This is a genomic window from Pantanalinema rosaneae CENA516, from assembly GCF_050753385.1.
GTDB classification, from domain to species: Bacteria; Cyanobacteriota; Cyanobacteriia; order Leptolyngbyales; family Leptolyngbyaceae; genus Pantanalinema; species Pantanalinema rosaneae.
The window spans coordinates 1-97,884 of sequence record NZ_JBLZFZ010000024.1 but is presented as its reverse complement, the minus strand read 5'-3'; the positions used below and the strand labels follow the sequence as shown (position 1 = coordinate 97,884).

The window sequence follows — 97,884 nt, the reverse complement described above, 5'->3', positions numbered from 1 at the left end:
AGATGTGTATAAGAGACAGGGGGAGGATGGGGGAGGTTGTCCGATCAGGTCGTGGGCAGAGGGAGAGAGGGGAGTCGGTTGGCTGTCGGCAGGGAGGGGATAGAGGAGAGCGATCGTGCCTGTAATCAGGGCGATCGTTGACCATGAGCAAATTTGAGAAACCTGACAGTGCATACAAACCAACCTTGAAATCACGGTTTTTTAAGTTACAAAAGGTTATTGCTTTCTAGAGTGTCTGTTAAGAGCGACTCTGGCTCCACCAAACTAGCGTCACAATAACGGAAGTTAGGCGAATATGTGGAGCTAGTGTACTTATGCGACCGATTCGGACGTTTAACGTTTCTCCGTCCCTACCTCCCCAACTGGAACCGCTTCGTAAGCTAGCCTACAACCTCCATTGGGACTGGAACGTTGATACGAAGGATTTATTTCGTCGTTTGGATCTGGATTTGTGGGAATCCAGTCGGCATAACCCGGTACTGATGCTAGGAACCATTAGCCAAAAGCGGTTGCAGGAAGCTGCCGAAGATGAAGGATTTTTAGCCCAGATGGAGCGGGCATCTCGGCAACTCGATGATTATCTACAGGAACGGACGTGGTATCGCAAACACCGCCATCGATCGGCTGATCAGGGTGATTCCGCTCAGGAATGTTATGCCTATTTCTCGGCGGAATTTGGGCTGACCGACTGTTTGCCGATCTATTCCGGTGGTCTAGGAGTATTGGCTGGGGATCACCTGAAATCTGCTAGTGACCTGGGTTTACCTTTAGTGGGAGTGGGACTGCTCTATCAGGAAGGTTACTTCGCGCAATACTTGAATGCCGATGGATGGCAACAGGAGCGCTACCCGATTAATGATTTCTATAATATGCCCCTGCATCTGGAACGCCATCCGGATGGGTCGGAATTACGCCTGGGGGTGAACTATCCAGGGCGGGTAGTCTATGCGCGAGTCTGGCGGGTGCAAGTGGGAACGGTGCCGCTTTACTTGCTGGATACTAATATTGAACCGAATAATCCCTACGATCACGACATCACCGATGAACTCTATGGCGGTGATATCGATATGCGAATTGATCAGGAGATCATGCTGGGGATCGGCGGGATGCAAATGCTGAAAGCCTTGGGGTTCAATCCCACCGTTTGCCACATGAATGAGGGACACTCCGCCTTCCTGGTCTTAGAGCGGATCTGGAACATGATGGCAGATCATGGGCTGACTTTTGCCGAAGCCAGACAACTCGCCCGCGCCAGCCAGATTTTTACCACCCATACCCCTGTGCCAGCAGGGATTGATCTGTTTCCCCCCGATAAAGTGATGCATGCAGTCGGGTACTATGCCGATCGCTTTGACCTCTCCCAGGAAGAATTTTTAGCCCTGGGGCGGGAGAACACCGGAGATTTGGCGGCTCCCTTCAGCATGGCAGTCCTGGCAATCAAAATGGCAAACTTTGTCAATGGGGTGAGTCAACTACATGGGCTGGTGTCTCAAAAGATGTTCAGTCCCCTATGGACAGACTTACCCGTGAATGAGGTTCCCATTACTGCCATTACCAATGGCGTTCATGCCCGTAGCTGTGTCGCCAAGCCGACGCAGGAGCTATACGATCGCTATCTCGGGCCCAATTGGTCAGAGTCCCCCGCCGATCATCCCCTCTGGGAACGGGTGAAGTCGATTCCCGACGAAGAACTCTGGCGGAATCACGAACGCTGTCGCTCAGAATTAGTCGTATTTGTGCGAGAACGGTTACAGCGAACGCTGCGCGATCGAGGGGCATCACCCACTGAAATTACTAAAGCGGCGGAAGTTTTAGATCCCACTGTGCTGACGATCGGCTTTGCCCGCCGGTTTGCCACGTATAAACGGGCAACATTGTTTCTGCGGGATTTAACCCGGATTCGCAAAATCTTATTGGATATGGGGCATGTGAAACGTCCATTTCCCCACAAAAAACGGATGGTGCAGTTTGTCATTGCCGGTAAAGCCCATCCGAAAGATATTCCGGGGAAAGAACTGATCCGGCAAATTGTCCACTTCACCCGCGAAGAAGGGATCAATGCCCATGTCGTCTATATTCCTGATTACGATATTCACGTCTCTCGGCTGATGGTGGCGGGGTGTGATGTCTGGCTGAATACTCCCCGTCGCCCCCGCGAAGCCTCTGGCACCAGTGGCATGAAGGCAGCAATGAATGGCTTACTGAATTTGAGCATCCCAGATGGCTGGTGGAATGAAGCCGATTATGTCCGTACCGGCTGGGCGATCGGGCAAGGCGAAGATTACGACGATCCCACCTATCAGGATGATGTGGAAGCAAATGCCCTCTACGATCTGCTGGAACAGGCGGTAGTGCCACTCTTTTACGATCGCGGCGAAGATGATTTGCCACGGGGTTGGGTTGCCAAAATGAAAGATGCTATCCGGTTAAACTGTCCTCGGTTTAACACCGCCCGGATGGTGGGAGATTATGCTACTAGAGGGTATTTTCCGGCAAGCGATCGCTATTTAGTGCTGACCTCTGACCACTATGCCCCAGCCAGAGAGCTTGCCCAATGGAAGGCAAAAGTGACGGAGCATTGGTACAACATCAAGATTCTCAATGTCGATGTTTCCCAGCCCGCCGATATCCATGTCAACCAAACGGTAACGGTTAAAACCCAGATCCATTTAGCGGCACTCACACCCGCCGATGTGGAGGTGCAGTTGTATCAAGGTCCTGTGGATGCCAGTGGCGAAATTGTTAATGGTGTCCCCTCGGTCATGCAATATCAAGGCACAGATCAACAGGGCAACCGGATTTACCTGGGGGAATTGGTATATGGTAATAGCGGCTTACAAGGACTCTCCCTCCGGGTAATTCCCAAGCACGACAACCTGGGCAGTCCTTATGGGATGGGCTTAGTCATTTGGGCAACGCCCTAAGGTTAGCAGGCTCCCTGCTTACGCAAAATCACGTAGATCGTGCGACCAATCAGGATCAGATCATAAAGTGGATGCCATTGTGCCTGGTAGCGCAAATCCAGTTGCACGATATCCTCAAAATCCTGAATCAACGATCGTCCGTTCACCTGCCACTCGCCAGTCATACCGGGCTTCACGTTTAATCGTTGCCAGTGATGGTTTTGATAACGGGATACTTCGTCAGCAGTAGGAGGGCGAGTCCCCACCAAACTCATCTCCCCTTTCAAAACATTCCAAAACTGCGGCAATTCGTCTAAACTTGTCCGTCGCAAAAACCGCCCGACTCGCGTTACTCGCGGATCATTCTGATTCTTGAAGATCAGCCCTTTAGCTTCATTGTTAATCTGAGCCTTCAGATCATCCGCATTAGTCACCATCGATCGAAACTTATAAATCCGAAAGGGTTGCCCCAACAACCCATACCGTTCTTGTACGAATAACACTGGTCCGGGACTATCCAGCTTAATCGCGATCGCGATCGGTACATAAATCACTGCCAGAATCAGCAGACCCACTAACCCACCCACAATATCGAGCCATCGTTTAAAGCTAGAGGAAGCAGATTGATGTGGTACTGACAAATTGGCAGATGTATACCCCGGAAAGTCAACTATTGCCTGGTTTAGAGCAGATTGCATAGCAATTCCGTATATCGAGAAAGACCGTGTAAACACGTATGACCTTCAGCAATTACTATAAGACCAAGTCACAGTCACCAAACGTATACCGTGATAGCACGGAAGCAATCTTTTCTAGAACTTCACAAGAGGAAAGTTTTATAAAGGGTTGATGAAGATAGCTATAGAGATAGACGACCTTCCACCCAAAAATCTCAAAATCTAGCATTGAGAAGACACAAGGGTAGTTGCTGATGCAAGCTAGTACACCCGAGTAGCAAGGCTTGAGGAGAGTTTAATTCTATGAACAACCAAAAACCGTCTGCCGGTTTAATTCCGTGTAGAAATTAAACTCTTGATGAAGATTCCTACAACTGAGGTTACAGTCATTCTGCGGTGTGAAGTAGCAAATTCATCGGCAATCAGGCGTTTTCGAGCCAGTGAGTTACACAGCCAGTGCTGCAAGCTGAGGCAGTAGAGCCTGCAATGCTTTTCCCCGGTGACTGATTGATTGCTTTAATTCCAGAGACATTTCAGCAAAGGTCTGTTGATGCTCGGGGACATAGAAGATGGGGTCGTAGCCAAACCCACCCGTACCCTGGGGAGTATGGAGAATCTCGCCCGGACAAATCCCTTCCGTTTGTACTGCGATCGTGCCATCGGGTCGAGCTACGGCAGTCACACAGACAAATCGCGCTGATCGATCGGACTGTTCGCCTAATTCGGTTAACAATCGTTGAATCCGCTCGGCATCGGTATTGCCATAGCGGGCTGAATACACACCTGGCGCACCATTCAGGGCAGTCACTTCTAAGCCAGAGTCATCCGCGATCGCCCATTCTCCCGTCGATCGGGCAACTTCCGAGGCTTTCAAACAGGCATTCGCCGCAAAGGTGTCACCCGTCTCGTCTACTTCTAGCTCGGCAGGCTTGGCTTGCAATTCCCAATCCAGATCGGCTAGCACCGCTTGCAGTTCTCGCACCTTACCGGGATTCCCAGTGGCTACCACTAATATTGTCATGGCATGGACACCTGGCAATCGATTCCTAACACCTGCTTGGCAAAGGCATCCCAACTCAAAACCTCATCCAGTAGGGCTTGATAGCCTAAGACATTGGGATGTAAGCCATCTTCGAGTAAATGAGCCTGACACCAATCGCTACCGTGTTCCATCCAGCGAGTGAAGACATCCAAGTAAGGAATTTGCCGCTGCTGGCACGCCAGCCGAGTTGCCTCTTTATAGCGGACTTGATCGGCATGATTATAGTAGAAGCAACCCAGAAAGGGCATCTTTGCCTCATTGACTGGCACCATACCGACAAACAAAACCGGACATAAGCGCTGTGCCTGATCCAGTAAATTCCCCAGTTCCACCTGAAACTGCTCAAAGTCTGTGAAGTTGCGTCCATCCGGTCGGGCTAAGCGGGCAGAATCATTCACACCAACCGACAAAATAATCAGATCAGGGACTCGATTCCGGAGTTCACCCCGATGCCGAAATTCGGTTTCTAATCGCTGTGCCACCTGGCGGACACCATCACCCCGCACCCCAAGATTGTAGAGCGCATGACCGGGGCTATCGGGATGCATCCAACTCCGCCGCAGGCGATCGACCCAACCGCCCCCTTCAGGATCGCCAAATCCATAAATCAGGCTATCTCCCAATGCCACAATTTTAAGCGGTAGCGTTTGGGTAGAGGTGAAATTGCGTTGAGACCGAAACGAAGGAATGACAGGGGCTTGCATGAATCAATTCCGGGTTCAGAGGAGTCAGTCCAATCAGGTGATCAATCTACTACCAGTCGCGATCGCAGTCTTAGCCGTTATTCCATCCTGGAGTTGAATCCTGATGTCAGTCAGACAGGACAAGCATGGCGCGACAAACCCTTCCGAATCATTATCGGTTGGGCAGACTAGGTATGACTTCACTCAGCAATCTAGCACTTGAGCCAGAAGTTTGCAAATCTTTATAATACTGGGCGGAACGGCGGAAAACCTTACCAAATCTTTAAACCAACTAACCGAGGGTAATCGTTGCCCAAATCCACTGTCCACCAGTGATCAGATAAAAGCCACCGACTAAGAGCAGCATGACGCTGGCGACTCGTACAATTTTGTCAGAATGGATCAGTAAAGTTCGCGTTTGTTTTGCTAATCCGGTAAATAAGCTGGCAAAAAAGATAATGGCGGTATAGCCCAGAGCATAACTAATCATTGCTAAGGTGCTTTGGAGTTGTGAACCCGTGGCAGCACCTGCACTGAGTACCGTTACGACGATCGGGCTAGTACAGGGAGAGCTAACCAGAGCAAACGTTAAGCCAATCCCATAGGGCCCAATGAACATCGATCGCAGCACTCCGCCCAGCGATCGGCTAGCTTTGCGATCGCTCGGTGGCGCATTGGTCGCAGCCATCTGCCATCGGCTTGGCAGGTTAGGCAACTGCACAATTCCCGCCAGACTTAACCCCATCAAAATGATTAAGCTGCCTACTGCCACGTGAAAATAACCTTTGTATTCCCGGAAGACAATTCCAGCCAAGGAAGAAACTAAGCCTAACAGGCTGAGAACCGTCACTACTCCTAAAACAAATAAACTTGCCTTGAGCCACGCATCCCGTCGGGAAGTGATTTCTCGGGTCCCGATATAACTGAGATTAATCGGCAACATTGAGAGAATACAGGGAGAAACACTGGCAATTACCCCACCTGCAAACGCCAGACTGACTAGCAGAATCGGATTGCTAGCCGCACTTTGCTGTTGCTGACTAAACCACCCTTGATAACTCTCATTTGCCCAAAACGAAAATTGTTCAACGAACTGATATAGAGAACTTTGACTAATCAGATTAACAAGCCAAACCGCAAATAATCCGCCACAAAACAACAGAAATGGTAGTAAGAATTTGATTAAATAACGAACTGAAAGGGGTTGGGAAGGAAGTTTGGTACGAGTCATAAATTGGCTGGCAAGGTTGTGATTAAACAGGAGTGCATGATTGGAACCGGGAGCACAACAAGTAGCCGAGTCAACAACGATCGCCCGACAACGGGTGCTGGAACAGCGCGATCGATTTTAGTTAAAAGTTACGAGAGCCTTGATAATCAGAAATTTCTGCCAGTTCTTCTAACGAACGCATACCTCGATAGAATTGCCCATCAATTTCCCAGGTGGGATAACTGATGATCTTCGCCTGCCGACATAAAGCCGGTTGGGCATTTTCGCCCCCCGGATCACATTCAATCACTTGCAATCGACTAGCCGCATCGGCAAATAATTCCTGCTGCCGCTGACAATAGGTACACCAGAATGTGCTGTATAACTTGGCACCACTTTGCTGTAGATGCTGGGCAAGGGCCGCTTTCGCCGGAGTGGCTTTAGGGACAGAGCGTAGGGATTTGCGGAATTCTGCCAGTGAACAACCTGTAGCGCTAATGAGTAAGACGATCGCCCATCCCAGGAGCGGAAATCGGATTGTGCTAGGTTGATGGCTCATTGGGTCATTGCCTATCGGGAAACGGTAAATATCTAAACATCAATTCAATCAGAGAAGCCAAATTTCCTGAGCGATCGCCAATCACTCGATCAAGGTCACGGCGATCGCCCCGGTAAACACCCGCCAGATCATTATCGTCTTAAGGGTTGTCCATCTCGGAACTCACCGCTAATCCGGTTCCCATTTCTCATTACCATAGTGCCTCTGCCATCAGGAATCCCGCGACGAAGTTCGCCGTTGTAGCTTCTGATCGCGTTGCCTTGCGGATAGCTACAGGTTCCCTTGCCGCTTAATTGGTTGTTGTAGAACACCCCCTGACAGCGAATCCCATTACGATTAGAGATTGTGCCATTGCCGTTAATTTGCCCCAGATAAAATTGTCCAGCATAGGTATACTGCCCATCTACAAGTGTGCCACTCCCATGCGGTTGTCCTCGCAGGAGTTGGCCGGTATAACGCCCCCCATTGGCATACGTAAATGTGCCACGTCCACTGAATTCACCGTCTTTAAACTCACCTTCATACCGATTGTTATCGGCAAACAGAAACATGCCTCTGCCATTTGGCCGACCATTCCGCACTTGCCCTTCATAGCGATCGCCATTGGTGTAAACAAACACTCCGGTTCCACTGGGAATCCCATTTTGGATCTGCCCCCTGTAATAATCGTAGGCTGTACCTGTTTGATCGACCTGAGAATAAACACAGATCCCCGTCCCACTCCGCCCCTGGAAATTTCCAGTACAGGGAGTGCCATCTAGCAGCGTAATGGCTGCCGCTTGAACGGGGAAAGGACGACCAAAACTAACTGCCAAATTTAGTAGGGTCAGGGCACTTCCACCGACGATCCACTGTATTTTCAACCATTGACTCTTCATCGCTACCTCCGTTGACGATGAACCAGTTTCGCTTCCTAGTATCTCCTGCTTATCAAGAATCTCAACACCGAAGTTTCCATAAAAATGCCAGCAAAAGATCAGGTTTTAGGGAGCGGGAAGGGCAACACTTCTCGATCGACCATTGCCACTTTACACATAGAAAAACCCTAGCCTGGAAACGCGACTAACATCCAGGGTTCCCAAAAAACTGGTTAAAAAAACATCTGAGGGTGATTTTTGAGAACGAGTTTACCCCGGCAAGACGGCAAAGCAATCACTAAAGCAATCACTGGTTCGATTCAGTGTTTAACCCCATGATTTTTCGGACTACCGTGAGTGGTCATGATTTCGTTTCAAATAGTCACAACTCATCGACAAAATCCATAAATTTATTGACATGAATAGGGGAGATTAGAGCTATTGTGGAATTAGCGCATTCGGGAAGTTTTTGGTTATGCATCAGCACAAGTTTGTTGTCTTGCTTGGGGCGATCGCTCTGGCAATGGTTGGCTGTTCTTCCGAACCCACGGTAGATACTGCAACATCTCCAGAAGCAGTGCCATCTCCTAGCCCGGTTCAACCGTCCCCCTCACCGGCTGCACCGCAGGCAGCCCAACCGTTAGTCGCCCAGAAACCAACGGCTCCTGGCTCCGTTCTGCCCGGTTTAATTCAATCGACTAATGCCAATGAACGGGCGAAGAATGTTGAGCAAGAGATCACCACTCAACAACAACAGGCAAACAATCCCTTTGGGGCCGTACCCCTAGCAGCACCTCAGACTCCTCCCCGACGACCCGTTCCCAATGTGGCAGCTTTACCAGCCGGAACTAATCCCGGCGGGGGCGCGGCAGCTACTCCAGTCGAAGCCAGGGAGCCTCTACTACCGACTCCTGGTAGACCCCCCGCGATCGCAGCTAGACCCGCAGGAACGACGGGCAGAACAGCCCGCAATCCCGGACAACCGAATGCAGCAACTCCATCTGGTACAGCCGCTAGGCCAGCGGGAACCGGCACAGCCGCTGGAACGGCGGGAACTGGAGGCACAGCGACAGCAGGACGACCCGCGACCGGGGGCAACGGTTCTACGGTGGCAGCATTACCGCCACGACCTAGCACGACGTTGGCAGATGGCGTAGAAGTCAGTGGTGTGGTCAATATCAATGGCGTACCCCAGGCGATCGTCAGAGCCCCAAACGAGGAGACCAGTCGTTACGTTGGGGTTGGACAGCGATTGTCGAATGGTCGTGTCTTAGTCAAACGCATTGAGATGAATCGTGGCTCAGAGCCCGTTGTGGTGTTGGAAGAAAATGGGGTAGAGGTGGCAAAAGCCGTTGGTGACAGACCCGCCAGAGAGGGGAATACCGCTTAATCCGGGCGCTGAATCCGTCCAACCTGGCTAAATTGATCTATAAACATAGGTGGCGATTGATTAACCGCCATGTCACACTAGCGCGGTCAGCTTCATGGAAAAAATGGGTACAGCGATCGGTGGTTATGCTCCAGATTTTGAGCTGCCCGGAACCGATGGTTCGGTGCATCACCTGTTCCGCTATTTGGAACGGTTGCAAGCGGTAGGAGTGGTATTTATGTGTAACCACTGTCCCTACGTCAGGCTTTATCTGGAGCGGCTTAAACAGATTCAGGCAGACTTTCAGGATCAGGGATTTACCTTGATTGGAATCAATCCGAACGATGCCGATCGCTATCCCGATGACAGTTTTGACAACATGCGAGAGTTTGCCACTCAGCATCAACTCAATTTCCCGTACCTGCGGGATGTCACCCAGGATGTTGCCCATAGTTTTGGGGCTGAAAAAACACCACAAGTGTTTCTGCTCAATCGGGAGGGCATTCTTTGCTATAACGGGCGGATTGATGATAATGCCGATCAGCCTGAAGCAGTGGCAACGGCTCATTTCCGGGCGGCAATCCATCAGGTTTTAAGTGGGCAACCAATTACGCCGACCTACATTCCACCCATGGGTTGCTCCATTAAATGGCGGAGTTAACCAACGAGTCTGGGGAGAAACCACTGACTGTTGGCATCTTAGTGCTATCGTAGGGTGAAGTAAATTAGAGCAAGAAGCACAGTAATCCCATGGGATTAACTTACCAACGAGTTTTACTTAAGTTAAGCGGTGAAGCTCTAATGGGCGACCTTGCCTATGGGATTGATCCAACCATTGTGCAAGATATTGCCCAGGAAGTCGCTGAGATTGTTGCCACTGGAGTCCAAGTCGCGATCGTCGTTGGCGGCGGTAACATTTTCCGGGGCGTGAAAGGAGCCGCAGCTGGGATGGATCGGGCAACGGCCGATTACATTGGCATGATTGCCACGGTAATGAACGCCATGACCCTGCAAGATGCCCTGGAACGGGCAGGAGTCCCCACGCGAGTGCAAACGGCGATCGCCATGCAAGAGGTGGCAGAACCCTACATTCGGCGGCGGGCAATTCGGCATTTAGAGAAAAATCGAGTTGTGGTGTTTGGAGCCGGGTCTGGCAATCCCTTTTTCACCACCGATACAACTGCCGCCTTACGAGCAGCCGAAATCAGTGCCGATGTGCTGTTTAAGGCAACCAAAGTCGATGGCGTGTATGATGCCGATCCGCAGACCAATCCCCAGGCTCGGCGGTATCAAACCTTGAACTATGCCCATGTCCTGAGCCAGGATCTGCGGGTGATGGATAGTACCGCGATCGCTCTATGCAAAGATAACAACATTCCCATCATTGTCTTTGACCTCTCTGTGAAGGGAAATATTCGTCGGGCTGTGATGGGAGAACCGATTGGAACGCTTGTCGGAGGTTCTTGTGAAGTTAGCTGATGTTGAAGACCACATGCATAAGTCGGTTGAGGCGACTCAACGATCGTTTAATACAATCCGAACGGGACGGGCAAACGCTGCTATCCTCGATCGGATTACGGTGGAATACTATGGTGCGCCCACGCCCCTGAAATCTCTGGCAAGCATCAGTACCCCGGATGCCAGTACGATCACGATTCAACCCTTCGATCGCTCCAGCCTGAACCTGATTGAAAAAGCGATTTCGATGTCAGATTTAGGGCTAACTCCCAATAATGATGGTTCGATCATTCGCCTGAATATTCCTCCCCTGACCAGCGATCGCCGGAAAGAACTGGCAAAAATAGCCGCTAAATTTGCTGAAGAAGGGAAAGTCTCAATTCGGAATGTCCGCCGGGATGCGGTCGATTCTGTACGGAAACAAGAGAAAAATAGCGAACTTTCGGAAGACGAAGCGCGAGACTTGCAGGACAAAATTCAGAAATTGACTGACAAATACATCGCTAAAGTTGATGAATTATTAGCGGAAAAAGAGAAGGATATCGCCACAGTTTAACGCTAATTGGTATAAGCAACTGAACCAAATTGCTACCACCGACTAGCGGTTTCAACTGCCAATTATGTTTGTAAGGGTATAGCCATGCTATGCCCTTTTTAATTGATTTTAATGGCTTAAACAGGGAGTTCGGTCAACGCCATAGGACGAACGACATACGCCACATGCATTGGATAGCCTTGGGAATAGATGGCATCTACATACTTAAGCGCCAACTCCCGATCGCGATAATTTTGCAGGGGTTTTTCCTGCCCATTGGGATACCGAATGCATAGTTGCCACATCATCGCTACCTCCTAATGGTTTCGTGATCGGAGCAATCATGCATACTTGCTTTACGAAACCTTTATATCTAATCCTATGATGTGTAGAAAAAGTTGTACTCCGTGCAATTCATGAATCCTTTTCTTGTGGCAGTTACATCAACTGGAATAGTCGCGCATCAGGTCACAGTTTTTCTTAATCCTATGGTGATCTCTCCGCAATAAATTCGTGAAGTTTCCTGAATTGGCAGCCGAAAATTAGTAGAGCCAATTAAGCTAAATCAGCAGAAGTGCGGAGAATGGATATGAGGAATTGAGCCATTTGAGCCTCTGAATCAGTAGAGATGCTGACCTCATTTCTATGGATAGATCGCTAAAGTTTGGTTGGCGATCGTATATTACTGAAAGACTGGTACACCTTGGGGAGAACCTGGCATGATATTCGACTGTATTGTTGTAGGAGCGGGACCTGCGGGTGCGTCAGCCGCCTATCACTTGGCGAAGCGCGGTCGCTCAGTCCTGCTTCTAGAAAAGCATTCTCTCCCCCGGTATAAGCCGTGTGGTGGGGGGGTGCCGTCTACCGTGTCACAGTGGTTTGAGTTCGACTTCAGCCCCGTCGTGGATCAAACCGTGAAAAACGTGCAGTTCACCTGGAAGCTGGGGGATCCGATCGATGCTTATCTGACCACCCCCGAACCGATGTGGATGGTGAAACGAGATGCCTTCGATCACTTTTTGGTACAACAGGCACAACAACAGGGCGCAGAACTGCGGGAAAATACAGCAGCCACTGGGATTGAGTTTAAGGGCGATCGCTGGCAAATCAATACCAGCAATGGCAGTGTTGAAGGTCGCTACCTGATTGCCGCAGATGGTGCCGACGGTCCGATGAGTCAATGGTTAGGCTTTAAAGCCAGCAAACGACGGCAGGGATTCACCCTAGAAGGCAATGATCCGCAGGGCAATCATACCGCTCGGTTTGAATTTGGCATGGTTAAAAATGGGTTTATCTGGAGTTTCCCGAAATCCAATGGATGTTCTATTAGTGCCGCGACCCTCCGAGGCGGCAAGTCGGCAGATTTACACAAGTTGCTGCTAGAGTATGCCAGCAAAACCGGGATTCAGGTGACTCAAGCACCTCAGGAATACTCAATTTGCGTCTGGGATGGTGAACAACCGCTGCATACCCAACAGGCAGTTCTCGTGGGCGAAGCCGCCTGCGTGGTTGATCCGATTACTGGCGAGGGCATTCGTCCATCGATTTATACGGGGGTACAAGCTGCCGCCGCGATCGACCAAGCCCTGGCTGGCAATGCTAACGCTCTGGCAGACTACACCCAGACAATTAACCGAGAGATTGGCTCTGATTTGGTCTGGGCACAGCGGATCTCCGGCTTGTTCTATCAGTTTCCGGGGCTGGGCTACAAGTTGCTGAAGCGACCTACGGCTGCCGAGCGGATCGGACAGTTTTTGTGTGGTCAGATCCGCTACTCCGATGTCGCTGGACGGATTATGAAGCGCCTCAGTGGCGGATTAATTCCCGGAATTGGCTAACGGCTCGACCACCAGGGCGATTCTAGACCAGCGATGGTGATGCAACCATCATTGGCAAAACCTGAATTTTGGTAACACCGAAGCAACTGTGTAGCTATGTAACTGTCTCGCTGGTTACAGATTGGGTCTGGGAACACTGAGATGAGTGAGGTATACAGGATTACCTGGTATGACCGGAGCGATCGCGAACTGTTGCCCCACTCACCCGCTTCAGCCCTTGTTGGGCAAAGTTTCTGCCCTGCCATCCCCGTGTTAAGCCCGACCTGGATGGATGCGCTGGCAGATAGTTTCTGAGAGGAGATATGGCGTAGTGGACGTTCCCCGACCTGAGCAAGAAAAACAGTACGAGCAAGCCCTGGCGGTTGAGGTAGCCCTGAAGGATGCCAGCTCAACGTATCACGCTGGTGATTGTCGGTGTCAATCCCGATCGCACTCCGCTATGGGATTATGGCAACCCACAGACTATGACCATTTAATCAGTCGCATCGCCCAACGGATTCACCGATCGTTAGATCTGGAAAAAATTCTCACGACTACGGTCGAGGATGTGCGGCAGTTTCTGCAAACCGATCGAGTATTAATCCTGCGGTTTGACGATCATCAGTCGGGCTGTGTCGCTGTCGAGTCAGTCGCTCCGGGGTGGAATGCCATGCTGGGCACAACCATTCGCGATCCGTGTTTTGCCGAAACCTATTGGCAAGCCTACCGTCAGGGACGGATACAGACGATCGCAGATGTCTATGATGCCCACCTGTCCCCCTGTTATCTGGAGTTACTGACGCAGTTCCAGGTCAGGGCGAATCTCGTCTTGCCGATCATTCAGCCCTTGCAAGCCTTAACCCATAGTTCTGAATCATCGGCACTGACCGATGCCAACCCACCCGAAGCCAGCGCTTTATGGGGATTATTGATTGCACAACAGTGTCAGTCATCCCGCTACTGGCATCCCCTGGAAATTGAAACCTTGCAAGAGTTAGCCACGCAAGCCGCGATCGCGATTCAGCAATCAGAACTGCATCAACAGGTGCAACGGTTAAATCGTGATCTGGAACAACAGGTACAAGAACGCACCCGCCAACTGCAACAGTCGCTCAATTTTGCCGAAGTGCTGAAGCGAATTACCGATCGCATTCATGCCTCGTTAGATGAAAGCCACATTTTTCAGGTCGCGGTGGAAGCCTTAGCCCATGTGTTAGCTGTGGATTACTGTTGTGCCACGCTCTACAATCTCGATCGCACTACGGCAACCATCTGTTATGAGGCGACCTCTGCCCATTTAGGGTCGGCGATCGGGCAAGTGTTGTCGGTGACGGATACGCCTAAAGTTCATGAGCACCTCCTTCAGGGCAACTTATTTCAGGCGTATGACGGCAACCGCACATTACTACAATCCACACAAACGGGGGATCTTGCCTGTCCCGATCTGTTTCACCACTTGACGGCTAAGCTACTGTGCCCAATTTTTCTAGAGGTAGCCGCTTTATGCCCAACCCCATCCTCCCATCAAACAGCAACCGCCTCTCCCTGTCGTGATCCAATCTGGGCGGGCGAAGCAGGGGCGATCGGCTATCTGGTAGTGATTCACCAAACCACGCGGGTCTTTAGCGAAGCGGAAATTAATCTGGTCAGACAAGTAGCCAGTCAATGCGCGATCGCGATTCGGCAAGCGCGGCTCTACCAGGCTGCCCGTACCCAGGTTGAAGAACTGGAAAAACTCAATCGCCTCAAGGATGATTTCCTCAGTACCGTCTCCCATGAGTTACGCACTCCAGTTGCCAGTATGAAAATGGCAATTCTGATGCTGACATTGGCACTGAAGAACAATCCCCTACCATTAGACAAAGCCAGCCATTATCTACAAATCCTGCATGAGCAATGTGAACGAGAGATCAGTTTGATTAACGATTTACTGGAGTTACAACGCCTGGAAGCAGGCGAACAACCTCTCACAGTCAGCGAGATTGACCTTCAACCCTGGCTAACTCAATTAGTGGAATCTTTTGATGAGCAGATCGATCGGCATCACCAATATCTACAAGTCAACCTACCGGCTAAATTGCCTCGGCTGATGTCCGATCCAGCCAGCCTCGAACGAGTTCTGATTGAACTACTCGGTAATGCTTGTAAATATAGTCCCGCCGAGGCAGTGATTACGCTAACCGTCTGGCGCACCAATCTTGGCATTTGTCTGGATGTTTGCAACTCCCATACCGAAATTCCCCTCGAAGAAATTCCCCGCATCTTTGACAAGTTTTACCGAGTGCCAAATGCCGATCCCTGGAAACAGGGTGGTACTGGTTTAGGACTCGCTCTGGTACAAAAACTGGTTCACCATCTGGGGGGCAGCATTCGGGTCAAAAGTGGCAATCACCAGACTTGCTTTACCCTGGAATTGCCGTTAGCTCCTGATTGACGATCGAACTCTTAGATCTTTTTCAGCCCCATGTAGGGGGCACTAAGGGATTACTGATAAGTTTGATTAGAACTATTAGATAAATCTATGGTCGAGTTATTCCACCTCATTTAGAGGCTGTATTGCAGTTATAGCAAGGATTTGAGTCGATCATTAACCTGGGGTTAATGGGTGTTATATAAGATAAGCAGATTAAATCGACAGTATTCATTACGAATCCCATTCGTCCCAATCGGGATTTACAGTCCGAAAAGGATGTTTTTCTCGTAGTATCAAAAGTGAAGCTGATGAATCCGGTAGGCTTTCGCTGAAAGCGCTACAGATTCTGCTTCTTGATGAGTTTTTAAGTGCTGTTTCCAACTATAGAGAAGAGAGGATCACTGCATGGCAACTTACAAGGTCACCTTAATCAACGAAGCCGAAGGGCTGAATACCACGATCGAAGTTCCCGATGACGAGTACATTCTCGACGCGGCTGAAGAGCAAGGCATTGACCTACCCTATTCCTGCCGCGCTGGTGCTTGCTCCACCTGTGCTGGCAAAATCAGCGCTGGTACGGTTGATCAATCCGATCAATCTTTCCTGGATGATGATCAAATCGAAGCTGGCTATGTGCTGACCTGTGTGGCTTATCCCACCTCCGACTGCACCATCCTAACTCACCAAGAGGAAGCCCTTTACTAATTCCCTTCTGGCAGGGAACGATTACTATTCTCTAGTGCGCTTGATTAGCCTGGAGAATTGGTCATTCGATAGATGCTTCACCAAGCAGTTTTTACCGCAACACTTCACGGTTTATCGCCGTGGGGTGTTTTTGTTTACGGGGGGTAAGTCTAGCCCCGGCAAGCCGATCGCCGATAATCCTTGCAATAATACAGGTAAGCTACCTTTGCCAGTTCATGCATCACGCCTCTATTCGGACTGCTGATATTCATCGTGCGATCGCGTTCTACGAACAATTGGGCTTTGTCGTCAACGAGCGGTTTACTACGGGGTACACCCTGGCATGTTGGATGGAAGGTCTGAATGGACGGATTGAACTGATTCAGATCCCAGAACCTCACCCAGCCCCCGATCCCTTTGGGGATGAACATTACGTGGGCTACTATCACCTATCGTTTGATCTGACTGAAACTGCCAGCGATCTCCCGACCTGGCTCACCACACTCAAACACCAATTTGCTCACCAGGTACAAACCCATCCCGATCGCTACCAGCCACTCAAGGTCTTATTGGAACCAGAACAACAAATGATCGGCGATCGAGTTTACGAAGTTGCCTTTATTGCCGATCCCGATGGCTTACCCCTGGAATTTATCCGCCTCCTGGGTCAGGTCAACCGTTCCTGATCCGGATTCCCCTCACCTCTCCCCACCTTCCCCACCTCCTCATCTTTCCATCTCCCTACCTTCCTCCCCTCCATGCCAACCGAGTCCTCGATCGAACCGTTTCTCGATAATTGGAGCTACTTACGGGCTGAATTGAACTGGCTCGATCGGGTGTTGGCTATGGCAGTCGCCCGACAACGAAAAGAGGTGAAAGAAGTTGAGCGAGTGTCACGATCGAAAGCCGATTACGTCACCAGTCATTGGTGGAAGGGACTGCTGAATTTAGACGGAGAACCATCCTACGACTCTCCGGCAGATGGGCGGCGGAAAGTTACCCCCAGCAAAGCCAGCTATCAGCAACAACTGGATGCCAAGATCCAGGTGAGTCAGCAACGGGGAATTAGACTGGGGATACCCTCCCTCTGTCAGCGCTTGGAGCTATCGGTATTTGAGAAAAATCTCCTGTTAATGGCATTGGCTCCAGAAGTCAGTCGGCGCTATGGGCGAATTTATAACTACCTGCAAGAATCGGAGCAGTTCGCCGCAACGGGGTTGCCCACGGTGGATTTAATTTTGCGGATTCTGTGCCGCAATGATGCCGAATGGCGCACTGCCCGTCATTGTCTTACCGTAGACTCTGCTTTGGTGAAATATGACCTGATTGAGGTGCAAACCTTTCAGCTAGAACCGTTTTTAGCCCGTCCTGTCAAGTTATCTGATGCCTTAGTCAACTATCTGTTAGCAGACCAACCGGATGCCAATCAGTTAGAAGCGCTCCTGAGACCACCGGATGAAACTAGCGCCATGCTGGAGTATGAGGACGATCGTCCCCTGGATCTACCCTTACCCGTCTGGACGCCTCCCCCTCCCGTCAATATTTCCCAACTGGGCGACCCCTGGCAAACCTTAATTCTGCCTCCGGCGTTACGCACTCACCTCCAGCACCTGTGCGATCGTGTCCAACTGGCAACCCAGGTAGATCAGGAGTGGGGCTTTCAAGCTAGTTCAGGGGATTCCCACTTAGGAACGCTGGTGTTAATGGTCGGAGCAGCCGGAACGGGTAAGACTACAGCGGCTCACGCGATCGCCCATAGGCTGCAAACCTCGGTAGTTGCGGTTGATTTAGCGTTAGTTGACCCGATCGCCTACCCCCAACTCCTACGTGACATCGCCATTCCTGCCCCCACCGTTCTATTACTGAAGTCGGCTCATATCTGGTTCGGACGGCATTCGCCCCTATCCCCCAGCCAACTCCAGCAGTTCTGGCAGCAGCGACAGGGCGATCGCGGGATAACGCTACTCACAACTGAACATCTCCAGAGCGTGAAATCGAGTTGGCGACAGCAGATGGATCAGGTCTTGACGTTTCCGCTGCCGGATCGGGAGAGTCGATTACAACTCTGGCAGCAAGCCTTTCCTACCCAACTGCCGTTAGAGAAGGGAATTGACTGGCAATGGTTAGCTGAACAATTCCCTGTGACAGGGGGGATAATCCAAGCGATCGCCCGTGAAGCCGCCATTTTTGCTGCTGCCGAAGCGACTGGAACCAAAGTGGGGATGCAGCATATTCAACAGGCTCTAGCTCAGCGATCGTTGAAACCGAAGCATCCCACTAAACCACCGACCAAAGCAGGGAAGCGGAAGCAGAGAACGCGATCGGCATCCGAATGAGCCACAGCAATTTGGCGTAGGGGCGTAGCATTTGGTAAAAAGTCTTTGCGATCGCCCCAGAAGCCTTTGCCAAATGCCACGCCCGTACAGGTAAAAGATTGAAGTTGTTCAAGTTATTCCATTCTCATTCCTTAGGGTAGACAACCGACTTCGCGGAGCATTTCCAGATGTTTGTGAACGGGTGAGAGGGTATTGGCAGTAATCATGCCACTGGCAGCTACGGCAGGTAAGCCGATGCCGGGAAAGGTCGAGTCGCCACAGCACCAGAGTCCCGGCAGGGGAGTGCGGGAATTGGGAAACAATCCCTGGGTTGCCGGAATGGCAGGTCCATAGGAGCCACGATGTCGGCGGAGAAAGCGCTCATGGGTGAGGGGAGTGCCGACCAGTGTCACTTCACAGCGAGAGCGAATATCCGGAATAATCCGTTCCAAGGCTTGCCACATCACTTCTGAGCGCAATTTTTTCTGTTCGAGATACGCTTCACTGCGGCGATCGAGTCCTTCCCACAGGGCATAGGGTTCATTCGCAGGCGTATACACATGGATCGTGTGTTTGCCGGGGGGAGCCTGGGAGGGATCAAGCAGCGATGGAATCGAAACTGCAATCACATTCTGGGGCGCGGTAATCCCTGCCTGCCAATCGTTTACGACAATGTGATGACACGCCAGATCTGAGGGAATCCCCGTCCCATCAATGCCCAGATGCAAATGCATGAAACTGTCACAGGCAGGGGTCGCTTGGCGCTCCGACTGAAACGATCGCGGCAACGCTCCATCAGGGAGAAATTTGAGCGTATCCCAAATGGAAGCACTGGAAATCACCGCCCGACTGGCACGAATCTGTTTGCCGCCCCGCAACTGCACCCCGATCGCTCGATTACCATCGACGAGAATCTGCTCAACGTGAGCATTCAGGAGGATTTGTCCCCCATGCCGCTGTAACCCTCTGACAAAGGCATCCACTAACGCGCCACTGCCCCCGATCGGGTAATCCAGCACCACATTCGGGCGATACCAATCGGCAAACATAAAGGCAACTTCGGCAGCATTGGTGCGATCGGCGGGTAGCCCAGATAACAGGAAGCAGAGGAGATTCAGCCAGTTGCGAATGAACGGATCGCGGATAACTGAATCCATAATTTTCCCGAAGGTTCCTGATAGCTGCGCTACTTGAGGCAGATAACGCAACACATTCGGAACAAAGCGTCCGGTGGTGAAAATTGTCCCCAGGTCATACCGGAGAGCGACAGGAGGTAAGGCGATCGCGGCTTGGGCATAGGGTTCCATCACCCGTTGGAGTTGTCGCCATTCTGCCACCGCTCGATCGCCCCGCAAGCGCTGCAACACCTCACAGAATTGATCGGCTCCCACCGCCGTATCAAACGTGCCTTCCGGTAAACAACAGCCCCAGGTATCGTAGTTCGCCCAGGTGACATCTTCCCCGATCGCGTCTAACGCCTGCCGTAAGGGATTCGGTGATGGCGAATCGGACATACCGGAATACAACGAGGGACCCGAGTCGAACGTAAACCCATCTCGTTCAAAGGCATGGGCTGCCCCACCCGGAATCGCATGACTTTCACACACAATCACCGGATATCCATACCGAGCCAGCAAGGCAGCACAACTTAAGCCACCAATGCCACTACCAATAACGATAATTTCTGTTTCCATGACATTAGTGCGCTACGAATAATAGATCTTAAAGATCGTAATTTTTTTAGTGGCAAATTTTACCCTCCTCCTAGCCCTCTCCCTGGGGAGCTACCGTGTATACATAAGTCAATCTGGACTCCGTTTGAGACTTTTAGCCCCCTAAATCCCCCAATTCTGGGGGACTTTGAATGGTTCGGCTCCCCCAGAATATAGCCTGACGGCATCATAGAAAGGGGGTCGGGGGGCGGTTCGTTAGTGCTTTGGCTAGATTTGATCACTTGTGTGTACTCCGTAGCCCTGGGGAGAGGGAATTAGCTATCTGGCTCCCTTCGCCTGGGGGAGAAGGGTTGGGGATGAGGGCAAAAGAAGTTGCCAACTTTTTACAGGTGATTGAATTCCTATTCCTAAGTAAGAACAGGCGGTTAAGCCCGATCGCAACTCTTCCTCATCCTCCCCACCTTCCCCATCTCCCCATCCCATCAGACAAGCCAGACTACCGATGCGATCGACTTAAGCTCATCAAATTACATAACTTATAGACGACTCGCGCCCCGACATTCCCATCCCACTCACTATTGCCCACTTCACAGACATCGAAGCCGATGATTTGCCGCCCGCTCTGAATTAATTCTCGGAACAGGCAGAAGGTTTGTTCTAACTCCAGACCGCCAGGAACAGGAGTCCCTGTGGTGGGACAAAGTTTCGGATCGAGTCCATCTACGTCAAAACTGATGTAGACCTGTTGGGGCAGTTCTACCACCATTTGCCGACAGAGATCTAACCAGGACAGTCCCGCATATTGTTTTTGTTTCAACACCGAGTCGTAGTATGCCGAAATGCGACCCTGCGATCGCTGAATCAGATCCACCTCGTCGTGACAGAGATCACGGATGCCCACCTGTACTAGCTTGCTAATCTGCGGTAGTTTCAAGGCATTGAACATGATCGAGGCATGGGAAAACTCAAACCCTTCGTAGGCATCGCGCAGATCGGCATGGGCATCAATATGTAAAATCCCAAAGTCGGGATAACGGGTTGCCAGAGCTTGCAGGTAGCCCAACGGGACACTGTGATCGCCACCAATAACTGCCACCTGTTTCCCTTGATTCATCGCCGTTTGCGCCTGGTCAAATAACCACTGATTCACAGTCTGGCAGGCTCGATTGATCGTGTCCCGCACTTGCAGCAGTTCAGGATTGTCCTCAATGCGATCGCCCTGTTCTAAATAAGCCATCAACCGGGTTGCCGCTTGCCGTAAGGTTTCACTTTGTTGCCGCATTTGGCTGGGAATTTCTGCCATGAAAATTCCTTGCTTCCAGCCATCGGGATGATCCAGATCAAAAATATCCAGTTGACGTGAGGCATCCAGAACCACTTGCGGCGCATCTGCCGTCCCAGCCCCGTAGGATACCGTGACCTCCCAGGGCACACCAAAGACGATCGTGTTAGCAGAATCATAGTCAAACGGGAGTCCCAAAAGATTGCCATTATCTAAGGCGATCGCGTTGGGGTCAAAATCGTGTAGCCGATCGGATGCAGTAGTCATGGGTGTGTGATAAATCGATCGAAATGGACTTCAAGTAACAGGTTTCAACGACGGCAGTTCGCGGCGGGGCAGGGTGAAATAAAAGGTACTCCCGCTTCCCACTTCACTATCGACCCAAATACGTCCACCATGCTGTTGAATAATGGTTTTACAGATTGCCAGCCCCAAGCCAGTTCCCCCTTTTTGTCCGGCATCTGCCGCTTCTACCTGTTGAAACCGCCCAAAGATCGACTCTAGCTTATCCGAGGGAATTCCGCGCCCCTGATCATGGACGGATACCGTCACCCAGTCCGGATAGGGTTCTGTGCCGATCGTAATTGTGCTATTGGGGGGAGAGAATTTAATGGCGTTACTCAGCAAATTCGTCAGGGTTTGAATAATGGCATCGGCAGCAACCCAAACCTGCGTGTCTGCCGCGATCGGTAGAACATTCAGTGTCACCTGAGCCACATCGGCACTCGCTTGCATCGCCTCTGCTGATCGCTGAAGTAAGGTTTCCAGATCACAGGATTCCTTCACCAGGGTAATTCTGCCCGACTCTAATCGCTCCAGATCGAGAATATCGTTGACTAATCGACACAGCCGTTCGCTGTCCGTCAGGGCGATTTCAATCATACGCCGCGCTTTTTCCGGCTTATTGTCGTAGACTCCGGCTGCCAACAAGCCCAACGACCCGCGAATCGAAGTCAGGGGAGTCCGTAACTCATGACTGACCACCGAGATGAATTCATTTTTCATCTGTTCGATCGCCTGTCGTTCCGTAATGTCCTGAATTTGCGAAAGGAAGTATTTCGGTTCTCCTTGGGCATCCCGAATTAGTGAGGCATCCAGCAAAATCCAGATGATGTGCCCCCAGCGATCGACATACCGTTTCTTCAGCGTATAGGAGCGAATTTCACCCGCTAACAACTGATCCATATAGCTGAGATCAATATCCAGATCATCCGGGTGCGTGATGTCTTGAAAGGTTTTAGTCAGCAGTTCCGCTTCGGTATACCCCAGAATGTCACAGAGAGCCGGATTCACTTTCAGCCATTTTCCCGTTAATCCGACTAAGGCAATCCCGATCGGCGCATTGTCAAAAGCACTGCGAAAACGTTCTTCACTGTCCCGTAATGCGGCTTCTGCCTGTTTCCGACTGGTAATATCTTCGGCAATTCCCGCCACCCAATGAAGTTGATTGCCCTCGGAGGACACCGGAAACCCCCGATCGTGAATCCAGTAGACCGAGCCATCTGGTCGCAGCACCCGGTACTCTTCGTCATATTCCCCCTGGGCGGCTCCCTGAGCAAATGACTGCTCTACCCGCTCGCGATCGTCGGGATGAATTGCCTGCATCCACTCCTGAAAATTCTCGTACAACGCTGTAATGCTGCGTCCCCAAATACTGGAATAAGCTGGACTAACATAGACCAACTGCCGCGCCTGGGGATCGGAAATCCAAAATACTTCTTCGATCGTTTCGGCAAGGGAACGAAATTTGGTTTCACTGGTTTGCAGTTGTTGATTCGTTTGTAACAGTTCTTGAGTCCGTTCCTGCACTCGCTGTTCTAACTCTGCCTTTGCCTGCTGTAACTGGGCTTGCGCCTGCTCTCGTTCAGCAATCTCAGCGTTTAACCAGTCATTTGCCTGGGTCAGATCGGCAGTGCGTTGACTAACCCGATGTTCCAGTTCATCGTTAATTTGCTGGAGCGTAGCTTCTGCCTGAATGCGGCGCGAGATTTCCCGTCGGAGTAAACTATAAACGCCCAATAACAACGCCAATCCTAACAATGAGCCCAGCAGGACGATCGCCTTAGCCGCCTGAACGCTACTCCGAGTATCTTGTAACCGTTGTTCTAGCAAGACGCGCTCAACTTGGCTGATTTCTAACAACAAACGTTGGATCGTTTGCTGAAGTTGGCTCCCTTGCTCGGTCAATTGCAATTGGAGCGCTTGATCCATAGCCACCTGCTTCAGATCAACGATCGATCGCTGCACAATCCTGAGCTTCTGAGTAATCAACGGTTCTAGTTGCGTAATTCGCTGTTGCTGACTGGGATTGTCACGGGTGAGTTGCCGCAACGATCGTAGCGTGGTGACTGCCTGCTGCTGCCCTTGTTCACACAGGGTGAGATAACTGGCATCTCGGGTCAGCAAATAACCTCGCCGCCCCCGTTCCACATCTTTCATCCCATCGGCAGTCGCATAGATAGTATCCAGAACCCGATAGGTATGCTCAACCAACTGTTGGTCATCGGTTAACTTAGCAATACTAAAGTAGGCGGCTGCTCCCACACTTGCCAGCAGTAATAGTGCTAATCCGAACCCACCGGATACCAATTTGCGTTGCAGTGTCCAATCCTTCCAGACCATGCTTACAGATTCCTCGACTGACGTTGAGCAGTAGTTAACTTGCGCTGCCAGTGAACTCGTTCAATCCGGCTCAGAATCCGTGTCACCAATTCTGGACCGATTACCGGCTTGCCCACAAAATCATCCGCACCTACGGCAAATACCTGCTGAATTGTGGCTATATCTGTATGACTTGTAAAGACCAGAATTGGCAAGTCTCCCCAGCGCGGATCTTGGCGCACCACCTGACAGAGTTCTAACCCGTTCAAGACTGGCATTTCAACATCCAGCACTAATAGATCCGGCATGGTTCCCGTTAAAACCTGCCAAAACTCCTGGGAATCCTGGACTGGAATCACCTGGAGTCCCCAGGGCTGAAGTAGAGTTGCCAGCATATCCAGAATGGCGGGATCATCATCAACTACCATAACTTTGGCATCCGCCGGTTGCCGTTGGATTAATGATTGAGTAATGGTTTGCAATAGTTGGTCAATGGGAATGGGTTTATGCAAAAATCCCCGTCCGCCCAGGCGAGATACCCGCAGCCGATCGCTAAAATTATCCCGCGCCGTAAACACCAGGACAGGCAACTGCGGATGCTCGTGGCTGAGTTCGGCTAACAGGGTCAGTCCATCTTCAGTGCTATCGGGAAAGGTTAAATCTAAGACCACAACATCCGGTAACTGGCTGGCGATCACCTGTCGAGCCATCTGTAAAGTGGGCGCAATCTGAATCGCCAGGTTCCAATGAGCCGCCGCCGCTTGAATTCCGGTCGTCAGGGTACGATCATCATCTACCAGCAACACTAAGGGGGTCGAGGTAGAGACCACTGGCTCCACAACGAGTGGTTGAGGAGGTTTGGCAATTTCTTGCTGTAGAGCCTGTACCAGTTGGGTAAGTTGGCGGGCTGCCGATTGTTCCAAGGGGCGATCGCCCGTCAGCAGTTCCTCAATAGCGTGTGCCACCGTAGACCCCCCTGGCATGCCAAAAATTCCCAGTGATCCAGCTAATTTATGCGCTTCGCGGGTTGCCTGCTGACGCAATTCGCTATCCATCCCACCCGCCGCTAAGGCAGCCTGGGCTTGTTCCAGAATAGCTACCTGGGTGCTGAACGAGCCCCGATGCCGTTCCAATAACTGTTGCAGGTGGGCTAATCCCTGTTGCTTTTTCCGTTCTTTAGCATCGATCGGGGCAGATGACTGGTCTGAAGCCGGTTCTACAATTTCTGGTTTCGGCGGAGCCTTGAGCCGATAGCCTAAGCCATAAACCGTGTCGATCGGATCGATCGGCATACCAGCCGCTTTCAAACGTTGCCGCAGATCCTTAATGTGAGTCGTCACAGCACTTTCGGCAGGGGAATCATCCATATCCCACAGACGATCCAGAATGGTACTGCGGCTAAAAATCCGTTGGGGATACTGCATAAATAGTTCCAGCAGTCCAAATTCTTTCGGTGTCAGAGTAATTAGGGTGTCCTGATACCGTACTTCGCCCGTCTCGGAATTTAGCTGCAAGTCACCCCAGGTCAGGGCGGTGGTAAAGGTTTTGCTCCGCCGTCGTAATAATGCCCGAATCCGAGCTAGCAGTTCTGGAATATCGCAGGGCTTCATCACATAGTCATCAGCGCCCGCATCCAACCCTGCGATCGTCGCTGTTTTAGAATCCTTTGCCGTCATCAGCAGGATGGGATTTTGATAGCCGCTCGATCGCAATTGCCGACAGACACTAATGCCATCAAGCCGGGGTAGACCCACATCCAGCAGAATTAAGTCATATTCATAGGCTTGTGCCATGTCCAGACCTGTTTGCCCATCGGTTGCCAAGTTCACCGCATAGCGATCGGTGGTTAATGCTCCCACGAGTACCTGTCCAGTTGGCTCATCATCTTCCACAAGTAGAATTTTCATACTGCCTCTTCTGTACAGGTTTGGCTCTTTCTTGAGGATATGAGAAAAACAGACCGTTGATAATTAATGAGTTTTCATAATATCAATAGAAAAATTTTTGATTTGTATAGACAGCCAGCAAACTGGCACTCTAATCCTAGACAGAGGATAAAGCTTTCTACTTTCATCCTAGAAATTAATCTGAAGTTATAGTTATTTGAAACAAAACCAGTTGCTCCCACCCGATTACAGAAGTGGTAATCAATAGCCCAATGATTTCCGAACCCAGCACCTCACTATCTCAGCGGTTTATTTTGTGCTTAATGCGTGGTGGACAGACGAAAAACTGGCAATTTCACGCAGGAAATTTGAATTCTTTACCTAGTACACTGTGACCACAGTAAAGAAATCATGAAGCAGTTCAGGGCTTCTACCAATGACTGAAGGCTTCTACCGTGTGTTCCAAGTGGTGTATTTGTGGATGTTCAACAATTGATTGACTGATAACCACAGGCTTAAACTTGTTTCCCAGTTGTTATGACTCAGCGATTGATTTGAAACCGATCATCAGCAATTGGTCAGAGGAGAATCTCCATATTGAGAACGTTTAAAGCCTGAGGTGTGATAGCGTAATCTACTGCTAATACCCCCTTGTGAGCCAACCAAATCTATAGACAACGGTTTTCACATCAGGTGAGCTAATCCACTCCCGGATTCCCATAGACTGGGTTAGCCATTCATCAATTGTGACGATGATCACAACAAAACGCACCGATCCGAGCTGCATTTTAACTTTACTTGCAGAACGTCGCTGCTATTCGTATCAGCATGTTTCGGAGGAAACGTATGTCCCACTCCTACCCGACATTTGCCCAACCTCGCTTGAGTCAAACTCTCACTGTCGTCAATGTGAATGACAGTGGTGCAGGTTCTTTGCGGGATGCGATCGCAACGGCTCAACCGGGGGACACCATCCGATTTGCCCCCTATTTAGCCCATCAAACGATTACCCTGACGAGTGGACAATTGGAGATTCCCTTAGGTAAAAGTCTGGTAATTGATGGCATTGATGCCCCTAATTTAACCATCAGCGGCAATCAAGCCCACCGGATTTTTTACTTGCAGGTCGGCGTTGCCGTTGCCATGAGCTTGACTATCAAGAATTTGCGGTTGGCAAATGGCTATACTCCCGATCGCGGAGCGGCAATTTACACCAGTTACCGAGGGGCATTACAGATCGAAAACATCAAGTTTGCCAATAACGTGGCAAAACAGGGTGGTGGAGCCGTATTTAGCGCCATGATCAAACCTCCAGCACCAACCAAACATGGATTCTGGCAACAGTTGCGAGCCTTGCAAACCAGTTTCAAGCAGCGCTCACTCGTCAGCCATCATTAATCCCGCGATCGGCTATCCCCTATTGATCCCCATCCAATCCAGCGTTAGTCAGCTGTAATGTCCTGTCTGCGGTGGCTGATTGACCCCAGACCGGCTGATTATTAGGGAGAAGCAAAATCGGTTTACCCAATTTTTCACCATCAGCGTCTTTCCAATCACTGAATTCAGGCTGACCCAGGCAATTGGTCATTGTGTCTTAAGTCATCGAGATTAGTTGGCATGTCTCATCACTCATGACCCATCATCAATTCCCTCATTCTCGCCAGCCTCGATCGCTGTGAGGATCAGTCCGGATACTCTCTCAGGTCGATCAAGACGTTGAACCACACGATTCAGGGTTGCATTCCACCAGTCTGACTCGGCAGCGAGTCGCTTCATGATTCCGGTGGCAACGATGGCAGTTCGTTCGTTGCTAGCGGTTGACACACTGCCAAAGACCTTTGGAGGAATTTCAAATGATTATTACCGTTACCAACACCAATGATTCTGGTGCCGGTTCACTGCGGGATGCGATCGCCAATGCCCAATCGGGCGACACGATTCAATTTGATCCATCGCTAGCTAATCAAACCATTCGGTTAACCAGTGGACAAATTGAGATTGGGTTGGGCAAGAATCTGATCATTGATGGGGCAGGAGCCGACAACTTAACCATTAGTGGCAATAACACCTCTCGCATTTTTAACCTTAATGCCGGGATTGCCGCCGCTACTAATCTGACGGTGCAAAACCTCACCTTAGCGGATGGCTATACCAGCGATCGCGGTGGAGCCATCAGTACCACCCATCGCGGGATTCTAACCGTCGAGAATGTCACCTTCCGCAATAACGTGGCGGACAAGGGAGGCGGGGCAATTTTCAGTGCCTATGAAGGATCGCTGACCGTAACAGGTAGCCGCTTTGATGCCAATGTTGCCGTTGCTGGCAATGATGAACGCGGTGCTGGCGCGATCGCCTTTTGGGGACCCGGCCCATTAGTCGTGCGGGATAGTGACTTCACGAATAATCGCGGCATTGTCGGTGGGGCGATCAATAGTTTGGCAGGCAAACTAACGATCGAAAACTCTCGCTTTATCAACAACGACACCACGGCTGGCTATTATGCGGACGGTGCTGAAAATCCCTTCCTGCGAGGCTATGGGGGGGCAGTATACACCGATCGTGCCAGTTCCGTTAACGAGCCATCCGGCACCATTCGGATTACCAACAGTGTGTTTGAAGATAACAAAGGGAGAGGCGGCGGTGGTGCAGCCCATCTCTATACGGGTAATCAAGACAATGTGATTGTGGAAGATAGTCTATTCCGCAATAACTCAGTACAAGGCATTGTCGATCGCAATGGCAATCGAGTTGCCAATACAGAACCGGGAAATGGCGGCGGATTGAATCAAATGAGTAACGGAGCCAATCAAGGTTTCGTTCTCCGAAATACGTCCTTCGTCGGCAATACCGCCACTAATCAGGGCGGCGGCATCTGGGTGATGGATGCTCCCACCACGATCACCAACAGCACCTTTTCGGGCAACCAGGCAACGGATACCAGTGTCGGCTATGGCGGCGGTTTGGCATTGTACGCCCCAACCACGATCGTCAATTCGACGATCGCCAACAATACGGCAGGCTGGACCGGGGGCGGAGTGCTGGCTTCCAATGCGCCGATCACTGTGCAAAACACGATTTTCTCTGGCAATACTGCCAATAATCCCTACGGCATTCAGTTCCAGACCAGTCGGCAATTGACCGATCGGGGTGGCAATATCCAGTGGCCGCCGAAGGGCACTAATTTGGGCAATGATTTCAATGCCACCGATAGCATCACCCTGGTTGATCCGCAACTGGGAGCATTGCAACAGGTGAATAACACCTACATTCATCCCTTGCTGGCAGGCAGTCCAGCTATTAATACGGGCTTGACAGCCGGCGCACCACCGACCGATGGATTGGGCATTACTCGTGACAGTCAACCCGATGTGGGCGCATTTGAGTTTGGTGGGACATTACCTCCCCCTCCTCCCCCAACCTTGGGTGAATTGCAGATTGGCAATGTGGCGATCGCAGAAGGGAACACGGGCAGTCAGGATGCCATTTTTACGGTCAATCTGTCGGCAGCCAGCACAGAAACCGTTACAGTCAACTATGCTACGGCAGATGATACTGCCCTGGCAGGTTCCGACTACACCGCCGTTACGGGAAGCTTGACCTTTGCCCCGGGGGAAACCAGCCAAACCATCCGAGTGCCGATTCTGGGAGATGATCTGGTCGAAGCGGACGAAACCTTCTTTGTCAATTTGACCGATCCCACCAACGCCAGCATCACCACCGCTCAAGGCATTGGCACCATTACCAACGACGACTTTGCCACTACCCCTATCCTCCCTGAACTCTCGATCGCGGATGTCAGCGTGGTTGAAGGCAACAGTGGCACGACCAATGCGGTGTTTACAGTTAACTTGTCAACCGCCAGCAATGAGATCGTCACGGTAGACTATGCCACGGCAGATGGGACAGCCCTCGCTGACGCGGATTATCAATCTGCTAATGGTACTCTCAGCTTTAACCCAGGCGAAACCAGCCAAACGCTGAGTATTGCCATTGTCGGAGATCAGGCAATCGAGCTAGATGAGACATTCTTAGTTAATTTGCTTAATCCCACCAATGCCACCCTTCTGAACGAACAGGCGATCGGAACGATTCAAAACGATGATCTGGCAATGCTCAAGATCGGGAATGTGTCCTTACGAGAAGGCAATCGTGGAACCAGGAATGCGACCTTTACCGTCTCACTCTCAGATCCGGTCAGTCAGACGGTCACGGTTGATTATGCTACTGCCAATGGGAGCGCGATCGCGGGGCAAGACTATACGGCTAGTAGTGGTCGCTTAACCTTTGAACCGGGTCAAACCGAACAAACTCTGAATGTAGCGATCACCGGTGATCGGACGTTTGAACTGAATGAGGTGTTCTACGTCAATTTGGATAACGCCACTAATGCCGCCATTCACACGAGTCGCGGGATAGGAACCATTCGTAATGACGATCGGTTAACGGCATCTATTCCTCAAATTAATGGGGCAAGTGGTCGCTGGTTGAACGGTCTGCTAGAGTCAGCCAATAACTTTGTCAGTTCAGTGCTCACCAGCCACACACAATCGTCATCTACGCTCAATCTAAACCAACGTCCAACGCCTTGGTCTTAGAGCTTTGCAAGCTTGGTATCCTTGCTAATGATGCAGAGGACACCCAATCGGTGTCCTTTTTTTGTCATGCTTATGCCTGAAGGTTAAGCTGATGCCGAAGTTGATTAGATTGAGGTAAGAACTGCTGAACCGGAATCTGAATCACAAACTCCGTTCCTGCCCCAACTTGGGAAAAACAGTTCAACTTGCCATGATGTTTTTCGGTAATGATTTGATAGCTAATCGGCATTCCCATGCCTGTACCTTTCCCCACAGGTTTAGTCGTAAAAAAGGGTTCAAATAAGCGGTTTCGAGTCGTTTCTGTCATCCCCATACCGTTATCCGCGATCGCAATTTCTACCCACTGATTAGCCAGAACGGCAGTCCGAATTGTAATGCAATTGGGAGTGGATTGCAGGACGTGATCGCTCTGATGCAGCTTTTTTTCTTCTAGCGCATCGATCGCATTCACAAATAAATTCATAAATACTTGATTCAAAGATCCAGGATAACATTCCACTAACGGCAAGTCCCCATAGTCTTTAACCACTAAAATTTCTGGATGTTCCGGTCGGGCTTTTAATCGATGCTGCAAAATTAACAGGGTACTATCGATTCCCTCATGCAGATCAACCACTTTCAATTCAGCTTCATCCACCCGCGAGAAATTCCGCAGGGAAAGGACAATTTGGCGAATGCGATCGGTTCCTAGCCGCATAGAATCTAACGTTTTTGGTAAATCCGCCTGGACAAATTCCAGGTCAATCGCGATCGCTTCGGCAGTAATTTCGGGCGCAGGAGTAGGATAGTGAGTTTGATAAAGTTGGATAAAATTCAGTAGTGCCTCGGCATACTCCTGCACATGGCTGAGATTGCCATGAATAAAGTTCACAGGGTTATTAATTTCGTGCGCTACCCCAGCCACTAATTGTCCCAGACTAGACATTTTTTCAGCCTGGATCATTTGGGATTGGGTCTGTTGTAATTGCTGTAATGTTTGTTCTAGATCTAGAGCTTTCTGATGCAGTTCTAGAGTTCGCTCCTGCACTTTTTGTTCTAATGTTTGGTTATAAACCGCCAATTCTTGGGTGCGCTCGTGCACCTTCTGTTCTAATGTCTGGTTATAAACTGCTAATTTTTGTTGGGCTACCGTCTGCTCATGCAGGAGTTGTTGAACTCGTTGCAGTAACAGATTAAAAGAACGAGCTAATATCCCCACTTCATCATCCGGCACACCCACCTTCGCCTGAATACTAAAATCTGCTTTTTTTGTCACCTGTTGCGCCACATCAGCCAGATCATTTAACGGTGCCGACAACTTGCGGGAAAACCGCAGGATCACTCCTGTCGTCGCAACGCCCAGTCCCAGAAAAAACAGCCCAAATAGCGAGGCAAGCTGATAGGCATCTGCCTGAATTTGAGCCAGTTTGACTGAAGTAACCGCCACCCAATTGGTTCCTGGAATCGTCGCTAAGGTATACTGACGATCGCGATCCGTCCAGGTAGACAGGCGCACCTCTTGATAAATAGGTGAAATTGTTTGTTCAGACAGTCTTTGGAGTTGCCGGATTTGTTGGGGAAGATCAGCTTTACCAGGAATTTCTTGAGTTGTACTGATTCCCTGAGCGGTAATCGTCGCGATCGCAGTTAAGGTATCTTCCAGCGCTAAAATTTGTACTTGCTCAGACTGGTGGAATTGCAAATTTTGTAACTCTTGCTTTAAGTACTTTAAATGGCTGGCATCATATCCTCCCTTCAACACACCCAAGAACTGATGCGACGCTGGATCATGAATGGCATGAATAATTTCAATCGTGACTTTCTGGCTAGATTGATCAAACGCCGGTACACCAATCCACCGCTTAAGCTGTTTTCCATTCACCCACCACTGTTCGTCTCGCTGGACAAAATCACTGGTAGGTTGGCTATACGCCACGTTAAATCCATACTGATCAGTGAAAAATAGTTCAGCAAAATTGCCAACCCGAGTTATGTCTCTTAAATAGTTATCGATGACGGGGTTGGGTTGTAGTCGCTTATTTTGACTAAATTTTGCTTCTACGTGTGGAATTGGTAACTCAGGTAAATTAGCCGCCTCTGCTTGTTTTGCCCCTGTCCGAACAGCCTCTAAAATCAGCGGATTAGCCGCGATCGATAACAATAGAGTCGTTTTATTATCTAGATCCTTAGAGGTTAACTCAGCCGTAATAATTGACAGATTACGCAACCGAGTTTCTGCCTGCTGGGCAGTGCGGTGATAGGTAAAAACTCCACTTAACCCTCCAGCAATCACTAAGGGGAGCAGCCCAATCGGCAAAAAGGTAGTCAGGAGTTTTTGTTGCAGGGTCATAGCGGTGCTAACTCAAAGAGCTGATTAGAAATAGGGGGCAACTCTACCTGCTCACGGGGACTTATGGCTCCAACTTAAACACTAATTGTGAAAACTGCGTGACTTTTTGTAGTTCAGCAAATATTGGTCATTTGAGTGATGAGTCTGATGCCAATAGCCACAATTTTTGGTAATATCGAAAATACTTCCCAGGGTGACTAGCGCAACGGTAGCGCATCGGACTCTTAATCCGCTGGTTCTGGGTTCGAATCCCAGGTCACCCATACAGTCTTCTCAGTCTTCCAAGTTGTGGGCTTGAATCTGTGCGATCGCTAGATGTCCCAGGGCGATCAGGGTCGTCTCCTGCCCCACGCCTTAAAAAATTGTGCCGCGATCGAGGTGAGCTTTCCGGATCAGCGATCGCAAGTGGAGTGGATTGTGAGTGTAGCGATTGAGATTCCACTTCCCGGGAACATCTCCTCCCCCCGGTTCAGTCACAAGGATGCAAGGAACAACGACATACTCATTTCAATCAGTTCATCGGTTGATTGCCCCATCTGCTTAGGAGAGTCAGACCTGCGTCTCTCCTGAATTTGTCCAGCGATCAGGGGAATGGACATCTCTATATCTACCTGGCGGCGTTGATTGAACTGACCCTCCTGAAGTTTTAAGCAAGGTACATAGCCGTGAAACTGCTCTGGTTACTCCCAGCACTCCTGGGATCAATTTTGCTGTCCTCATCTGCCCAAGCGGCCAATCTGCAATATTGGCGGTTCGATCGCACTCAGAATCGCCTGGAACTGGCAACCGATGAAGGCATCCAACCGCGTGCCCAAATCGTTTCTAATCCCACCCGCTTAGTGATTGATTTACCTGGGGTGAAGTTAGGCGGACCGAAACAGGCGATGCCCGTCGATGGCATTGTCAACAACATGCGAGTTGCCCAATTTGATCCTCAAACCACCCGCATTGTGATGGAATTGGCTCCGGGCTACACAATCGACCCGCGCCAGGTCAGGTTTCAGTACGCCTCCGCACGGCAATGGACAGTAGAAATGCCCCGTCCCCAGTTTTCACCCCAGCTTGCCAGTGCTGCGCCACCCACTCAAACGATCGCCGTCCCCACGGCACCGGGGGTTGCAGTTGTCCCTACCCTTCCTTCTACACCAACCGTTCCCCCGATTCCGAACGCTTCGGTGCCCCCTGGCAGTATTGTGGTGGTGACAGAACCCCTACCCCAACCTCCTACCCGCCCACCCACAGGAACGACCAGTCCATTACCGCGACCAACAACTCCCTTACCAACACCCTCACCTCCTAGCAGTCCGACTCCCACACCCAGCCTACCGCAGGTTCCCAATGGTCGGTTTTTGGTGGTGATTGACCCAGGACATGGTGGGCCAGATCCAGGCGCAGTAGGAATTGGCGGTTTACGCGAAACGGATGTTGTGTTAGCGATTTCTAAACAGGTGGCGACCTTATTAGAACGGCAGGGTGTTCGAGTCATACTCACCCGTCAGGATGAGCGCAACCTGGAATTAAAACCTCGGGTTGATATCGCTAATCGCGCCAATGCCACAGCATTTGTCAGCATCCACGCTAATGCCTTTGGTGCCAATCGCCCCGATGTAAATGGCGTAGAAACCTATTACTACAGCTCCGGTCTGAATTTGGCAAAAAGCATTCAGCAAAGCATTCTAGAAACGAATGATATGCGCGATCGCGGGGTGAAACAAGCCAATTTTTATGTAATGAGATACTCTTCGATGCCTGCCGTTTTAGTCGAAGTGGGGTTTGTCACCGGACGCGATGATGCCCGTCGATTAGCCGATCCTAATGGTCGCAACCAAATCGCTGCCGCGATCGCCCAGGGCATCCTACGTTATTTACAACGGTAATTAAGGTTAAATAGAGCCAGAGGGCAGGTTTGCGACTCAGTGCATGGTTAAGCCAATCCACCGATCCAACCTGCCCCTTACTGACAGCCGGTTGCCAATGAATGCACTACAGTGGTGAATTCTGTCAGCCCCCTAAATCCTCAGCATTGGAGGACTTTGACTCGTGTTCTCCCAAAAAATTGGGGGCTAGGGGGGCAAAAACCACTGTATTTACTTACCCATACCTAACTGTTGGGCTTTTTGGTACACTTTGCCTTCCGTCAACAGGGATGGTGCAATCACCACTTCCACCTGTTGCATCTCTTTAATGTTCTTCGCGCCCAGGGTGCCCATGCTGGTTTGCAAAGCTCCTAGCAGGTTATGCGTCCCATCATCCAGTTGGGCGGGTCCCCGGAGAATTTGCTCCAGCGTTCCCGTGGTTCCGACTCGAATCCGAGTGCCGCGCGGTAGCACTGGGCTAGGAGTTGCCATACCCCAGTGATAGCCCCGTCCGGGAGCTTCCTTGGCTCGGGCAAAGGGCGATCCAATCATCACCCCATCCGCACCGCAGGCAATACATTTACAAATATCGCCACCCGTAATCAAGCCACCATCGGCAATCACCGGCACATAGTTCCCGGTTTCCCGATAGTAGTCATCCCGCGCTGCCGCACAGTCCGCGATCGCAGTGGCTTGGGGCACACCGACCCCTAACACGCCCCGCGAGGTACAAGCTGCACCGGGTCCAATCCCAACCAGAATGCCAGCCGCTCCAGCCTTCATCAGGTTTAGAGTCACTTCATAGGTGACACAGTTACCCAGAACCACTGGAATCGGCATTTCCTGGCAGAAATTAGCCAGATCTAACGGGGTAATGGATTCCGGTGATAGGTGAGCCGTGGAAACGACGGTTGCCTGCACAAAGAAAAGATCCGCTTCCGCTTTAGCAACAGCTTCACCATATTTCAATGCGCCCGCCGGAGTTGCACTAACGGCTGCAATCCCACCTTGTTGTTTAATTTCCCGAATGCGTTGCTCGATCAATTCCGGCTTGATGGGTTCGGCATAAAGCTCCTGCATCAAGCTAACAAACTCATCTTTGCCCACAGAGGCAATACGATCGAGGATCGGATTGGGATCCGCATAGCGAGTCTGAATCCCTTCCAGGTTCAATACACCCAATGCCCCTAATTGGGACAACCGCACCGCCATACCAACGTCCACTACCCCATCCATCGCGCTAGCGATAATGGGAATTTCACGTTCAATCCCGCCGATCGTCCAGCGGGTATCTGCCAACACGGGATCGAGCGTTCTTGGTCCCGGTGCTAGGGCAATTTCATCGATGCCATACGCTCTACGGGCAGTTTTGCCCCGTCCAATTTGAATATCCACGTTCCCCGTTCCCAAGAGTGTATTTAAGCTAGGTTAGCAAATTTGGGGGCTTTGGTTGAATAGCGATCTGGCATATCAAACAATTAGCGAATTGTCTGTCTCCCTACATACCAGATTTAACTAATTTTGTAGAAAAATCAATGGATTTAAGAGGACAAATTTGCGATCGCGTGGCTGAGGGCGATCGCCACCTGCTGTAACTGCTCCGGTTGATGGGTTGCCATCACAGTCAGGCGCAACCGACTGGTTGGCACCGTCGGCGGACGAATCGCTGGCACAAAAAAACCGGCGGCTTGCAACGCTTGTCCTACCTGAAGAACCGTGGCGGGTTGATCGACTTGCAAACAAAGAATTGGTGATTCAGAGGGCAGCCGCAGCCAATTTGCCGGCAGATCTGGTAACGCCTGATTTAATTCCTGTTGCAAGGTGCGAACATTTTGCCAGAGTTGACTCCGGAGCGTGGGAGTTTGCTGAATGATCGCGATCGCGGCTAAAGCTGCCGCCGTATCTGCCGGGGATAGCCCTGTGGTGTAAATCCAACTCGGGGCACGATTCCGCAGGAAGTCAATTAGCGTGGCTGAACCCGCCACATAACCACCCAAACTGCCCAAGGCTTTACTTAACGTGCCCATTTGAATCAGGGGTCTGCCAGTACAACCAAAATGCTCCACGCATCCCGCTCCAGTCTGCCCCAAGACTCCCGTAGCATGGGCTTCATCAATCAGCATCATGCTGTCAAATTGCTCGGCTAAATCCAGCAGTTGGGGTAAGGGACAGAGATCGCCATCCATACTAAACACACTATCGGTCAGGAGCAGACAACGACGGTAGCGATCGCGATGCTGCTGCAAGCATTCCTTGACCTGTTGCCGATCGTTGTGCCGATATTCGACGATCGTTGCCCCACTGAGAATTGCCCCTTTTTTGAGGCTGGAATGGTTGTATTGGTCAGCCAGAATCAAATCGCGCTTGCCGACTAAGGCACTAATAGTACCAATATTCGCCAGATAACCGGAACTGAAGACTACAGCATCTTCGGTTTGTTTCAGTTGGGCGATCGCCTGTTCCAAGGCTTGGTGCAAGGGACGATGTCCGGTAATTAAGCGTGAGCCTGTACTCCCTGTACCGTACTCCCGAGTGGCGGCGATCGCCGCTTCAATTAAGCGATCGTCGCTTGCCAATCCCAGATAATCATTACTAGCAAAGTTGACTAATGCTTGACCATCCAGATTGACGATCGCACCCGAGCGACCGTGGATCGATTTCACCGAGCGATACCAATCGGCTCGATGAATCGTCGTCAGAGCGTGATCGATCCAGGCATAGGGATCAGTAGACATCCGGTTTAGACAATAGTGGCAGACTCAATGGAAAATTTTAGTCCGATCGCGATCGGAGAGTGCTAACAATCTGCTTTAGATCGGCAATTTCCCCGCTCATCTGATCAAGGCGTTGTTCTAACCGGGTCAAATCGGCGATCGGCGTGCCCTGCCAGATCGAATAATTTAAGGCAAACAGGATCTTTTGCACCGTTGAGAAGCTGGGATCGTAATCTGGATCGTTCAAAATCCGGTTGATTTGCTGGGTGTAGCCCATTTCACTACCGCCATATTCCTGGGCAATCCGGGCAGAAATTTTGCGGATACTCAGCCGTTGTGCCTGCATCAACTCCCGAATCAACTCCACCACACGTCCTTGCATAAATCCGCTTGCTTCCAGTAGTCTTGAATGCAGAACTTGAATCGATTGAGTGACTTTCCCCAGGCGGCGAGGGTCACTTTTTTGTTGGTTCAATTCTGCTATCGCAGAAAGTGCCCGTTCATTTTGCCACAGCGATCGCCCACTCAACACATAAAATCCCCTTGCCCATCGTTTGGTGTCCAATGAGTGACAAGGGGATGAGAATGGATGGGAGCGATCGCTTACAGTCCCACTAATTCGCGGGATTCCAGACCGACAAGCTGTTGGGCGATTTTCATCTGGGCTTCTAGTTTCGCCACACTAAACTCATTCCGCAGATGTTCTAACCGTGCCATCGCATTCGCTTTCTCGGTAGAGAGACGATTCAAGGCATCATACGCCCGTTGATATTCTGGGTTGACCTGAAGCACTTCAAACCGCCGCGCCCGTCGCTGATTATCGTTCTTTAAAGCCGTTTCAAACGCCACCACCATATCAGCACTACCTTCCAGACGGGCAATGTGCTGGCGGACTTCCATAATTTGATGTTCGATCTCATTCACTGCTTGCGAAGCTTGGGCGATCGCACTGGGATACTGACTCATACTAAGCTTCATAACAATCTTCCTTGGGAGTAGCAGAGTGGTCGTGGAAAATCATTGCCGATCGGGTGGTTAGGCAACCAGTTCAGCAAATTGCGGCAGTGGCGAACGACTGGGAATCGCCTCTACTGCCGAGTTAGGCAGACGATCGGTTTGGGGATTCGCTTGCTCCAGCACCGTCACTTGAATATTGAGGGCAACCAGATAGGAACCCGACTGCTCACCAACTGCCTGAGCAACCAGATCTGCCAGAGCCGGGTGTTCTGCCGTGATCGGGTCGCGGAGAGTACAACGATCCCACTCATACTTGGCATTGGGATCGAGGCTGAGGATATAGTGCTTAGTCATAGGTCAAGAACTTGAATCGTTAGTACCTGTGTACTATTGTAGTGGAAAATCACAACGGCTGCAAGGATATCGGAGGAATTAAGCCGCTAAGGGCGACGTGCCAGGATGCCGCCGTTCAGAGGCTGGATTCGCTTGGGTTTGCTGGCGATCGAGTCGATCCCAATACGCCAGGGTACGAGCTAAATCGCGGTGTCCCGGCAAGCGCACCTCATAGGGTTGAGGCATGACTTGACTGCGCCGAAGCTGAAAGGAATAGCCAGCTAGCGCCAGATTTTGAGTAAATTTTTGGGCTTGATTCAGGCGATCGAAGCCGAAATAGCAGACTTCCTGTTGCCGAGCTAAGGGACGAAACGGAGTCCGAACCAGCAGAACTCTCGGCGAGAGGAATTGCCCCACCCGTCCTTCGGACAGTGAGAAAAAACGACCAATTTGCATAAAACTTTTACCAGGATGTAGCGTGAAAACACTACATTGAGAGAGTGGCTGGAGACGTAGGGAACTCTCAACTTGGAGGACTTCGCTTCCCTCGCGTTCCTTTCTCTATTTTAGTCATTCCACACCAGAATGACAACTACAGTGTGCAAATCCAGCTAGCAAAGTTGGCGATCTGACCGATAAAAAGTAGTACACTTGCCCTCACTCTTAATCTCTCTCCCCAAGCGAGAAAAGAATGTTCAATCCGGCTCCCTTCTCCCCGTGGGAGAAGGGTTGGGGATGAGGGCGATCCGGATGCCACATCACCTATTACAGAGTTAAGCGTCAAAGCAGGCGATCGCGGTCATTCCGGGTGATCGCCCCTGTTACAACAGCAAATCCAACGTATCGCTTGTTTGGGAGGTCACCATCACCGGATCTTGATAGAGCGGCACCGTAAACGTCACAGTTGAGCCTAAGCCTTCCCCCATACTGTAAAAGTTGACCACGCCCCCCATCGCTTCCACCAGCTTTTGGGAAATCGCCAAGCCTAACCCCGTACCACCGTACTGCCGCGTCCGGGAGCCATCGACCTGGCTAAAGGATTGAAACAGCTTATCTTGCTTGTCGAGCGACACTCCAATCCCTGTATCCGCCACCCGAACTCGCACAATCCCAGGACATTCCTGGTTTTGGACGACCACTTTCTTTTTAAGAATCTCGACCCCGATCGTCACCCCACCTTCATGGGTAAATTTGATCGCATTGCCTACCAGGTTCAACATCACTTGAAGCAAACGTTGATAGTTGCCGTACAGAATAATCTCATCGTCCGTAGGCGGTTTTTGGATCTCGAAACTGAGATTCTTTTGCTGTACCTGAGCGCGAGTCGAATTCTCGACCCGATCGAGCAACTCATCTAACTTGACTGGACTCAGTTCAATCTGAAGTTTTCCGGCTTCAATTTTAGCCAGATCCAGAATGTCATTAATGATATTCAGCAGGTGCAAAGCACAATCGTAGGCACCCCGGATAAACTCCGTTTGCTCCTCCGGATCATCTGCCATGCCATCAATAATCAGCTTCAGAAAGCCGATCATGCCATTGAGGGGAGTCCGGATTTCGTGGGACGTATTTGCCAAAAACTCGCTTTTCAGCCGGGAGGCTTCCTCCGCTTGACAGCGAGCTTCTTCCAACTCCCGGTGCTTTTGTAAAAAATTACTATTAGCGCGTTGCAACTCCGTCGCCAGGGATTGACTCGCCGCAATTAAGTTAGCATGGGCGATCGCCGTTCCGACTTGATCCGCCAATTCATGCACAAACTCCAGTTCCTCTGCCAGCCAGGGGCGCGATGGCTGATCCTGAAATAACATCAACAACCCATTGGGCGCATCTTGATGACAGGTTGCCACCATTAACGCCGGTCGCTGACAAAAATCCCGTAATTTAGGCGCAGATGGCTCGGCAGGAACTTGATTGTCTCGCTCAACGATTTTGGGAGCAGGACTGGGGGCAGGTGCAATACAGATCGGCATTAACTCCGCGATCGCCTGATGCAATTCCGGTTCTTCATGGATCCAAAACTCCAGTTCCAGCATAGAAGGGAGTGGTTCCTGGCAATACTCGGCAACCACTTTCACCGTCGGTGCATCCGGTTCATAGGCACAGATAATACACCGACTGGCACTGAGGGCTTGCCCTAACCCTTCCACCGTTTGTTGCCAGATCGTGGGTAAATCCAACGTGCGCCGGATATTCCAGGCAATTTGGTTCAATAGCTTCAGGTAGCGATCGGAGCTAGGAGCCGAAGCCAGACGATCGGGGTCATTCACTGGCTCGGCTGAACGCTCCTGTCGAGGGTTCGGCTCGGCGTTGGCATCTAAACCTGAGGACAGGGAACGATGGAAATCAGCAGAAGAAACCATTACACATTGCGGCTGCGGGTTAGAACATTGCCCTAGTCGTTCCATTCACCTCGGGGTGGAACGGGAGGGTTACGCTGAAGGTCACGAGTCAGTTCATCATCTCGACGCATTTCATTTCTGAGCCACTGACGCACAGCGACTTCAATCACTTTACTGGGATCATTGGTCAGATGTTTAATTTGTGCCAGCAGATCAGAGTCGATATGAATAGCAAGTTCTATCTTTTCCGAGGTGGTATGGGAATGGACAAGCGGCTCATTCATAAATCACAGGTTTAGAGATGCAGGTTAAGAAAGAAACTGGGTAGATTATCCCTTATACTTCTGGTTTCCAGGAGGGCGATCGCAGAGACGATCCATCTTCCTGGTATGGGTTAGCAGACAAATACTCCCAAGTTTAAGTGACCCCATCCTAATACTTTCACGATTAATTTTACTAATCTAGCTGCAAGCATCCATCAGAACATTTAACCAGGGAGGAGAGTTCATCCAGCACCATGTTGCCCGGTGGGAAAGCATTACAATACTTAAAGGTCAGTATTCTTGCTACCCCCAATTGCCCAGATATTCCCCCATAGGATGGGGATTGTATATAGATAGGGTACTTTAAGTTCAAGATCTACCGGAAAAATTGAGCCATTTTGTTTAGCTTTGTTAGCTGAGTGAGCCACTGTATGACTGAGGTGCCCGTTTCCCGAATTCGGAATTTTTCAATCATTGCCCATATTGATCATGGCAAGTCCACCCTGGCAGATCGATTGCTGCAAGTCACTGGGACAGTCCAGGCACGGGAGATGAAGGAACAGTTCCTTGACAATATGGAACTGGAGCGAGAACGGGGGATTACGATTAAGCTGCAAGCGGCTCGGATGAACTATACCGCTCAGGATGGCGAGAAGTATGTCCTGAATTTGATCGATACTCCGGGACATGTGGATTTCTCCTATGAAGTGTCGCGATCGCTGGCAGCCTGTGAAGGGGCACTGCTAGTCGTAGATGCCTCCCAGGGGGTAGAAGCCCAAACTCTGGCAAATGTCTATCTGGCGCTGGAACATGACCTGGAAATCATCCCAGTGCTGAATAAAATTGACCTACCGGGAGCCGAACCCGATCGCGTCAAGCAGGAAATTGAAGATATTGTCGGGCTGGATTGTAGTCAGGCGATTATGGCATCGGCAAAAGAAGGCGTAGGGGTCAACGAGATTCTAGAATCGATCGTTCACCTGATCCCACCGCCTCAAGATACCGTGGCAGACCCCTTACGCGCCCTAATCTTTGATAGCTACTATGATCCCTATCGCGGCGTGATCGTGTACTTCCGGGTGATGGATGGCACCGTGAAAAAGGGCGATCGGGTGCGGCTGATGGCTTCCGGCAAAGAATACGAAATTGACGAATTAGGCGTACTGTCCCCCAATCAAGTCCAGGTGAATGATCTTCATGCGGGGGAAGTGGGCTATCTGGCCGCCGCCATTAAAGCCGTGGAGGATGCGCGGGTGGGCGATACGATTACCCTGGCAACCGCTCCGGCTCCCACGCCTTTACCCGGCTATGTGGAAGCCAAACCGATGGTGTTCTGCGGTCTATTCCCAACGGACGCGGATCAGTTTGAAGATTTGCGGGAGGCATTGGAAAAACTCAAGTTAAGCGATGCCGCCTTGAACTATGAGCCAGAAACCTCTAGCGCGATGGGCTTTGGCTTCCGATGCGGCTTCTTAGGCTTGTTGCACATGGAAATCGTGCAGGAGCGCTTAGAACGGGAATATAACCTGGATCTGATTACGACTGCCCCTTCCGTGGTTTACCGGGTCACGTTAATCAAAGACGGGGAGGTCATTCATATCGAGAATCCCAGTAAACTGCCGGAACCGCAGCATCGGGAGAAGATTGAAGAGCCTTACGTGCAGGTCGATATGATTACGCCGAAGGAATTTGTTGGCACCCTGACGGAACTCTGCCAGAATCGGCGCGGCGTGTTCAAAGACATGAAGTATCTCACTCCCGAGCGGACTACATTGATCTATGAGTTGCCGCTGGCGGAAGTGGCGACGGACTTTTTTGACCAAATGAAGTCTCGGACTCGGGGCTATGCCAGCATGGAATATCAACTGATTGGCTACCGGGAGAATCCCCTGGTCAAGCTGGATATTTTGATTAATGGTGATCCCGTTGATCCACTCTCGACGATCGTGCATCGCGATAAAGCCTATGGGGTGGGACGGGCACTGACTGAGAAGTTAAAGGAACTGATTCCCCGCCACCAGTTTAAGATTCCGATTCAGGCGGCGATCGGCAGCAAAGTCATTGCCAGCGAACATATTCCGGCTCTGCGTAAAGATGTGTTAGCCAAATGTTATGGCGGCGATATTTCCCGAAAAAAGAAATTATTGCAAAAACAAGCTAAAGGTAAAAAACGGATGAAGGCGATCGGTACCGTTGACGTACCCCAAGAAGCCTTTATGGCAGTTTTGCGCCTGGAACAGTAGGTGTTGTGTCCTCCGTAGTTCTACCAATTTTTCAAACTTAAAAATTAAGTTTTGGTAAACTGCGGAGAAAGCTATTTAGTCAACCCCGGCTCTGGTTTAGCGTATACCTGTGTCTCACTTGTCTAACTACATCTCAGCATTTATCCCGTTATTGGCATTCCCTATCTGAATAGATGGGTAGCTACCTTAGTTCGTGCCACTGATTCATCCCAAACTCTACAGGTTATCCCTAACTATGAGAATTCTAGTTACAGGCGGCGCAGGTTTCATTGGCTCTCATTTAATCGATCGCTTGATGCTGGAAGGGCATGAGGTGATCTGCCTGGATAACTTCTTCACTGGACATAAACGCAATGTCTTGAAATGGCTGGAACATCCCTACTTTGAACTGATTCGGCATGATATTACCGAACCAATTCGGTTAGAAGTCGATCAGATCTATCACCTGGCTTGTCCCGCTTCGCCCGTCCATTATCAGTACAATCCGGTCAAGACGATTAAAACCAATGTAATCGGAACCCTAAATATGTTGGGGTTAGCTAAACGGGTAAAAGCGAGATTCCTGTTGGCTTCCACGTCAGAAGTGTATGGCGATCCAGAGATTCATCCTCAGCCTGAAGAGTATCGGGGCAATGTCAATACGATCGGGATTCGCAGTTGTTACGACGAAGGTAAACGGGTTGCTGAAACCCTCGCGTTTGACTATCATCGCCAAAATAATGTTGATATTCGAGTGGCACGAATTTTTAATACCTACGGCCCCCGGATGCAAGAGAACGATGGTCGAGTCGTCAGTAACTTTATTGTGCAAACACTTAAAGGCATCCCATTGACCGTCTATGGCGATGGTTCGCAAACCCGCAGTTTCTGTTATGTCTCTGACCTGGTCGATGGACTGATGCGGTTAATGAACGGGGATCATCAAGGCCCCGTCAACTTGGGGAATCCTGGAGAATATACGATTTTGGAGTTGGCTCAAGTGATTCAGGAAATGGTCAATCCCGAGGTAGAAGTGCGGTTTAAGCCACTGCCCCAAGATGACCCGAAGCGGCGGCAACCCGACATTACCCGAGCCCGGGAATGGTTAGGTTGGGAACCGACTGTCCCCCTCAGAGATGGCTTGGAACGCACGATCGCGGACTTCCGGGCGCGGTTAAGTAACCCAGAAGCTTCTCTGCCGACGGATCGGGTCAGTTCCCACTAACACCAGAACTCTCCTGATTACGATCGGCAAACTCAGAATTTACCAGTAGTCAGTAGGTTTCATCACTTGAACAGTTCAGAAACGCGCCGTTTGGCTTGGGTTTCTATCAATCTCCTGGTTTGCTACTCAATTGCCACCCCACCACTAGTAAGGTTTTGAGAGGATTACCCCATGCGTGTTTGTGTCATTGGTACTGGATATGTCGGGTTAGTAACTGGCGCTTGTCTGGCTCACACCGGCCATCAGGTTGTCTGTGTAGACAATAACGAAGAAAAGGTGAAGCTGATGAAAGCCGGACAGTCACCCATTTTTGAGCCGGGGCTGTCCGAAATTTTGCAAGCGGCAATTCATACCGGTAACATCGAGTTCACGACGGATCTGGCGGCTGGCGTGAATCATGGACAAATTTTGTTTATTGCCGTCGGTACACCCGCCCTGCCTACGGGGGAAAGCGATACCCGCTATGTGGAGGCGGTTGCCCGGGGCATTGGTGCCCATTTAAATGGGGAATATAAGGTGATTGTTAACAAGTCTACTGTCCCGATCGGATCAGGGGATTGGGTCAGAATGCTAGTGCTGGATGGCTATGCGGAGCGGGAAGATGTCCAGGCAGTTCCCGTTATGGCTGGCATGGGCGATGGTGAAGTTGTCACCCTGACGCGATCGCTGTCCTCAGAACCGGAATTTGATGTGGTGAGCAATCCCGAGTTTCTGCGGGAAGGAGCCGCTATTTACGACACCTTTAACCCCGATCGCATTGTGTTAGGCAGTAACAGTGCCAAAGCGATCGCCTTGATGCAAGAACTCTATGCGCCGATCGTGGAACGGCAGTTTGGCGAAAATCGATCGCTGCCTCCCGTCCCTGTGTTGGTGACGGATTTGAGTTCGGCAGAAATGATCAAATATGCCGCGAACGCTTTCCTAGCCACCAAAATCAGCTTTATTAACGAAGTCGCCAACATTTGCGATCGGGTCGGTGCCGATGTAGTGCAGGTCGCCAAGGGGATTGGCTTAGATTCCCGGGTCGGCAGCAAGTTCCTACAAGCCGGGATTGGTTGGGGTGGCTCCTGCTTCCCTAAAGATGTGTCCGCCCTGATTCATACCGCCGATGATTATGGCTACGAAGCCCAATTGCTCAAGGCGGCGGTGCAGGTCAACCAACGGCAACGGCTGATTGTAGTCGAAAAACTGCAACAAGTCCTGAAGATCCTCAAAGGTAAGACGGTTGGCTTACTGGGGCTGACCTTTAAGCCAGATACCGATGATCTGCGTGATGCTCCTGCATTAACCATGATTGAGCATCTGTCTCGCCTGGGCACCCGCGTCAAAGCCTATGATCCACTGGTTTCCCAAACCGGAGTCCGCCACGGCTTATCAAACGTGATCGTCGAGACTGACCCCGATCGGCTCGCTGATGGTTGCGATGCCCTGGTATTAGTTACGGATTGGCAGGAATTCCGGACACTGGATTACGTCCAGATGGCAAAACTGATGCACAGCCCAGTTATGATCGACGGGCGGAATTTCCTGGATCAGGAGGCGCTGGAACAAGCCGGGTTCCGTTATGTCGGGATCGGTCGCTAATCGCTCACTCCACTAGCTGTAGGGGTAAACAGGTGGCAGATCTGGTTGCCCCTATAACCATTCAGACGACTAGAGTTTCTGCGCCGCGATCGCCAGTTTTACGCCTGGAATCGTCCGTAGTCGATCCATTGTTGCTACGACCCGCCCGTAATCCACACTGGTATCGGCACTGACAACCACCAAGGTGGGCTGATTATTCGTCATCAGAGTTCGGATGCGGGCGGGTAAATCTTCCAGTTGAGCCGGTTGCCGATTTAAGGCAATTTGTCCCTGGCGATCAATGGTCACGGTAATCCGGCTTTGTGCCTGGGGCTCGGCGGTCGCCGCCTGCGGCAGGGTGACGGGTAGCCCAGTCGATTTTGTCAAAAACAGGGACGACATAATGAAGAAGGTCAAAATCGCGAAGATCACATCGATCATCGGCACAATATTGATCTGAAACGTTGGCTCCAGATCGTCATCCGGTAGGCGCATTGTAGGGCACTCCTCGCTGTTCATAATGGCGACGATAAAGCAATTCCAGTTGCCCACCATATTCTTGAATCAATGCCATCTGCCGCCGATATAAGCCCCGGAAGGTATTGGCAAAGAGCAGGGTGACGATCGCCACGACTAGCCCAGCCGCCGTCGATACCAGCGCTTCACTGATTCCCGCGCTCACCCCTAAGGTATTGCCACCGCCTAAATCACCAATTCGCAGTGCTGCAAAGGAGCGAATCAGCCCTAATACAGTACCCAGCAATCCCAGCAAAGGCGACAGACTAATAATCGTGTCAAACACGGTATTAAATCGTCGTAGTAAGGGAATTTCTGCCTGAGCCGCACTTTCTAGTGCCAGACGAAATTCCTCCGGCGTGGCTTGCTCCAGTTCTAAAGCCGCCAGAAAAATCCGGGCGATCGGCAAGTCAGGATGTTGCTCTAACTTCAAGAATGCCGCTCTGGGACTGCGTTTATACAACGTCAGCGCTTCCCGGACTACTAGATCCTGCTGTCGTACCACCCGTACCCAAAACATCACTCGTTCCAAAATTAATGCGACTGCCAGGAACGAAAACCCCAGCAGCGGCAGCATGACGACACCACCAGCAATAAACAGGTTTGCAAACGGCATGAAAGAATTGAGCAATCAGCAATAGGACAGAAACAATTTCCAGGGAATCTCAGGTCAACTTTACACTAACTTCTCGTTCTCAGCATCCACTGATAGCTCAGTTAATGGACTGCTACACGCCGCAATTAGCCCTTCCACACCCTCAACCGGCACGATCGCAACCTGGAGGCGATCGCGGAGATCTGCCACAGTTAAATCATCTAAAAACTTGGCTTCATCATGCTTCAGCATCACGGTAGGCAGCAAAATGGCATCGCCTAACTCCCGCCCCTCCAGCGCTTGCAAAATATCCTGACCGGTAATTAGCCCCGTTACCGAAATTGCCTGTCCCCAATACTGACTGGCGATCGCGACTAATTGCACCTCTAGTCCGGCGACCTGATTTAATCGCTGCACGATCGGCTGGAAGGCATGTTCAACCGCATTCCCCACCACCCAGGTTAAGCGACGGGGCACAGACAATTGTTTCGGCAACTTGCGAGCCGCTTTGTGAAACGCCTTGAGAAACTGCCGAATCGAACCCACCCCATTGCCAATCTGCGGATAGTCCTCGTAATGGGACTCCGGCGGCAAATCCTGCCCACCGATCAGAAACCATTCATCGGCTAACCAGGCAAAGGTGGAGCCAAACTGTTGGCGGAATTTTGTTTGCAGAGTTTGTACCTGCGTAATCACCTCCTGCGCCTTTGTCGGGGTCACCGGGATCAGGTCATCCTCTACCGGACGAAAGCGAGTTAAGCCGACGGGCACGACTGCGACCGAAGCGACCGCAGGCATATCGCCCTGGTGAAACTGAGATAACTCTACTAAGGTCTGCGTCAGGTAATCACCATCGTTAATGCCGGGACACACCACCACCTGAGCATGAATTTGCAGTTCATGATCTTGAAACCAGCGTAGTTGCTCTAGGATTTGTCCCGCCCGAGGATTTTTCAGCAAGCGCGATCGCACCTCCGGATCAGTGGCATGAACGGAGACATACAACGGCGATAACCGCATTTGGGCAATCCGATCCCATTCGCGCTGGGTCAGGTTCGTCAGCGTCAGGTAACTGCCATATAGAAAACTGAGGCGATAGTCATCGTCCTTCAAATACAGCGTCTGCCGCTTACCGGGGGGTTGCTGGTCAATGAAACAAAACGGACAGCGATTATTACATTGGATCAAGCCATCAAATAAAGCCGTCTCAAACTCCAGCCCCAAATCATCGTCGTAATCCTTTTCGATTTCGATCGTATGAGTTTTGCCTTGAGCATCCAGCACTTGCAGTTCCAACACTTCGTCAGCGCACAGAAACTTGTAGTCAATTAAGTCTCTGGGCTGCTGTCCATTAATTGCCACCAGCCGATCGCCCGCTTCAAAGCCAATTTCAGCCGCGATCGACTCGGGCAACACCGCCGTAATTAAGGCTGGACGAATAGAAGACTCACTCATGAAGCTGCCATGGCTAAAGAAGCTATTGGAACCAAGCGATCGAGATAGCTCAATACTCAGTCCTTACCACTAAGTTAACTATTTTTCAGCCACCCGAGCGCGATCGCTGACAGGAGGGTGATTCCAAATGCCAAGCGATACCAGACAAATACCCAGGTACTTTGGCGCTGAAGAAATCGCAGCAACCAGGCGATCGCAATATAGGAGAAAATGAAACTGGAAACAATCCCAACCAGCATCGGCAGTAGGCTGTCCAGATTATCAAAGGCTTTGCGAGCTTGATACAAGGTGGCGATCGTTAAAGTGGGAATGCCCAGCAAAAAGGAAAACCGGGCGGCGGTTTGGCGTTCTAAGCCTAAGAAAAGAGCCGCCGTTAAGGTCGATCCCGATCGGGATGAGCCAGGAACCAGTGCCAGGGTTTGTCCTACCCCTACTAATAAACCATCCAGGATTTGTAAATCGCGGAAGCGGCGTTTCCGGGTGCCCACTCGTTCTGCCAGCCCCAATAAAGAAGCCATGATGAGCGAGGCGATCGCAATCACGGCGGGACTTTCGGGGATTAAATCCTTCAACAAGAATCCCATGAGCAAAGCGGGTAGCGTCCCGACCGCAATCCCCACCAACAGTTTCCATTCTTCCTGCTCCCAGTCGCGGCGACGGAAAGCGACCCAGCCCCCTAACACAATTTGGCGAATATCCTGCCAGAAGTACATCACCACAGCAATCACACTGCCAAACTGGATGGCATCAACAAAATATTTTTGCTGAGTCCAATGGAAAATATCTCTGAAAATTAATAAATGCGCCGTACTACTAATCGGCAAAAATTCTGTGATGCCCTGGACAATTCCCAGCGCAAAGGCTTGCAGAACTGCAATCAACAAATTAGAGCCTTCCACGGCTGCTGGCGATTCAACTGTTGCGACCAGGGCTTGCACCCCACTCCAACCACTCCATGAACCGGCTGGGTTCAGCATCAATACTTCCATTCCCTAGTCCCCAATCTATGGCATGAACCCATTTGACTCTTCCATGTACTGCTGCGATTAACCGGATATTGCCCCAGTTCTCAGGTTTTTAATCAACCCTGGGGCTATCCGTAGCTAGTATGCCATCTCTCTGCCCGATCGGTTTTGCGCCCGATCGCCTCAACCCTCGTGTCGCCATTCAGCCAAAACTCGCCCTCGGATCTATCCCGATTTGTCACTATGAGCTAGCTGGGCTAGCATAGAGCAGTATACCCAGGGGGGGGATATTGAAAAATGGCTTGATATCCAGTGGCTGATTGCATTATGTTAAATAAAGTAAAGTAGATACTCATTATTGACAATCTTCATCGGCGATTGCACCCTTGATTTCCTACTCACCGTCTTCTACCCCACTGTATCCTTCCGAGTCTACGGTTGTCCCCGCCGAGATTCTTGATCCCCTGGCATCACCCTTAACAGTAGAGGTGCCCCGAACAGGTGCTTCGGTTCCGGCTCTTGCAAAACCCCGTTGGGCAATTCTGGCGGCGGCTATTTTCCTGGTTTCCGTTCCGGTATTTATTCAGGCACCCTTAGTCCGATCGCTACCACTGGTCAGTTTAGGATTGACCGGAGGACTTTGGTGGTTCGGTCAGCGCTGGTTAGCCCATCCCCGCACCCATGTCTGGGGAGATCTACTGCTCGGCTTTACCTGGACCTGGTTAGCAGGATCACTCTATTGGGGTTGGCTACGGTGGGAACCCTTGTTGCATCTGCCGGTAGAAGCGATCGGGCTCCCCTTTGCCATCTGGGGGATCGCAACCCAACGCAGTAAGATTGGTAACTTCTTTTATCTGGGTTCCCTATTGGGTACTGCCCTGACAGATTTTTACTTTTATGTGCTGAATCTGATTCCGTACTGGCGTAAGTTAATGCAGGTCAGCGAGGACATGATGCCTTCGATCTTCCAAGCTGCGATCGCCCAAATTCAAACTCCCTCAGGGATTGGTTGGGCTATTATACTAGCAGCAATCTTGTTTGGGGTAAGCCTCTATACTCAACGCTTTCCAGCTTTACACTGGTGGGCATTCAGTGGCGCTGTCCTCAGCACGATCCTGGTCGATGGTTTGTTCTGGCTGGCTGCATGCGCTGCCTAACGTTGTCTCATCCTTATGAGTGATTGACTAGGGAGCCATATCATCATCTAGTAGTGTCATCAGCTAGGTTCTAGAAGAAATCCCAACATTAATATATTTTGTTGAAAGATTTTTCTTCTAGCCCTTACACTGGCATGAATAGATGTGGCAGGATGCATCATAGAGAAGAATCATTACGCTCACAGTCTGTGGTGACTTTGCAACCGGCTCCTCATTTGCTACTTCGGACGGAATCCGGCCATCGCCGTCTGCTGCTGACTGGCACAAATTGTTGGACGATCGGTCGCAGCGAGGATAACAACTTTGTCCTGCCGGATCGCTGGATCTCCCGCAATCATGCCATGTTGCAGTGCATGGAAACGGGAGAATACTATCTAATCGATTTAGGCAGCCGCAATGGTTCCTTTGTGAACGGGCGGCGGGTTAGTATTCCGGTGACACTCCATAATGGCGATCGGCTCACATTTGGTCAAACGGAACTCGAATTTTACTGTCCGACGGCAAAGACATCCGATGCCGCCATGGCAGAGAACTCGAAGGAATTCACCGCCACCGCCACGCTGCATGTGCGCCGCTTAATTTCGGTGCTGGTGGTTGACATCCGCAACTTTACAGTCTTAACGCGCCAGCTTGACGAAAAAATTCTCTCGGAAATGATTGGCACCTGGTTTCGCCATGCCGGAGATATTATTCGTGAGCATGGCAGTTGGGTCGATAAATATATTGGCGATGCCGTTATGGCAATCTGGATTCATGGCACCCAGGATATCAGCAGTGACGAAATGCTGCGGGTATTGCATGCCTTAAGTGCCCTGCATAAGATGACCACTGACCTTTGTAATCTTTATCCCCTCCCCTTCCCCCTGCGAATTGGCGCTGGCATCAATACAGGGTATGCCATGGTCGGTAATACGGGCAGCGGCGATCGTCCCGACTATACCGCCTTAGGCGATACGGTGAATGCGGCTTTTCGCCTGGAAACCTCTACGAAACAAATCGGCGCAGACATAGCCGTTGGGAAAACCACCTATCAATATCTGTCGGCATTGGTGGCTGAAAGCAACTTATTTAGTGAGCATACCCTGGATTTAAAGGGGTATGATGCTGCGACGATCGCCTATGCCTGTACATTTCCTGATCTGGATTTATTTCTGCAAACGAGAACTAAAAATCTGAGTTAAACGATCGTGGCTCCGATTGGGCTACAGGAGTTCTCTGCCAGATTGGGCACCGGAAATGATAGGCTCAATAAATAATGCCGAGTATGGATTCCGTGGCATGGAATGGGAGGTAAGGTTTTATGAAACGATTGATTCGCCTATTCGCTGTCCTTAGCCTGGTCGTAGGCTGTCTAAGCTGGTTAGCCTTGCCTCAAGGGGCACTAGCCGCCAATGTTCATTCGCTAACGTTCAACTCCGTCACCTCGACATCTAGCCTATTGGCAGTTGAAGGTGTACGGGATGCCGTCAGCGAAAAGCTGGCTTCTGAGTATGGTAAAAAAATTGACTTGAATAATACCAATCTTCGGGCGTTCAGACAGTTTCCAGGCATGTACCCGACCCTCGCCAGCCTAGTCGTCAAGAATGCACCTTACGACCAGGTAGATGATGTGTTGGATATTCCAGGTCTGTCTGCCAGCCAAAAAGCAGTTCTGCAAGACAACTTGAGCAACTTTACCGTTACCGATGTGGAATCGGCTCTGGTTGAAGGTGCCGATCGCATTAATAACGGGATTTACCGCTAGACAGCCAGTTCAATTTCTGCTGAAAATTGCTCGATGCCCAGCGATTGGACAAAGAGCAATTTTTTTATTTTTAGGTAGCAATTTAATGACCGATTCTTTGCCCACTCCGCCGCCCTCTGTAGCCGCATTACCGACCCAGTTTGATGTGCTGGTGATTGGGGCAGGTGCAGCAGGGCTATATACAGCGCTATGTTTGCCAGAGCATCTTCAGGTGGGGTTAATCACCAAAGATACCCTATCGCTGTCTGCCAGTGATTGGGCACAGGGCGGCATTGCGGCAGTAGTGGATCCCCAGGACTCGGCGGAGTTACATATTGCCGATACCCTGCAAGCAGGCGCAGGACTCTGTAACTATGAAGCCGTCAAGTTTCTGGTAGAACATGCCTCTCGTTGTATTGATAACCTGATCGAGATGGGAGTCGGCTTCGATCGCCACAATGGGGAACTCGCCCTCACCCTGGAAGCGGCTCATTCCCGTCGCCGGGTGCTGCATGCTGCTGATACAACGGGGCGAGCCGTGGTCAGCACCTTAACCGCCCAGGTCTTGACCCGCCAACACATTCAGGTAATTCCCCAAGCCTTGACGCTGGATATCTGGTTAGAGGATCACCAGTGTCAGGGCGTGTGCCTGGTGTATGACGGGCAGATCCGATGGCTCCGGGCAAAGGCAGTCGTGCTGGCAACAGGTGGAGGTGGGCAGGTCTTCGCGCAAACCACTAATCCTTCGCTCAGTACGGGGGATGGTGTGGCGATGGCATACCGAGCCGGGGCGATTCTGCGAGATTTAGAATTTGTTCAGTTTCATCCCACCGCCCTGACTCAACCTGGCGCACCCCGATTTCTAATTAGTGAAGCGGTTCGGGGCGAAGGTGCCCATTTAGTCAATGCCCAGGGCGATCGCTTTGCCTTTAAGTATCACCCCGCCGGAGAACTTGCCCCCAGAGATGTCGTCAGTCGAGCTATTTTTAGTTATCTCCAAGAAACTCAGGCAGATCTGGCAACCGCCCATGTCTGGTTAGATCTACGGCCCATTCCCCCCGATCGTATCCGGCATCGCTTCCCCAACATTATTCAGGTTTGCCAACGCTGGGGGATCGATGTGTTTCAATCTCCCATTCCAGTCGCCCCAGCCGCCCATTACTGGATGGGAGGGATTGTCACGGATTTAAGCAATCGCACCTCTATTCCAGGTCTATATGCCGTTGGTGAAACAGCCAGCACTGGAGTCCACGGAGCCAATCGCCTTGCCAGCAATTCCCTCTTAGAATGTTTGGTGTTTGGGGCAGAGTTGGCACAGTTAGGAAACCTGGAGACATCCCAGGCAGGGGGAATCCGGGGGGAGGTGGGAAACCGGGAGCCGGGGGAAATTAACCTGAAAGCCGCCGACAGCATGACTATTGAGCAGATCCGCACCGAGTTACCACGCCTGGTTTGGCAGAGTGCGGGCATTTGCCGGGAAGGGGAAACCATGATCCAGGCGATCGCCCAGGTAGAGCAATGGCAACAGCAATTTCAGACGTTAGAAATTAGTCAAACGTTACAAAGTTTGTCGCCGGAACTCGTCAATGGGATGTCTGTAGCGGCGGCAGAGCCCATGGTACGGCAGTGGGCAGAAACCCGCAATTTACTCACTATTGCTGGCCTAATTCTCAAAAGCGCTCACTTCCGCACCGAAAGCAGAGGAGGGCACTATCGATCAGATTGCCCCCAGACCGATCCAGCCTGGCAGGTGCATACCCTCGTCCAGGGCGATCGCTGGTGGCAATCACCCGTTACATAACTTAAAACTCCGGTTCGTCGCTTAGCGTTTCAATTAACAAATCCATTTGTTGCTGGCGCTGGGCTAAAAACGTTTCGCATTGCCGCAGGTACTCAACGGCTGTAGCAAACTGCTCAAACACCTCCGCTAGTTCCAATTCACCAGACTCAATCCGCATCATGATGGCTTCAACCTGCCTGACCGTCGCTTCATAGTTCCAAGCATCGGGACAGGGATGTTCTGGTTCCGAATTGGCACTTTCTACCTCTGGGGAATTGTGCAGTGATGTCCCAGTGGGGGGATCAGCGGAGTTGCTCACAGGGAAATCTCACAGAATTAATACCGCCAGTATATTAATTCTGGGAAACTTTGCTTCAATCTTCTATAGATATATTCAAAACTTCAGTTACTTTAACGTTGAGCTGCCCCTGGCTGAGCTGAATCTGCAATTCTTGACCTGGGATCGCCTCGGAAGCTGATCGCACGATCGTGCCATTAGTTTCCCGCACCACGGCATATCCCCGCTTTAACACCGCCTGCGGGTCTAACGTTGCCAATTTCTGCTTCAACAAATCACAGTGCTGTTTTGCCTGTTGAAACTGCCGTAAGGTACTCTGCACCAGGCGCAGTCGCAACCAGGCCATTGTTTGCATTTCATGTTTCAACCGCCGATCTAACTGGAAGCGTTGTAGTCGGGCATGGAGCCGCAGTAAATGCTCCTGGCTAGCGGTCAACCGATAAAGCATGATTTGATTTAATGCCAGCACCCGCTCTCGGTGCTCTGTATACAGATCGGACAGGCGTGGCACCGCTTGTTCCGCCGCCGCCGTTGGGGTATGCACACAAACATCCGCCGCCAGATCCGCTAAGGACTCATCCCGTTGATGCCCAATGCCCGCAATCACCGGAATCGAACAGGTGGCAATTGCCCGTACCACTCGTTCATCATTAAAGCAAGCCATATCTTCGATCGCGCCACCACCTCGTGATACAATTAGTACATCCGCTCTACCATCTTGCTCAACTCGTCGAATCGCATCGATGATCGAGCCGGGAGCTTGATCCCCCTGCACTAAGGCTGGAGAAAACAAAACATGCAAACCAGGATAACGTCGCCGCAATGTTCGTTGAATATCGCCCCAGGCGGCCGCTTGAGGTGAAGTGACGACGGCAACGGTTTTCGGGTGGGTCGGCAGCGATCGTTTATGGGCTGGATCAAACAGACCTTCTGCTTCTAAACGATGCCGGAGTTGTCGATAGCGTAATGCCCGCAGCCCTTCTCCGGCAGGTAACACTTGCCAAATAATTAACTGATATTGCCCTCGTTGAGGATGGACATGGATACGTCCCAGAATGATCAATTGTTCGCCTTGTTGGGGTTGTGTGACTAAGCGATCGATTTGACTGTTCCAAACCACACAACTAATGGCGGCTTTCGCATCGGGATCTTGCAAGGTAAAAAACAAACCACTGCGATAGCGTGTAGCACTAGATACTTCCCCAGTCACCCAAACCTGTCGCAACTGATCATCCTGCTCCAAAAGGGCTTGAATGTAAGCCGTTAGTCCGGCAACAGAGAGGGCAGTATCGGGAACTAACAAGCTAGGGATATACGAGTTCATCATCCGTCACCTGTATTGAACAAAGGAGAGACAAGAGTGGATACCAGCAATGAATTGGGCGATCAAATAACCTTGACTCAGCCAGCAATTACTGAAAAATGCAACAATTTGGCAGCCCTGGATGGGCGAACTGCCTTTAGGTTAACTAGACTCTAGCCAATTCGGCAGTAAGCTGCATTGCATTCTGCCATACCTGCCCTAAGATCTGCCTAACTTCCTATGGTTATCTAAAAAAAGTGAGCAGGGGAGTTCGAGTGATCCCACTCAGTTCCGGACGGAATTTGCCTGATTTTCTATTGCCGATGCACTATCCATTTGGGGCGGGAATATTAAAATAGAATTCCTCTAAACCCGCTCGTTCCCAATCTGAACATAACGTTACCGAAACTTTCGCGTTGAGGCGCTGATGGCTACTAAAACTACTGAGACTTCCGATAAGCAAAAAGCTTTGAACCTCGTTTTGACCCAGATCGAGCGTAACTTTGGCAAAGGCAGCATTATGCGCCTGGGGGATGCCAGTCGGATGAAAGTGGAAACCATTCCGAGTGGAGCATTAACCCTGGATTTAGCCCTCGGGGGCGGGATTCCCAAAGGGCGGGTAATTGAGATTTATGGGCCAGAAAGTTCCGGTAAAACCACGGTGGCACTCCACGCGGTTGCCGAAGTTCAACGGAATGGTGGCATTGCGGCGTTTGTCGATGCGGAACATGCCCTTGATCCTGCCTACGCTGCGGCATTGGGCGTTGATATTGATAATTTGCTGGTTTCGCAACCCGACACGGGCGAAGCCGCCCTGGAAATTGTGGATCAACTGGTGCGATCGGCTGCGATCGATATTATTGTGATCGACTCAGTTGCCGCCTTAGTGCCCCGGGCAGAAATTGAAGGGGAAATGGGGGATACCCACGTTGGCTTACAAGCTCGATTAATGAGTCAGGCCCTGCGTAAGATTGCCGGAAACATGGGGAAATCGGGCTGTACAGTAATCTTCCTGAACCAACTGCGCCAAAAGATTGGTGTCACCTACGGTAGCCCAGAAACCACGACTGGCGGACAAGCCTTAAAATTCTATGCCTCTGTCCGGTTGGATATTCGCCGCATTCAAACGCTGAAAAAGGGGACTGATGAATACGGAATTCGTGCCAAGGTGAAGGTAGCCAAAAACAAGGTGGCTCCTCCCTTCCGGATCGCTGAGTTTGACATTGTGTTTGGTAAAGGCATTTCTACCCTGGGTTGCCTGGTCGATCTGGCTGAAGAGACGGGGGTAATTATTCGTAAAGGTGCCTGGTATAGCTATAGTGGCGATAACATCGGGCAAGGGCGGGACAACACAATCAGGTATATGGAAGAAAACCCCGACTTTGCGAAGAAAGTTGACCAGGAGGTGCGCCAAAAACTAGAGATGGGCGCGGTGGTATCGGCAAACTCCGTTGGGCAGCTAGATGCCGATGCCGAGGATGAGGACGACTACGCGGAAGAAGAATAGGCGACCTGCTGCCTCTGCATCATGACTTCATGATTGAGTCATGCAATCAATTAGGGAATTGGGGGATTGGAACTGCGATCCTCCCATTCCCATCGTTAAGGATGAATCTCCTGGATCTGCCGCTGCAAGAACCGATCGAGAATATCTGACTGTTGTGCCGCACTTAATTGAGGTTCCAGGGGCTCGCTCACCGAGATGGGAGTTTTCAGAAACATTGAGGTTTCTTCTACTCCACTTGAGATAGGACTCTCCCAATCTATCTCTCCGGGAAGGACGCTGGCTTCATCCATAGTGGGAGCTTCGGTCAGAGCGGAATTGGTTGATCGCGCCAGATTAATTTGCTCCAGTACCTCTGGCGGAATCACTTCTACACTTTGTACCGCTTTGCAGATAAAGAAGACGAAGGACAGACTACCCAGACGGATGCGATCGCCGTCCTTCAGCAAGACCTGTTGACGCACCGGCTCACCATTAACAAAGGTGCCATTTGTACTGTTGAGGTCAATCAGGTAAAACCCTCGATGTTCTCGATATTGAATCGCCGCATGACGACGAGACAAGCGCTTATCCTGAATTGGCAGCGCGGCTTTGCGATCGCGCCCAATCAGCCAAATGCCCTGGGCCTGCATGAGGGATTGCGTTTTACCTCGGGCTAAATTAGTGGTTAGATAAACCTGGCGACCTTGAACTACACCCTGAACATATTGATAAACCGCACGGCTACGCTGTTGGCTATTCGCGTTTTCCAGTTCAAGAATTTCATCTAATAATTCTCGATGGTGTTCATATAACTTTAAAAACACTCGGTACAGCCCTAAGCGCTGATCGAGTTCAGCCGTGTTGACAGGGGTATCCAGAAGGTTAGAAGAAAATTCAGCTAACGAGTTGGGGTCAAACATAATCGATTGGCGCTTATGCGATGCTAAGAACAGAATGCCCAAATAGTGCAGGAAGCAAGACAACATCAGAATGCGCCCCATTCTGGGCACTCTACCAAACTGCTGAATATTCCAACCTAAGAGCAATGCTTGTGTTTAACCTGAAGCAGTTTGGCAATAGGATATTCCTTCATCCTCTAAAGTAAAGCGCGAACGCTCCAGAAATAACCGCACGATTACTAGATCATGATCAATCTAGCGGCTGAAGCAGCAAAACTCCTGTGGATTGTACTAATGCCACTGGGGTCTGATAACTCAGATATTCATGCGGATGGCTGATACCCACGATCGCATTGACGCGCTACCAAAGGGTTACAACACCACGTAAATTTACTTAAATTCTTGCAACGATCTGATGCTGCCATCCGTGAGATAGTGTTGGGCAATTTAAGAGAAAACACAGTCTATCCTTCCTCATTGCCACTGATTCGATTGGTTCTTTACAATGATGGGTAGTCAATTTACGCAAGCTGTCGTATCAATTGGCGCTTGCTATCGTCAGTAACCCGGATCGGATAATGATTAAAGGTTGCTGAGCGGTAAATCTGTTATCTCTCGGGATAGCAGCACAGGGTGTGCATCTACTGAGTCACAAAACTCATACTCGGTCAGTGTTGGGGCAAATACAGGGACATGCCTCTACCAAACCGTTTGTGAACTTAGCACAATTTCTGGGTGCAGTTCATGTTGATGCATTCATTTGACGAAGACACCTCCACGCTGACAGAGCTACTCGCAATTTCCGACGCGGCTGCCAGTTCAGATGGTCACCTAGACCCGTTCTATGATCTGGAACTGGAACCGCCACCATCTGTTCAGGTTCATCATTGGTCTTCCCGAAAACCGTCCATGCACCGGGATGACTGGCAGAGCGATCGGCGGCAAGGCTCACACTATGACCCGCCCAGACATAGGCTCATTCCCTCGTCACGCCAAGAGGTCGCTTTAGATGGGTTAGAAGCCCTGCGACAGGCCGTGAAACAAGCCGAGGAGAGGGGAGTGCGGCTGGGCTCGATCCGCCAGCGCGAATTTTTCCAGGCGAAGCCACCTGAACGCATCCCAATTCATGCGGAGCCATTATCCCCCTTACGGGAACGGGATTTGGCAGCCATGCAAGCCTTGTTTCAGGTCAATAATATTGGCGAAATTGAGGCAGACATTACTCAAATGTTGCTGAAACTGTGGCCTGAACCTTGTTGGGACGATAGCCCACTTGACTTCCTTAAGGACTATTTAACTTAGAACGGAATGTCATCTAAGTTGGTTTCCGGCAGGGGATCGACCTTCGCCGGGAACTTAGCGGTAGGCGATTTGACATTGGGCGCGGCAGCGGTCGATCGCGGTGCGGGAGTTTCTGTCCGTTTGGCAGCCGAAAATTGTTCTGTCCCGATCGCGGCTACCCCCGTAGGATTCCTCTCCCATAGAGCATTGGCTTCCAGGCGATGAATTCGTTGGGCAATTAATTCCGCTCGCTTTTCCTTATAGCCCTCCGGATTTTCGACCGTGGTCATACTTAAACGACCTTCAATCACAACGCGATCGCCCTTTTGATACCGCTCCTGCATGTCCTGCGCCAGGTTACCCCATCCCACGATCCGGAGTCGTGAGGCAGGATCATCGGGTCGCAAACCCGGAAATTCCACAACCATATCGGTCATCGGGGTTTGGGTGTCAGGGGTAGAGCGCAGGGTCGGTTCCTGAACAATTTCTGCCATCAAAATACAACTATTCATAAGTCACCAGTGGTCAGTTCAGCAGTTAGGAGTCTGTCGGCAGCGAATCACTGTGGCTGTTTATTTTAACAGCTATATCATCGAGCCGTTGCCTGATTACCAGGATAGGTTAGACAGTTGCCCATAGATGGACAATCTAGGGAACCAATGGCAATAGATCTCAGTACAGATGTCGCTTTTAAACTAGTACATTTATTCTATACTGAAATCATCTGTTGTGGCAGGGGGCTTTTTGCCCGACTCGCCTGTAAACAGTTTGCAACAGTTTGCAACTGATGATGTCCTCATCCCCAACTCTTTTCCTATAGAAGAAGGGAGACAGCAAACTAATTCCCTCACCTTAGGGAGAAATTTGGGGTGAGGGCAAAAATTGCCATTTAAAAATTTCATGACCCTTTAATAAGGGGCTTCTACGGGAAACTCCTCCATCTCATGTTCCAAATCGACAAAATCCTGTACGCGAATGCGATATTCCCGCAGGGTTTCATCCACCCAATTGCGATCGCTACTGTTGGCAAAAATATGCACCAATGGTTCTCCGGCATCGGGCAAGATTAACACCCAGCTATCCCGTTGGTAGTTAAAGATTTTTACCCCATCGACCAACTCCAGACACTCCACCGGATGGGTTTCCACCAAATGCCGCATTAAAGCCCCCTTGACTGACCAGGGACAGCGCACCGTATAGGTTTTGTGGCAGACCCGAGGCATTTCTGAGCGAATTTGTCCCAACGATCGCTCTTGAATCGTCAGCATTTCAATCAGCTTGGCAATGCAAAACATGGCATCAAAGCCGGGATGTAATTGCGGGAAGATAAAACCCATATCCCCACTCCCGCCCAGCACCACATTGGGATTCATTTGGCAGGCTTCCATTAGCGCCGTAGGGTTTGCCTTCGTCCGAATCACCCGACCATCATGACGACGAGCAATTTGTTCCACCGCGCTGGACGCATGAACCGGGACGACTACCGTACTGCGGGGATGGTGCATCAAAATCATTTCCGTCATCAACGCAGTCAGCATTTCGCCCCGAATCGGACTGCCTGCCTCATCTACCAAAATCAACTGTTCCCCATTGGCGGATACCTGAACCCCAAACGTGGCTTTCACCGCTTCTACCACATGCCCCAATTGGTTCAATAGCATTTCGCGATCGGCAACGGTAGGCGATGTTTGGGTCAAGCTGGCATTCAGCACCACCGCATCACAACCAAATTGCGCCAGGAGTTGCGGCAACACGGCTCCTGACACGGCATAAACATAATCAATCACCACCTTAGAACTACTATTCCGAATCGCTTCGATATTCAAATGGCGCTGAAAGACTGTGCTGTAAATTTCTAGACCCTGGTTACTGTAGGTGACGTTACCAATCTCATGGATTTGTGCCCGCCGGAAATCTTCCTTAAAGTAAGCGCCTTCAATTTTTTTCTCTCGGGCTTTGGAGACATTAATCCCTTTGTGATCAAAGAACTCAATCAAAATATGGTCGGGACGATCGGGATGCACTCGCACATGAATGCCACCGGCAATCCGTAGGGTGGGCACTGCCGATCGGGCTAACGGAATTGCCGTCGCCTCCAGATTTTGAATATTGATGCCGACCGACATTAGCCCTGCAATCAGCGATCGGGACACCATCCGGGAGATCGTGCGTTGATCACGGGACACCATCACCGAGGAGCCAGGTTTGAGGGTGGAACCGTAGGCGGCCCCTAATTTCACGGCAAATTCTGGGGTGATATCGACATTGGCTAACCCAGACACCCCCCGTTGCCCAAACAAATTGCGATGGGCGGCATGACCCCAAATTAGATTAATGTTGAGGGTGGCACCCGGTTCAACCCGCTTACTTGGCCACACCCGCACCCCCGGACTGACCTGAGCCTCCTCGCCGATCGTCGAGAGCGGTCCGACTACCGCCCCTTCCAACACATGGGCACGACGATCGACCCGGGTTCCCCGCGCAATCACACAGGCTCGCAGGTGGGCCTCTTCCCCCACAATGGCTCCATTCCAAATAATCGGGCGCTTCAGATCCGCATCAGCCCCAATCGTGACGTTATCGCCAATAATCGTTCCGGCATCAATCTGCACTCGCGGCCCAATCCGGCAATTACTGCCAATCAACACCGGGGGTTCAATCCGGGCACTCGGATCGAAAAAGGTATTTTGCCCCACCCAGACACCGGGCGATCGTTCCTCATAGGCAAAATTAAGATAGACCTTCCGCATCAAGCCATCGTACTGAGCATCCCGATAGGCATCTAAGTGACCCACATCGCACCAATAGCCTTCGGCAATATAGCCGTACATCGGCTCCCCTTTCTCCAACAAGAGGGGGAACAGATCTTTAGAGAAATCAGTTTCCTGATTCGGAGGTAAATAATCCAGCACTTCCGGTTCCAGAATGTAGGTTCCCGTATTAACGGTGTCAGAGAACACTTCGCTGCTAGACGGCTTTTCGAGAAATCGGCGAATTCGATATTCTTCGTCCGTGATCACCACCCCAAACTCTAAGGGATTGGGCACTCGCGTCAGCACAATGGTGGCTTTAGACCGATGCTGTTGATGAAACTCGATCGCGGCTCTCAGGTCAAAATCAGTAATGCTGTCGCCACTAATCACCAAAAAGGTGTCATCCAGTAGCTCCGCAATATTTTTGACACAGCCTGCCGTCCCCAACGGTTGATCTTCCTCCACGGCATAGGTAATTTGCACCCCGAAGTCACTGCCATCCTGAAAGTAATCCCGCATGACATCCGGTAAATAGTGCAACGTTGCGATCACTTCGGTAATCCGGTGACGTTTGAGGAGATTGAGAATATGTTCGGCGATCGGTCGGTTCAGCACTGGCACCATCGGTTTCGGCAGATCGCACGTCAGCGGTCTCAGCCGTGTTCCAGATCCCCCTGCCATCAGAACTGCTCGCATAAACTCTCCGTCCTAACTCTATGCTTGAAATCGGGTCATTACTGGGTAAGTCGGGAATCAGACGCTCATGATTCGCAGTGATCTAACCTTACCTTGAGTGCTTGCCACTGAGAATTGCTCTAAATCTTCTCCCATCCAGGGTTAGCGTCAAAAATTCGGGTAGCTCGAAACCTGCTAATGACTTAGATGCTGAAATTTTATTGCCTGCTCAACCCAAGATCGGCTTTCCTTGTACTTTCTCAATAGTAATGTGGGTATGTGCGATCGCCAGTCCCCCCAATGGTAAATAGCTTGTTACAAACGTGAGTTGCTGACCAGTAGGGTCCTGTGAGTAGGATAGAACAGTACAAGGGAGTTTTGGTATTACTCCAAGGATGGTGACAATGGAAACGATCGTCGCAATTGTGTTAGGGATTGTTTACGCAGGCGGGCTATGGAAATTCTGGAGTGGGTTTAACCGCACCAACTTTAGCCAGGGACGGATTTACCTGGGGTTATTGTGGCCAGTGTTGGTATTTAATAAGTCCTATCGCCGGAATTTCACTAAGGCATTAAAAGGCAGTTAGAAAGACTCAGGGATGCAAGTGCCAGTTGTTAGTCTTCAGTTTTTAGCTGGATAATGATGTCGATCGCTAACGGCTGACTATGAGCGATCCGCTCACCACCAAAACAATGGCAAAAAAACCGAATTCCGAATCCGAGTCTGCATTTTCCAACACCAGTTTTTTTGGGGCGTTGAGTCAACCCCAGGATTGGCAAGAGCGCTTAAACACCGTCGCCTACCGCTTTAATCGGGAGTATCGCGGTGAGACACCGGAGTTGCCAGAGGAAGTTCAGGCAATGCCGATCGCGCAGGAACGTGCCGCCGGACTGCTCCAGGCAAAACTGACCTCTCCGTTCTGGCAACTGGCACTGCCGCAAAAAAATCAACGCTGTTTAGACATTGGTTGCGGAGTCAGCTTTTTAATTTATCCCTGGCGGGACTGGGGAGCTTTCTTCTACGGGCAAGAGATCAGTAACGTTGCCCAGGAACTCCTCAATGCCCGAGGGCCACAACTCAACTCCAAACTATTTAAAGGCGTAGAACTAGCTCCAGCCCATCAGTTGAACTACCCAGATGGTCAATTTGATTTAGTGATTGCGACGGGTGTCAGTTGCTACTATCCACTCTCGTATTGGGGTGAGGTGATGACTGCCGTCAAGAAAGTGCTGAAACCCGGTGGTTTCTTTGTGTTTGACCTTGTAGACACGGACGCTCCGTTAGCGGAAAACTGGGCAATCTTAGAAACCTATTTGGGGGCGGAAGTTGTTTTAGAACCGGTTGCCCAGTGGAAAAAATTAATTCAATCGGTCGGTGGGCGCATTGTCAAGAGTCAGGCCGAGGAGTTGTTCCTGCTCTATAAAGTAGGGTTTTAGCGACATTGGTGATGCATCATTGCTAACTGGGAAACGACTTTGGTTAATCGGTGGCACCCAGGAGAGTGCCGCTCTGGCACAGGCGATCGCCCTATCCGGGTTAAATTGCATCATCTCAGTGACAACCGAAGCGGCTCGATCGCTGTATCCCAGTGCGCCTAACGTGCAGGTTTGGGTCGGCTACCTGACTGCCACCTCTTGCCCTACCTTTTTACAGACATACCAGATCGGCGCGATTTTGGATGCCTCCCATCCCTTCGCCGTGGAAATCTCGCAATTAGCGATCGCAGTGGCACAGACCTATCACCTGCCATATTTACGGTATGAGCGACCGGAGATTAGTGGGGAGATGGGGGAGATAGGGGAGATGGGGCAACTAGCGTCTCTGAGGAATTTAGTGTATCTGGATAGCTTAGACACGCTATTGCAGGGAGATTATTTAATGGGTCAGCGGGTGTTATTGACGCTGGGATATCGATCGCTGTCATTGTTTCAGTCCTGGCAGGAACGAGCCACCTTGTTTGCCCGGATTCTCCCCTCGATGACGGCACTAGAAGCGGCATTACAAGCAGGGTTTACTAGCGATCGGTTGATTGCCTTCCGTCCACCGCTCTCGGTCAGCTTGGAACGGGCGCTATGGCAACACTGGCAGATGACGATGGTTGTGACTAAAGCATCTGGGACAGCAGGGGGAGAACTGGTGAAGCGACAGCTAGCCGCCGAATTAGGCATTCCCTTAGTGGTGATTGGTCGTCCTGCGATCGCCTATCCTCAACAAACAAGTGATCTGTCTGTAGCTCTAGCTTTCTGTCAGCAGCACTGTACCTGAGAACAGATTTAGCGAAGGCTCATCACTAAAAACTACTGAAAAAAAATATGGTTGCGATCGGAACTTCTGGTCACCTATTGTCATCAGAGTAGATACAATCAGCCTGTTTTTAGAGAACTCGTTATCCAACGGTTCTTCGTGATTGAGAAGCTGAAGCCCTAATCAGTTCAGATCGTGGTTTCCAGAATCTTGTGGCTGAAAGAAATTAGTCAGGTTGTCCTGAAGATGTCTGCGTGAGTGAGAAATGCGTTTGAGAATAACCTCAGTTAATCTCAGTCGATCTCAGGCAAAGTCCATTTCTGCTCGTCATGGATGTTGATCACCTCCAGAGCGATCGCAATCAGTCTACAAACTACTAATTCCAGCATTGAAACAAACAATTTAGTCACAAGATTTAACTGTGAATATGATTGGTAATGCTTCTCAATCATTCACAGACTAGGAGTTTTGTTGCTTCTCAATCGTTCAGGGTGCGTAGTTACAGGGTGTCTCCTCGCATCATTTCTAACAACCAGGCAATATGAACTATTACCATCGTTCTCTGTTGATCAATGCTCTGAGAACCATGCCGCTAAGTGCAGTATGTGTTCTCCTCCTCTCCCCTACGGTTCTGGCTCAAACTACACCGACGACAACAACGACTGGTTCTACTACGGTCACTGTTGAAACGGTTAATAACAACAACCCAGTTCCCCCCCCTTCAGCGCCCCCGGCTGCAACGGCAAGCCCCGTTGTCTCTGGATCTACTACAACCACAACGACAACAACATCTGGAACGGTTCAAACTACCTCAGGTCAACCCAATACCAGCAGTAGTTCCAACCCACCCACGGCAGCAACTCCTAGTCCTACTCCTAGTGCTACAGCAACCGCAGAGGCAATTCCGGTACAGCCAATATCTGGAACGAACCCAACGGCGACAACCACCTCCGCCCCAACGCTGACCTCTACACCCGTTAATACCGTTACCGGGACTCCGATCGTAGGGTATCCAGGGCAGATGATGTACCCGATCGCTGTGCCCGTTCCCAATCAGGTTCCTGGGCAGACCGTTTATCCGACGAATTACCCGGCTAACTACCCGGCTAACTACCCAGTCAATTACCCTGCCAATTATCCTGCCAATTATCCCGTAGCATATCCGACCTATCCCCCAGGCGTTTATCCTGTGGCTGTCCCCGGGCAACCCACCAATCCAGGGGGCATTTCGGTACAGGTGACAACCTCGGTAGGAATTCCCAACCAGCCCGTCTATCCAACCACATTACCGGGTCAAGCGGTCTATCCCGGCACCTATCCTGTGGTGAATCCGGGGCAAATGGTGTATCCCACTGGCGTACCAGGACAACCCGTATATGCCACCCCATTACCAGGGCAAGTGATGTATCCCGGTATGGCAGTCCCTGGCGTTTATCCGAACGGCGTTCCGATCGTCACCCCGATTCCCGGACAACCGATTTCCCCGACACCACCCGCCACCAATGGCAACAGCGTCTGGGTGAACAATCCCAATAGCCAACCTGCTACCAATGCAGCGACCCAACTGACGGCAATTACCAATCCAGCGTTACTCCCGGCGGATATGCAACTGGTTTGGCAACGGATTAATACCTCACAATCCCAACGGTTAAGTAATGCAGAATTAACCTCACTGCAACAGTTGGTCAAGAACCATCCCCAATTTATTCCCGCCCAGTTGCGATTGGTAGACGCTTTAAATGCGGCGGCTCGATCGAATGAAGCCTTATCTGCCCTGGAACAAGCGGCTACACTCCATCCCAACCAACCCGAGTTAGTGCGATCGCAGGTGAATGCCCTGATGAAGGCAAATCGCTGGATGGAAGCCTCAATCGCGGCGCGGCAGTTCGTGACTAGCAATCCCAGTAGTCCCTTAACTCCTGAACTGACAACCCTGGCTGAACAGGCGTTACAACGGGTACAATCCGAGGCGCAACGCACAAGCAAAGGCAATTTAATTGGCAATGTTTTAAGTAATGGGTTGAATTTCCTGGTGGGTGGCAAACCGAACACGAATTTAGTGCAAAATGCGATCACTTCTCTCCAGGGTGAGTCATCGATCGGGTCGCAAATGGCGCGGGAGATGCTCAATAAAGTTGAAGTGATTAATGACACAGAGGTTGTCAACTACATTAATGAGTTGGGACAGCGGTTAGCCCGAGTTGCAGGACGCGCCGATTTACAACATGAATTCTATGTTGTCAGAGATAGTAATGCGACAGCGTCAGCACTTCCTGGCGGCAAGATCTTTATCAACGCCGGAGCGATCGCTAACGCCAATTCAGAGGCAGCCCTTGCCAATGTGATTGCTCGTCAACTAGGGCATAGTGTGTTGTCTCATCCCATGCAACTGGTGAATAAAGGCAACGTCACGAATACGATCGCCCAACTACTCCCTAAAGTGGGTGGCTTAATCAATCCCAAAATTGGTGAAGTGACCAATGGGGTCATGGGTAGTGTGATCAATGGCGTGGTGGGGAATGTGATCAGTGGATTATTCAAACCAAATTACACCAGCCAGATGACCAATCAGGCGGAACAGGTAGGAGCCAGAATTTTGGCTTCGGCAGGATATAACAACAATGCCACAGGCAATACCAATCGATTTGCTCAGGTTAAAACGCGGGTGCAGCAACTACTCAACTCTGGCACTCTTCCCTGGTGGAGTTTGGGGAACTAAGCTAACCAGCGCAGGTCACGATCAAGCATCAGGCTACTTCGTTCAATTAAGGTAATAGGAAAGGGGCGACCATTCAGGCTTGCCCCTATTTCCTGTCTACCTGCTCCTTAGGATGGTGAATGAAATAAACCCGCCCGTACAGTTGACGGATTTAGCAGACCAATCTGTATTCTGAATAGATTTAACGGCGAAACCCACCCCTACCCAATCTCAAACTGATTTAATTTCCCTTCCTTAACCCCCCCCCACGATCGTCACAATTTCCAAGCGATCGCCTGCCTGAATTTCCGTATTATCCCAAAATTGCCGATGTAAGATTTCCCCGTTATATTCCACTGCCACTAAACGCGGATTCATTCCTAATTGTTCCAATAATATAGGCAAAACAGTGTGTGGCGCACAGGTGCGATTTTCACCATTAACGTGTAGCGTAATTTGCTCAGACATCATCCTGATAAGTGAAACATTAATTGTGCGATCGTTCGCGTTCGCGTTGACGACTGATCAGTTGTGATAGAAAATATTGCGTCACCAAGGTTGGTTGCTCTGCTTGCATAATGGCACGCACCACCGCCGTCCGTTCGGCTCCTGCCCGGATCACGTCACAGAGATTGGTGGTATCAATGCCCCCGATCGCAAACCAGGGAATGGTGGCATATTCCGCCGCGTAACGCACATAATCCAGTCCGGCAGCAGACCGCCCAGCTTTAGTAGGAGTTTCGTAAACCGGCCCCACCCCGACATAATCTGCACCTTCCTGCATTGCCTGTTCCAGATCCTCCGGACTGTGGGTAGAACAACCAATAATCCGTTGCGCTCCCAACAGTTGTCGCGCTAAGGCGATCGGCATATCCTGTTGCCCTAAATGCACCCCATCGGCATCTACCGCGACCGCCAGATCGACGCGATCGTTAATAATAAACAGCGCATTGTACTGATGGCAGATCTGCCGTAACTTGTGAGCCGTCTTTAACCGAGTTTCATCATCGGCATCCTTATCACGGTACTGCACCAGAGTTAACCCTCCTTGCAAAGCTGCCTCTACGGTGGCAAACAGGGTTTCGCCAGGGGAGGTGACTAAATACAACAGCGATCGCTGCAACAGTTGATGGCGGGCGTAGGCAATTAACTGGCTTTCCAGCGTATAGACGCGATAGCGCATTTGCTTACAGGCACTTGCCATCGCCGGTTTATACACCTTGCCGTACTCTTCCAGTACCCGGAGTGCCTCCTCAACCCGGCATAGGTTTGCCTGCAATACCTGCTGCACACTCTTGCGTTCCGCCTCCTGGGGATGGGTCAATGCCGTACCCGGATCTGCCGGAGTATCTCTAGCCGTTCGGAGTTCAGCCTGATGCCAGGTGGCTAATTCCTGCCGTAAATCTTTGCACTCTTCAGTCAGAGCGGAATTATCCAAGCCAAACCGACACCATTCCTCAATAATTCTTAAGCCCTCGCGAGCCCGATCGAGGTTCGCATCCAGAATGCGATATAACGCTGATTGCACAAACCGACTACTGCTATTTATGTTAGTCATCGGACGATAACATCTACTCAGTTTCTATCCTAATACGTCGAATTCTAAATGGCTCATGATCGTTCCCTCAAATTGCTGGAGATCGGCGGATAGATCTCTCATCAGACTACTCAACAAAGTTGAGCAAATTTATTCAAATTTACTGCTTCAAACTGAAAAGGATGGAGTACAGTGTAGACCGATATCATTCATCCTTTCTCAACGGATGCGATCGTACCTCTTTAGGTAGACGATTTGGTTGGGGTTAGGTCTTATTTGCCAATGCTGGATTGGCAGCAGCGGTCTACGGATTGCGAGAGTAGTTCATGGGTCAGTTTCAAAGTTATTACTACAAAGTTTGCCTATACAAACACCACGATAAATCGTCGATCGTGCCCTAATTTGAATTGTGAAAACAGTTAATTTTAGCCTTAATCCTTGCACCCCATGAGACTGTATTTCATGCCCCAATTTTCTGTGAAATTAAGATTCGGAATGCTGGCAGCAATTTCGTTGGGATGGAGCAGCTTCACCCCTCCTACTCAGGCGCTACCAGTTCCGCTTCGTCCGGCTATGCAACTGGCTCAAGCAACACCGACCAGTTATACCGTATTAGTCGTAAATCCTAATTCTGGGAATGATTACACCGCCGATGGCAGTAATTTAGCCCCGTTTCGTAGTCTGACCAAGACATTGCAGATTGCCCAACCCAATACGATCATTCTGTTAACTCCAGGGACTTATAGCACCGAAACAGGCGAAATTTTCCCGATCGCCTTAAAGCCAGGAATTACGATTCAAGGGGATGTGCCAAATCGTGGACAAATGGTGGTAATTCGGGGGGGCGGGGAATTCACCAGTCCTACCTCTGGTCGCCAAAATGTGACGATCGTGGGAGCAAATCAAGCCATGCTCGCCGGGGTTTCGGTGATGAATAGCGAATCCCAGGGCTATGGATTATGGTTGGAATCCACCAGCCCGATCGTCGTTCACAATACTTTTACCGCCAATGGTCATAGCGGCATCGCGATCGGCGGTCAGAGTCAAGCAACCCTGCGGGATAATTATTTTTCTCGCAATGGTGTGAATGGCATTAGTATCCAAGACAATGCCCGACCGGAGGTGCAAGAAAACTTATTGGAACAAACTGGAGTGGCAATCGCGATCAATCACCAAGCCAGCCCAGTCATTACCAACAATCGGATACGGCAAAACCGGATTGGCATTGTTGTGCAAGCCAGCGCCCAACCAACCATTCGTAACAATTTGCTCGAAGACCAGACTGAAGCCGGATTAGTGGCGATCGCCCAGGCTCAACCCAATCTGGGCACAGCCACTGAGCCGGGAAAGAACGTGTTTCGCAACAATGCCAAAGCAGATATTAATGCGGAGACTGCCAGCCAAGCGATCGTCGCCTATGGCAATGATTTGGTTAAAACGCTGGGTCAGGTGACTCGGGAAGCGACCAGCATTGCCGCCACTCCACCTCCTCCTAGTCAACCACCTAGCCCACAACTGCCAGTTCCAACTACCTCAAGTCAGCCACCTAGCTCACAACTGCCAGTTCCAACTATTTCAAGTCAGCCACCGACAACGGCTCGGGCAGTGTTACCCACAAATCCCCCAGTCAGCCAGCCATCTGCTACTCCTAATCAGGTGTCTGCTGCCGCTTTTCCAATTCCTACCGAATTAAGCGGTACAGCAACAAATTCCATTTCCCCGTCCCCCCGTCCCATGCAGGTGATTGTGCGAGCCGAACCAACGGGTACTCCTAGCCAAGCGGCTCAACCAATTGCCACCGCATCGATCGCAACTCGTCCCCAACCTGTCGTGCCCTTGCCCACCGTCCAGCCGCTCGCGGCAATTAACTCTGCTAGAACCGCCACCACCGACATCCCGATCGACATTCCCGTCCCTACACCAGAAACACCAGAGTCTAACAGCATCACTGCCATGCCACCGACGATGGCAACTCCCAGCCGCCCTCCTATGGCTACACCATCCGGTCTACCAGAGGCGACAGCGACCAGTTTATCTACGATCGCCGTCTCCGCCACTAAAGCCCCCGAGCGAACGATCGCTAATCTTCCGGCGGTAGCCAGTTCGCGATCGTTACCTACCCTACCTGTAGTCACCCGTAGCACTCCACCCACGGCGACACAGGCTTCCCCGGTGCTGACTCCCCGTACTCCAGTGCTTTCCCAATCAACTCCAGTCCTAACTCCAGCCTCAACTCCGGTCTTAACACCTCCTGATTCCCTGGCGGCACAGGCAGCATCGATCGAAATTCCAGTGCCCCCACCTGAATCCGGAGCAGTCGCACCTGTGGTCGTTCGCCCATCGTCGCCGCCACCAGGGATTACTTCATCCACGACTACCGCCGAGGTACCTCAGATCCTGCCTGTGCCCAGAGGAGACATTCCGATCGGCAATATTGGGGATATGCCGCAGGTGTATGTCGCTCGTAGTAGTGGCAATCAAACGATCGATAGCCCACCGGTGCCGCCCCAGCGATCGTTTGTCGTGGTGCGCTATCGGGTGGTGGTCGATGCTACCGACGATAGCCAGCAAGCCCAGGTCAAATCACTCGTGCCAGGAGCCTTTGCGGTATCCCATGGCGGACGGATGGTGATGCAGGTCGGAGCTTTTGGCGATCGCTCCCGCGCCGATCAACTGATGCAAATTCTGGTGGCACAGGGATTAAAAGCCAGCGTGGAATCCATGGAGTAAAGTTTTGCAAAGAACAAAGTAAGTCGCTCTGAAATCACTGACAACCCTACAGACCGGATTAACCGGATTCCAGCTGATGCACTGATGACGATCGCTGTTGTAGGGACATTCTTGCCAGCGATCGTTTTTTATGGCAACCCCATTATGTGAATCGTAGCCATAGAATCGGGAAGACTCTGATTAAGCATGTTGATTCGCCTGTTCCTGTAACCAACTATCTACAGGCTTGCCATCTTTGCGCCGCAGTTCAATTTCCACTACCATGACTTCGCCTGAGCCGGGAGGTGCAGGCTTCTGATGAAACGCGATATCATAGGCATGAGGATCTTCGTTGCGTTCCTTCAGCCAATCTTGGACTTTCATCGTGGCAAACAACGACTGCCCCTGCTCAAACATGCGGGTAATTTGCATTTGTAAGGTGTAGGGGTTAATTCGAGGCATAGTCAACTCCCAGTAACAGTAGAGATCTGGACACAGGCTCAATTCCTTCAGATTAGCGCTGATTGCTGCCCCTGGCATCTGAATCATCATGGGAATCCTCATTCCAGGTCGCGATCGTCGCGAGAGAGCACGTTGTAATTTTTAGTTTGTCAGAGTTTCATAACTTTTCTAGATAGGTCAATCGTTTCGGATAAGCGCCTGTAATAAAATAGACGATTGGCTTGCCTACCTTCGCTGAAGCTTCAGCGTCTACATTTACCCAGTTCCATTGCTTATGACATCCTCTTCAATTCGCTTCCTCATGTGTTCGCCCGATCACTACGACGTGGATTATGTAATTAATCCCTGGATGGAGGGCAATATCCATAAATCCTCCCGCGATCGCGCCGTCGAGCAATGGCAGGGGCTGTTTCAAATCCTCAAAGAGCGAGCCATTGTCGATTTGGTTAAGCCAGAGCGGGGGGTACCGGACATGGTATTCACCGCCAATGCCGGACTTGTGCTGGGAAATGATGTTGTTCTCAGCCGCTTCTATCACAAAGAGCGTCAGGGTGAGGAACCATTCTTCAAGCAGTGGTTTCTGGAACAGGGTTACACGGTGCATGAATTGCCCAAGGATCTGCCCTTTGAAGGAGCCGGGGATGCTCTCCTTGATCGGGAAGGACGTTGGCTCTGGGCGGGGTATGGATTTCGATCGGAACTCGACTCCCATCCCTATTTAGCCAAATGGCTAGACATTGAAGTGCTATCACTGCGGTTAATGGACGAGCGCTTCTATCATCTGGATACCTGTTTCTGTCCCTTAACTGGGGGCTATCTACTGTACTATCCTCCAGCATTTGACTCCTATTCCAATCGCCTGATTGAAATGCGGGTGTCCACCGCCAAACGGATTGTGGTCAGTGAAGCCGATGCTGTGAAATTCGCCTGTAATGCAGTTAATGTCAACCAAACGGTGATCCTGAATCAGGCCTCCGATGATCTGAAACGCCGCCTCGCTGCCGCCGGATTTGAGGTCGTCGAAACGCCCCTAACGGAATTTCTCAAGGCAGGGGGTGCCGCCAAATGCTTAACGCTACGGGTGACGGAACCAGTGCGGGCAGAAATCCATGCCAGTGCCGCGATCGAAAGCCGGGTGGTACGCATGGAAGGGCATCTGCTGGATGCGGGCTTAATCAATCAAGCATTGGATTTAATCGTAGAAGGCGGCGGTAGCTTCCAGGTACTCAACTTCAGTCTGGGTGAACAACGGCAAAGCACCTCATCGGCAGAAGTAAAGGTAACTGCGCCCTCCCATGAAGTGATGGAAACGATCGTCTCGCAACTGATCGATTTAGGTGCCGTCCCCCGTCCCCAGGAAGTCTGCGATACCAATCTAGAAACCGTTACCCTGGCTGGCGTGGCTCCCGATGATTTCTATGTCACCACGATCTATCCCACGGAGGTGCGGGTGAAATGTGAATGGGTGAAGGTACACAATCAGCGCATGGATGCCGCGATCGTGGTTCACGATACCCCCGCCGGAGTCACAGCAGAATGTAAACTGCTACGGGATTTACAGGTCGGTGATCAGGTAATCGTTGGCATCGAAGGCATTCGCACCATCCGGAAGACCGAATCCCGTGAACATCGGAATTCTCAAGAGTTCAGTTTCATGGGGGCTGGGGTATCCAGCGAACGCCGGGTGGAACTGGTAGTAGAGCAAATTGCCTGGGAACTGCGCCAAATTCGCGATCGGGGAGGGAAAGTCGTCGTCACGGCCGGCCCTGTCGTGATTCACACGGGCGGCGGCGAACACCTGGCAAAACTGATCCGCGATGGCTATGTGCAGGCACTCTTAGGCGGCAATGCGATCGCAGTCCATGACATCGAACAAGCCATGATGGGCACCTCCCTTGGGGTGGATATGAAACGGGGAGTTTCGGTTCGAGGGGGGCATCGTCACCATCTGAAAGTGATCAATACGATTCGGCGTTGTGGCACGATCGCCGATGCCGTTCATCAAGGGGTGCTGACTAGCGGCATCTTCTACGAATGTGTGCAACATCATGTACCCTTCTCGTTAGCAGGGTCTATTCGAGATGATGGCCCTTTACCTGATACTCAAATGGATCTGTTGAAAGCTCAGGCAGATTACTCTCGCTTAATTCAAGGAGCCGATCTGATCCTGATGCTGTCGTCTATGCTGCACTCGATCGGTGTGGGTAACATGACTCCCGCCGGTGTCAAAATGGTCTGCGTCGATATTAATCCGGCTGTGGTGACGAAGCTGAGCGATCGAGGTTCCGTAGAATCGGTGGGGGTAGTCACGGATGTCGGACTCTTCCTCAGTTTGATGGTGCAGCAATTAGAAAAACTCACCAGTCCCTACCAACTAGCTCAACTCGTTTAAGTCACCCCCCAAAAAGTCAATGACTCATCGACCTGCCTCTGTAGACCTGCTGTAGAGATTCGCTCACTGCATAGGTCAATAGAGGCAAGTTTTGTTGCGGATTTCCGGATTTCTCTGGTTTGGCTTGTTGTCATAGGTAGAAAAATAGTTGATCATAATCACATCGGGTGCTGATCTTGATCACAGAACCTATTGCCCCTGGAGTTCTTGAAACCTTATGGAAGAGTTTACTTACTTATATCTGGCACTTACTGAAGCATCTGAACCCTCGATCACCAACCGTCAGCCCAACCCGCCCCAGCCCCTTGCCTCAAGCCGACAATCCCAACAGTCAGAGCCACTAACCGTCGTTGACGACGATCGTGACCCATCCATTTCGTTGTATCCCACTATCTATTTCTAACTAAGACCGTTGCCTTGAACTCAAGTTGGCTCAAGGCTTAAACGTGTTTGGGGAACTGTCCGGATTTCTACCCAAGTCCTTACAGTTCCCTTACGTTTAGCGGAGATTTTAAGCTTTTCGCAAAGTTCTTGAGCATTAGTAATGACTCTTAATGTGAAAACGGCTACACTGCAAAGCAACAGCATTGAACCATGACAGTTGAATGATGAGAAAGCCATCTACTGTAGTGGGCAATGGCAACAGTGTGGGGGTGAAAGAGAGCAACGCTCCGTAGCTGCAAACGTCGCTGACGATGCGGCAATAGAAAAAGATCTGATGTTCGCTTTCCACAACCAACATCAGATCCGGTCTAAAAGGCTAACAACTCAAAGCGTCTGGTTTAACCCTCAGCCCCCACTTCGTCAGCCACCTCACCCTTGCGCTTCCGCCAAGCCGCCACTCCCATACCAATCAGGCCGGGGAGTAAAGCTGGAGTCGGAACTTGGCGAACAGAATTATTAAAAGCTGAAAGAGAGGCAGTGCCGCCATGCCCCTCCAGATCAACTCCTTTGGCAATGGTGATTTTTTGTAAGGGGCTGAAGTAGACTACCCCCCCGACAACACCTTGAGCCGTATCTACCCCAAGGTTGGCTAACGCGGTATTAGGTCCCACGGAATCATACGGCGGTAGGTAAGCCGTTTCGTTGATATGGATCTGACCCGGCTTCGTGCCAGGTTGTCCTGATGTAAAAGAAAAATCAGCAAGTGCTATGTCAATTCCATTAATCGGAGCGGCTAGCGAAGTAATATCGTAGAACCAACTGGTACTAATGGTTTCTCCTGCATCTACATTCCACTTACTGCTTTCAAACTTGAGATAGTAGGCGGTGTCGCTGTGCTTGAATCCCGTAAAAGAGATTTCTTTATCAGTAGGAGCATCTCCTCCACCCGATTCAGCAGTGGTGTAATTGCGAAAATTATCGAAGATCTTATCCCCTACCTGATAGCTAAAACCACCAGTGTGGATTGCATCAAAAAGAGATACACTCGTGCAATCACCATTGCCCAAACAGGCAGCCTGCGCTGGAGCAGTAGCCAGAGTTCCAGTTGTGATCATTCCAGCAATGACAGCCCCAGCACTTAATGACTTGAAGTTCATAGTTTACCTATCCTTTAACTGTACGAGGGTGAATGAACCGTGTTAAACACGGGGACAGGACAGACTACCGATCGCCTTCCGCCCGATCGCATCAACACCAACAGGACAGAACAAAATTTCCCAATGGTATGGTTATTTAGTTATGACAAATTCGTTAAACAATGGCAGATGAACCGAATTTAACCATTCATACCAATGGGGGATAAATTCTTGCCATCCTGAGATTAAAGTTGTTGATTTAATGCTGGAAATGACGTATTAGTAGCCGAACAAACTCACGATCGGTAAAGCCGACCTGATACATTAAACTCAATTACTAACCGAACAAACCTAAGGTAGAGACAACCTCTCAAGAGAAGAAGCTACAGTCTCGTTTTCTTATTCTCTGGTCACCAAGTTAATCAATTTGCAGCTTGAGTGTCAAGGTGAGTCATTGGGCTTTATTGGAACTTTATACACTAACAGTGGATGGTAATGGCATCTATCCACCATCCCATCCAGTGCTGAAGGCTCAACGAATTGCTGAATATAGCGTCTACCAGAGGTGGCTGCCTATCCCGACATTACTGATGCGGCTGGGGCAAACTCACGACATAGCGAAAACCCGACTCTGGAGTACCTTGAATCGTGATATATCCGCCATGAAGTTCGGCTAATTGGCGGCCTAACAGCAGTGCCAAATTTTTCCGGGGCACTTCAGCCTCATCGGCGGGATCAGCAGTAGAACTCTGGTACAGTTCAGACTCAGGGATTTCATCCTCCAGTGCCACTCGATAGAGATGTTCGCTCAAGTCTAAGGCACCCGTTTCCAACGATCGATAGCTATCGTACAGGGAAGCTTCGGAACTGCTCGAAGCCGCCACTAACGATGGTTGCGGATGAATTTCGGCATAGGGTAAGCCTTCGCCTAACCAGGGATGGGACACCCACACGGCAATATTTAACGCCTGCTCTCGCCGCGACACATGTAAGCGCACCACACTACCTGCCGTCGAGGACTGAATCACACTGAACACCAGATGATACAGGAGTTGCCGGACTTTATCTTTATCTAATAACCAAATCCGTCGCCCTGGCTCAACTGACAATCGAATTTTTTGTTCGCGTCGCTGTGCTACCTGTTCCAGCGTATTGATAGCCTGCTGACACAACATTTCGATATCCACAGAACTTAAGTTCAGCCGTTGGTCAATTTCCTCGATCGCTGATAGCTCTAAAATTTCGTTCACCAGCGATAGTAAGTACTGCCCACTATGGTGAATGATGTTCAGATATTCCTTCTGCTTACTCGTTAACGGCCCATAGATTTCGCGGTTCAGGACACTTGCCATACCCATAACGGAGGTCAAGGGGGTACGGAGTTCTTGGGTGAGTTGGCTGAGTAATTCGACTTTCAGTTGGATTGCTGGAGAAAGTTCCGCCGTCATGGCGCGATCGACCACCGACAATGATGGACTGAGTTGATGCAGCGTTGCCTGCTGCCGCTCAAACTCGCTCATACTCCAGCGAGCCACCAATTGCAAAGTCTCAATATCCTGGTCAGTAAAGTCACGGGGAGTGGTGTCCATCACCGCCAGGGTGCCGACACAATAACTGTTGGAAGTCATTAACGGTACGCCCACGTAAGCCCGAATACCATACTGATGCACCAACAGACTATTAGCAAAGGCAGGATGGGCTAACGTGTCAGGAATCACGAGCACCTGCTGACTATCCACTACATGGGTACAGAAGGTTTCCAGACGAGGTAATTGCCGCGATGTCGCGAGTTCGTTCATCAGCCCCAATCGGGACAGCCCGACCGCCGATTTGAACCACTGGCGATCGACATCCATTAGTCCCAGAATGCAGATCGGCATCCGCAGAAAATGTGCGGCAGTCTGGGTTGTTTCGTCAAAGACTGGGATACTCTCGGCTTCCAAAAAGCCCAGTTCTGCCATCACCCGTGTCCGTTGCTGTTCCCGGGCGGATACTGTCAAACCGTCCAGGCGACAAAATAATCGATGATCTTGGCTGACCATGCCGACCCCTTACCCTCCGTGTGTCACCATGCGACTCCCGTAATTTGGCTGCTGACCATTGAGATTGTTCGTGAACTTTCGATAACTGAATGCGAATACCACTGAACGATCGCCTGTGCCAACAGAACACTATCTTGAGAGTCCTTAACTATACACAGCATTCCCTTTTACCAGCCTCGATCAACGTTTTGAAGCCAGGGGAGAATACGGAATTTTCTAGTTTAAAAAAAGCTGGGCTAGAAGAAATACGGAGGTCATAGCCAGCAATAAGTGTATTTTTTATTACCCTAATCTATGTTTATTGACGGCAGAGTCACCGTAGGGAGAAGATTAGCCCTGATAATGTCAATATCGGGACGGCATCAATCACGCCCCGATGACCTTACATACCCCGTAAGAAACACTCTATTTAAGCTGTCCAGGCAGGATGGGAAAGCAGGGAGGCAATCACTCGAACACCCCGTAGTTGGTTGGATAGCGGCAGATGTCCCAGGGGAGCCGTCAAATCCCAGGTAAATTCTTGCGGATAGCGTGTCCAATTATTCTCTGACTTCCAGCCAATCTTGGTCCACAGTTTGTCCCAGTTTTTACCGACACTGAGCCAAACATCACGCTGTACCGAAAACCCAAATCGTCCTTCGGAATGTACCAACCAGAGCGCATTGATGATTTGCAGATCGATCGCGGGTAGCTGTTCCACCTCAGTGAAGTAGATCCATTTGCGCTGGGTCGCCGTGGGGCCTGCGAGTTCACACAGCTTTTGCAAGGTCAGTTGGTCAGCGGCTTGCCAATTTTGCTCTGCCAATAGTTTTTGCAGAGGGCGATAGTCAACTTGAGCGGGCGATCGCAGGGGGACAAGTCCCTCCGGAAAGTGAGTTTGCAGAAATTCCTGGGTCTGCGGCGTATTGGCACTCCATACCAGTTGGTAGGCCTTACCCATCACCAAGTCTGGTTTCAGCCAAGTTTGACCAGGAGAACCTGCACCATTCGTGGCGGCGGCCTGCCGCTCTAACAAAAACCCCATGAGCGTAGTCAGCCCTGGTTCTCCCTGGCTGCCTACTTCAGTAATCAGTTGTAACTGGGTCTTTTCAGGGGCAGAGGCAAGCTTCTGGCGCAGCTCCGTCAGGGCAGTTGGATCTGCCGGGGTGGATGCTGTGAGATTAGTGGAACTGTTCATTTCAAGCAGCTACAAGCAATAAATCAATCAGTTAATTCTCTTAATTCTCTGCACCTGCCAGGATGCGGCGGATGATGGCGGAAGTAGAACTGGGTACTTCAATCTTAATCAGTTCAATGCGTCCTCCGTAGGCTTGGACAGTGGGGGCTTCAGGTAGGGTGGCAATTTGATAGTCACCGCCCTTGGCATACACCTCTGGCTGAAGGGCAGCAAGTAGTTGAGTTGCCGTCGTTTCGGCAAAAATCACTACCCCATCAACAGGTTTCAAAGCTGCCAAAACCTCTGCTCTTTGAGCTTCCGGGACGATCGGACGGGGGGGAGCACCCGCCGCCTGGGGCTTGATGGTACGTACAGACTGGTCACTGTTTAGCCCAATGACTAGCGATCGTCCCAACTGTTTAGCCGCCTGGAGATACCGCACATGACCCGCGTGAATCAGATCAAAACAGCCGTTTGTAAAAACCAACGGTCGCCAGTGCTGGGGAGCAGCGGCGATCGTCGCCTGGAGAGCATCTAAGGTATAAACACCAGAAATCATGCCATTCAGAGGTTCAATCACAGAGTCCGGAGTATGGGTATGCCTATCCTGTTTATTTAGCATCCCACACTCGGTGACTCGACTGGCAGCAGGCAGTCAGAAATCAACCTGCCATTGTAAAATTTCCACCTGCCGAGTACCAATGGATGCCATGATTTCAGGGTTCTAGGAGGATGATTCCGTCGGCGGTTTATATCCATGCTCAAAGGCAAACCGGACTAACTGAGAGCGATTTTCTAGCTGAAGTTTGCTGAGAATATTGCTGAGATGGGTTTGGACAGTACGGGGGCTGACAAACAGCCGATCGCCAATCTGCTTATTGGTATAGCCCTGGATCACCTCCCAAAATACTTTTTCTTCCGCCGGAGTTAACGGTAGGCTCATGGTGGGCAACACTGGGGTGTCTGCCGTACTAGAATCATTCACCCCCGATTTTTGCATTAATCGGACAATTTCCGAATGAATCCGGCGCGATCGTTCGAGTTGGGCTTCAATTTTGGCTAAGAGTTCCCTTGGCTCAAACGGCTTAATTAAATAATCATCTGCCCCCATTGAGTGTCCCTGTACCCGATCTTCTACCTCACTGCGACTCGATAGAAAGATGAACGGCACTAATTGCCCCAGCCGAGTGGCTCGTAACCGACGGCAGAACTCAAACCCATCCATTTCTGGCATGACAACATCGGAAACCACTAAATCCGGCGGATCTTGCTCAAATACCGCTAAAGCCTCGACCGCCGAACCAATATCCTGCACAGAATACCCCCGTTTCTCCAGATAACGGGTCAAAGCCATCCGTAATGTCGTGTCATCATCAACTACCAGAATCCGTTTCATCGAAGCTTCCATACAGAAAGTACAGCTTGGCACGGACGAACTCTTACCTTAAAAGGTTAGCATTCCGCACAATCACTCTCAAAAAGTCACTGTGAGGTATGAATTCCCATCCTTAAAGCTGATAGTTCACCCCTTTAATTCTAGAATTCCCAGCCTCCAGTGAACTTATGATGATTTTCAGGCGCAAATCTATGAAAAATGTATATGAAATTGACAGATTGATGCAGCAAATTGATGGGAATCAGCCAAGATACTCGGTGAAATTACGCGAATCTCCATCGTGGCGGCGGGGCTCCATATCCCTATTCGCAATTAGCATCAGGAAGAATATAGGGTAAAAGTTAATTGTTTGATGGCATTACCACTGACTAAATTAACAAATATTCAGTCAAGTTTAAGCCTGGTTAAATTTTAAAACGTCTGTTGATCACAAATCAATTTTGCCAGAAATAAAGCATTCTCTATCATGAAGCGGCTCATTCTCTGTCTCTGAGAGCTAATTGCCGCAGAACACGGATCTTCTGTCGATCGTGAGAGAATTCGCTCATAAGGTACAGTCTATTCGTTTATGCTGGGATATTCTAACCAGGACGTTAGCAGCAGCCCAAGCGATCGCCCAGGGATATGCACCTGCTGTCACACGTAATTACCAGGAGTGAGTGTTGATGACTTACGAAAAACTTTCCCCTCCCACTACGGGTTCCCAAATTACCTTCAACCAGGGTGAACCGGTAGTTCCTGACAATCCCATTATTCCGTTTATTCGAGGCGATGGGACGGGAATCGATTTGTGGCCTGCCTCGCAGCGGGTATTTGATGCCGCCGTGGAAAAAGCTTATGGCGGTAAACGCCAAATTTCCTGGTTTAAGGTCTATGCCGGGGATGAAGCCTGTGAAAAATATGGCACCTACCAATATTTGCCCCAGGATACGCTAGAGGCGATCCAGACCTACGGGGTAGCCATCAAAGGACCATTAACCACCCCGATCGGCGGTGGAATTCGCTCCCTGAACGTGGCGCTGCGGCAAATTTTTGACCTGTATGCCTGTATTCGTCCCTGCCGTTACTATGCTGGCACCCCCTCACCCCACAAAAACCCCGAAAAGCTGGATGTGATCATCTATCGGGAGAATACCGAGGATATTTATTTAGGGATTGAGTGGCGGCAGGGCACAGACATGTGCGATCGCCTGATTAAATTGCTGAACGAAGACTTAATTCCGGGTACGCCGGAGCATGGCAAAAAACAGATTCCGCTCGATGCGGGGATCGGCATCAAACCGATTAGCAAAACTGGATCGCAACGCTTAGTCCGGCGAGCCATCAAACATGCACTGCGTTTACCCAAATCCAAACAAATGGTGACGCTGGTGCATAAAGGCAACATCATGAAGTACACCGAAGGGGCATTCCGGGATTGGGGCTATGAACTGGCAACCACGGAGTTCCGGGCGGAATGTGTAACCGAACGGGAATCTTGGATTCTCAGTAACAAGGAGAAACAACCAGATATCTCCCTAGAAGACAATGCTCGGCAGATTGAACCGGGATACGATGCCCTGACCACAGAGAAGCAAGAGAAAATCTGTGCAGAAGTGAAGTTGGTGCTGGATACGATCTGGGAAACCCACGGCAATGGGCAGTGGAAAGACAAGATCATGGTTAACGATCGCATTGCCGATAGCATTTTCCAGCAAATTCAAACCCGACCGGATGAATACTCCATCCTGGCAACCATGAACCTGAACGGGGATTACCTATCCGATGCGGCGGCGGCGATCGTCGGTGGGTTAGGTATGGGCCCCGGTGCCAATATTGGCGATGCCTGCGCCATTTTTGAAGCCACGCATGGGACAGCCCCCAAACATGCCGGACTCGATCGGGTCAATCCTGGCTCCCTGATTTTGTCGGGGGTAATGATGCTGGAATACTTGGGCTGGCAGGAAGCGGCAGATCTAATTACCAAAGGGCTAGGAGCCGCCATTTCCCATCGGGAAGTTACCTATGATCTGGCTCGGTTGATGGAACCCCCCGTTGAGCCACCGCTGAAGTGTTCTGAGTTCGCTGAAGCTATTATCAAGCACTTTAACTAGCGATCGACTGACTCAAGAGACGCAGGAATGTCCGGCAGCGATCGGATCTTCCATGCGTCTCTTCAGTGAAGTGGATGCACCATGAACTTGAACAACGAACGAGCTAACCCGCCGATTCTTCCTTGCGACGACGCATCCGCTTAGCACCGGCTAAACCAGCCAAACCAAGCGTTGCTCCCAGCATCGTTGCGGGTTCAGGAACCGCTTCTGATTTCATGGCAACACCATCGTTCCCGCATTCCAGGAAAATGTTCGATAGGAAAGAGCCACTGGGTAACAGATTGCGGTTCAGGCTAAAGCCAAAGGTTTGGGAACCGGCATTGCTGCCAAAGTTCAGTCCGCTTAACAGGCTGGCGGATAGCATTGTAATGCCACCAATTTGATTACCAGAGCCAATCACATTATTGATCGGACCGTTTCCGCCAAAGTAATTTAATACTTGTGTCTTAGTAGTTAGCCCTTCCGAACCCATCGTATTAGCGCGATCGAAGCCAGCATTGTAATACTGGTTCAAGCTGGAATAGCCATCATTAGTCGATGTCACACTGGTTGCCTGCACATTAGAATAGACCCCAACCGCGACTGGGGAATCATTCGTACTCGCAAAGCGTACCCCAAACAAGCTACCCTGAGCTTCATTAAAGCTTTTCCCGGTAAAGTTAAAAAATAAATCACCCCAGCCAATATTGCCATCAGCCGCCCGGGAGTGAGACGTACCAGTGATTGCCAGGTTGCTATTTAGGGCAACGTGTAATTCGTCACCGACAATCCGCATTGCCATGCCCCGAATGTCGTAGACACTTCCACCAGAACCATCACCGACAGCATCAAGACTATAGGACCAATTGCTGCCAAGTCCAAATGCCTGGGCATCTTGACCCATTACCGGAATCAAGCATAACGCTGCTGCTACGCCACCAATTACTGTTGTGAGCCCCGATCGTGTCATAGGATTTAACCAGCTTTATCTAGGAGACTGGTAACTTACTACACACTTATCCTGCCCATGAAAATTAAGGTAACTAACACGAATTTATAAAGTTCAGAATAAGAAGCAATTAAAGAATAACAAGGATTTATGAGGAGGATCAAACCAGTAAAATCAGCGCAGAGACTAGGTTTTAACGATCACCCATTCATATTATCTGTGGATAAGGATAACTGGGTTTCTGTTACTAAGGGCAAGTGATTTAGGTCACAAAATCAGGTCAATTAGATCACAGCTACGGGCATCAAAGAACACCTAGATCACAGCCTTAACTCTGTATAGGAACTCTAAGAGGATGTTTTAAAAGTCCTTTTGTAAGTAGCAACAGACACGATCCCCCTTTTTAAGGGGGACTATGAGACTGATTCCCCCCTTAAAAAGGGGGACTAGGGGGGATCTCTGAGTGCTTAACATCACAGCTAACACCTTTTCAAACACCCTCTAAGCTGTGCCATAAAACTGATCGGTATCTAGTAAAACCTCGCCATAATCTGGAATCCAGGCTACCCACTGATGCTCAGAGGCAGGACACAGGAGTAAGGCTTGATCAGCACTAACCGCACTCAAAGGTTGCACCAGTCTGACCCAACTCGATCGCGCTAAATCCCCATCCGCACTCAGGGCTTGCTCTAACTGACGACGTTGCAAGTAAAGCTGAAATTCTGATTCAAGTTTCATCACCCATTCATCCTTAGCATTCAGATTCGATCGCAGAGAATGCTGGCGGAATGTTGGCTGACCTAGGGAAGGATCTCCTGACAGCAGGGCAATCAGCACCACCTCGACATTACAGCCGCCACTGTCGTTGAATTAGTTGACAAAATTAAGCCAACCCGAAAGCATTCTGTAGTTTATGATACAGAATTTTTGAGGAAAATCGTTCTCTACCAGATGACGGATTGTGAGCTACTCGCGCAACGTCTTATCCTCAAGGATGTTGAGACTTAGTTACGTTAGACGATCGCAATAAATACTAAAATTTTTCATGTTCTTACGTCAGAGGATTCTGAACCTATGCCTCTATCCGTTGGTGATACCGCTCCCCATTTCACAGTTAAAGATACGAATGGCAACACAGTTTCCCTGTCTGACTATGCGGGCAAGACGGTGGTGCTGTACTTCTACCCCAAAGATGACACCCCAGGTTGCACCAAAGAAGCGTGCAGTTTTCGGGATAACTACCAACGGTATTTAGACAAAGGCATTCCGGTGTTTGGAGTCAGCCTAGATGACGAAGCTTCTCACCAAGCCTTTACCAGCAAGTTTAATTTACCCTTTCCCCTCCTGGCTGATATTGATGGAGACATTACCAAAGCTTACGATGTCGAGGGTGAAATGAATGGGATGCGCTATGCCAAGCGGGTCACCTACGTGATTGGGAGTGACGGCAAAATTAGCCAGGTCTACACCACGATTAATACCGAAACTCACGCAACCGATATTTTGGCGGCGATCGGCGCTTAGGTGATCAGCCCACGGAATTCCAGCCGGACAGAGGATTGAGGGTGAACGTTGCAACTGTATGCAGCGATCGCGCCCTCTATCCTCTGTTTGGCTGACCATACACGCCAGTTCCAGGCGAAAAATTGAGCTTCTTTAACGGGTGCGATCGCTCTCAAGTGCGATGACTAGAATAGGGCTGGAGCGGACAAGCGACGATCGGGCAACTTTAGCGATCGTTGGTCGTCCACTAATCAGGGCTAGTCATCCCAGCAGAGGAATACGTTATGACAGAGACATCAATCCCAGCCGATTTACCAAGTGAACCAGGACAGGATTTTACCAACCTCGCCGCCAGTCCTGCTGCCGCTGTCTCTGCTTTGCTGACTTACACCGCTCCCAAAGAGTTATTGTTAAACACGCTGACTGTTTTAAAGGGCAACTATGACCCCCAAAAAATTGCCAAGGTCACGCTGGTTGCTGAAGATAAATACCCCCTGACGATCGCGTTAGATGCAGGGACAAAAACCTGGCAGGTTCGATTAGAAAAAGGGTTTCAATCGCCCGGAGCGCGATGGTTACGGTTAAAAGGACTGGACAGTGCAGGCAAGGAACTGATTAATCAGATCATTTACTTAACAGTTAGTAACAATCCGCTCACAGCAGGGCAATCCCTCAGCCTCAAGGTACTACAAGACACATTCTTTAAAGCCTCTCCTGCCGATTCCAGTACACTAACTGCCGCCGGGAAAGTGTTAGTCAAAGCTGGGCAAACATTTACTGTCAGTCGGTATGGGTATGTGGATGGTCATCTCAAAGTAGAACTGAAGGATGACATTGCCCCGGTGGGCAACTTCGGTTACTTCTATGAAAACTTTGTGCAACTGAGCAAAGGCACCCAAGTCCTGCGCTTCAATATTAACGATGTTCCGAATACCAAGCTTAGCGCTCAACTCCTGGTTGACACTACCACGCTGATTAAGGCAAAGGCGGTTGATTCCTCAACATTGCCAGACAACCAGAAAGCCCAACTATTACAAGGTCAGGTACTCGCGATTACCGGATATGCCTGTATTAAAGGACATTTCCGCGTCACGTTAGCCGCACCCTTACCGAATTTTGGTGACTCCGGTTATATCTACTGGCAGCATATTCATATTAAACGCGGCAATGAGGTGATTCCCTACGATCCGTTCGCCCTCACCGTCACGGCTCCTAAAGCCACATTGTTTAAGAAACGTCCCGTTGATTCGGCTGCCCTCAAGCCTCAGGAAAAATATCAGTTCCCGGCAGGTGAGTTTTATGGGGTATCAAGCTATGCCCTGGAAGCCGGACATATCAAACTGGCGCTTACAGAAGAACTACCGGGGTTTGGCAACACAGGCTATGTATTTCCTGCCTTTGTGCAAATGCGCCGGGGGGATCAAGGATTCAATCCCTTTCCGCCGCAGGTCGAACTGAATGTCCCCTATTTTTCCCAACGGGATAATCCCCGCTATTCCTGGGCAACCTGCAATGTCACGTCGATCGCGATGGCGTTTTACTACTATGGCGTTCGATCGAAGAGCGGTAAGCAATTAGAAGATGAACTGCTGCAATGGTGTCTGAACAAACGGGGGGAGGGTAGCCAAACCGATAACAATCTGCTGTCAGAACTGATTAAAGCCTACGGATTCAAAACCAGTTTTTCGACCACGCGCAAATGGTCAGAGGTCAAGAGTGAGTTAGCAAGTCGTCGTCCGGTGATTCTGGGCGGTGACTTTACCGCCAGTGGACACATTATTTGTCTGATTGGCTTTACGCCCCAGGGTTATCTGGTGAACGACCCCTGGGGTGATGCCTTAACTGGATACAACAATACGGAAGGTCGCAAGTTGTTATATCCCTATAGCTATATGGATCGGGTGGCAGGACCAGATGGTAGAGTATGGGCGCACTTTATCTCGAAGACGTAAGCGATCGCCGCAGGAACGCCAGGGGCGATCGTGGATCTGCTATCCATGAGCGATTTTGTTTATCAATACCCAACCCTATACCCCGGCATTCTGATTCGGCGCTATAAGCGGTTTTTTGCCGACATTGAACTGGCGAACGGCGAGGTCATCACCGCCCATTGTCCCAATACTGGACCGATGACGGGTGTATGCGTACCAGGGAGTGCCGTTTATGTTTCCCATAGCACCAGTCCGACTCGCAAACTTGCCTACACCTGGGAGTTAATTCAGGTTCACGATACAGAACCCACCTGGGCAGGCGTGAATACCAGTTTGCCCAATCGCGTGATTAAGCAGGCTTTGGCACAAAAACGCTTTCCGGAACTGGGAGACTACAGCCAAATTCAGTTTGAAGTCCCCTATGGACAGGAAAACAGTCGGATTGATTTTGTGCTAACCGGAACGAACCGACCTATTTATCTAGAGGTGAAAAATACCACCTGGGCACAGGGGCAGTTGGCTCTATTTCCCGATACCGTCACGACCCGAGGGCAAAAGCATTTGCGGGAACTGATGGGAGTGTTACCTACTGCGTCAGCCGTGATGCTGTATTTCATTAATCGCGGCGATTGTGTTGAGTTTGCCCCTGGGGATAGCGCCGATCGCGTTTATGGTCAACTATTGCGAGAGGCGATCGCCCAGGGCTTACTCGTACTACCCTGCCGTTTTGAGGTTAATCCTCTGGGTATCCGGTATCTGGGATTAGCCAAACTGACGCTGTAATTCCCTGGGGGCAAGCCGTATAGCCCTTTATGATTCAGATCACCGAATTTGAAGACTTAGATCAGCAATTAGTCTGTCAAATATCACACAGTTTCAAGGGGATTTGTCACCTGTAGCTAACAATTGATCAAGGATGATAGATCCTGTAAGCCCCAAATTTACAAGGAACGGTAATTATGAGACTCTCCTATCGTGGCACTGCCTACGAGTCCGTTGCCCCCGCGATCGAAGTTACGGAAAGTCAACTCACTGGCAAGTATCGGGGGGTGCCGACCCGGTTTTCCAGTCCAGCGAGCATTCCATTACCCCAATCCACCTTGAGACTGAGTTATCGCGGCACCCATTATCTTGGTTTGCGCTAACTTAAATTTTTATCATTAAACAAATCAGCCGATGGAGAGAACTCTGCTTCTAACCATCGGCTGACTAATCACGAAATCTGCAAGAAATTCAGATCAATATTTTAGTGGAGTAAACCTACTAATTATTGCTTTGCACGAATGCCAGGGTCAGGCTATCGTGAGCCAAGAAGTGAGCCAGATGGAAAGCTCGATCTTCCGTTTCCATTAGCATTTGTTCATACATCAGCCGAGTGGCCCGATCTCCTAAACTCTCTGCCTGAGCCGCTTGCCGCCGCAGCATACTAATCACGGCTTGTTCGGCTTGCAAATCATTTTCTACCATTTTGCGGCTGGTGAATGCGCCATCGGGTTCCGGCGTGAAGCAGCAAAGTTCCGCTAATTTGGTAAAACTGGCGGCTGGAATCCCACCTAAGCCATTCAGGCGTTCACCTAATTTATGCACATAACCTTCGACGGCTTCATAGCTATCCGAAAAGAATTCATGCAGTGAGTAGAACTCTGAACCTTCCACGACAAAGTGATGCTTCTGATATTGCAGATACAATGCTTGAAAACTCGCTAGAGCAATATTCAACCCTTCACAAATTGGGGTAGTAACAGAATGATCTAACCCAATGGGATTGTCACCGACCTGATCGATCGACCGGACAAGACTTTGAATGTCAGCCATATTCTCTCTCCCTAATCTGCCTAGCCGTGTTCATTACGAATACGCTTAATTTATCACGATTAAATGTGAAGTCAATTGTTACGGTTTGAGCTTATTAAGAAGACTTCTCAATACAAACGATAAAATTGCTGATTTTAGCTGTAGGAGGGCAGTTTGGCTTCCTTTTACAGGTAATAGAAATTGCAAAAATTGTCGATTAAACTTACTCAAAGTTATGGTTTAATCATTTTTTCCTTATTAGGATTTAATCATAATCATTAATTGTGCTCTATGTAGCAGTTTGCCAATGTGGATTTGTCATAGATAATATTTTTTAGAAGCCATAAAACGTGCCCGGTGAACAATTTAGAGTTAACTGAGTTTAAGGATTTCCTAACAAAGATTGAATTGTTTATCGTTGCATCACAATTCTGCTGTCCGGCGCGATCGACAGCAAACACTGCGGTAAAGGAATAACGTGCGATCGCCCACCATAACCTGCGTCATACCTGCTGCGATCGCAACCCCCTCTCTAGCTGCATCGGATCACGAAATAAGTGGCAGTTGAGCGGCTCGCCTAGTGAATCATCTTCTGGGAGTGCGGCGATGGTACATTGAACCCAGATGATTGAATGCACACACCCACCAGTTATATGAATCTGTCAGTATTGATCCTCGCGGCTCTAGGCATGGGGATTTTGTTTGGAGCTGGATTAACCGGATGGTTTCCCGAGGCGATCGTTCCGATTGATCACTATGTGTTAGCGCCGATCGGGCGGGCATTTCTACGACTGATTCAGTTTGTGGTTGTGCCGATCGTCTTCTCATCCCTGATTATGGGATTAACCCGAGTTCGAGACACCAACCAGGTCGGGCGATACGTGGTTAAACTGCTGGGCAGTTATGTGTTGACTAGCGCGATCGCGGTGTGTTGGGGATTAACCGTCTGCACCTTGCTCCATCCGGGGACGGGCATGACTGGTTTATCGATTCAAGCCGCTTCTAGTACCCAACCCAGTCAATCGTTAGTGGATTGGTTAGTTAGTTTAATTCCCGTGAATCCGCTAGAGTCAATGAGCAATGGTAATTTATTGCAGATTATCTTTTCAGCCGCTTTAGTAGGGATTGGGATTCAGCTAACGGGGGAAAAAGCCGCTCCCTTTCTCAGGTTCATTGAAAGCACCTATATTATTTTTGAAAAAATTCTGTTTGTAATTCTCTATACTGCTCCCATTGGCGTATTCGCCTTAATTAGTTCTGTTATTGCCAGTCAGGGCTTCGGATTAATTACCCGATTATTGGTATATATCTTGGGGCTACTATTGGCGTTTACAGTGATGATGGGATTTCATATCTGTATTTTATTAGCGCTAAAAGCGAAACCATTGGATTATTTCAAAAGTTTTTTTCCCACGTTTTCACTTTCCTTTGGGACGGCTAGTTCCAATGCGGTACTTCCCCTCTCCCTGCAAAATGCCGAAGAAGTCTATGGTATGAATCCTGCGATCGCCAGTTTTGCCATTCCCTTAGGCTCTGCCTTAAAACGAGATGGTTCCGCGATTTACCAGGGATTTAATGCGTTATTTATCGCCCAAATTTATCAAATTCCCCTGACGACCGAACTACTGGTCTCGATCGGACTGAGTACCTTGCTGGTTTCCTTCAGCACTGCCGGAGTTCCCGGTTCCGGGATTATTTCCATGACCACGGTCTTAGCCGCCGCCGGATTACCCGTTGAAGGTGTGGCGATCGTGGCTGGAGTCGATCGGATCACCGATGGCTTCAAAACGATCGTTAATGTCTCGAGCAATTTAGTCAATGCTGTGATCCTGAGTCGCTGGGAAGGGATTGAGATCGGTACACCAACGGCGATCACAGTATTACGCTCGGAAGTGACGACACCCATTCGCGAAGAGGGGTAATCGTGATCGAGGATTACCGATTAATACAAGCATCCACATTCGCCACGGCATCCTGGAATAAGTCACCCTTAAACCAGGTTTGGCGCACTTGTTTTGCCTGGGGATCTAATAAAAATGTATTCACAGTTTGCTGCCAGTTGGTGTCGTTATTCGGCAGAATTAAGCCATAGAAATCGCAGGTCAACGGTTGTTTTGGAAGCAAACTATATTGCTCGATCGGCAGACTTTGCCGCAAGAGTTCCCCCGCCAATAACACACCATCTCCCGCAAAGGCATCGATCGCCCCTGTCGTTACCGCTTGTACCGCTTCCGATCTGCCGGACACACCCGGAAAATTCACTAAGGTACTTTGGGGAAATTGTTGGCGGACAAATTGCTCCGTCAGGCTATCGGGCAATACTCCCACCTTGCGTCCTTGCAGAAAGTTTGCCAAATTCATCGGGTTAGCGTTGGCTTGTTTAACTAAAAACTGCGTTCCGGCGGCAAAGAAGGGATTGGAAAAAACCACTCCAGCAACTCCGCGACGAATCGTATTCGGACCACACTCTAGATGCACCGTTTGATTGGCTACCAGTTGAAAGCGGTTTTCCAGAGTAGATTGCAGTTTCACCACCTCAATCGGCACAGACAACTTCAGTTGCCGTTGTAAGTAAGTGGCAAAGCTATCCACTAATGCCGAACAATACCCTGTCCACTGATCTTTTTGCGGATCAACATAGCCTAACGGAGCCGCATCACTCCGAAATGCCACTTTGAGTGTGCCCGTTCGTTGAATTTCCTGCCCGATCGATTCCTGGCGTTGAGCAACTCGTTGACCGATCGGGGGTGGAATAATCGGTTCCGGCGGTGGACTGCCGTAAGCCGCTTGGAGTTGTGGGGCAGTTAGCGATCGCACCAGCTTCAGTTTCAACGGCTCCTGTCCGTAGGCTTCGGCATAGGAGGGAGTCAGGTAGCGCAAATACTCCGGACGATTAGCCACATAGGCATTAAAAAATGCCACCGATAAGGCATACACATACTGCCGTCCCAGGTTGGGGGCTGGACTGCGTAAAATCCCCGGTAGGCTGGCATTAATCTCATCTGTAGCCGTTGAGAAGTGAGTGCCATTGACCATTAACGCTAGATATTTGTTCGGGGTATTCAGCCACAAAAACGGATGCACCTGTTCCTCCGCCACTGGCGTAAACACATCCCGACTGCCCGCCATAATCATTGTGGGAATCTCGATCGTGCTGAGTCCTTCGGGGCCATACAACACACTGGTTAGAGGATAGGCAGCAAATACAGCCTTAATGCGGCGATCGACAAAGCGATAGTCCTGCGGTGGGAGGTAGCTGGCTCGACACTGCAACAACACCGAAAAGTTGAGAATATGTTTATCTGGTACACATTCCTGGTTTAACCGCGCCACATTCACCGTGGCACCCGCTACCGCTAATGCCGTGGTCGCGCCATAGGAATTCCCCAACATACCAATCTGCTGCATATTGATCCGGTTAGCCAGATTTGGATCATTGGCAACTAGACTTTCTAAGTGATCCAGCATGTAGGAAATTTCGATCGGGCGATTCACCACTTCCATCGGGCTAATATCCACATTCAGTAGCCCTTGCAAGTAAAGCTGACGATAGGGTAGATCACTGCCGAGATGTTCGGGGGCGACGATCGCAAACCCGTGGGAAGCCAAATGCTTCAAGACATAATCATAGGTTTCGCGGGTAGACCCAAAACCATGACTCATAACAATCAATGGGGCTGGTTGCGATAACCCTTCCGGCAAATACAGATCAACGGGCAAATCATAATTGGTGGCTAATCCTTGTTGCGTTTGTCGCACCGCCGCGATCGGCATCGTTAAGGTAGTTTTGCTGTAGCGATAGGGCCCCGGTTGCCCTAAGTCCGGCAGTTGGGAGGGATCAATCGCCGGTTCGGCAGCGGCTTCTATGGCAGCTTGGCGATCGACCGCAGCAACTAAGGCATCGCGATATTCCGGCACCGCCTGAACTGTTTTGACTAATTGCAACACCGTGGCTAAATCAATGCGAATATCATCTGTCGGGAAGTAGCGCAGCACGTTTAAGAGGGTTAATCCCTCTGGATCGCCACCCGCTTGAATCATCGCCGATCGAATGCCGTGAAACCCGTTGACATCATACCGAGGCTGAATAATTTCCCCTAACCGCCTCAGCAAGCCTTCCCCCATTTGCACTTGCAAAAACCGATCGAGGGTCAAAAAATCAACTTCTAGTTTTGTCTGTAAACCTTTCCGGAGCAAGGCTTGAGTTCTCGCATCTAACCGCCGCACCAAAAAGGTTAATTCTGGCGTAGTCACGGTGCCGGTTTTGACAAAAGTTTCCAGAGCATTGACTGAAATCGATCGCTCAAAGGTGCCAAACGATAAGCGAATCCGTTCAGCGCTATTGGCTGGCTGCGGCAGCATGGCATCAGCTAATAATCCAAAACTGACAATACTGGCTGTCGCTAACCAACTGAGGAATGTTCTTCGTGCGATCGTCTGAATGCCCATGCTTGACCTATCTCGTTTAGCCAGAGTCGTGATGCACTCTATAGTCTGGCACTCGTTTCGTCAAGCAATTTTGAATAAGTATGAATCTCAATCTTTAGCGATCGTTAGCCTATCCTGGGTTGCGATAATGGCTGACCTTTGGCTGTATCAGCAATCACACTAATATTGCCGTCCGGCTCCATAAACGCCTGTTTTACCTCTTCAATTTTTTCGACTCCCTGCTTACGAAGTTGCAACCGCAGTTCACTCTCTGTAATCAGTTCTCGGCGCATATTGCGATAAATCATACGACCATTTTTCACCAGCAATAATGGCGGTGCGGACAGCAAGCGTTGAACGCCAGGAAATTGGTAGCCTAACCAGTTGAGTAAATAACTCCAAAAAATAATGGTGCCAATTAAAATCAGCCCGTCAGTAATCGATGTGTAATTGGTTGCCATGGCATTTTGGGCAGCATTGGCAAACAGAATCACCACGAGTAAATCAGTCACCCCAACCGCGCCAACTTGACGGCTGGGTAAGAATCGGAGCAGGAAAAACAATCCTAAGTAAACGATCGTGCCGCGCAAAAAATGTTCAGCCAGGGAAATGTTGGGCACAAACAGTCTATGCCAATCCACGGTGAGTAGCAGATCCATCATTTGGGTTAATCTCGTCAAGTTAGCGATCGCTGTAGCAGAAATCGTCTAATGTTCCAAATTACTGGCTCCTGAATGATTTGTCTTCTCACAAAAGAATGACTCTAGTTGAATGGCACTGACTTAAGGACACGCTTCACTCTGATCGCCCCCTTTTCTGATATACCCGTAGGGCTTTAAGCCCCCAACTTTGGGGGACTTTGAGGTTCGGCTCCCTCAGAATATAGCCTGACGGCATTGTAGAAAGGGGGTTTGGGAGCAGTTCGGATTGTTATTTCAGTGACATTCGACTCTAGTTGCCCTTAAGACACGATCGCTTCGGGAAACTGCTGTCGTAACACTGGTATGACCGGACAGGGTTTGCGATCCTCTAAATTTTCTGGCTTATTCCAGGTAAACGGGGCTTTTTGAGCCGCCGACATCCATAACAACCGTTTCGCCCGAGTCATCGCCACATACAACAAGCGAAATTCCTCCGCCGTCTTCAAATTCTTGGCTTTTTCCCACGCCTCCACCACATTCGGCAAGGGAAATTGATCATGCAAACTAGCTCGAATTTGCGCCCGCGCCACTTCTGACAAGGTAAAGTCACCTAGAAACTGCCACTGAGGCGGAATCCGGGCGGCATTCGGGATCATATTCTCATGCAAAAACGGTAGAAAGACATAATCCCAATCCAGCCCTTTGGCTTTATGCATGGTGATGATCGTTAGTTGTCCACCCGCCGTATAGCGAGATTCCATCGCCTCAGCATCCACCGGCTCAAACCGCTCCGAAGCCACAATTTCACTTAATACACCTAATAATGCGGACAACGCATGATTTCCAGTGGTTTGTTGCAGCAAGCGATCGGTCAATTTATCCGCCGTGGCTAATTCGCTCTGGTCATAGTCCAGGGTATAAGCCAGGAAGGGAATTAATTGATACGTCGGCAATTCCAATCGCGCCCGGAGCAAGCTGGTACAGTAGCGTCGGGCTTGCAACACCGCATCGGATTGGGGGGGATCGATCGCACTGGGATACAAAAATTGTTCTGGAAACGCCACCAGGGCATTCAAATCCTGGGTAGGAATCAACCGCCGATCGACCAGGGTAGTTAATGCCGCTTTCAGATAATCCGGGGAATGGGGGCGATCGCAGAATTGCAGTAACCGCAGCAGTTCCGCCGGGACGTGGGATTGGCGATCCTGTTGTCCCACCTCATAAATGGGAATATCTTCACCATGCCAGCGCTTTAACTCCCTGGCAATAAATCGTCCTTGCTCGTTCACCCGCACCAACACCGCCGCCTGTGCCTGGGGATCTTGCTCAAACAACTGCATCACCCGTTGCCCAATCAATTCCACGGTTTGATAGACATCGTCCGGGCGATATAGCTCCAGTCCCCGCCCTGCTGCCTCCGGGTTAGCATTCGGTTGCGGATCATCAGATCCAACCGGATCGATCGCCTGGGGACGAAAGGGTTGAATCGGCCCAGCAAGGTGCGATCGATTGACCCACTGCAACATAAAATTGGCGGCAGTAATAATCCGGCGATTACTCCGTCCTGCCTGGGTCATCGTGGCTAGACGCTGCTGCTGGCGACAGGCATCACAAAATTCCCGAAAGTAGATCGGGTCAGCCGGAGTAAAGGTGGAGTTAATCGCCTGATTCGGATCACCCACTCGCACTAGATTCAAGCGATCGGGATTATTTGGATCAGTAGGATCCGCCGCCAAAATTTCTAACAATCGGGTTTGCAACGGACTGGAATCCTGCGCTTCATCTTCAAACACCCCAAACACCTGGGTTTGCCAGAACTGCCGTACCGCCGGATCTTCCAGCACTCGTAATGCACCTAAGATCATCTCGTCATAGTCCATTAAGTTCCGACTACGCAGTTGTGCCTGGTAGAACTCGTACAATCCTGCCGCGATCGCCAGAATCTCATAATCCGGTGCTGACTCTTCCTCTGCACTCAGCGATCGCACGATCGCATCTCGACCTAATTGCTCAAGATCCGGCGGCAACAACCCCGAACTTTTGGCTTCCCGAATCACCGTGTTCGCCAAGTCGGGTAGAACCTCCGTCCGTAACACCGACTGTCGCCGTAACCGTTCCGTCTCCTCCCCATCAAACTGCCGTCCCTCTAATAGCAATTGATACTGACGCGGATTTGCCGCGAGCCACTGCTCCACACAGGTACGAATTAACCGATGTCCTTTCTCTGGCGTAATTAACACACTATCGGGATTCAACCCCGACAACTCCAGATGACTGCGAGCGATCGACCAGGCAAGCCCATGCAATGTATGCACCGAAAAGCCACCAACCGGCAACGATAGCTGCTTCAGATTCTCGCGAATTTTTGCCTTAATATTCGCGGCGGCCGATCGCGTAAACGTCACCACAATCAACCGCCGCTTTTGATGCAACTGATTTCGAGCGATCGCGATCGCGGCAGCCGCCGCCATTCCCGTTGATTTTCCGGCTCCCGGTACGGCGGATACCGCTAATGCACCGCCCTGCCAGTCGGCAAGTTCCTGTTGTCCGGGGCGCAGGGTCGCTCGGAGATCTGCGATCGAGAGGGGAGGTGAAGTCAGGAGCATGGAGGGGGAGGTAGCGGAGATGAGGAGGATGGGGAGGGTGGGGAAGAACAGCGCAATCCTAGAACAGATCCAGTGGTAAATGTCCGAAGGTTTCGTTCACATCCCCATCATAGGCAGATTGGCAGGAAACGAGAACGCCGCGATGCTGCCCAATATAGGCATCGGTATGACACCGTCCTGTTTTAGGGTTGTACTTGACATAAACAATGCCCGCTAAGGGAGGTACGGTTGGACTTTCTTCATATCCCAACCCTGCCAAATAACGATGTAGCGCTGTCGTCGCTTGCTCAACGCTATCGGCACAAATGCCAAAAATTTGGTAATCCGAATGGTGAGCTACTAATAATAGTGCCTGACGAGTTAACGCCCGATCGGGAATCATTTCTGGAGCCAGGCGATCGAGACAGGTAAACCGCCGCAACACACTTTGCGCCTCAGCTAGCATCAACCTCTCCGAGTCTGAAGCAACCATAATAGTCATCCCCTATACCAACTCAATCAGCCTACCACCTCTCCCACCGCCCCCATCGCCCTCACCCTGTCTCTTATACACATCT

83 protein-coding genes and 1 tRNA gene are annotated in these 97,884 nt (G+C 50.4%); 39 read left to right on the top strand and 45 right to left on the bottom strand.

Annotated features, from left to right (window positions below; all coding sequences use genetic code 11):
* Positions 1 to 314 precede the first annotated feature (314 nt).
* On the top strand, positions 315 to 2,924 hold the full coding sequence (gene glgP / locus ACN4EK_RS15600) for an alpha-glucan family phosphorylase (protein WP_431658922.1): 2,610 nt from the start codon (positions 315 to 317) through the stop codon (positions 2,922 to 2,924).
* Positions 2,925 to 2,926: 2 nt separating this feature from the next.
* Here the strand turns inward: glgP and ACN4EK_RS15595 are convergent, their stop codons facing one another.
* From ACN4EK_RS15595 to ACN4EK_RS15585, 3 genes are all read right to left on the bottom strand, one after another.
* Positions 2,927 to 3,601 carry a sugar transferase gene (locus ACN4EK_RS15595; RefSeq protein ID WP_431658921.1) on the bottom strand — a complete coding sequence of 225 codons (675 nt, stop codon included), beginning with the start codon at positions 3,599 to 3,601 and terminating at the stop codon, positions 2,927 to 2,929.
* Between the two features lie 424 nt (positions 3,602 to 4,025).
* Positions 4,026 to 4,601 (bottom strand): RdgB/HAM1 family non-canonical purine NTP pyrophosphatase, encoded by a 576-nt coding sequence (gene rdgB / locus ACN4EK_RS15590; RefSeq protein WP_431658920.1) that lies wholly within the window; start codon positions 4,599 to 4,601, stop codon positions 4,026 to 4,028.
* Positions 4,598 to 5,326 (bottom strand): GDSL-type esterase/lipase family protein, encoded by a 729-nt coding sequence (locus ACN4EK_RS15585; RefSeq protein WP_431658919.1) that lies wholly within the window; start codon positions 5,324 to 5,326, stop codon positions 4,598 to 4,600. The genes rdgB and ACN4EK_RS15585 overlap by 4 nt, the downstream gene beginning before the upstream one ends.
* Between ACN4EK_RS15585 and ACN4EK_RS15580 the strand changes: the two genes are divergently transcribed.
* Positions 5,321 to 5,497, top strand: a complete 177-nt coding sequence (locus tag ACN4EK_RS15580) for a hypothetical protein (protein ID WP_431658918.1) — start codon at positions 5,321 to 5,323, stop codon at positions 5,495 to 5,497. The two genes, ACN4EK_RS15585 and ACN4EK_RS15580, sit on opposite strands and share 6 nt — an antisense overlap.
* 100 nt (positions 5,498 to 5,597) lie before the next feature.
* Here the strand turns inward: ACN4EK_RS15580 and ACN4EK_RS15575 are convergent, their stop codons facing one another.
* The 3 genes from ACN4EK_RS15575 to ACN4EK_RS15565 all read right to left on the bottom strand — a co-directional run bounded on the left by ACN4EK_RS15575 (position 5,598) and on the right by ACN4EK_RS15565 (position 7,952).
* Positions 5,598 to 6,536, bottom strand: a complete 939-nt coding sequence (locus tag ACN4EK_RS15575) for a cytochrome c biogenesis protein CcdA (protein ID WP_431658917.1) — start codon at positions 6,534 to 6,536, stop codon at positions 5,598 to 5,600.
* Between the two features lie 121 nt (positions 6,537 to 6,657).
* On the bottom strand, positions 6,658 to 7,074 hold the full coding sequence (locus ACN4EK_RS15570; protein ID WP_431658916.1) for a thioredoxin domain-containing protein: 417 nt from the start codon (positions 7,072 to 7,074) through the stop codon (positions 6,658 to 6,660).
* A 131-nt stretch (positions 7,075 to 7,205) separates the two neighbouring features.
* Positions 7,206 to 7,952: an MORN repeat-containing protein gene (locus ACN4EK_RS15565; RefSeq protein WP_431658915.1), complete on the bottom strand. Its 747-nt coding sequence runs from the start codon at positions 7,950 to 7,952 to the stop codon at positions 7,206 to 7,208.
* A gap of 454 nt (positions 7,953 to 8,406) precedes the next feature.
* Between ACN4EK_RS15565 and ACN4EK_RS15560 the strand changes: the two genes are divergently transcribed.
* The 4 genes from ACN4EK_RS15560 to frr all read left to right on the top strand — a co-directional run bounded on the left by ACN4EK_RS15560 (position 8,407) and on the right by frr (position 11,314).
* Positions 8,407 to 9,321 (top strand): hypothetical protein, encoded by a 915-nt coding sequence (locus tag ACN4EK_RS15560; protein WP_431658914.1) that lies wholly within the window; start codon positions 8,407 to 8,409, stop codon positions 9,319 to 9,321.
* 94 nt (positions 9,322 to 9,415) lie between these two features.
* A complete protein-coding gene (locus ACN4EK_RS15555; RefSeq protein WP_431658912.1) occupies positions 9,416 to 9,961 on the top strand; it encodes a thioredoxin family protein in 546 nt (181 codons plus the stop codon).
* Between the two features lie 89 nt (positions 9,962 to 10,050).
* Positions 10,051 to 10,779 (top strand): UMP kinase, encoded by a 729-nt coding sequence (gene pyrH, locus ACN4EK_RS15550; RefSeq protein WP_431658911.1) that lies wholly within the window; start codon positions 10,051 to 10,053, stop codon positions 10,777 to 10,779.
* Positions 10,766 to 11,314, top strand: coding sequence for a ribosome recycling factor (gene frr, locus ACN4EK_RS15545; protein ID WP_431658910.1), 549 nt, complete (start codon positions 10,766 to 10,768; stop codon positions 11,312 to 11,314). The genes pyrH and frr overlap by 14 nt, the downstream gene beginning before the upstream one ends.
* Positions 11,315 to 11,430: 116 nt before the next feature.
* On the opposite strand, the gene ACN4EK_RS15540 is transcribed toward frr, so the two are convergent.
* On the bottom strand, positions 11,431 to 11,601 hold the full coding sequence (locus ACN4EK_RS15540) for a family 2 glycosyl transferase (RefSeq protein WP_431658909.1): 171 nt from the start codon (positions 11,599 to 11,601) through the stop codon (positions 11,431 to 11,433).
* A 411-nt stretch (positions 11,602 to 12,012) separates the two neighbouring features.
* Between ACN4EK_RS15540 and ACN4EK_RS15535 the strand changes: the two genes are divergently transcribed.
* From ACN4EK_RS15535 to ACN4EK_RS15510, 6 genes are all read left to right on the top strand, one after another.
* A complete protein-coding gene (locus ACN4EK_RS15535) occupies positions 12,013 to 13,131 on the top strand; it encodes a geranylgeranyl reductase family protein (RefSeq protein WP_431658908.1) in 1,119 nt (372 codons plus the stop codon).
* 141 nt (positions 13,132 to 13,272) lie between these two features.
* Entirely contained in the window at positions 13,273 to 13,425 is a 153-nt protein-coding gene (locus tag ACN4EK_RS15530; protein WP_431658907.1) for a hypothetical protein, read from the top strand.
* A 16-nt stretch (positions 13,426 to 13,441) separates the two neighbouring features.
* The gene (locus ACN4EK_RS15525) at positions 13,442 to 15,544 is read left to right on the top strand and encodes a sensor histidine kinase (protein ID WP_431658906.1); all 2,103 of its coding nucleotides are present in this window, start codon (positions 13,442 to 13,444) and stop codon (positions 15,542 to 15,544) included.
* A 384-nt stretch (positions 15,545 to 15,928) separates the two neighbouring features.
* Positions 15,929 to 16,228 (top strand): ferredoxin, encoded by a 300-nt coding sequence (locus tag ACN4EK_RS15520; protein ID WP_431658905.1) that lies wholly within the window; start codon positions 15,929 to 15,931, stop codon positions 16,226 to 16,228.
* A gap of 215 nt (positions 16,229 to 16,443) precedes the next feature.
* Positions 16,444 to 16,893: a VOC family protein gene (locus ACN4EK_RS15515; RefSeq protein ID WP_431658904.1), complete on the top strand. Its 450-nt coding sequence runs from the start codon at positions 16,444 to 16,446 to the stop codon at positions 16,891 to 16,893.
* A gap of 72 nt (positions 16,894 to 16,965) precedes the next feature.
* On the top strand, positions 16,966 to 18,543 hold the full coding sequence (locus ACN4EK_RS15510; protein WP_431658903.1) for an AAA family ATPase: 1,578 nt from the start codon (positions 16,966 to 16,968) through the stop codon (positions 18,541 to 18,543).
* A gap of 131 nt (positions 18,544 to 18,674) precedes the next feature.
* On the opposite strand, the gene ACN4EK_RS15505 is transcribed toward ACN4EK_RS15510, so the two are convergent.
* The 4 genes from ACN4EK_RS15505 to ACN4EK_RS15490 form a co-directional block, all read right to left on the bottom strand.
* Positions 18,675 to 20,216: a phytoene desaturase family protein gene (locus ACN4EK_RS15505; RefSeq protein ID WP_431658902.1), complete on the bottom strand. Its 1,542-nt coding sequence runs from the start codon at positions 20,214 to 20,216 to the stop codon at positions 18,675 to 18,677.
* A gap of 475 nt (positions 20,217 to 20,691) precedes the next feature.
* Complete coding sequence (locus ACN4EK_RS15500) at positions 20,692 to 21,744, bottom strand: agmatinase family protein (protein WP_431658901.1); 1,053 nt, start codon at positions 21,742 to 21,744, stop codon at positions 20,692 to 20,694.
* A 30-nt stretch (positions 21,745 to 21,774) separates the two neighbouring features.
* Positions 21,775 to 24,099: a PAS domain S-box protein gene (locus ACN4EK_RS15495; protein WP_431658900.1), complete on the bottom strand. Its 2,325-nt coding sequence runs from the start codon at positions 24,097 to 24,099 to the stop codon at positions 21,775 to 21,777.
* 2 nt (positions 24,100 to 24,101) lie between these two features.
* Complete coding sequence (locus ACN4EK_RS15490) at positions 24,102 to 25,985, bottom strand: response regulator (protein ID WP_431658899.1); 1,884 nt, start codon at positions 25,983 to 25,985, stop codon at positions 24,102 to 24,104.
* An 825-nt stretch (positions 25,986 to 26,810) separates the two neighbouring features.
* Between ACN4EK_RS15490 and ACN4EK_RS15485 the strand changes: the two genes are divergently transcribed.
* Positions 26,811 to 27,362 carry a right-handed parallel beta-helix repeat-containing protein gene (locus ACN4EK_RS15485; RefSeq protein ID WP_431658898.1) on the top strand — a complete coding sequence of 184 codons (552 nt, stop codon included), beginning with the start codon at positions 26,811 to 26,813 and terminating at the stop codon, positions 27,360 to 27,362.
* A gap of 455 nt (positions 27,363 to 27,817) precedes the next feature.
* Complete coding sequence (locus ACN4EK_RS15480) at positions 27,818 to 30,559, top strand: Calx-beta domain-containing protein (RefSeq protein ID WP_431658897.1); 2,742 nt, start codon at positions 27,818 to 27,820, stop codon at positions 30,557 to 30,559.
* A 70-nt stretch (positions 30,560 to 30,629) separates the two neighbouring features.
* Here the strand turns inward: ACN4EK_RS15480 and ACN4EK_RS15475 are convergent, their stop codons facing one another.
* Positions 30,630 to 32,888 carry a sensor histidine kinase gene (locus ACN4EK_RS15475; protein WP_431658896.1) on the bottom strand — a complete coding sequence of 753 codons (2,259 nt, stop codon included), beginning with the start codon at positions 32,886 to 32,888 and terminating at the stop codon, positions 30,630 to 30,632.
* 191 nt (positions 32,889 to 33,079) lie between these two features.
* Between ACN4EK_RS15475 and ACN4EK_RS15470 the strand changes: the two genes are divergently transcribed.
* Positions 33,080 to 33,151: transfer RNA gene (locus tag ACN4EK_RS15470), tRNA-Lys, on the top strand.
* Positions 33,152 to 33,242: 91 nt separating this feature from the next.
* On the opposite strand, the gene ACN4EK_RS15465 is transcribed toward ACN4EK_RS15470, so the two are convergent.
* Positions 33,243 to 33,365: a hypothetical protein gene (locus tag ACN4EK_RS15465; RefSeq protein ID WP_431658894.1), complete on the bottom strand. Its 123-nt coding sequence runs from the start codon at positions 33,363 to 33,365 to the stop codon at positions 33,243 to 33,245.
* A gap of 188 nt (positions 33,366 to 33,553) precedes the next feature.
* On the opposite strand from ACN4EK_RS15465, the gene ACN4EK_RS15460 reads away from it, so the two are divergent.
* Positions 33,554 to 34,765 (top strand): N-acetylmuramoyl-L-alanine amidase, encoded by a 1,212-nt coding sequence (locus ACN4EK_RS15460; RefSeq protein ID WP_431658893.1) that lies wholly within the window; start codon positions 33,554 to 33,556, stop codon positions 34,763 to 34,765.
* A gap of 210 nt (positions 34,766 to 34,975) precedes the next feature.
* Here ACN4EK_RS15460 and ACN4EK_RS15455 read toward each other — a convergent pair whose 3' ends face one another.
* The 8 genes from ACN4EK_RS15455 to ACN4EK_RS15420 form a co-directional block, all read right to left on the bottom strand.
* Positions 34,976 to 36,139 (bottom strand): GuaB3 family IMP dehydrogenase-related protein, encoded by a 1,164-nt coding sequence (locus ACN4EK_RS15455; protein WP_431658892.1) that lies wholly within the window; start codon positions 36,137 to 36,139, stop codon positions 34,976 to 34,978.
* Between the two features lie 146 nt (positions 36,140 to 36,285).
* A complete protein-coding gene (bioF, locus tag ACN4EK_RS15450) occupies positions 36,286 to 37,479 on the bottom strand; it encodes an 8-amino-7-oxononanoate synthase (protein WP_431658891.1) in 1,194 nt (397 codons plus the stop codon).
* A gap of 37 nt (positions 37,480 to 37,516) precedes the next feature.
* Positions 37,517 to 38,023 (bottom strand): hypothetical protein, encoded by a 507-nt coding sequence (locus ACN4EK_RS15445; protein ID WP_431658890.1) that lies wholly within the window; start codon positions 38,021 to 38,023, stop codon positions 37,517 to 37,519.
* Positions 38,024 to 38,061: 38 nt separating this feature from the next.
* Positions 38,062 to 38,436, bottom strand: coding sequence for a hypothetical protein (locus ACN4EK_RS15440; protein ID WP_431658889.1), 375 nt, complete (start codon positions 38,434 to 38,436; stop codon positions 38,062 to 38,064).
* Between the two features lie 57 nt (positions 38,437 to 38,493).
* The gene (locus ACN4EK_RS15435; protein WP_431658888.1) at positions 38,494 to 38,769 is read right to left on the bottom strand and encodes a hypothetical protein; all 276 of its coding nucleotides are present in this window, start codon (positions 38,767 to 38,769) and stop codon (positions 38,494 to 38,496) included.
* A gap of 78 nt (positions 38,770 to 38,847) precedes the next feature.
* Positions 38,848 to 39,204, bottom strand: coding sequence for a hypothetical protein (locus tag ACN4EK_RS15430; RefSeq protein WP_431658887.1), 357 nt, complete (start codon positions 39,202 to 39,204; stop codon positions 38,848 to 38,850).
* 365 nt (positions 39,205 to 39,569) lie between these two features.
* Positions 39,570 to 41,108, bottom strand: coding sequence for an ATP-binding protein (locus ACN4EK_RS15425; RefSeq protein ID WP_431658885.1), 1,539 nt, complete (start codon positions 41,106 to 41,108; stop codon positions 39,570 to 39,572).
* Between the two features lie 32 nt (positions 41,109 to 41,140).
* Positions 41,141 to 41,371 carry a hypothetical protein gene (locus ACN4EK_RS15420; protein ID WP_431658884.1) on the bottom strand — a complete coding sequence of 77 codons (231 nt, stop codon included), beginning with the start codon at positions 41,369 to 41,371 and terminating at the stop codon, positions 41,141 to 41,143.
* A 410-nt stretch (positions 41,372 to 41,781) separates the two neighbouring features.
* Here ACN4EK_RS15420 and lepA point away from each other — a divergent pair, with 410 nt between their 5' ends.
* The 3 genes from lepA (at position 41,782) to ACN4EK_RS15405 (ending at position 46,381) form a co-directional block, all read left to right on the top strand.
* On the top strand, positions 41,782 to 43,593 hold the full coding sequence (gene lepA, locus ACN4EK_RS15415) for a translation elongation factor 4 (RefSeq protein WP_431658883.1): 1,812 nt from the start codon (positions 41,782 to 41,784) through the stop codon (positions 43,591 to 43,593).
* A gap of 235 nt (positions 43,594 to 43,828) precedes the next feature.
* Positions 43,829 to 44,797, top strand: coding sequence for a UDP-glucuronic acid decarboxylase family protein (locus ACN4EK_RS15410; RefSeq protein ID WP_431658882.1), 969 nt, complete (start codon positions 43,829 to 43,831; stop codon positions 44,795 to 44,797).
* Positions 44,798 to 44,968: 171 nt separating this feature from the next.
* Entirely contained in the window at positions 44,969 to 46,381 is a 1,413-nt protein-coding gene (locus ACN4EK_RS15405) for a UDP-glucose dehydrogenase family protein (protein WP_431658881.1), read from the top strand.
* A gap of 69 nt (positions 46,382 to 46,450) precedes the next feature.
* Here ACN4EK_RS15405 and ACN4EK_RS15400 read toward each other — a convergent pair whose 3' ends face one another.
* The 4 genes from ACN4EK_RS15400 to ACN4EK_RS15385 all read right to left on the bottom strand — a co-directional run bounded on the left by ACN4EK_RS15400 (position 46,451) and on the right by ACN4EK_RS15385 (position 49,903).
* Positions 46,451 to 46,855 carry an ExbD/TolR family protein gene (locus tag ACN4EK_RS15400; RefSeq protein WP_431658880.1) on the bottom strand — a complete coding sequence of 135 codons (405 nt, stop codon included), beginning with the start codon at positions 46,853 to 46,855 and terminating at the stop codon, positions 46,451 to 46,453.
* On the bottom strand, positions 46,839 to 47,492 hold the full coding sequence (locus tag ACN4EK_RS15395) for a MotA/TolQ/ExbB proton channel family protein (RefSeq protein ID WP_431658879.1): 654 nt from the start codon (positions 47,490 to 47,492) through the stop codon (positions 46,839 to 46,841). The genes ACN4EK_RS15400 and ACN4EK_RS15395 overlap by 17 nt, the downstream gene beginning before the upstream one ends.
* Before the next feature lie 60 nt (positions 47,493 to 47,552).
* Positions 47,553 to 48,926: a TIGR03279 family radical SAM protein gene (locus ACN4EK_RS15390; RefSeq protein ID WP_431658878.1), complete on the bottom strand. Its 1,374-nt coding sequence runs from the start codon at positions 48,924 to 48,926 to the stop codon at positions 47,553 to 47,555.
* Between the two features lie 74 nt (positions 48,927 to 49,000).
* Positions 49,001 to 49,903 carry an undecaprenyl-diphosphate phosphatase gene (locus tag ACN4EK_RS15385; protein ID WP_431658877.1) on the bottom strand — a complete coding sequence of 301 codons (903 nt, stop codon included), beginning with the start codon at positions 49,901 to 49,903 and terminating at the stop codon, positions 49,001 to 49,003.
* A gap of 374 nt (positions 49,904 to 50,277) precedes the next feature.
* On the opposite strand from ACN4EK_RS15385, the gene ACN4EK_RS15380 reads away from it, so the two are divergent.
* The 4 genes from ACN4EK_RS15380 to nadB all read left to right on the top strand — a co-directional run bounded on the left by ACN4EK_RS15380 (position 50,278) and on the right by nadB (position 54,572).
* Positions 50,278 to 51,048, top strand: coding sequence for a DUF3120 domain-containing protein (locus ACN4EK_RS15380; protein ID WP_431658876.1), 771 nt, complete (start codon positions 50,278 to 50,280; stop codon positions 51,046 to 51,048).
* 191 nt (positions 51,049 to 51,239) lie between these two features.
* Positions 51,240 to 52,229 carry an FHA domain-containing protein gene (locus ACN4EK_RS15375; protein WP_431658875.1) on the top strand — a complete coding sequence of 330 codons (990 nt, stop codon included), beginning with the start codon at positions 51,240 to 51,242 and terminating at the stop codon, positions 52,227 to 52,229.
* A 119-nt stretch (positions 52,230 to 52,348) separates the two neighbouring features.
* Positions 52,349 to 52,792: a photosystem II complex extrinsic protein PsbU gene (gene psbU / locus ACN4EK_RS15370; protein ID WP_431658874.1), complete on the top strand. Its 444-nt coding sequence runs from the start codon at positions 52,349 to 52,351 to the stop codon at positions 52,790 to 52,792.
* A gap of 85 nt (positions 52,793 to 52,877) precedes the next feature.
* Positions 52,878 to 54,572, top strand: a complete 1,695-nt coding sequence (gene nadB / locus ACN4EK_RS15365) for an L-aspartate oxidase (RefSeq protein ID WP_431658873.1) — start codon at positions 52,878 to 52,880, stop codon at positions 54,570 to 54,572.
* Position 54,573: 1 nt separating this feature from the next.
* On the opposite strand, the gene xseB is transcribed toward nadB, so the two are convergent.
* The gene (gene xseB, locus ACN4EK_RS15360; protein WP_431658872.1) at positions 54,574 to 54,870 is read right to left on the bottom strand and encodes an exodeoxyribonuclease VII small subunit; all 297 of its coding nucleotides are present in this window, start codon (positions 54,868 to 54,870) and stop codon (positions 54,574 to 54,576) included.
* A gap of 55 nt (positions 54,871 to 54,925) precedes the next feature.
* A complete protein-coding gene (gene xseA / locus ACN4EK_RS15355; RefSeq protein ID WP_431658871.1) occupies positions 54,926 to 56,176 on the bottom strand; it encodes an exodeoxyribonuclease VII large subunit in 1,251 nt (416 codons plus the stop codon).
* Between the two features lie 403 nt (positions 56,177 to 56,579).
* Here xseA and recA point away from each other — a divergent pair, with 403 nt between their 5' ends.
* Positions 56,580 to 57,659, top strand: coding sequence for a recombinase RecA (gene recA / locus ACN4EK_RS15350; protein WP_431658870.1), 1,080 nt, complete (start codon positions 56,580 to 56,582; stop codon positions 57,657 to 57,659).
* Between the two features lie 95 nt (positions 57,660 to 57,754).
* Here recA and ACN4EK_RS15345 read toward each other — a convergent pair whose 3' ends face one another.
* Positions 57,755 to 58,639, bottom strand: coding sequence for an FHA domain-containing protein (locus ACN4EK_RS15345; RefSeq protein ID WP_431658869.1), 885 nt, complete (start codon positions 58,637 to 58,639; stop codon positions 57,755 to 57,757).
* Positions 58,640 to 59,281: 642 nt separating this feature from the next.
* Between ACN4EK_RS15345 and ACN4EK_RS15340 the strand changes: the two genes are divergently transcribed.
* Positions 59,282 to 59,839, top strand: a complete 558-nt coding sequence (locus tag ACN4EK_RS15340) for a hypothetical protein (protein WP_431658868.1) — start codon at positions 59,282 to 59,284, stop codon at positions 59,837 to 59,839.
* On the opposite strand, the gene ACN4EK_RS15335 is transcribed toward ACN4EK_RS15340, so the two are convergent.
* Together ACN4EK_RS15335 and ACN4EK_RS15330 are read right to left on the bottom strand one after the other, a co-directional pair.
* Positions 59,836 to 60,330, bottom strand: coding sequence for a single-stranded DNA-binding protein (locus tag ACN4EK_RS15335; protein WP_431658867.1), 495 nt, complete (start codon positions 60,328 to 60,330; stop codon positions 59,836 to 59,838). The two genes, ACN4EK_RS15340 and ACN4EK_RS15335, sit on opposite strands and share 4 nt — an antisense overlap.
* A 396-nt stretch (positions 60,331 to 60,726) precedes the next feature.
* Positions 60,727 to 63,267, bottom strand: a complete 2,541-nt coding sequence (locus ACN4EK_RS15330) for a sugar phosphate nucleotidyltransferase (RefSeq protein ID WP_431658866.1) — start codon at positions 63,265 to 63,267, stop codon at positions 60,727 to 60,729.
* A 383-nt stretch (positions 63,268 to 63,650) separates the two neighbouring features.
* Here ACN4EK_RS15330 and ACN4EK_RS15325 point away from each other — a divergent pair, with 383 nt between their 5' ends.
* The 4 genes from ACN4EK_RS15325 to ACN4EK_RS15310 all read left to right on the top strand — a co-directional run bounded on the left by ACN4EK_RS15325 (position 63,651) and on the right by ACN4EK_RS15310 (position 68,210).
* Positions 63,651 to 63,833: a hypothetical protein gene (locus ACN4EK_RS15325; RefSeq protein ID WP_431658865.1), complete on the top strand. Its 183-nt coding sequence runs from the start codon at positions 63,651 to 63,653 to the stop codon at positions 63,831 to 63,833.
* Between the two features lie 79 nt (positions 63,834 to 63,912).
* Entirely contained in the window at positions 63,913 to 64,683 is a 771-nt protein-coding gene (locus ACN4EK_RS15320) for a class I SAM-dependent methyltransferase (RefSeq protein ID WP_431658864.1), read from the top strand.
* 19 nt (positions 64,684 to 64,702) lie between these two features.
* Complete coding sequence (locus ACN4EK_RS15315) at positions 64,703 to 65,512, top strand: cobalt-precorrin-6A reductase (protein WP_431658863.1); 810 nt, start codon at positions 64,703 to 64,705, stop codon at positions 65,510 to 65,512.
* A gap of 520 nt (positions 65,513 to 66,032) precedes the next feature.
* Positions 66,033 to 68,210, top strand: a complete 2,178-nt coding sequence (locus tag ACN4EK_RS15310; RefSeq protein ID WP_431658862.1) for a M48 family metalloprotease — start codon at positions 66,033 to 66,035, stop codon at positions 68,208 to 68,210.
* Positions 68,211 to 68,444: 234 nt separating this feature from the next.
* On the opposite strand, the gene thiS is transcribed toward ACN4EK_RS15310, so the two are convergent.
* Together thiS and ACN4EK_RS15300 are read right to left on the bottom strand one after the other, a co-directional pair.
* Positions 68,445 to 68,660, bottom strand: a complete 216-nt coding sequence (gene thiS, locus ACN4EK_RS15305; RefSeq protein WP_431658861.1) for a sulfur carrier protein ThiS — start codon at positions 68,658 to 68,660, stop codon at positions 68,445 to 68,447.
* Positions 68,661 to 68,676: 16 nt separating this feature from the next.
* Entirely contained in the window at positions 68,677 to 69,747 is a 1,071-nt protein-coding gene (locus tag ACN4EK_RS15300) for a thiamine phosphate synthase (RefSeq protein WP_431658859.1), read from the bottom strand.
* A gap of 441 nt (positions 69,748 to 70,188) precedes the next feature.
* Here ACN4EK_RS15300 and ACN4EK_RS15295 point away from each other — a divergent pair, with 441 nt between their 5' ends.
* A complete protein-coding gene (locus tag ACN4EK_RS15295) occupies positions 70,189 to 72,456 on the top strand; it encodes a DUF1565 domain-containing protein (protein WP_431658857.1) in 2,268 nt (755 codons plus the stop codon).
* Positions 72,457 to 72,636: 180 nt separating this feature from the next.
* Here the strand turns inward: ACN4EK_RS15295 and ACN4EK_RS15290 are convergent, their stop codons facing one another.
* On the bottom strand, positions 72,637 to 72,897 hold the full coding sequence (locus tag ACN4EK_RS15290) for a hypothetical protein (protein WP_431658855.1): 261 nt from the start codon (positions 72,895 to 72,897) through the stop codon (positions 72,637 to 72,639).
* 274 nt (positions 72,898 to 73,171) lie between these two features.
* Between ACN4EK_RS15290 and argZ the strand changes: the two genes are divergently transcribed.
* Positions 73,172 to 75,289: a bifunctional arginine dihydrolase/ornithine cyclodeaminase gene (gene argZ / locus ACN4EK_RS15285; protein ID WP_431658854.1), complete on the top strand. Its 2,118-nt coding sequence runs from the start codon at positions 73,172 to 73,174 to the stop codon at positions 75,287 to 75,289.
* Positions 75,290 to 75,506: 217 nt separating this feature from the next.
* Positions 75,507 to 75,692, top strand: a complete 186-nt coding sequence (locus ACN4EK_RS15280) for a hypothetical protein (RefSeq protein WP_431658853.1) — start codon at positions 75,507 to 75,509, stop codon at positions 75,690 to 75,692.
* Positions 75,693 to 76,071: 379 nt separating this feature from the next.
* On the opposite strand, the gene ACN4EK_RS15275 is transcribed toward ACN4EK_RS15280, so the two are convergent.
* On the bottom strand, positions 76,072 to 76,830 hold the full coding sequence (locus ACN4EK_RS15275) for a PTPA-CTERM sorting domain-containing protein (protein WP_431658851.1): 759 nt from the start codon (positions 76,828 to 76,830) through the stop codon (positions 76,072 to 76,074).
* A 39-nt stretch (positions 76,831 to 76,869) separates the two neighbouring features.
* Here ACN4EK_RS15275 and ACN4EK_RS15270 point away from each other — a divergent pair, with 39 nt between their 5' ends.
* Positions 76,870 to 77,013, top strand: coding sequence for a hypothetical protein (locus tag ACN4EK_RS15270; protein WP_431658850.1), 144 nt, complete (start codon positions 76,870 to 76,872; stop codon positions 77,011 to 77,013).
* 380 nt (positions 77,014 to 77,393) lie between these two features.
* On the opposite strand, the gene ACN4EK_RS15265 is transcribed toward ACN4EK_RS15270, so the two are convergent.
* The 4 genes from ACN4EK_RS15265 to ACN4EK_RS15250 form a co-directional block, all read right to left on the bottom strand.
* On the bottom strand, positions 77,394 to 78,851 hold the full coding sequence (locus tag ACN4EK_RS15265) for a GAF domain-containing sensor histidine kinase (RefSeq protein WP_431658849.1): 1,458 nt from the start codon (positions 78,849 to 78,851) through the stop codon (positions 77,394 to 77,396).
* 409 nt (positions 78,852 to 79,260) lie between these two features.
* Complete coding sequence (locus tag ACN4EK_RS15260) at positions 79,261 to 80,028, bottom strand: GUN4 N-terminal ARM-like repeat domain-containing protein (RefSeq protein WP_431658848.1); 768 nt, start codon at positions 80,026 to 80,028, stop codon at positions 79,261 to 79,263.
* A 40-nt stretch (positions 80,029 to 80,068) separates the two neighbouring features.
* Positions 80,069 to 80,629, bottom strand: a complete 561-nt coding sequence (locus ACN4EK_RS15255; protein WP_431658847.1) for an adenylyltransferase/cytidyltransferase family protein — start codon at positions 80,627 to 80,629, stop codon at positions 80,069 to 80,071.
* 102 nt (positions 80,630 to 80,731) lie between these two features.
* The gene (locus tag ACN4EK_RS15250; RefSeq protein ID WP_431658845.1) at positions 80,732 to 81,403 is read right to left on the bottom strand and encodes a response regulator transcription factor; all 672 of its coding nucleotides are present in this window, start codon (positions 81,401 to 81,403) and stop codon (positions 80,732 to 80,734) included.
* A gap of 665 nt (positions 81,404 to 82,068) precedes the next feature.
* Between ACN4EK_RS15250 and ACN4EK_RS15245 the strand changes: the two genes are divergently transcribed.
* Positions 82,069 to 83,496 (top strand): NADP-dependent isocitrate dehydrogenase, encoded by a 1,428-nt coding sequence (locus ACN4EK_RS15245; RefSeq protein WP_431658844.1) that lies wholly within the window; start codon positions 82,069 to 82,071, stop codon positions 83,494 to 83,496.
* A 103-nt stretch (positions 83,497 to 83,599) separates the two neighbouring features.
* On the opposite strand, the gene ACN4EK_RS15240 is transcribed toward ACN4EK_RS15245, so the two are convergent.
* Entirely contained in the window at positions 83,600 to 84,445 is an 846-nt protein-coding gene (locus tag ACN4EK_RS15240) for a PEP-CTERM sorting domain-containing protein (RefSeq protein ID WP_431658842.1), read from the bottom strand.
* A 480-nt stretch (positions 84,446 to 84,925) separates the two neighbouring features.
* Positions 84,926 to 85,162: a hypothetical protein gene (locus ACN4EK_RS15235; RefSeq protein WP_431658841.1), complete on the bottom strand. Its 237-nt coding sequence runs from the start codon at positions 85,160 to 85,162 to the stop codon at positions 84,926 to 84,928.
* Positions 85,163 to 85,498: 336 nt separating this feature from the next.
* Between ACN4EK_RS15235 and ACN4EK_RS15230 the strand changes: the two genes are divergently transcribed.
* The 4 genes from ACN4EK_RS15230 to ACN4EK_RS15215 all read left to right on the top strand — a co-directional run bounded on the left by ACN4EK_RS15230 (position 85,499) and on the right by ACN4EK_RS15215 (position 89,003).
* Positions 85,499 to 85,948 carry a peroxiredoxin gene (locus ACN4EK_RS15230; protein ID WP_431658840.1) on the top strand — a complete coding sequence of 150 codons (450 nt, stop codon included), beginning with the start codon at positions 85,499 to 85,501 and terminating at the stop codon, positions 85,946 to 85,948.
* A 263-nt stretch (positions 85,949 to 86,211) separates the two neighbouring features.
* A complete protein-coding gene (locus ACN4EK_RS15225) occupies positions 86,212 to 87,879 on the top strand; it encodes a C39 family peptidase (RefSeq protein WP_431658838.1) in 1,668 nt (555 codons plus the stop codon).
* Positions 87,880 to 87,924: 45 nt separating this feature from the next.
* On the top strand, positions 87,925 to 88,641 hold the full coding sequence (sfsA, locus tag ACN4EK_RS15220; RefSeq protein WP_431658837.1) for a DNA/RNA nuclease SfsA: 717 nt from the start codon (positions 87,925 to 87,927) through the stop codon (positions 88,639 to 88,641).
* Positions 88,642 to 88,817: 176 nt separating this feature from the next.
* Positions 88,818 to 89,003 (top strand): DUF4278 domain-containing protein, encoded by a 186-nt coding sequence (locus tag ACN4EK_RS15215; protein ID WP_431658835.1) that lies wholly within the window; start codon positions 88,818 to 88,820, stop codon positions 89,001 to 89,003.
* Positions 89,004 to 89,121: 118 nt separating this feature from the next.
* On the opposite strand, the gene dpsA is transcribed toward ACN4EK_RS15215, so the two are convergent.
* Positions 89,122 to 89,673: a DNA starvation/stress protection protein DpsA gene (gene dpsA, locus ACN4EK_RS15210; RefSeq protein ID WP_431658834.1), complete on the bottom strand. Its 552-nt coding sequence runs from the start codon at positions 89,671 to 89,673 to the stop codon at positions 89,122 to 89,124.
* Between the two features lie 611 nt (positions 89,674 to 90,284).
* On the opposite strand from dpsA, the gene ACN4EK_RS15205 reads away from it, so the two are divergent.
* Positions 90,285 to 91,574: a dicarboxylate/amino acid:cation symporter gene (locus ACN4EK_RS15205; protein ID WP_431658833.1), complete on the top strand. Its 1,290-nt coding sequence runs from the start codon at positions 90,285 to 90,287 to the stop codon at positions 91,572 to 91,574.
* A gap of 13 nt (positions 91,575 to 91,587) precedes the next feature.
* Here ACN4EK_RS15205 and ACN4EK_RS15200 read toward each other — a convergent pair whose 3' ends face one another.
* From ACN4EK_RS15200 to ACN4EK_RS15185, 4 genes are all read right to left on the bottom strand, one after another.
* Complete coding sequence (locus tag ACN4EK_RS15200) at positions 91,588 to 94,101, bottom strand: alpha/beta hydrolase (protein ID WP_431658832.1); 2,514 nt, start codon at positions 94,099 to 94,101, stop codon at positions 91,588 to 91,590.
* A 104-nt stretch (positions 94,102 to 94,205) separates the two neighbouring features.
* Complete coding sequence (locus ACN4EK_RS15195) at positions 94,206 to 94,742, bottom strand: DUF421 domain-containing protein (RefSeq protein WP_431658831.1); 537 nt, start codon at positions 94,740 to 94,742, stop codon at positions 94,206 to 94,208.
* A gap of 299 nt (positions 94,743 to 95,041) precedes the next feature.
* Entirely contained in the window at positions 95,042 to 97,327 is a 2,286-nt protein-coding gene (locus ACN4EK_RS15190; RefSeq protein ID WP_431658829.1) for an ATP-dependent helicase, read from the bottom strand.
* 58 nt (positions 97,328 to 97,385) lie between these two features.
* Positions 97,386 to 97,772 carry a DUF1824 family protein gene (locus ACN4EK_RS15185; protein WP_431658828.1) on the bottom strand — a complete coding sequence of 129 codons (387 nt, stop codon included), beginning with the start codon at positions 97,770 to 97,772 and terminating at the stop codon, positions 97,386 to 97,388.
* Between the last annotated feature and the right edge of the window lie 112 nt (positions 97,773 to 97,884).

What these genes read in the sequence shown, in the direction of transcription:
- glgP (WP_431658922.1), top strand. Translation starts at nt 315, where the DNA reads ATGCGACCGATTCGGACGTTTAACGTTTCTCCGTCCCTACCTCCCCAA.
- ACN4EK_RS15595 (WP_431658921.1), bottom strand. Translation starts at nt 3,601, where the DNA reads ATGCAATCTGCTCTAAACCAGGCAATAGTTGACTTTCCGGGGTATACA.
- rdgB (WP_431658920.1), bottom strand. Translation starts at nt 4,601, where the DNA reads ATGACAATATTAGTGGTAGCCACTGGGAATCCCGGTAAGGTGCGAGAA.
- ACN4EK_RS15585 (WP_431658919.1), bottom strand. Translation starts at nt 5,326, where the DNA reads ATGCAAGCCCCTGTCATTCCTTCGTTTCGGTCTCAACGCAATTTCACC.
- ACN4EK_RS15575 (WP_431658917.1), bottom strand. Translation starts at nt 6,536, where the DNA reads ATGACTCGTACCAAACTTCCTTCCCAACCCCTTTCAGTTCGTTATTTA.
- ACN4EK_RS15570 (WP_431658916.1), bottom strand. Translation starts at nt 7,074, where the DNA reads ATGAGCCATCAACCTAGCACAATCCGATTTCCGCTCCTGGGATGGGCG.
- ACN4EK_RS15565 (WP_431658915.1), bottom strand. Translation starts at nt 7,952, where the DNA reads ATGAAGAGTCAATGGTTGAAAATACAGTGGATCGTCGGTGGAAGTGCC.
- ACN4EK_RS15560 (WP_431658914.1), top strand. Translation starts at nt 8,407, where the DNA reads ATGCATCAGCACAAGTTTGTTGTCTTGCTTGGGGCGATCGCTCTGGCA.
- ACN4EK_RS15555 (WP_431658912.1), top strand. Translation starts at nt 9,416, where the DNA reads ATGGAAAAAATGGGTACAGCGATCGGTGGTTATGCTCCAGATTTTGAG.
- pyrH (WP_431658911.1), top strand. Translation starts at nt 10,051, where the DNA reads ATGGGATTAACTTACCAACGAGTTTTACTTAAGTTAAGCGGTGAAGCT.
- ACN4EK_RS15540 (WP_431658909.1), bottom strand. Translation starts at nt 11,601, where the DNA reads ATGATGTGGCAACTATGCATTCGGTATCCCAATGGGCAGGAAAAACCC.
- ACN4EK_RS15535 (WP_431658908.1), top strand. Translation starts at nt 12,013, where the DNA reads ATGATATTCGACTGTATTGTTGTAGGAGCGGGACCTGCGGGTGCGTCA.
- ACN4EK_RS15530 (WP_431658907.1), top strand. Translation starts at nt 13,273, where the DNA reads ATGAGTGAGGTATACAGGATTACCTGGTATGACCGGAGCGATCGCGAA.
- ACN4EK_RS15520 (WP_431658905.1), top strand. Translation starts at nt 15,929, where the DNA reads ATGGCAACTTACAAGGTCACCTTAATCAACGAAGCCGAAGGGCTGAAT.
- ACN4EK_RS15515 (WP_431658904.1), top strand. Translation starts at nt 16,444, where the DNA reads ATGCATCACGCCTCTATTCGGACTGCTGATATTCATCGTGCGATCGCG.
- ACN4EK_RS15510 (WP_431658903.1), top strand. Translation starts at nt 16,966, where the DNA reads ATGCCAACCGAGTCCTCGATCGAACCGTTTCTCGATAATTGGAGCTAC.
- ACN4EK_RS15505 (WP_431658902.1), bottom strand. Translation starts at nt 20,216, where the DNA reads ATGGAAACAGAAATTATCGTTATTGGTAGTGGCATTGGTGGCTTAAGT.
- ACN4EK_RS15500 (WP_431658901.1), bottom strand. Translation starts at nt 21,744, where the DNA reads ATGACTACTGCATCCGATCGGCTACACGATTTTGACCCCAACGCGATC.
- ACN4EK_RS15495 (WP_431658900.1), bottom strand. Translation starts at nt 24,099, where the DNA reads ATGGTCTGGAAGGATTGGACACTGCAACGCAAATTGGTATCCGGTGGG.
- ACN4EK_RS15490 (WP_431658899.1), bottom strand. Translation starts at nt 25,985, where the DNA reads ATGAAAATTCTACTTGTGGAAGATGATGAGCCAACTGGACAGGTACTC.
- ACN4EK_RS15485 (WP_431658898.1), top strand. Translation starts at nt 26,811, where the DNA reads ATGTCCCACTCCTACCCGACATTTGCCCAACCTCGCTTGAGTCAAACT.
- ACN4EK_RS15480 (WP_431658897.1), top strand. Translation starts at nt 27,818, where the DNA reads ATGATTATTACCGTTACCAACACCAATGATTCTGGTGCCGGTTCACTG.
- ACN4EK_RS15475 (WP_431658896.1), bottom strand. Translation starts at nt 32,888, where the DNA reads ATGACCCTGCAACAAAAACTCCTGACTACCTTTTTGCCGATTGGGCTG.
- bioF (WP_431658891.1), bottom strand. Translation starts at nt 37,479, where the DNA reads ATGTCTACTGATCCCTATGCCTGGATCGATCACGCTCTGACGACGATT.
- ACN4EK_RS15440 (WP_431658889.1), bottom strand. Translation starts at nt 38,436, where the DNA reads ATGAAGCTTAGTATGAGTCAGTATCCCAGTGCGATCGCCCAAGCTTCG.
- ACN4EK_RS15435 (WP_431658888.1), bottom strand. Translation starts at nt 38,769, where the DNA reads ATGACTAAGCACTATATCCTCAGCCTCGATCCCAATGCCAAGTATGAG.
- ACN4EK_RS15430 (WP_431658887.1), bottom strand. Translation starts at nt 39,204, where the DNA reads ATGCAAATTGGTCGTTTTTTCTCACTGTCCGAAGGACGGGTGGGGCAA.
- ACN4EK_RS15425 (WP_431658885.1), bottom strand. Translation starts at nt 41,108, where the DNA reads ATGGTTTCTTCTGCTGATTTCCATCGTTCCCTGTCCTCAGGTTTAGAT.
- ACN4EK_RS15420 (WP_431658884.1), bottom strand. Translation starts at nt 41,371, where the DNA reads ATGAATGAGCCGCTTGTCCATTCCCATACCACCTCGGAAAAGATAGAA.
- lepA (WP_431658883.1), top strand. Translation starts at nt 41,782, where the DNA reads ATGACTGAGGTGCCCGTTTCCCGAATTCGGAATTTTTCAATCATTGCC.
- ACN4EK_RS15410 (WP_431658882.1), top strand. Translation starts at nt 43,829, where the DNA reads ATGAGAATTCTAGTTACAGGCGGCGCAGGTTTCATTGGCTCTCATTTA.
- ACN4EK_RS15405 (WP_431658881.1), top strand. Translation starts at nt 44,969, where the DNA reads ATGCGTGTTTGTGTCATTGGTACTGGATATGTCGGGTTAGTAACTGGC.
- ACN4EK_RS15400 (WP_431658880.1), bottom strand. Translation starts at nt 46,855, where the DNA reads ATGCGCCTACCGGATGACGATCTGGAGCCAACGTTTCAGATCAATATT.
- ACN4EK_RS15395 (WP_431658879.1), bottom strand. Translation starts at nt 47,492, where the DNA reads ATGCCGTTTGCAAACCTGTTTATTGCTGGTGGTGTCGTCATGCTGCCG.
- ACN4EK_RS15390 (WP_431658878.1), bottom strand. Translation starts at nt 48,926, where the DNA reads ATGAGTGAGTCTTCTATTCGTCCAGCCTTAATTACGGCGGTGTTGCCC.
- ACN4EK_RS15385 (WP_431658877.1), bottom strand. Translation starts at nt 49,903, where the DNA reads ATGCTGAACCCAGCCGGTTCATGGAGTGGTTGGAGTGGGGTGCAAGCC.
- psbU (WP_431658874.1), top strand. Translation starts at nt 52,349, where the DNA reads ATGAAACGATTGATTCGCCTATTCGCTGTCCTTAGCCTGGTCGTAGGC.
- nadB (WP_431658873.1), top strand. Translation starts at nt 52,878, where the DNA reads ATGACCGATTCTTTGCCCACTCCGCCGCCCTCTGTAGCCGCATTACCG.
- xseA (WP_431658871.1), bottom strand. Translation starts at nt 56,176, where the DNA reads ATGATGAACTCGTATATCCCTAGCTTGTTAGTTCCCGATACTGCCCTC.
- recA (WP_431658870.1), top strand. Translation starts at nt 56,580, where the DNA reads ATGGCTACTAAAACTACTGAGACTTCCGATAAGCAAAAAGCTTTGAAC.
- ACN4EK_RS15345 (WP_431658869.1), bottom strand. Translation starts at nt 58,639, where the DNA reads ATGGGGCGCATTCTGATGTTGTCTTGCTTCCTGCACTATTTGGGCATT.
- ACN4EK_RS15340 (WP_431658868.1), top strand. Translation starts at nt 59,282, where the DNA reads ATGTTGATGCATTCATTTGACGAAGACACCTCCACGCTGACAGAGCTA.
- ACN4EK_RS15335 (WP_431658867.1), bottom strand. Translation starts at nt 60,330, where the DNA reads ATGAATAGTTGTATTTTGATGGCAGAAATTGTTCAGGAACCGACCCTG.
- ACN4EK_RS15330 (WP_431658866.1), bottom strand. Translation starts at nt 63,267, where the DNA reads ATGCGAGCAGTTCTGATGGCAGGGGGATCTGGAACACGGCTGAGACCG.
- ACN4EK_RS15325 (WP_431658865.1), top strand. Translation starts at nt 63,651, where the DNA reads ATGGAAACGATCGTCGCAATTGTGTTAGGGATTGTTTACGCAGGCGGG.
- ACN4EK_RS15320 (WP_431658864.1), top strand. Translation starts at nt 63,913, where the DNA reads ATGAGCGATCCGCTCACCACCAAAACAATGGCAAAAAAACCGAATTCC.
- ACN4EK_RS15310 (WP_431658862.1), top strand. Translation starts at nt 66,033, where the DNA reads ATGAACTATTACCATCGTTCTCTGTTGATCAATGCTCTGAGAACCATG.
- thiS (WP_431658861.1), bottom strand. Translation starts at nt 68,660, where the DNA reads ATGATGTCTGAGCAAATTACGCTACACGTTAATGGTGAAAATCGCACC.
- ACN4EK_RS15300 (WP_431658859.1), bottom strand. Translation starts at nt 69,747, where the DNA reads ATGACTAACATAAATAGCAGTAGTCGGTTTGTGCAATCAGCGTTATAT.
- ACN4EK_RS15295 (WP_431658857.1), top strand. Translation starts at nt 70,189, where the DNA reads ATGCCCCAATTTTCTGTGAAATTAAGATTCGGAATGCTGGCAGCAATT.
- ACN4EK_RS15290 (WP_431658855.1), bottom strand. Translation starts at nt 72,897, where the DNA reads ATGCCTCGAATTAACCCCTACACCTTACAAATGCAAATTACCCGCATG.
- argZ (WP_431658854.1), top strand. Translation starts at nt 73,172, where the DNA reads ATGACATCCTCTTCAATTCGCTTCCTCATGTGTTCGCCCGATCACTAC.
- ACN4EK_RS15280 (WP_431658853.1), top strand. Translation starts at nt 75,507, where the DNA reads ATGGAAGAGTTTACTTACTTATATCTGGCACTTACTGAAGCATCTGAA.
- ACN4EK_RS15275 (WP_431658851.1), bottom strand. Translation starts at nt 76,830, where the DNA reads ATGAACTTCAAGTCATTAAGTGCTGGGGCTGTCATTGCTGGAATGATC.
- ACN4EK_RS15265 (WP_431658849.1), bottom strand. Translation starts at nt 78,851, where the DNA reads ATGGTCAGCCAAGATCATCGATTATTTTGTCGCCTGGACGGTTTGACA.
- ACN4EK_RS15260 (WP_431658848.1), bottom strand. Translation starts at nt 80,028, where the DNA reads ATGAACAGTTCCACTAATCTCACAGCATCCACCCCGGCAGATCCAACT.
- ACN4EK_RS15255 (WP_431658847.1), bottom strand. Translation starts at nt 80,629, where the DNA reads ATGCTAAATAAACAGGATAGGCATACCCATACTCCGGACTCTGTGATT.
- ACN4EK_RS15250 (WP_431658845.1), bottom strand. Translation starts at nt 81,403, where the DNA reads ATGAAACGGATTCTGGTAGTTGATGATGACACGACATTACGGATGGCT.
- ACN4EK_RS15245 (WP_431658844.1), top strand. Translation starts at nt 82,069, where the DNA reads ATGACTTACGAAAAACTTTCCCCTCCCACTACGGGTTCCCAAATTACC.
- ACN4EK_RS15240 (WP_431658842.1), bottom strand. Translation starts at nt 84,445, where the DNA reads ATGACACGATCGGGGCTCACAACAGTAATTGGTGGCGTAGCAGCAGCG.
- ACN4EK_RS15235 (WP_431658841.1), bottom strand. Translation starts at nt 85,162, where the DNA reads ATGAAACTTGAATCAGAATTTCAGCTTTACTTGCAACGTCGTCAGTTA.
- ACN4EK_RS15230 (WP_431658840.1), top strand. Translation starts at nt 85,499, where the DNA reads ATGCCTCTATCCGTTGGTGATACCGCTCCCCATTTCACAGTTAAAGAT.
- ACN4EK_RS15225 (WP_431658838.1), top strand. Translation starts at nt 86,212, where the DNA reads ATGACAGAGACATCAATCCCAGCCGATTTACCAAGTGAACCAGGACAG.
- sfsA (WP_431658837.1), top strand. Translation starts at nt 87,925, where the DNA reads ATGAGCGATTTTGTTTATCAATACCCAACCCTATACCCCGGCATTCTG.
- ACN4EK_RS15215 (WP_431658835.1), top strand. Translation starts at nt 88,818, where the DNA reads ATGAGACTCTCCTATCGTGGCACTGCCTACGAGTCCGTTGCCCCCGCG.
- dpsA (WP_431658834.1), bottom strand. Translation starts at nt 89,673, where the DNA reads ATGGCTGACATTCAAAGTCTTGTCCGGTCGATCGATCAGGTCGGTGAC.
- ACN4EK_RS15205 (WP_431658833.1), top strand. Translation starts at nt 90,285, where the DNA reads ATGCACACACCCACCAGTTATATGAATCTGTCAGTATTGATCCTCGCG.
- ACN4EK_RS15200 (WP_431658832.1), bottom strand. Translation starts at nt 94,101, where the DNA reads ATGGGCATTCAGACGATCGCACGAAGAACATTCCTCAGTTGGTTAGCG.
- ACN4EK_RS15195 (WP_431658831.1), bottom strand. Translation starts at nt 94,742, where the DNA reads ATGATGGATCTGCTACTCACCGTGGATTGGCATAGACTGTTTGTGCCC.
- ACN4EK_RS15190 (WP_431658829.1), bottom strand. Translation starts at nt 97,327, where the DNA reads ATGCTCCTGACTTCACCTCCCCTCTCGATCGCAGATCTCCGAGCGACC.
- ACN4EK_RS15185 (WP_431658828.1), bottom strand. Translation starts at nt 97,772, where the DNA reads ATGCTAGCTGAGGCGCAAAGTGTGTTGCGGCGGTTTACCTGTCTCGAT.